This is a genomic window from Flavobacterium acetivorans (assembly GCF_020911885.1).
Lineage (GTDB): Bacteria > Bacteroidota > Bacteroidia > Flavobacteriales > Flavobacteriaceae > Flavobacterium > Flavobacterium acetivorans.
The window spans coordinates 1,787,820-1,903,162 of record NZ_CP087132.1 but is presented as its reverse complement, the minus strand read 5'-3'; the positions used below and the strand labels follow the sequence as shown (position 1 = coordinate 1,903,162).

99 protein-coding genes and 3 tRNA genes (2 of these 102 cut by a window edge) are annotated in these 115,343 nt (G+C 35.6%); 60 read left to right on the top strand and 42 right to left on the bottom strand.

The annotated features are described in order from the left end of the window. The 6 genes from LNP19_RS08380 to LNP19_RS08355 form a co-directional block, all read left to right on the top strand. Positions 1 to 182, top strand: the end of a protein-coding gene (locus LNP19_RS08380; RefSeq protein ID WP_230061479.1) for a PAS domain-containing sensor histidine kinase. Its footprint begins 1,648 nt before the window's first position; only the last 182 of its 1,830 coding nucleotides appear in the window; the start codon falls outside the window, past its left edge; it ends in the stop codon at positions 180 to 182. After that, complete coding sequence (locus tag LNP19_RS08375; protein WP_230061478.1) at positions 172 to 561, top strand: response regulator; 390 nt, start codon at positions 172 to 174, stop codon at positions 559 to 561. The genes LNP19_RS08380 and LNP19_RS08375 overlap by 11 nt, the downstream gene beginning before the upstream one ends. A gap of 76 nt (positions 562 to 637) precedes the next feature. Continuing rightward, positions 638 to 1,546: an ABC transporter ATP-binding protein gene (locus LNP19_RS08370; RefSeq protein ID WP_230061477.1), complete on the top strand. Its 909-nt coding sequence runs from the start codon at positions 638 to 640 to the stop codon at positions 1,544 to 1,546. Between the two features lie 11 nt (positions 1,547 to 1,557). Then, a complete protein-coding gene (locus LNP19_RS08365; RefSeq protein ID WP_230061476.1) occupies positions 1,558 to 2,394 on the top strand; it encodes an ABC transporter permease in 837 nt (278 codons plus the stop codon). Positions 2,395 to 2,409: 15 nt separating this feature from the next. Next, entirely contained in the window at positions 2,410 to 4,746 is a 2,337-nt protein-coding gene (locus tag LNP19_RS08360; protein WP_230061475.1) for a T9SS type B sorting domain-containing protein, read from the top strand. A gap of 24 nt (positions 4,747 to 4,770) precedes the next feature. Continuing rightward, positions 4,771 to 9,243: a T9SS type B sorting domain-containing protein gene (locus LNP19_RS08355; RefSeq protein ID WP_230061474.1), complete on the top strand. Its 4,473-nt coding sequence runs from the start codon at positions 4,771 to 4,773 to the stop codon at positions 9,241 to 9,243. 100 nt (positions 9,244 to 9,343) lie between these two features. On the opposite strand, the gene typA is transcribed toward LNP19_RS08355, so the two are convergent. Next, positions 9,344 to 11,140: a translational GTPase TypA gene (typA, locus tag LNP19_RS08350; protein WP_230061473.1), complete on the bottom strand. Its 1,797-nt coding sequence runs from the start codon at positions 11,138 to 11,140 to the stop codon at positions 9,344 to 9,346. A 169-nt stretch (positions 11,141 to 11,309) separates the two neighbouring features. Here typA and LNP19_RS08345 point away from each other — a divergent pair, with 169 nt between their 5' ends. From LNP19_RS08345 to LNP19_RS08320, 6 genes are all read left to right on the top strand, one after another. Further along, entirely contained in the window at positions 11,310 to 13,019 is a 1,710-nt protein-coding gene (locus LNP19_RS08345; RefSeq protein ID WP_230061472.1) for a PAS domain-containing protein, read from the top strand. Positions 13,020 to 13,023: 4 nt separating this feature from the next. Beyond that, entirely contained in the window at positions 13,024 to 13,434 is a 411-nt protein-coding gene (locus LNP19_RS08340) for a response regulator (RefSeq protein ID WP_230061471.1), read from the top strand. Between the two features lie 162 nt (positions 13,435 to 13,596). Then, positions 13,597 to 13,917, top strand: coding sequence for an ISAon1 family transposase N-terminal region protein (locus LNP19_RS08335; protein ID WP_230061469.1), 321 nt, complete (start codon positions 13,597 to 13,599; stop codon positions 13,915 to 13,917). Next, positions 13,910 to 14,893 carry an ISAon1 family transposase gene (locus LNP19_RS08330; RefSeq protein WP_428979052.1) on the top strand — a complete coding sequence of 328 codons (984 nt, stop codon included), beginning with the start codon at positions 13,910 to 13,912 and terminating at the stop codon, positions 14,891 to 14,893. The genes LNP19_RS08335 and LNP19_RS08330 overlap by 8 nt, the downstream gene beginning before the upstream one ends. A gap of 108 nt (positions 14,894 to 15,001) precedes the next feature. After that, a complete protein-coding gene (locus LNP19_RS08325; protein ID WP_230061469.1) occupies positions 15,002 to 15,322 on the top strand; it encodes an ISAon1 family transposase N-terminal region protein in 321 nt (106 codons plus the stop codon). Then, the gene (locus LNP19_RS08320) at positions 15,315 to 16,298 is read left to right on the top strand and encodes an ISAon1 family transposase (RefSeq protein ID WP_428979051.1); all 984 of its coding nucleotides are present in this window, start codon (positions 15,315 to 15,317) and stop codon (positions 16,296 to 16,298) included. The genes LNP19_RS08325 and LNP19_RS08320 overlap by 8 nt, the downstream gene beginning before the upstream one ends. A 121-nt stretch (positions 16,299 to 16,419) precedes the next feature. Here LNP19_RS08320 and rpsT read toward each other — a convergent pair whose 3' ends face one another. The 5 genes from rpsT to proS all read right to left on the bottom strand — a co-directional run bounded on the left by rpsT (position 16,420) and on the right by proS (position 18,574). Then, complete coding sequence (gene rpsT, locus LNP19_RS08315; protein WP_072941373.1) at positions 16,420 to 16,671, bottom strand: 30S ribosomal protein S20; 252 nt, start codon at positions 16,669 to 16,671, stop codon at positions 16,420 to 16,422. Positions 16,672 to 16,708: 37 nt separating this feature from the next. Then, positions 16,709 to 16,780: transfer RNA gene (locus tag LNP19_RS08310), tRNA-Glu, on the bottom strand. 46 nt (positions 16,781 to 16,826) lie between these two features. After that, a tRNA-Glu gene (locus LNP19_RS08305) sits at positions 16,827 to 16,898 on the bottom strand. Between the two features lie 47 nt (positions 16,899 to 16,945). Then, a tRNA-Glu gene (locus LNP19_RS08300) sits at positions 16,946 to 17,017 on the bottom strand. Between the two features lie 78 nt (positions 17,018 to 17,095). Next, positions 17,096 to 18,574 carry a proline--tRNA ligase gene (proS, locus tag LNP19_RS08295; RefSeq protein ID WP_230061467.1) on the bottom strand — a complete coding sequence of 493 codons (1,479 nt, stop codon included), beginning with the start codon at positions 18,572 to 18,574 and terminating at the stop codon, positions 17,096 to 17,098. A 101-nt stretch (positions 18,575 to 18,675) separates the two neighbouring features. Here proS and LNP19_RS08290 point away from each other — a divergent pair, with 101 nt between their 5' ends. The 5 genes from LNP19_RS08290 (at position 18,676) to LNP19_RS08270 (ending at position 24,341) form a co-directional block, all read left to right on the top strand. Continuing rightward, positions 18,676 to 19,707 carry a hypothetical protein gene (locus LNP19_RS08290; RefSeq protein ID WP_230061466.1) on the top strand — a complete coding sequence of 344 codons (1,032 nt, stop codon included), beginning with the start codon at positions 18,676 to 18,678 and terminating at the stop codon, positions 19,705 to 19,707. Between the two features lie 50 nt (positions 19,708 to 19,757). Next, positions 19,758 to 21,254 (top strand): OmpP1/FadL family transporter, encoded by a 1,497-nt coding sequence (locus LNP19_RS08285; RefSeq protein WP_230061465.1) that lies wholly within the window; start codon positions 19,758 to 19,760, stop codon positions 21,252 to 21,254. A 233-nt stretch (positions 21,255 to 21,487) separates the two neighbouring features. Continuing rightward, a complete protein-coding gene (gene rimO / locus LNP19_RS08280) occupies positions 21,488 to 22,801 on the top strand; it encodes a 30S ribosomal protein S12 methylthiotransferase RimO (protein ID WP_230061464.1) in 1,314 nt (437 codons plus the stop codon). A gap of 133 nt (positions 22,802 to 22,934) precedes the next feature. After that, positions 22,935 to 23,408: a hypothetical protein gene (locus LNP19_RS08275; RefSeq protein WP_230061463.1), complete on the top strand. Its 474-nt coding sequence runs from the start codon at positions 22,935 to 22,937 to the stop codon at positions 23,406 to 23,408. Between the two features lie 30 nt (positions 23,409 to 23,438). Then, positions 23,439 to 24,341, top strand: a complete 903-nt coding sequence (locus tag LNP19_RS08270; RefSeq protein WP_230061462.1) for an N-acetylmuramoyl-L-alanine amidase — start codon at positions 23,439 to 23,441, stop codon at positions 24,339 to 24,341. Between the two features lie 68 nt (positions 24,342 to 24,409). Here LNP19_RS08270 and LNP19_RS08265 read toward each other — a convergent pair whose 3' ends face one another. The 4 genes from LNP19_RS08265 to LNP19_RS08250 form a co-directional block, all read right to left on the bottom strand. After that, positions 24,410 to 25,951, bottom strand: a complete 1,542-nt coding sequence (locus LNP19_RS08265) for an acyl-CoA carboxylase subunit beta (protein ID WP_230061461.1) — start codon at positions 25,949 to 25,951, stop codon at positions 24,410 to 24,412. 3 nt (positions 25,952 to 25,954) lie between these two features. Continuing rightward, complete coding sequence (gene accC, locus LNP19_RS08260) at positions 25,955 to 27,397, bottom strand: acetyl-CoA carboxylase biotin carboxylase subunit (RefSeq protein ID WP_230061460.1); 1,443 nt, start codon at positions 27,395 to 27,397, stop codon at positions 25,955 to 25,957. 147 nt (positions 27,398 to 27,544) lie between these two features. Then, positions 27,545 to 28,030, bottom strand: a complete 486-nt coding sequence (locus LNP19_RS08255; protein WP_230061459.1) for an acyl-CoA carboxylase biotin carboxyl carrier protein subunit — start codon at positions 28,028 to 28,030, stop codon at positions 27,545 to 27,547. Between the two features lie 103 nt (positions 28,031 to 28,133). Continuing rightward, positions 28,134 to 30,320 carry a B12-binding domain-containing radical SAM protein gene (locus LNP19_RS08250; RefSeq protein ID WP_230061458.1) on the bottom strand — a complete coding sequence of 729 codons (2,187 nt, stop codon included), beginning with the start codon at positions 30,318 to 30,320 and terminating at the stop codon, positions 28,134 to 28,136. 205 nt (positions 30,321 to 30,525) lie between these two features. On the opposite strand from LNP19_RS08250, the gene bshC reads away from it, so the two are divergent. Together bshC and LNP19_RS08240 are read left to right on the top strand one after the other, a co-directional pair. After that, complete coding sequence (bshC, locus tag LNP19_RS08245; protein ID WP_230061457.1) at positions 30,526 to 32,115, top strand: bacillithiol biosynthesis cysteine-adding enzyme BshC; 1,590 nt, start codon at positions 30,526 to 30,528, stop codon at positions 32,113 to 32,115. 91 nt (positions 32,116 to 32,206) lie between these two features. Continuing rightward, positions 32,207 to 32,626 carry a nucleoside-diphosphate kinase gene (locus LNP19_RS08240; RefSeq protein WP_072941331.1) on the top strand — a complete coding sequence of 140 codons (420 nt, stop codon included), beginning with the start codon at positions 32,207 to 32,209 and terminating at the stop codon, positions 32,624 to 32,626. Positions 32,627 to 32,713: 87 nt separating this feature from the next. Here the strand turns inward: LNP19_RS08240 and LNP19_RS08235 are convergent, their stop codons facing one another. The 3 genes from LNP19_RS08235 to LNP19_RS08225 are packed head-to-tail and all read right to left on the bottom strand — an operon-like array spanning position 32,714 to position 33,927. Beyond that, entirely contained in the window at positions 32,714 to 33,190 is a 477-nt protein-coding gene (locus LNP19_RS08235; RefSeq protein ID WP_230061456.1) for a hypothetical protein, read from the bottom strand. Between the two features lie 16 nt (positions 33,191 to 33,206). Then, complete coding sequence (locus LNP19_RS08230; RefSeq protein ID WP_230061455.1) at positions 33,207 to 33,503, bottom strand: DciA family protein; 297 nt, start codon at positions 33,501 to 33,503, stop codon at positions 33,207 to 33,209. Then, entirely contained in the window at positions 33,484 to 33,927 is a 444-nt protein-coding gene (locus tag LNP19_RS08225; RefSeq protein ID WP_230061454.1) for a lipocalin family protein, read from the bottom strand. Before LNP19_RS08225 ends, LNP19_RS08230 begins: the two co-directional genes overlap by 20 nt. Before the next feature lie 223 nt (positions 33,928 to 34,150). Here LNP19_RS08225 and LNP19_RS08220 point away from each other — a divergent pair, with 223 nt between their 5' ends. Beyond that, on the top strand, positions 34,151 to 35,215 hold the full coding sequence (locus LNP19_RS08220; protein WP_230061453.1) for a serine hydrolase domain-containing protein: 1,065 nt from the start codon (positions 34,151 to 34,153) through the stop codon (positions 35,213 to 35,215). 64 nt (positions 35,216 to 35,279) lie between these two features. Here LNP19_RS08220 and LNP19_RS08215 read toward each other — a convergent pair whose 3' ends face one another. The 15 genes from LNP19_RS08215 to LNP19_RS08145 form a co-directional block, all read right to left on the bottom strand. After that, complete coding sequence (locus LNP19_RS08215; RefSeq protein WP_230061452.1) at positions 35,280 to 35,645, bottom strand: hypothetical protein; 366 nt, start codon at positions 35,643 to 35,645, stop codon at positions 35,280 to 35,282. A 50-nt stretch (positions 35,646 to 35,695) separates the two neighbouring features. After that, positions 35,696 to 36,112: a GreA/GreB family elongation factor gene (locus LNP19_RS08210; protein WP_230061451.1), complete on the bottom strand. Its 417-nt coding sequence runs from the start codon at positions 36,110 to 36,112 to the stop codon at positions 35,696 to 35,698. 90 nt (positions 36,113 to 36,202) lie between these two features. Continuing rightward, the gene (locus LNP19_RS08205; protein WP_230061450.1) at positions 36,203 to 37,483 is read right to left on the bottom strand and encodes a Glu/Leu/Phe/Val family dehydrogenase; all 1,281 of its coding nucleotides are present in this window, start codon (positions 37,481 to 37,483) and stop codon (positions 36,203 to 36,205) included. 6 nt (positions 37,484 to 37,489) lie between these two features. After that, complete coding sequence (locus tag LNP19_RS08200) at positions 37,490 to 37,711, bottom strand: hypothetical protein (protein WP_230061449.1); 222 nt, start codon at positions 37,709 to 37,711, stop codon at positions 37,490 to 37,492. Positions 37,712 to 37,914: 203 nt separating this feature from the next. After that, positions 37,915 to 39,249 (bottom strand): sigma-54-dependent transcriptional regulator, encoded by a 1,335-nt coding sequence (locus LNP19_RS08195; RefSeq protein WP_230061448.1) that lies wholly within the window; start codon positions 39,247 to 39,249, stop codon positions 37,915 to 37,917. Next, positions 39,249 to 40,352, bottom strand: coding sequence for a sensor histidine kinase (locus tag LNP19_RS08190; protein ID WP_230061447.1), 1,104 nt, complete (start codon positions 40,350 to 40,352; stop codon positions 39,249 to 39,251). Before LNP19_RS08190 ends, LNP19_RS08195 begins: the two co-directional genes overlap by 1 nt. A gap of 325 nt (positions 40,353 to 40,677) precedes the next feature. Further along, positions 40,678 to 41,631, bottom strand: a complete 954-nt coding sequence (ftsY, locus tag LNP19_RS08185; RefSeq protein WP_230061446.1) for a signal recognition particle-docking protein FtsY — start codon at positions 41,629 to 41,631, stop codon at positions 40,678 to 40,680. Positions 41,632 to 41,758: 127 nt separating this feature from the next. Then, positions 41,759 to 41,911: a DUF4295 domain-containing protein gene (locus LNP19_RS08180; protein WP_072941281.1), complete on the bottom strand. Its 153-nt coding sequence runs from the start codon at positions 41,909 to 41,911 to the stop codon at positions 41,759 to 41,761. Positions 41,912 to 41,984: 73 nt separating this feature from the next. Beyond that, positions 41,985 to 42,167 carry a 50S ribosomal protein L33 gene (gene rpmG, locus LNP19_RS08175; protein WP_011963553.1) on the bottom strand — a complete coding sequence of 61 codons (183 nt, stop codon included), beginning with the start codon at positions 42,165 to 42,167 and terminating at the stop codon, positions 41,985 to 41,987. Positions 42,168 to 42,196: 29 nt separating this feature from the next. Continuing rightward, positions 42,197 to 42,433, bottom strand: coding sequence for a 50S ribosomal protein L28 (rpmB, locus tag LNP19_RS08170; protein WP_072941276.1), 237 nt, complete (start codon positions 42,431 to 42,433; stop codon positions 42,197 to 42,199). Positions 42,434 to 42,505: 72 nt separating this feature from the next. Next, complete coding sequence (locus LNP19_RS08165; RefSeq protein WP_230061445.1) at positions 42,506 to 43,759, bottom strand: CinA family nicotinamide mononucleotide deamidase-related protein; 1,254 nt, start codon at positions 43,757 to 43,759, stop codon at positions 42,506 to 42,508. Positions 43,760 to 43,867: 108 nt separating this feature from the next. Further along, positions 43,868 to 44,212 (bottom strand): Hpt domain-containing protein, encoded by a 345-nt coding sequence (locus LNP19_RS08160; protein ID WP_230061444.1) that lies wholly within the window; start codon positions 44,210 to 44,212, stop codon positions 43,868 to 43,870. After that, positions 44,212 to 44,823 carry a fumarylacetoacetate hydrolase family protein gene (locus LNP19_RS08155; RefSeq protein ID WP_230061443.1) on the bottom strand — a complete coding sequence of 204 codons (612 nt, stop codon included), beginning with the start codon at positions 44,821 to 44,823 and terminating at the stop codon, positions 44,212 to 44,214. The genes LNP19_RS08160 and LNP19_RS08155 overlap by 1 nt, the downstream gene beginning before the upstream one ends. Before the next feature lie 51 nt (positions 44,824 to 44,874). Then, complete coding sequence (locus LNP19_RS08150) at positions 44,875 to 45,645, bottom strand: 3'-5' exonuclease (protein WP_230061442.1); 771 nt, start codon at positions 45,643 to 45,645, stop codon at positions 44,875 to 44,877. Positions 45,646 to 45,844: 199 nt separating this feature from the next. Continuing rightward, positions 45,845 to 47,149, bottom strand: coding sequence for a dihydrolipoamide acetyltransferase family protein (locus tag LNP19_RS08145; protein WP_230061441.1), 1,305 nt, complete (start codon positions 47,147 to 47,149; stop codon positions 45,845 to 45,847). Between the two features lie 844 nt (positions 47,150 to 47,993). Between LNP19_RS08145 and LNP19_RS08140 the strand changes: the two genes are divergently transcribed. The 9 genes from LNP19_RS08140 to LNP19_RS08100 all read left to right on the top strand — a co-directional run bounded on the left by LNP19_RS08140 (position 47,994) and on the right by LNP19_RS08100 (position 62,693). Continuing rightward, entirely contained in the window at positions 47,994 to 48,563 is a 570-nt protein-coding gene (locus tag LNP19_RS08140) for an RNA polymerase sigma factor (RefSeq protein WP_230061440.1), read from the top strand. 159 nt (positions 48,564 to 48,722) lie between these two features. After that, positions 48,723 to 49,904, top strand: coding sequence for a FecR family protein (locus tag LNP19_RS08135; protein WP_230061439.1), 1,182 nt, complete (start codon positions 48,723 to 48,725; stop codon positions 49,902 to 49,904). Between the two features lie 97 nt (positions 49,905 to 50,001). Continuing rightward, a complete protein-coding gene (locus tag LNP19_RS08130; RefSeq protein ID WP_230061438.1) occupies positions 50,002 to 53,358 on the top strand; it encodes a SusC/RagA family TonB-linked outer membrane protein in 3,357 nt (1,118 codons plus the stop codon). Between the two features lie 4 nt (positions 53,359 to 53,362). Further along, entirely contained in the window at positions 53,363 to 54,742 is a 1,380-nt protein-coding gene (locus LNP19_RS08125; protein WP_230061437.1) for a RagB/SusD family nutrient uptake outer membrane protein, read from the top strand. Then, positions 54,742 to 55,941 carry a thioredoxin family protein gene (locus LNP19_RS08120; protein ID WP_230061436.1) on the top strand — a complete coding sequence of 400 codons (1,200 nt, stop codon included), beginning with the start codon at positions 54,742 to 54,744 and terminating at the stop codon, positions 55,939 to 55,941. The genes LNP19_RS08125 and LNP19_RS08120 overlap by 1 nt, the downstream gene beginning before the upstream one ends. Positions 55,942 to 56,016: 75 nt before the next feature. Then, positions 56,017 to 57,390 (top strand): TlpA family protein disulfide reductase, encoded by a 1,374-nt coding sequence (locus LNP19_RS08115; RefSeq protein ID WP_230061435.1) that lies wholly within the window; start codon positions 56,017 to 56,019, stop codon positions 57,388 to 57,390. A gap of 335 nt (positions 57,391 to 57,725) precedes the next feature. Continuing rightward, a complete protein-coding gene (locus tag LNP19_RS08110; protein WP_230061434.1) occupies positions 57,726 to 59,768 on the top strand; it encodes a protein-disulfide reductase DsbD family protein in 2,043 nt (680 codons plus the stop codon). Positions 59,769 to 60,054: 286 nt separating this feature from the next. Continuing rightward, entirely contained in the window at positions 60,055 to 61,917 is a 1,863-nt protein-coding gene (locus tag LNP19_RS08105; RefSeq protein ID WP_230061433.1) for an ABC-F family ATP-binding cassette domain-containing protein, read from the top strand. Positions 61,918 to 62,231: 314 nt separating this feature from the next. Beyond that, positions 62,232 to 62,693 (top strand): SRPBCC family protein, encoded by a 462-nt coding sequence (locus LNP19_RS08100; protein WP_230061432.1) that lies wholly within the window; start codon positions 62,232 to 62,234, stop codon positions 62,691 to 62,693. 146 nt (positions 62,694 to 62,839) lie between these two features. On the opposite strand, the gene katG is transcribed toward LNP19_RS08100, so the two are convergent. Both katG and LNP19_RS08090 read right to left on the bottom strand, forming a co-directional pair. After that, positions 62,840 to 65,056 (bottom strand): catalase/peroxidase HPI, encoded by a 2,217-nt coding sequence (katG, locus tag LNP19_RS08095; protein ID WP_230061431.1) that lies wholly within the window; start codon positions 65,054 to 65,056, stop codon positions 62,840 to 62,842. Between the two features lie 200 nt (positions 65,057 to 65,256). After that, on the bottom strand, positions 65,257 to 66,807 hold the full coding sequence (locus LNP19_RS08090; protein WP_230064222.1) for an SDR family NAD(P)-dependent oxidoreductase: 1,551 nt from the start codon (positions 66,805 to 66,807) through the stop codon (positions 65,257 to 65,259). Positions 66,808 to 66,960: 153 nt separating this feature from the next. Here LNP19_RS08090 and LNP19_RS08085 point away from each other — a divergent pair, with 153 nt between their 5' ends. The 6 genes from LNP19_RS08085 to secA all read left to right on the top strand — a co-directional run bounded on the left by LNP19_RS08085 (position 66,961) and on the right by secA (position 73,802). Beyond that, positions 66,961 to 67,773: an O-methyltransferase gene (locus LNP19_RS08085; RefSeq protein ID WP_230061430.1), complete on the top strand. Its 813-nt coding sequence runs from the start codon at positions 66,961 to 66,963 to the stop codon at positions 67,771 to 67,773. 32 nt (positions 67,774 to 67,805) lie between these two features. Further along, a complete protein-coding gene (locus tag LNP19_RS08080) occupies positions 67,806 to 68,435 on the top strand; it encodes a carbonic anhydrase (RefSeq protein ID WP_230061429.1) in 630 nt (209 codons plus the stop codon). A 207-nt stretch (positions 68,436 to 68,642) separates the two neighbouring features. Beyond that, positions 68,643 to 69,347, top strand: coding sequence for an ABC transporter ATP-binding protein (locus LNP19_RS08075; protein ID WP_230061428.1), 705 nt, complete (start codon positions 68,643 to 68,645; stop codon positions 69,345 to 69,347). A 53-nt stretch (positions 69,348 to 69,400) separates the two neighbouring features. Continuing rightward, positions 69,401 to 69,970 carry a cob(I)yrinic acid a,c-diamide adenosyltransferase gene (locus LNP19_RS08070; protein ID WP_230061427.1) on the top strand — a complete coding sequence of 190 codons (570 nt, stop codon included), beginning with the start codon at positions 69,401 to 69,403 and terminating at the stop codon, positions 69,968 to 69,970. Between the two features lie 175 nt (positions 69,971 to 70,145). Beyond that, entirely contained in the window at positions 70,146 to 70,367 is a 222-nt protein-coding gene (locus LNP19_RS08065; protein ID WP_007138072.1) for a DUF2795 domain-containing protein, read from the top strand. Between the two features lie 87 nt (positions 70,368 to 70,454). Continuing rightward, entirely contained in the window at positions 70,455 to 73,802 is a 3,348-nt protein-coding gene (gene secA, locus LNP19_RS08060) for a preprotein translocase subunit SecA (RefSeq protein WP_230061426.1), read from the top strand. A gap of 129 nt (positions 73,803 to 73,931) precedes the next feature. Here secA and LNP19_RS08055 read toward each other — a convergent pair whose 3' ends face one another. Continuing rightward, on the bottom strand, positions 73,932 to 74,582 hold the full coding sequence (locus LNP19_RS08055) for a c-type cytochrome (RefSeq protein WP_230061425.1): 651 nt from the start codon (positions 74,580 to 74,582) through the stop codon (positions 73,932 to 73,934). 199 nt (positions 74,583 to 74,781) lie between these two features. On the opposite strand from LNP19_RS08055, the gene LNP19_RS08050 reads away from it, so the two are divergent. Then, positions 74,782 to 75,000, top strand: a complete 219-nt coding sequence (locus tag LNP19_RS08050; protein WP_072941227.1) for a hypothetical protein — start codon at positions 74,782 to 74,784, stop codon at positions 74,998 to 75,000. After that, positions 75,000 to 75,305 (top strand): type II toxin-antitoxin system RelE/ParE family toxin, encoded by a 306-nt coding sequence (locus LNP19_RS08045; RefSeq protein ID WP_072941224.1) that lies wholly within the window; start codon positions 75,000 to 75,002, stop codon positions 75,303 to 75,305. The genes LNP19_RS08050 and LNP19_RS08045 overlap by 1 nt, the downstream gene beginning before the upstream one ends. Positions 75,306 to 75,723: 418 nt before the next feature. Here the strand turns inward: LNP19_RS08045 and LNP19_RS08040 are convergent, their stop codons facing one another. Then, complete coding sequence (locus tag LNP19_RS08040; RefSeq protein WP_230061424.1) at positions 75,724 to 76,386, bottom strand: TrmH family RNA methyltransferase; 663 nt, start codon at positions 76,384 to 76,386, stop codon at positions 75,724 to 75,726. 145 nt (positions 76,387 to 76,531) lie between these two features. Between LNP19_RS08040 and LNP19_RS08035 the strand changes: the two genes are divergently transcribed. From LNP19_RS08035 to LNP19_RS08025, 3 genes are all read left to right on the top strand, one after another. Then, positions 76,532 to 77,224: an SIR2 family NAD-dependent protein deacylase gene (locus tag LNP19_RS08035; protein WP_230061423.1), complete on the top strand. Its 693-nt coding sequence runs from the start codon at positions 76,532 to 76,534 to the stop codon at positions 77,222 to 77,224. A gap of 67 nt (positions 77,225 to 77,291) precedes the next feature. Then, positions 77,292 to 78,638 carry an adenylosuccinate lyase gene (purB, locus tag LNP19_RS08030; RefSeq protein ID WP_230061422.1) on the top strand — a complete coding sequence of 449 codons (1,347 nt, stop codon included), beginning with the start codon at positions 77,292 to 77,294 and terminating at the stop codon, positions 78,636 to 78,638. A gap of 174 nt (positions 78,639 to 78,812) precedes the next feature. Continuing rightward, positions 78,813 to 81,056 carry a cation:proton antiporter domain-containing protein gene (locus LNP19_RS08025; RefSeq protein ID WP_230061421.1) on the top strand — a complete coding sequence of 748 codons (2,244 nt, stop codon included), beginning with the start codon at positions 78,813 to 78,815 and terminating at the stop codon, positions 81,054 to 81,056. A 76-nt stretch (positions 81,057 to 81,132) separates the two neighbouring features. Here the strand turns inward: LNP19_RS08025 and guaB are convergent, their stop codons facing one another. The 5 genes from guaB to LNP19_RS08000 all read right to left on the bottom strand — a co-directional run bounded on the left by guaB (position 81,133) and on the right by LNP19_RS08000 (position 86,764). Next, positions 81,133 to 82,605 (bottom strand): IMP dehydrogenase, encoded by a 1,473-nt coding sequence (gene guaB / locus LNP19_RS08020; protein WP_230061420.1) that lies wholly within the window; start codon positions 82,603 to 82,605, stop codon positions 81,133 to 81,135. Positions 82,606 to 82,764: 159 nt separating this feature from the next. Further along, positions 82,765 to 84,162, bottom strand: coding sequence for a DUF5723 family protein (locus LNP19_RS08015; RefSeq protein ID WP_230061419.1), 1,398 nt, complete (start codon positions 84,160 to 84,162; stop codon positions 82,765 to 82,767). Further along, the gene (locus tag LNP19_RS08010) at positions 84,159 to 84,710 is read right to left on the bottom strand and encodes a hypothetical protein (protein ID WP_230061418.1); all 552 of its coding nucleotides are present in this window, start codon (positions 84,708 to 84,710) and stop codon (positions 84,159 to 84,161) included. Before LNP19_RS08010 ends, LNP19_RS08015 begins: the two co-directional genes overlap by 4 nt. 44 nt (positions 84,711 to 84,754) lie before the next feature. After that, positions 84,755 to 85,618 (bottom strand): hydroxymethylglutaryl-CoA lyase, encoded by an 864-nt coding sequence (locus LNP19_RS08005; protein WP_230061417.1) that lies wholly within the window; start codon positions 85,616 to 85,618, stop codon positions 84,755 to 84,757. 126 nt (positions 85,619 to 85,744) lie between these two features. Then, positions 85,745 to 86,764: a quinone-dependent dihydroorotate dehydrogenase gene (locus LNP19_RS08000; RefSeq protein ID WP_230061416.1), complete on the bottom strand. Its 1,020-nt coding sequence runs from the start codon at positions 86,762 to 86,764 to the stop codon at positions 85,745 to 85,747. Between the two features lie 197 nt (positions 86,765 to 86,961). Here LNP19_RS08000 and pepT point away from each other — a divergent pair, with 197 nt between their 5' ends. Both pepT and LNP19_RS07990 read left to right on the top strand, forming a co-directional pair. Next, complete coding sequence (pepT, locus tag LNP19_RS07995; protein ID WP_230061415.1) at positions 86,962 to 88,245, top strand: peptidase T; 1,284 nt, start codon at positions 86,962 to 86,964, stop codon at positions 88,243 to 88,245. Further along, positions 88,246 to 88,833: a YdeI/OmpD-associated family protein gene (locus tag LNP19_RS07990; RefSeq protein WP_230061414.1), complete on the top strand. Its 588-nt coding sequence runs from the start codon at positions 88,246 to 88,248 to the stop codon at positions 88,831 to 88,833. Positions 88,834 to 88,900: 67 nt separating this feature from the next. Here LNP19_RS07990 and yajC read toward each other — a convergent pair whose 3' ends face one another. From yajC to LNP19_RS07975, 3 genes are all read right to left on the bottom strand, one after another. Then, positions 88,901 to 89,173, bottom strand: a complete 273-nt coding sequence (yajC, locus tag LNP19_RS07985) for a preprotein translocase subunit YajC (RefSeq protein ID WP_230061413.1) — start codon at positions 89,171 to 89,173, stop codon at positions 88,901 to 88,903. A 31-nt stretch (positions 89,174 to 89,204) separates the two neighbouring features. Beyond that, positions 89,205 to 90,116: a transcription antitermination factor NusB gene (nusB, locus tag LNP19_RS07980; protein WP_230061412.1), complete on the bottom strand. Its 912-nt coding sequence runs from the start codon at positions 90,114 to 90,116 to the stop codon at positions 89,205 to 89,207. Between the two features lie 207 nt (positions 90,117 to 90,323). Next, positions 90,324 to 91,430, bottom strand: coding sequence for a Glu/Leu/Phe/Val family dehydrogenase (locus tag LNP19_RS07975; protein WP_305070135.1), 1,107 nt, complete (start codon positions 91,428 to 91,430; stop codon positions 90,324 to 90,326). A 202-nt stretch (positions 91,431 to 91,632) separates the two neighbouring features. On the opposite strand from LNP19_RS07975, the gene LNP19_RS07970 reads away from it, so the two are divergent. From LNP19_RS07970 to LNP19_RS07945, 6 genes are all read left to right on the top strand, one after another. Next, the gene (locus tag LNP19_RS07970) at positions 91,633 to 93,393 is read left to right on the top strand and encodes an ABC transporter ATP-binding protein (protein ID WP_230061411.1); all 1,761 of its coding nucleotides are present in this window, start codon (positions 91,633 to 91,635) and stop codon (positions 93,391 to 93,393) included. A gap of 71 nt (positions 93,394 to 93,464) precedes the next feature. Then, positions 93,465 to 93,848 carry a PUR family DNA/RNA-binding protein gene (locus LNP19_RS07965; protein WP_230061410.1) on the top strand — a complete coding sequence of 128 codons (384 nt, stop codon included), beginning with the start codon at positions 93,465 to 93,467 and terminating at the stop codon, positions 93,846 to 93,848. A gap of 234 nt (positions 93,849 to 94,082) precedes the next feature. Continuing rightward, entirely contained in the window at positions 94,083 to 95,252 is a 1,170-nt protein-coding gene (locus tag LNP19_RS07960; RefSeq protein WP_230061409.1) for an MFS transporter, read from the top strand. 82 nt (positions 95,253 to 95,334) lie between these two features. After that, on the top strand, positions 95,335 to 97,854 hold the full coding sequence (locus LNP19_RS07955) for a cation-translocating P-type ATPase (RefSeq protein ID WP_230061408.1): 2,520 nt from the start codon (positions 95,335 to 95,337) through the stop codon (positions 97,852 to 97,854). A 5-nt stretch (positions 97,855 to 97,859) separates the two neighbouring features. After that, on the top strand, positions 97,860 to 98,660 hold the full coding sequence (locus LNP19_RS07950; RefSeq protein ID WP_230061407.1) for a sulfurtransferase: 801 nt from the start codon (positions 97,860 to 97,862) through the stop codon (positions 98,658 to 98,660). Positions 98,661 to 98,670: 10 nt separating this feature from the next. Continuing rightward, positions 98,671 to 99,117, top strand: a complete 447-nt coding sequence (locus LNP19_RS07945) for a DinB family protein (protein ID WP_230061406.1) — start codon at positions 98,671 to 98,673, stop codon at positions 99,115 to 99,117. Positions 99,118 to 99,322: 205 nt separating this feature from the next. Here LNP19_RS07945 and LNP19_RS07940 read toward each other — a convergent pair whose 3' ends face one another. Then, on the bottom strand, positions 99,323 to 99,658 hold the full coding sequence (locus LNP19_RS07940) for a tRNA-binding protein (protein WP_230061405.1): 336 nt from the start codon (positions 99,656 to 99,658) through the stop codon (positions 99,323 to 99,325). Between the two features lie 409 nt (positions 99,659 to 100,067). Between LNP19_RS07940 and LNP19_RS07935 the strand changes: the two genes are divergently transcribed. The 3 genes from LNP19_RS07935 (at position 100,068) to LNP19_RS07925 (ending at position 102,821) form a co-directional block, all read left to right on the top strand. After that, positions 100,068 to 101,621: an FMN-binding glutamate synthase family protein gene (locus tag LNP19_RS07935; RefSeq protein WP_230061404.1), complete on the top strand. Its 1,554-nt coding sequence runs from the start codon at positions 100,068 to 100,070 to the stop codon at positions 101,619 to 101,621. 6 nt (positions 101,622 to 101,627) lie between these two features. Continuing rightward, a complete protein-coding gene (locus LNP19_RS07930) occupies positions 101,628 to 102,020 on the top strand; it encodes a GreA/GreB family elongation factor (protein ID WP_230061403.1) in 393 nt (130 codons plus the stop codon). Positions 102,021 to 102,257: 237 nt separating this feature from the next. Continuing rightward, entirely contained in the window at positions 102,258 to 102,821 is a 564-nt protein-coding gene (locus LNP19_RS07925; RefSeq protein WP_230061402.1) for a thioredoxin family protein, read from the top strand. Between the two features lie 168 nt (positions 102,822 to 102,989). Here LNP19_RS07925 and LNP19_RS07920 read toward each other — a convergent pair whose 3' ends face one another. Beyond that, on the bottom strand, positions 102,990 to 103,922 hold the full coding sequence (locus LNP19_RS07920; protein ID WP_230061401.1) for a peptidylprolyl isomerase: 933 nt from the start codon (positions 103,920 to 103,922) through the stop codon (positions 102,990 to 102,992). A 201-nt stretch (positions 103,923 to 104,123) separates the two neighbouring features. Between LNP19_RS07920 and LNP19_RS07915 the strand changes: the two genes are divergently transcribed. From LNP19_RS07915 to rlmF, 9 genes are all read left to right on the top strand, one after another. After that, positions 104,124 to 104,573, top strand: a complete 450-nt coding sequence (locus tag LNP19_RS07915) for a DUF1569 domain-containing protein (RefSeq protein ID WP_230061400.1) — start codon at positions 104,124 to 104,126, stop codon at positions 104,571 to 104,573. A 56-nt stretch (positions 104,574 to 104,629) separates the two neighbouring features. Next, positions 104,630 to 107,146 (top strand): M14 family zinc carboxypeptidase, encoded by a 2,517-nt coding sequence (locus LNP19_RS07910; RefSeq protein WP_230061399.1) that lies wholly within the window; start codon positions 104,630 to 104,632, stop codon positions 107,144 to 107,146. Positions 107,147 to 107,334: 188 nt separating this feature from the next. Then, entirely contained in the window at positions 107,335 to 108,012 is a 678-nt protein-coding gene (gene trmD, locus LNP19_RS07905) for a tRNA (guanosine(37)-N1)-methyltransferase TrmD (RefSeq protein ID WP_230061398.1), read from the top strand. A 168-nt stretch (positions 108,013 to 108,180) separates the two neighbouring features. Beyond that, a complete protein-coding gene (gene rplS, locus LNP19_RS07900; protein WP_230061397.1) occupies positions 108,181 to 108,531 on the top strand; it encodes a 50S ribosomal protein L19 in 351 nt (116 codons plus the stop codon). Positions 108,532 to 108,766: 235 nt separating this feature from the next. After that, on the top strand, positions 108,767 to 110,989 hold the full coding sequence (locus tag LNP19_RS07895) for an NADP-dependent isocitrate dehydrogenase (protein WP_230061396.1): 2,223 nt from the start codon (positions 108,767 to 108,769) through the stop codon (positions 110,987 to 110,989). A 126-nt stretch (positions 110,990 to 111,115) separates the two neighbouring features. Further along, a complete protein-coding gene (locus LNP19_RS07890) occupies positions 111,116 to 113,524 on the top strand; it encodes a TonB-dependent receptor (RefSeq protein ID WP_230061395.1) in 2,409 nt (802 codons plus the stop codon). Positions 113,525 to 113,529: 5 nt separating this feature from the next. Beyond that, entirely contained in the window at positions 113,530 to 114,351 is an 822-nt protein-coding gene (locus LNP19_RS07885) for a DUF4249 domain-containing protein (RefSeq protein ID WP_230061394.1), read from the top strand. A 76-nt stretch (positions 114,352 to 114,427) separates the two neighbouring features. Then, positions 114,428 to 115,090 carry a thiamine diphosphokinase gene (locus LNP19_RS07880; RefSeq protein ID WP_230061393.1) on the top strand — a complete coding sequence of 221 codons (663 nt, stop codon included), beginning with the start codon at positions 114,428 to 114,430 and terminating at the stop codon, positions 115,088 to 115,090. A gap of 94 nt (positions 115,091 to 115,184) precedes the next feature. Further along, positions 115,185 to 115,343, top strand: the beginning of a protein-coding gene (rlmF, locus tag LNP19_RS07875; protein ID WP_230061392.1) for a 23S rRNA (adenine(1618)-N(6))-methyltransferase RlmF. 816 nt of this gene lie beyond the right edge of the window; 159 of the gene's 975 nt are visible here — the first part of the coding sequence; its start codon is at positions 115,185 to 115,187; the stop codon falls past the right edge of the window.

The following is a 115,343-nucleotide window of genomic DNA, read 5'->3' as shown; positions in this document are numbered from 1 at the left end:
ATTTAGATAAAAACGGCCATAAAATATTTGGTATGTTTAAAACATTTCATGGCAATAGTGATGCTAGAGGTATTGGATTATTTATTACCAAAAACCAAATCGAAGCCATGAAAGGTAAAATTGAAGTTGAAAGTGAAGTGGGTGTAGGATCCACTTTTAAATTATATTTAAATGAAAAATAAAAAACTCTATATTATTGACGATGATAAATTATCAGTAAAACTAATGAGCATGCTGATTCAAAAAAATCAATTTTGTGATGAAGTTGATGCTTTTTTCAATGCCCAATCAGCGCTAGAAGAACTGAAAAAAAATAGTAATGACAATGACAAAATACCTGATGGAATCCTTCTTGACTTGAATATGCCCGTTATGGACGGATGGCAGTTTCTGGATGAGTTCATTTTATTACCTATAAAAAAAGAAATTTCAATTTTTATCGTCACCTCATCCATTGATCCCGCTGATATCGAAATGGCTAAAAAACACGCTTTTTTGAAAGGCTATATTATGAAACCTATTACTGCCGAAAAATTGAAAGAAATGGCTAAAATGATCTAATACCAAACTAAATACCAATTAAGAGTAACAATTTTCCTATTTGTTCGTCCTATAAAAAACTAAAAAACACAACATCTTGGAAACCATTCTCTCTATTAAAAATCTGAATAAACGCTATGGCAATTTACAGGCGCTAAAAGATGTGACTTTCGATATTAAAAAAGGACACGTATATGGTATTTTAGGCCCCAACGGAAGCGGAAAGTCAACAACATTAGGAATTGTTTTAAATGTAGTCAATAAAACTTCAGGAGAATACAGCTGGTTTGACGGTAAAACGCAAACGCATGAAGCTTTGAAAAAAGTAGGCGCCATTATAGAGCGACCTAATTTTTACCCTTATATGACGGCGCAGCAAAACCTGCAATTAGTATGTAAAATAAAAAACATCAGTTATAGCAAAGTTCAGGAGAAACTGGAATTAGTAGGTTTAAACGAAAGAAAAGACAGCAAATTCAGTACTTTTTCTTTAGGAATGAAACAACGCTTAGCGATTGCCTCTGCCCTTTTGAACGATCCTGAAATATTAATTTTAGATGAACCAACTAACGGATTAGATCCACAAGGAATTCATCAAATAAGAGATATCATCAAGCAAGTTGCCGCCGGAGGCACAACGATTCTTCTTGCTTCCCATTTATTGGATGAAGTAGAAAAAGTTTGTTCGCATGTTGTGGTTTTAAGAAAAGGCCAAATTTTATATGCCGGTTTAGTGGATGGGATTTCGGCAAACGAAGGTTTCTTCGAATTGCAATCGGAAGATCCCGAAAAATTAATTGCAGTCTTAAAAACGCATCCCGCTGTTGAGAGCGTGAAACAAGGAGAAGAAAAAGTGTTCGTTTATTTGAAAAGCGAATTAGAAGCTGCCGTTTTAAACAAATTCCTTTTTGAAAGAAACATCAATCTAGGGCATTTAGTAAAACGTAAAAACAGCCTGGAAGAGCAATTTTTAAAATTGACAAACAACACGAATCCAACTTCTTAAAACCGCCAAACATGAAAAGATTACTCTCAATAGAATTACAAAAAATATGGATGAACAAAGCCAGCCGAATTTTGACATTGGCTTATTTCATCTTGCTTTCCTTTATAGCACTAATCGCATCCATAAAATTTGATTTGGGCATTTTTAAATTTCATCTTGCCGAAATGGGCATATTCAACTTCCCGTTTATATGGCACTTTAACACCTATATCGCTGCCATTTTAAAATTATTCTTGGCCATTGTTATCGTTTCTATGATGGCAAACGAGTACAGTTACGGAACTTTAAAACAAAACTTAATTGACGGAATGAGTAAAAAGGAATTTATCCTTTCTAAATTTCTCACCGTAGTATTATTTTCTTTTTGCTCGACGGTTTTTGTTTTTATCATGAGTTTAATGTTGGGATTCAGTTTCTCCTCTTATACGGAACTAAGCATTGTTTTCTCTGATTTAGAATATCTGCTGGCTTTCTTTATAAAATTAGTTGGTTTTTTCTCCTTCTGTTTATTTTTAGGCATATTAGTAAAACGTTCCGCATTTGCACTTGGTTTTTTACTGGTTTGGAATATTTTAGAAGGCATTGCCAAAGGAATATTGAATTTCAAAATATTCCCAGACAGTAAATTTGCCGATAATATTACGCAATTCTTCCCTTTGGAATCTATGTCGAATCTAATCGTAGAACCTTTTTCCAGATTATCAGTAGTCAAAAACTTAGGAAAACAAATTGGAGTGGCCAATTTCAAAGATTATGATGTTCATTTTTCATCAATCATTATTGTTCTAATCTGGACTTTCCTATTTGTGTTTATGTCTTTCAAATTACTAAAAAATAGAGATTTATAGTATCTTTGTGATGCTATGAAATGTATAAAAATCATTTTATTTTGGATTTTAGTCCTCTGCAATACAACGCTGGTATTTGCACAAGCTATCAGCGTGGACGATTCTAAAAACGCAACAGATCTTACCCAAATACTAACAAATAACAGTTCTTGCATCAGTATTTCTGGAGAAAGCGTAAAAGGCGATATTTTTACGCCCGGACAAAATAGTTATGGCTATTTCAATAATCAAGGGGGCAGTTTCCCTTTTACGGAGGGTATCGTTTTAAGTACTTGGAGTAGTAAAAATTCTGAAGGCCCCTTTATGAGGAACCAAGGAGGTGGTAGTAATTTATGGCTAGGAGATCCTGATTTAGACCAAACCTTAGATATTAGATCGACAAATGCAACAGTACTAGAATTCGATTTCATTCCTTTGACAAACTTCATCAGTTTTAATTATTTATTTGCTTCCAATGAATACCAAGATGATTTTCCTTGTCGTCTTTCGGATGCTTTTGTTTTTTTAATCAAAGAGAAAGGCAGTACGGGAAATTATCAAAATTTAGCCGTACTCCCTGGAACTACAACTCCGGTCTCATCGACAAATATTCGTCCCTTAATTAATTTTACTGATAATTTCGGAACACAAAAAGGATGTCCTGCAATAAATCAAACCTATTTTGAACAATTAAATACAAGTCCAACCAATACCAGTCCGATAAATTACGCTGGTCAAACCGTTGTCATGAATGCGCAAACAACTGTGATTCCCGGAAAAACTTACCATATAAAATTAGTAGTTGCTGATGACGGAACGAAAGATTTTGATTCAGCCATTTTTATCGAAGCAGGCAGTTTTACCTCAAAAATAGATTTAGGTCCGGATCGAATTGCTCCTAACAATACAATTTGTTTCGGCGAAAGCTTTATTATTGATACTAAATTATCTCCAGGCTATGCTTACAAATGGTACAAGGATAATTCCTTAACTCCAATTGCTGGCGAAACGAATCCTTCTTATCAAGCTACAGAAACAGGAACTTATAGAGTTGAAGTAGAATTAGGAAGTACAAACTGTATTGCTTCGGGTGAAATAAAAGTCGAATTTACGCCCGAAATTGTACTGCAAGATACTAACTTGATACAATGTGATGATAATGGGGACGGAATTGCGATTTTTGATTTGACAAGAGCAGAACCTATCCTAAAAAACAACAATAGTAATTTAGGCACTATGGTTTTTTACGAAAACACTGTTGATGCCCAAAATAATCTAAATCCAATTCAGAATCCAAAAAACTATAACAACAAAGCTAATAATCAAATTCTAATTGCTAAAATTTTGGACAGCTACCGCTGTGCCCATTATGCCCAATTGACTCTCGGAATTTCGAACCAAACCATCACACCACTTGCGCCAATAGTCGTTTGTGATGACGACGGAACTGATGACGGAATTTATCAATTTGATTTAGTGAGTATTGCTACTTTAAGCGCTTTTTCAGGCTTAGGAAATAATATATCGGTTGGCTTTTATTTGAACCAAAACGATGCCTATCTGGAAAGAAATGCATTGCCGACAATTTTCAGAAACACAATTCCCTACCGGCAAACCATATATGCTGGTGTACTTAACGGATCTGATTGTTATGGAATTACCCCTGTTAGCCTTGTTGTAAATTCATTTTACCCTCCAAATTTTCAGCAAGAAAATATCGCCTTATGCGCTAATAGCAATCTAAATATTTCCGTGAATGCTGGCTTTTTAAGTTATTTATGGAATACCGGAGAAACAACAAATGAGATTAACATAAGTAATCCAGGAAATTATTCTGTAAAAGTAACAAGTGCAAACGGCTGCGAAGCAACAAAAAAATTCACCATAATAGCTTCAGAAATAGCATCAATAAAAAATGTTCAAGTCAATGATTTTGCAGGAAATCAGAATTCAGCTTTAATAGAATATACGGGAACGGGAGATTATGAGTTTTCTATTGATGGTAGCTATTTTCAAGATAGTCCTTTATTCAATGGGATTGCCGCCGGAACTTATTGGGCCTACGCTAGAGATAAAAACGGCTGTGGTAACGCAGCTCCTTTTCAATTTTACGTATTAGATTATCCTCGTTTTTTTACTCCAAACGGTGATGGTTTTAATGATTTATGGATAATTAAAAATCTAGATTTATTCCCTAAAGCTACAATTACTATTTTTGATCGCTATGGAAAACTACTAAAACAATTATCCCCTTCAAGTCTTGGCTGGGATGGTACTTTTAATGGTTACAAACTGCCATCGGATGATTATTGGTTTAGCATAAATTTTGCAGAAGGAAAAAGCATTAAAGGACATTTTTCGTTAAAAAGATAAGAATTATTTTGCTATTTTTAGCAAATGAAAAAAAAATTACTCATCATATTTACTTTTTTATCGATAAACTGCTTTGCTCAATTTAGTAAAACACATTATATCCCTCCAATTACTGCTGCATACAATACTTTACCTCAAGATCAATATTTATACATATCGACTCCGAGCACGGTCAATGTAAAATTTAAAATCACAGCCATTGGCGGGAACACAATAACAGCAAACGTCAAGAATGACACACCTTACACCTTCAACGTTGGAACAGGAATAAACACACAACTATTTGTTCCTAAAGCACAAATAGGAAAGCAAAACAATAAGGGATACCTAATTGAAGCTGAAGATTTAATCTATGTAAGTGTTAGAGTTAATGCCGGATCAAATGGAAGTGGCGGATATAATCACGCCGGTGGATTAGTCTCCAAAGGAAATAGCGCTCTGGGGAAAGAATTTAGATTAGGAGCAATGTTAAATCCTCTTTTTGACGATAGCTTACTTAATTTCGCATCGATTTTATCAACTGAAAATGGAACTATGGTAAGCATTTCTAATATTCCAAACGGCACAATTCTCTCTAATGGAATCCTCGTAAACGAGCCGATAACGGTTACTTTAGACAAGAATGAAAGTTACGTACTTGCAATGGAAAACTCCCTGAATACAACTCCATCAAATAGTTCTAAAATGATTGGCGCTCTTGTAGTAACAGACAAGCCTGTAGTAGTCAATTCGGGTTCTTTTGGAGGCAGTAATAGCACAGCTCTACAAACTGGGGGACCACAAACGGGACAACCAAGTGGCAGAGATGTAGGATTTGACCAAATAGTCCCATTAGAAAAAACTGGTAAAGAATATATTTTTGTAAAAGGACTTGGAACTGATGAATTAGAACGAGTTTTATTGATTGCCAGTTCAGATCAAACTAAAATTTTCATAAACGGCTCAGGCACTCCAATTACAACGTTAAGCGAAGGAGAATATACTGTTTTAGACGGTAGTCAATTTATAAACGGAAATTTATATATTGCTGCTTCAGAAAACGTAGCCGCTTATCAAAGTACCGGTGGCCTTCCAACAATATATCAACCACCAGCCAATCAAAACTTATTTTTTGTACCTCCCTTAAATTGTGCTACGCCAAATAGTGTGAACAATATTCCTTTTATTCAATCTATTGGAAATATAATTTTTGATGGCGGACTAAATATCGTTACTGAAGCTGGCGCTACCGTAACAATAAACAACAACTCAATCACTAATCAGCCTGTGGCAATTACAGGAAATCCAAAATTCGTCAGATATACACTTAACAGTTTATCCGGTAATATTTCCGTAAAATCTACCAAACAGCTTTATGTTTCCTATTTTGGCACTAATGGTGCCGCAACCTATGGCGGTTATTATTCCGGTTTTGATACTAAACCTGAAATTGTTAGCGATAAACTAGCTCTTACTAATTCCGCATGCATCCCTAATGTTATTTTAAAAATTAGTACTTTGTCATCATACGACACCTTCCAATGGTTCAAAAATGATGCTGAAATCCCCGGTGAAACTAACAATTCTTACCAACCCACTGAGCCGGGTTATTACCAGGTAAGAGGCAGTATTTCAGGCTGTGGTTCTACGGTGTTCTCAGATAAAATTCCTGTAAGCAATTGTCCTTATGATTCAGATAATGATGGAGTTAATAATAATATTGATATCGATTTAGACAACGACGGTATCACTAACCGATATGAAGCTTATCAATTATTAATTAACCAATCCAATCCGATTTTAGGCACAGAATACACCGGCCAGACAAGTGGTACTGGAAACATTATTGGTAAACCTCTATATGGTTTTGTTTCAGAAGTGCCGGTAGGAAAAATGAATACTACATCCTATACCCTAAACTTAAATCAACCCGAAACACTAATCTTTAGCTATATTATGCAGGATGATTCTGACCAATCAACTCCTATAAATGAGCAAATGAACAGCGAAGGTGATTTTACACTCCGTGTCCCTACAGATAAGACAATTACTGTTACCGATCCCAATGACCAATTATTAATTGACACCAATTATGATGGTATTTATGAAAGTGGCGTAAAAGAATTTTCTTCTTTTGAAATTCGATTCCGATTAAAAAGCACAATCCCTTTATTTCCCGGAAGTGGTTCATTCAAATTTCAAACGTATCTAACCAATTCGCTAACTTTTGTCCACAATAATTTATCTGACACCAATAACAACAAAGCTACATTTGCCATAGAACATCTGAAAACAATTGACAGCGATTCAGACAGCATTCCTGATTTATTGGATATTGACAGTGATAATGATGGTATTTTAGACACTGTTGAAGCCCAAACGAATAACATTATTATTTCTAATATTGATGCTAATAAGAATGGACTAGACGATGCCTTCGAACCAGGATTTATTCCAATAGACACCGATAATGACAACATCCCGGACTATCGAGATTTAGATAGTGACAACGACGGAATTTTCGATTTAGAAGAATCCGGCAGTAATGGTACTGATGTAAATTCAGATGGAATTGTTGATGGCAATCAAACTAGTTTTGGAACAAATGGTCTTTCTGACAATCTTGAAACATCGGCAGATTCCGGAACTATAAATTATACTCTTGCTGACACAGATTCGGATGGCATCAAAAATTATCGTGATTTAGACAGCGACAATGACTTATGTAATGATGTAAATGAAGCCGGTTTTTCTGACCCAAATAATGATGGTTATTTAGGTAATAATCCTTTATCAGTGGATGCAAAAGGAAAAGTAACAAGCAGTACAGCTTATACAGCTCCAAACAGCATATACTTAATTACAGCACCTATAATAATAACACAACAACCAACAGCTCCAGCAACTTGTGAATTTCAAGATGCTACTATCTCTTTTGTTGACAACGGCGGAAGCATCTATCAATGGCAAGTTTCAACTAATGGAACTCTTTGGAATGACCTTTCAAATAATGCCACTTATTCAGGAGTCACAACAAATTCCTTATTGATAGCTGCTACAACAAAAGTTATGAATGGCTATAAATATCGCGTTAAGTTGAGTAAAACGGGAAACTACTGTGGTTTAACTTCAGGAGAAACAACTTTAGTGATCTATAATCTACCTATTACATCTCCTACTTCAATTATTCAATGTGATGATAATGCAGATGGAATTTCTGACTTCAATTTAACCGAAAAAAACAACGCTATTTCAACTAATTATTTAAATGAAATTTTTAGCTATTATACCACAAAAATTGGTGCCGATACTGCTGATTTGAATACCAAAATAAATACGCCTACCGCTTATACGAGTACTAATGCAATAGTTTGGGCTCGAGTAGAAAACCAAAATGGCTGTATTAGCGTCGCACAATTAAACTTAATTGTATCCAATACTCAAATTCCTTCTACTTTTCAACGTGATTTTTCAGATTGCGACGATTATATAGATTCAATCCATGATGATACTGATGGGATTTCTACATTTGATTTTAGCAGCATTACAAATGACATTATCACTTTTATTCCTTCACCAAGTTCCTCCTATTCTATAAAATATTATAGAAATGAAGCCGATGCCTTAGCAGAGGCAAACGAGATTATCAATACAAGCAATTATAGAAATGAAGGCTACCCTAACCAACAACAAATTTGGGTTAGAGTTGAAAGTACATTAGACAATGCTTGCTATGGATTAGGACCACACATTACTTTAACAGTTCATGCGAAACCAAATATTAATACTAATGAAGATCATACTGAAGATGAATTAGTCTGTTCTAACCTACCTACTTTTTTTGTACAACTTGACGCAGGAATAAATGACGGTTCGCCAACAACTGATTACACTTATAGTTGGTGGAAAGATAATCAAATCATAACCAATGAAATACAACCAACTCTAAGAGTAAATACTGAAGGTAATTACAAAGTAGAGGTTACCACAAGTTTTGGTTGCAGCAGAATCAGAACAATAAATGTTACCGCTTCTGATATAGCCCATGTCGATTCAATTCTAATCTCAGATTTGACAGCTGTAAATACAATAACAGTAAATGCATCTGGTCAGGGTTTATATGAATATAGTATAGACGCGCCAAATGGACCATTCCAAGACTCTAATTTCTTTGATAATGTTCCTCCTGGGATTCATGAAATATTCATCAATGATAAAAATGCCTGTGGTCTTGTTAGCAAAACTATTGCTGTCATTGGAGCTCCCAAATTTTTCACACCAAACAATGATGGATATAATGACTATTGGAATATAAAAGGAGTATCGGCAGGTTTCAATACCAACGCTATCATTTTTATATTTGATCGTTATGGAAAATTACTGACCCAAATAAAGCCTTCAAGCCAGGGATGGAATGGGACTTTCAATGGTCAACCTTTATCAGCAGATGATTATTGGTACACCTTAAAATTAGAAGATGGAAGAGAAGCCAAAGGACATTTCAGTTTAAAGAGATAATTACAAAAGAAGACTAATTTGCAGTTCATTATTAGTCATAAAAAAAGCCATTCTTCCGATAACTATCGGAACGAATGGCCTTTTTTTAATATAAATAAATTTAGATTTTAAATCTTTTTCTATCAGTTTCTGTCAAATAAATTTTTCTCAAACGAATAGATTTTGGTGTAACCTCTACATACTCATCTTTTTGAATGTACTCTAAAGCTTCTTCTAAAGAGAAAATAATTGGAGGGATAATTCTCGCTTTTTCATCATTCCCAGAAGAACGAACGTTAGACTGCTTTTTCTCTTTAGTTACGTTTACACACATATCATCACCACGAGAGTTTTCACCAATTACCTGACCTTCGTAAATTTCGGCATTTGGCTCAACAAAAAACTTACCGCGATCTTGCAATTTATCGATAGAATAAGGAATTGCTTTTCCTTTTTCCATAGAAATTAATGAACCTTTGTTACGTCCAGCAATTTCTCCTTTGTAAGGCTCATATCCAATAAAACGGTGTGCCATAATAGCCTCACCAGCTGTTGCAGTAAGTAATTGATTACGCAATCCAATAATTCCACGAGATGGAATATTGAATTTTACAATCATACGTTCTCCTTTAGTTTCCATACTTAACATTTCACCTTTACGCATAGTAACAAACTCTACCGCTCTACCTGAAAGTGTTTCTGGTAAATCGATTGTCAATTCTTCAATTGGCTCACATTTTTTACCATCAATTTCTTTGATGATAACTTGTGGCTGACCGATTTGCAACTCATACCCTTCTCTTCTCATTGTTTCAATAAGAACCGATAAGTGAAGTACACCACGACCAAAAACCATAAACTTATCCGCAGAATCAGTTTCACCTAACTTCATAGCTAAGTTTTTCTCTAATTCTTTTGTCAAACGCTCTCTAATATGACGAGAGGTTACAAATTTACCCTCTTTACCAAAGAAAGGAGAGTCATTAATTGTAAACAACATACTCATAGTAGGCTCGTCGATATCAATCGTTTTTAGACCTTCCGGATTTTCAAAATCAGCAATAGTATCACCAATTTCAAAACCTTCAACTCCAATGATTGCACATATATCTCCAGCAATAACTTGTTGTACTTTTTTACGACCAAGTCCTTCAAAGGTATGAAGTTCTTTGATACGAGATTTAGATATACTACCATCTCTTTTTACTAATGAGATTGGCATTCCTTCATTTAAAACGCCTCTTTCAAGACGACCTATGGCGATACGACCTGTAAATGCCGAGAAATCTAATGAAGTAATTAACATTTGTGGAGTTCCTTCTGATACTTTAGGAGCTGGTACATTTTTGATTACCATGTCTAATAAAGGCTCGATATTTTCTGTTTGGTTTTCCCAATGATCAGACATCCAGTTGTTTTTAGCAGAACCATAAACAGTTGGAAAATCCAATTGTTCTTCGGTAGCTCCTAATTCAAACATTAAATCAAAAACTTTTTCATGAACTTCTTCCGGAGTACAGTTTTCTTTATCAACTTTATTGATAACTACACATGGCTTAAGACCTAAATCAATTGCTTTTTGCAATACAAAACGCGTTTGTGGCATTGGCCCTTCAAAAGCATCCACTAGCAAACATACACCATCGGCCATGTTCAATACACGTTCTACCTCACCACCAAAATCGGCGTGACCAGGAGTGTCAATGATATTGATTTTTGTTCCTTTATACTGAACAGAAACATTCTTTGAAGTAATGGTAATACCTCTTTCGCGCTCTAGATCGTTGTTATCAAGGATTAGGTCACCTGTATTTTCGTTGTCACGAAATAATTGACAGTGATACATAATTTTATCAACCAAAGTTGTTTTACCGTGATCGACGTGGGCAATAATTGCAATATTTCTAATAGATTCCATCTGTGATTTTTAATGGGCGCAAATGTACAATTTTTTTTTATACAAAAAACCTTTCTTCAATAGTTTCCATATTGATAACCCATGAGATACATTAAATTGACAATATAAACTTATAAAATAAGTAGATGGGGATATTTTTTAATTCGCAATAATTAATTACATTTGAGTAATGAAAAACAAGTCCAATCAAATAACTATAGTATACTTACTAACTGCCTTATTTGCAGTTATTGTTTTTCATAAACTATCATTAAGACACGCTACCTTTGCTAATTTTAGAATCTATAGCTTCTCAAAAGACATTGTTTTTGTCATACTAACAGGGATAACTTATAGATATATCCTATCAAAAAACGAACACAGAAACCATTCCATCTTTAAAAGACTCAAGGAATCAAATAACGAAATTAAAGAGTCTAATGATAAATATGACATTGTTGCAAAAGCTACAAGCGACACAATTTGGGACTGGAAAATACCTGAAGACAAATTATTTTGGAATAAAGGAATAAAAAATATTTTTGGTTACGATGAAAATCAGGTCGGCGACAGTTCTGCTTGGTGGTTTGGAAACATCCATCCTGAGGACAGTATAAAAATGTCAATTAAATTGTATTCCTTTATTGAACAAAAAACAGAAAATTGGCAAGACGAATACCGTTTCAAATGTTCTGACAACAGTTACAAATACGTTTTAGACAGAGGTTTTCTTTTGAAAGATGAAAACGGTAAAGCCATCCGAATGATTGGATCTCTCCAAGATGTAACCAAACAAAAAGAGGAAGAATTACGACTGAAATTACTCGAAACCGTAATCTTACAAACCAAGGATGCTATTATCATTACTGAAGCTGGCTTCAATAACCGTAAATTACCCAAAATAATTTATATCAATCCTGCTTTTACAGTAATGACCGGGTACACATCCGACGACATTATTGGCAAATCTCCCGACATCCTAAAAGCTCCAAATACTCCTCTTGAAGACATAAAAAAAATAATAAACGCAATAAACAAAAGGGAAGAAAGCCTAATCGAAACTATTTGCTTCAGAAAAAACAAAGAAGAATTTTGGTTACATTTTTCAATGATACCAATCTACAATTCAGAAAACGAACTCTCCCATTGGGTATCAATACAAAGAGATATCAGTGAAGAGAAAAAACAAGAAAAAGAAAAAGAACAACTCATAAAGGAACTAACCCAAAACAACAAAGATTTAAAACAATTCTCTTACATTACATCACACAACCTCAGAGCACCCATCTCAAACCTAACAGGTTTATTAAACCTAATTGAGGACATTAAAATAGATGATCCTGAACTAAGAGAAATCCTGGAGGGTTTCAACAAATCAACCCAACAACTAAACGAAACTATCAATGACTTAACAAAAGTCATGGTAATAAAAGACAACACTTCGATTCAAAAAGAAGCAGTAACACTGAAAGAAGTATTTAAAAACATTTTCAACCAACTGACATTTCAAATCAATCTTTACAAACCTAATTTAAAATTAAATTTTGGAGAAGTATCCGTTTTAAACGTAAATAAATCATACATAGAAAGCATCTTATTAAATCTTTTAACCAACTCTATTAAATACAGATCAGAAGACAGAACACTACAAATAACAATTTCAGCCATTCAAATTAACAATTCAGTTATTCTAACATTTAAAGACAACGGAATTGGAATCGACCTAGAAAGAAACAAAGACAAAATATTTGGACTCTATCAAAGATTCCACAACTATCCAGACAGCAAAGGACTTGGCTTATACCTTGTAAAATCACAAGTTGAAGCAATGGGAGGAACAATTGAGATTAAAAGCGAAGTTAACAAAGGAACCACATTTACCTTAACATTTAAAAACTAAGACAATGTTAGATTTAATTTTATGTGTCGATGACGACCCTATAACTCTCATGTTATGCAAAAAAACTATTGCCAAGACATCTTTTTCCCGTGAAATAATCACTGCCAAAAATGGAGAGGAAGCACTTCAATACTTTGATTCACTCAAGCAAAACAATGAAACAAAAAACCTTCCTCAATTTATCTTTTTAGATTTAAACATGCCCGTAATGGGCGGATGGGAATTTTTAGACCGCTTTAGCAGCTCTAACTACTCTGACTACAACACCACCAAAGTAGTTGTCCTTTCCTCCACAATAGACCCCGAAGACTTAGAGAAAGCAAAAAAATACCACATGGTTATCGACTTCTTACCAAAGCCCATCAACCTAACTATGCTTGATTATCTAACTAATAAAATCAACCAAGAAGACTAACTTTTAATTCTGATCTATTTAAAGATCTTAGATCCCAATTAGAGGATTGAGAAATATACAAACAACGGATCAATCCCAAAACCTGGGGGGGAATGTCAAAATAAATTGAGAGATTTGCAATCTTAAGAATGAGAGATGCCCCCAATAGACCTTTTAAAATTCATGTTACCTGACTTTTTAGTAGATCACTTTGAAGTGGTTTCTTCTACTAACACAGAAGAAATAGTACACCTATATTTTGAAGAGAATGCCAAGCCTCCAAAAGAATTTGATACACTGGAACTAGTATCAAAGGGCTTTCAGGATGAGATAACCATTCAGGATTTCCCTCTCAGAGGTAAATATGTATATCTACATATAAAAAGACGTCGCTGGACAAATAAGACAACAGGCGAAATTCTTAAAAGAGATTGGAATTTAGTTGCTAAAGGAACCCGCATGACTCAAGAGTTTGCGGCTTTTTTAAAAGAAATTAATAGATAAGAGTGCTACTGATTGTCACACCATTGGTGGTTTCTTCGGAGTCAACGGAAAGAAACTCCAACGGCAATATAAAAAACACCTGAGTTCCTTTAATGCTTGGGCTCCACGAGAACATGCACATCAATGGATTGTTTACCCTGAAAATATGGGCACCCATTTATCAATTGACGAAGTAGCTTTGTCTCAGGGTGAACTTTACACTATTGTAACCAACAAGAAATTCAAAGGTAAAAAAGGTTCCTTAGTTGCCATTGTTGCTGGAACAAAGGCAGATAAAGTCATAGAACATATCAGAAAGATTGATTACAAGAGGAGAAGCTGTGTCAAAGAAATAACACTTGACATGGCTAATTCTATGAAATTGATCTCTAAAAGATGTTTCCCTAAAGCCACACAGGTAACAGATAGATTTCATGTCCAAAAACTGGCACTGGAAGCCTTACAAGAGATTAGGATTAAACATCGATGGGAGGCCATGGATTTTGAGAATCAATTGATATTGCAAGCCAAAAGAGAGAATCAAACCTATATTCCGGAGCTCTTAGCTAACGGTGACTCTGTAAAACAGCTATTAGCCAGGAGTCGATATGCACTTTATAAATCTCGCGAAAAATGGACTGAGAATCAAAATGAAAGAGCTCAATTATTATTTGGACTATATCCAGATATAAAAACAGCCTATTATCTAAGCCAACAACTTCGAGGTATCTACAATAGCAACAATAACAAGCACATTGCGATGACTAAACTAGCACATTGGTATAGGAATGTAGAGGAATCTGGTTTTAAAAACTTCAATATTCTACTCAATACTATAACTTTCAATTACCGGTCAATCTTAAACTACTTTGATAATAGAAGTACCAATGCTTCTGCTGAATCTTTCAATGCAAAAATAAAAGCCTTTAGAAGTCAGTTTAGAGGAGTAAGGAAAATAGATTTCTTCTTGTTCAGATTATCTAATCTTTTTGCCTAATCCCCAACTTTTGGATCAATCCCAAAACCTGGGGGGAAATGTCAAAATAAATTGAGAGATTTGCAATCTTAAGAATGAGAGATGCCCCCAATAGACCTTTTAAAATTCATGTTACCTGACTTTTTAGTAGATCACTTTGAAGTGGTTTCTTCTACTAACACAGAAGAAATAGTACACCTATATTTTGAAGAGAATGCCAAGCCTCCAAAAGAATTTGATACACTGGAACTAGTATCAAAGGGCTTTCAGGATGAGATAACCATTCAGGATTTCCCTCTCAGAGGTAAATATGTATATCTACATATAAAAAGACGTCGCTGGACAAATAAGACAACAGGCGAAATTCTTAAAAGAGATTGGAATTTAGTTGCTAAAGGAACCCGCATGACTCAAGAGTTTGCGGCTTTTTTAAAAGAAATTAATAGATAAGAGTGCTACTGATTGTCACACCATTGGTGGTTTCTTCGGAGTCAACGGAAAGAAACTCCAACGACAATATAAAAAACACCTGAGTTCCTTTAATGCTTGGGCTCCACGAGAACATGCACATCAATGGATTGTTTACCCTGAAAATATGGGCACCCATTTATCAATTGACGAAGTAGCTTTGTCTCAGGGTGAACTTTACACTATTGTAACCAACAAGAAGTTCAAAGGTAAAAAAGGTTCCTTAGTTGCCATTGTTGCTGGAACAAAGGCAGATAAAGTCATAGAACATATCAGAAAGATTGATTACAAGAAGAGAAGCTGTGTCAAAGAAATAACACTTGACATGGCTAATTCTATGAAATTGATCTCTAAAAGATGTTTCCCTAAAGCCACACAGGTAACAGATAGATTTCATGTCCAAAAACTGGCACTGGAAGCCTTACAAGAGATTAGGATTAAACATCGATGGGAGGCTATGGATTTTGAGAATCAATTGATATTGCAAGCCAAAAGAGAGAATCAAACCTATATTCCGGAGCTCTTAGCTAACGGTGACTCTGTAAAACAGCTATTAGCCAGGAGTCGATATGCACTTTATAAATCTCGCGAAAAATGGACTGAGAATCAAAATGAAAGAGCTCAATTATTATTTGGACTATATCCAGATATAAAAACAGCCTATTATCTAAGCCAACAACTTCGAGGTATCTACAATAGCAACAATGACAAGCACATTGCGATGACTAAACTAGCACATTGGTATAGGAATGTAGAGGAATCTGGTTTTAAAAACTTCAATATTCTACTCAATACTATAACTTTCAATTACCGGTCAATCTTAAACTACTTTGATAATAGAAGGACCAATGCTTCTGCTGAATCTTTCAATGCAAAAATAAAAGCCTTTAGAAGTCAGTTTAGAGGAGTAAGGAAAATAGATTTCTTCTTGTTCAGATTATCTAATCTTTTTGCCTAATCCCCCAACTTTTGCGCATGATCCCAACTTTTGCGCATGATCCAAAACAACCTTTATCACTTAAAACCACAAAAAAAGCCCCTTATAAAGGAGCTTTATCTTATATTGTATAAAATGTAAATTACAATTTAGCAACAAATTTAGTTAACTTAGATTTTAAATTAGAAGCTTTATTATCATGAATAATATTCTTTTTAGCTAATTTATCAATCATAGAGATAACATTTGACAACTTAGACGTAGCATCAACTTTATCAGTAGCTATTCTTAATGCTTTAATAGCATTACGAGTAGTTTTATGTTGGTATCTATTTAATACTCTTCTCTTTTCGTTACTTCTGATTCTCTTTAGAGCTGACTTATGATTTGCCATTTTATTATATTTTTATCTTTACTATTCTTTTTTTTTGTAGTCCGTAAGGGAATCGAACCCCTGTTACTAGGATGAAATCCTAGCGTCCTAACCCCTAGACGAACGGACCCTTATTCTCCTAGTTTGTTGCTAATCAAAAATATTAGCTAAAATTGTAGTCCGTGGGGGAATCGAACCCCCCTTACCAGGATGAAAACCTGGCGTCCTAACCGATAGACGAACGGACCATTATCCTATTTAAAGTTCAGGAAAACCATAATACAAAACAAAATTGTAGTCCGTGGGGGAATCGAACCCCCCTTACCAGGATGAAAACCTGGCGTCCTAACCGATAGACGAACGGACCGTGCTTCTGTATTGCGGATGCAAAAATACAACTATTTTTGAGTTCTACAATAGCTAAGCAAAAAAAATATTCTTTTTTTTAATAAGCCTTAGCAAACAACACCCTCCCAACAGAAGGACTCCCTGTAAACACACAGCTTCCCAGCTCTTCTACCCTATCCAAAGGTATACATCTAATAGTAGCCTTCGTTAAATCTTTAATCTTTTCTTCAGTCTCTGGAGTACCATCCCAATGTGCTGACACAAAGCCCCCTTTTTCTTCTAAAACAGTCTTAAATTCTTCAAAATTATTTACTTCCGTAATATGTGTATTTCTATAATCTAAAGCCTTATCAAATAAATCTTTTTGAATTTGCGCTAACAAATCACTTATATAAGCCGAAATTCCGTCTTTAGATTTCACTTCTTTTGTCAAAGTATCTCTTCTTGCCACTTCAAAAGTTCCATTTTCAAGATCTTTTGGACCTACAGCAATTCGCACAGGAACACCTTTTAATTCCCATTCGGCAAATTTAAAACCAGGTTTCTGCGTTGTTCTATCATCATATTTAACTGAAACACCTAACTTTTTCAATTCAGAAATCAAAATTTCTACTTCAGCAGTAATTTCTGCTAATTGCTCATCTGTTTTATAAATAGGAACCACTACCACTTGTATTGGAGCTAAACTTGGCGGCAACACTAAACCTTGATCATCTGAATGCGTCATCACTAAAGCCCCCATCAATCGAGTCGAAACTCCCCATGAAGTTCCCCAAACATATTCTTGTTTCCCTTCGGCATTGGCAAATTTCACATCAAAAGCTTTTGCAAAATTTTGACCTAAAAAGTGCGAAGTACCGGCCTGCAATGCTTTCCCGTCTTGCATCAATGCTTCTATACAATAAGTTTCTTCAGCTCCAGCAAAACGTTCCGTTTCGGTCTTTAATCCTTTTATTACCGGAATAGCCATGAAATTCTGTGCAAAATCAGCATACACATTCATCATTTTCTCTGATTCTTCAATAGCCTCACTTCTTGTAGCATGCGCCGTATGCCCTTCCTGCCATAAAAACTCAGCAGTACGCAAGAACAATCGTGTTCTCATTTCCCAACGAACCACATTAGCCCATTGATTAATCAATAAAGGCAAATCTCTATACGATTGAACCCATCCTTTATAAGTAGACCAAATAATAGCTTCACTCGTTGGCCGAACAATTAGCTCTTCTTCTAGTTTTGCATTAGGATCCACCATTAACTTCCCTGGCTTATCGGGATCATTTTTTAATCTATAATGCGTCACGATAGCACATTCCTTAGCAAATCCTTCTGCATTTTTCTCTTCTGCTTCAAACATACTTTTAGGAACAAATAAAGGAAAATAAGCATTTTGATGCCCAGTCTCTTTAAACATTCGATCCAACTCTGCTTGCATTTTTTCCCAAATAGCATAACCGTAGGGTTTAATAACCATACAGCCTCTAACACCTGAATTTTCGGCTAAATCAGCTTTAACAACTAACTCGTTATACCATTTTGAATAATCTTCTGATCTTGTAGTAAGGTTCTTACTCATATTGAATAGTTTGGCACAAATTTTGCGCTATTATTTTTTACTAAATAGTTCCACAAAACTAACTATTTTTGTAATGTGCAACAATAAAAAATCTTATAGATATGAAAACTAATATTTTTTTCACCAAAAAAACTTTACTCTATCCATTAATTGTGTTTTTCAGCATCTTGATGACTTCTTGTGGCTCTTATCAAAATAGTTCCTATTATGACAGCGACGGGATTTATGGATACACCGAAACCAGAACAGTAGAGCGCGTTCCGCAAGACAACTCCAATAACAACTATTACAAAGATTATTTCAGCTCTTTGCAAAATGACAGCGAATCAGACGATTTTTTTACTGATATCGACAATTATAACAATAACGACAGTATTACAAATAACAGCAGACAAGGGAATTATAATTATGCAGACTGGGGAGACAACCATGCAAAAACCCAAATTAACATCTATCCTGACAATTGGAACCTATCGCTAGGCTTCGGAATGGGATATCCTTATTACGGATGGGGATACTCTAATTACAACTGGGGCTATTCTCCTTATTATTATGGCTATTCTAATTTTGGATGGAATTATCCTTACTACGGATGGGGCTACCCAAGTTATTATGGATGGAATTACCCATACTATGGTCATAATTATTACAACTACGGACACTACTACAATAACCGTAATTACTCGTACAGCTCTGGCCGAAGAGGAACTTCTTACAACAATACAGTGAGTGGAAACAGAAATTATAGCTCTAGAAATTATTCGCAAAATAGAATAAGCACTGATAGAAACTCTAATTACACAGCCCCTAACAGAACATCTAATTTTCGTAACACCTCGAGAACAAACTCTAATTTTTCGGGAAGAAACCCTTCTCAAAACAATTCTTACACAACCCCTTCGAGAACAAGAAATTACACAAACGAATCTAGAGGCGAAAACAATACCCCTACAAGAAGATACACCCCTAGTTCGAACAACTCAAGAAACGATAATTACACTCCAACCAGAACCCAAAGTTCAGATAATTCCAGAAACAACAACTACACACCTTCCAGATCAACGCCATCTTACAATTCAGGTGGTGGAGCCGGAAGAAGCTCAGGCGGAGGCGGAAGAAGAGGTGGAATGTAGACACTCCCAACGCTCTTTAGATTACAATAAAAACTTTATTCGAACATAAGATGAAAAAATATCTATTTCTATTATTCGCAGGTTTCACTTTTAGCACAGCCCAATCCCAAGAAATTACGGATGCTTTACGCTATGCTCAAAATAACCTAAACGGAACAGCACGTTTTCAAGCTATGAGTGGTGCTTTTGGCGCCCTTGGAGGAGACTTATCCTCTTTAAACATCAATCCAGCAGGATCTGCTGTTTTTTCAAATAACCAAGCGGCATTTACCATAAGTAGTTTAAATACTAAAAATAATTCCAATTATTTTGGCACCAAAACAAGCGAAAAAGACAACTCCTTTGATTTAAATCAAGCTGGTGGTGTATTTGTTTTTAAAAACAATAACCCTAACAGCAATTGGAAAAAATTCTCCTTAGCCTTAAATTACGAAAACACAAATAATTTCAACAATTCTTTCTTTTCTGCAGGAACAAACCCGAACAACTCAGTAGATAATTATTTTTTAAGCTATGCAAACGGTATTCCTTTTGGCGACTTCGAAAACACAAGTTACAGCAGACTTGATTTTGCAGCTCAACAAGCTTATTTAGGATACCAAGCTTTCGTTATCAATCCTGTAAGTCCAACCGATGACAACACCCTATACAACTCAAATGTTCCCGCTGGCGGCAATTATTACCAAGAAAACGAGATCACTTCACAAGGATACAACGGAAAACTATCCTTTAATGCAGCTACATCCTATAAAGACAAACTTTATATCGGGATTAACCTGAATTCCCATTTTACTGATTTCAGACAATTCAGCAGCTTTTACGAAGACAATGATGCACCTCTAACAAACGAATACACCGTATCTAGGTTACGCTTTGAGAATGAACTATACACTTATGGAACTGGATTTTCATTCCAGCTGGGCGCTATTGCAAAAGTGACTAATGAACTACGCTTAGGATTAGCCTACGAATCATCAACCTGGTATAACCTTAATGATGAATTCACTCAATATTTAAGTGCCGTGAGCAGCAAAACTAACGGTCCAGACACCAACGATGTTGTAAATCCTCAAATCACTAATGTTTATGCTCCTTACAAATTACAAACACCTAGCAAACTTACCGGAAGTTTAGCCTACGTTTTTGGAAAATCAGGATTAATAAGTGTTGATTACGCCATAAAAGATTATAGCAACACTCAATTCAAACCTAAAAATGAATTCACCGGAACAAACGCTTATATGAGCAACGTTCTTGACAATACAGGCGAATTAAGAATAGGCGCAGAATATAAAATCGAAAAACTAAGTCTTAGAGCAGGATACCGTTACGAACAAAGTCCATACAAAAACACTGCTACAATGGGAGATTTGAATGGATATTCAGCTGGTTTAGGCTATAACTTTGGTTCAACAAAACTAGATTTATCTTACGCTTACGCAAAAAGAGATTCGCAACAAGCGTTTTTCTCACAAGGGTTGACCGATAGTGCCAAAATCAATAGCATCAACAACAACGTCGCTTTGACTTTACTTTTTGAGTTATAAATCCAAGTAGAAACAAGACTAAAATCAAAAATCCGTTTCATCAAATTGAAGCGGTTTTTTTTTAGCCCTGATGGTAGCGGCATCCTTTACTTGCCTCTTTTGGGCAAGTAAAGATACAGCGAACAGCAGGATTAGCTCCAGAAAAAACAGCTAAAAGAAACCGAAACAATCCCGATGGTTATCGGGACAGTTTGAATAAAAAAGCGTAATTTTGCACTCCAATTTACAAATCTATGAGAACCAAGTCTTTAAAAAAGAATAAAATCAATGTGATCACTCTTGGGTGTTCTAAAAACATATACGATAGCGAAGTACTAATGGGGCAACTTCGTGCCAGCGGAAAAGAAGTGGAACATGAAGCACCAGCCGAAACCGAGGGAAACATTATTGTCATCAATACCTGCGGATTTATTGATAATGCCAAGGCTGAATCAGTAAACATGATATTAGAATATGCCGATAAAAAAGAAAAAGGACTGGTTGACAAAGTTTTTGTAACCGGATGTCTATCCGAAAGATACAGACCTGATTTAGAAAAAGAAATACCAAATGTAGATCAGTTTTTTGGAACCACCGAGTTACCTCAATTACTGAAAGCTTTGGGTGCTGATTACAAGCACGAATTACTTGGAGAACGTTTAACAACGACTCCAAAAAATTATGCGTATTTAAAAATCGCCGAAGGTTGTGACAGACCTTGCAGTTTTTGCGCTATTCCGTTAATGAGAGGAAAACACGTTTCTCAAACCATCGAAAAACTGGTTAAAGAAGCTGAAGGATTAGCCAAAGATGGTGTAAAAGAATTGATTTTAATCGCACAAGATTTAACTTATTACGGTCTTGACATTTACAAAAAACGCAATCTTAGTGAATTATTAGAAGCTTTGGTTAAAGTAGAAGGAATTGAATGGATTCGTTTACACTATGCCTTCCCTACCGGTTTCCCAATGGACGTTTTGGAGATTATGAAACGCGAACCTAAGATTTGTAATTATATTGATATTCCGTTGCAACACATTTCGGATTCTATCCTGAAATCAATGCGACGCGGAACAACCCAAGAAAAAACAACCAAATTACTAAAAGAATTCCGTGCGGCTGTTCCTGGAATGGCAATTCGTACTACTTTAATAGTAGGTTATCCGGGAGAAACTCAGGAAGATTTTAATATTTTGAAAGATTTTGTTCAAGAAATGAAGTTTGACAGAATGGGTTGTTTTGCCTATTCACACGAAGAAAACACACATGCTTATTTATTAGAAGATGATGTTCCGGATCATGTAAAACAAGAACGTGCTAATGAAATCATGGAATTACAATCGCAAATTTCATGGGATTTGAACCAAGAAAAAGTAGGACAAGTTTTCAAATGTATTATAGACAGAAAAGAAGGCGGTCATTTTGTGGGAAGAACAGAATTTGATAGTCCTGATGTAGATAATGAAGTTTTGATAGATGCTTCAAAACATTATCTAAAAACAGGTGATTTTGCCATGATAAAAATTATTGAGGCAACAGAATTTGACTTGTACGGAGAGCCAGTTTAAATTTTTAATCCCTATTTTTATATACTTTTAAAAAATTGAACATGAAATAAACATAACTTTAAATTGGCTGCAATTACCAATAACGGTTAGACAAATTACATGTCAACTTTAGAAAAATAAAAAAAACCTACATATGAAAACAACACAAACATTGTTCGTTTTAGCATTACTACTGTTATCCGCAACTACGGTTACGGCACAATACGGCTATGGTAATGGATATGGTAACGGCTATGGCAATAACGGTTACGGCAGAAATGGAGGAATGGGTATGAATCAAATGAACCAAACCAGAGAGCAATCTGCACCTAAAGAAATCCCGGTCGAAGTAACTGTCAGTAAAATAATGGAACAGCTAAAACCGGAATTGAACCTTGACGCCTTACAGGAAATAGCTGTTTCGAATGTTTTAACAGAAAGCATAAAAACACAAACTGCTTTATTAAAATCAAAAAGCAGTCAGGAGGAACTTATGAAAGAATTTGAAGCTCTTTCTGAAAGTACGGATCGAAAAATGAATGTCTTTTTAAGCGAGGAACAAAAAGCAAAATATAAAGCTTTCAAAGAAGACAGTAAAAATCCGAAAAAATCAAAAAAGAAGAAATAATTATTTTTGAAAGAAAAGGCAACTTAAAATATGAGAAATAAACTTTGTTACTTGATTCTTGTTATTCTAATTACTTCCTGCGCTACAAATCCACATAAAGCCACCGAGAAAGAATATGATACCAAACTCAAAACCTTTAAGGAAATATTATCAAACAAAGAACCGGAACCATTACCGATTGTCACTAAAACTGTTATAACTATAGACAGTGTGTACACTAAACAATTGTATACCTTTAAAGACACTCTTTCAAAAACAGGACCTACGGCTTTGCAAAACGGTATTCATACGGAATGGATCAGCACGGTGAATTTTAACTTAAGAAAACCAAATTTTGTTATCATTCATCATACTGCTCAAGATTCGATACAGCAAACTATAAAAACATTTACCTTAACAAGAACACAGGTAAGTGCTCACTATGTCATTGCTGATGATGGCAGTGTAGTGCAAATGCTCAATGATTACTTACGCGCTTGGCATGCAGGGAACGGTTCTTGGGGAAAAAATACCGACATCAATTCCTCCTCTATTGGGATTGAATTAGACAATAATGGAGTCGAACCTTTTTCTGAAGCTCAAATCACTACTTTAATATCCTTATTGAGTAAGTTAAAAAAAGATTATAATATTCCAGCGCAAAATATCATTGGTCACTCTGATATTGCTCCTACGAGAAAACAGGATCCAAGTGCTTTATTTCCTTGGAAAACCTTGGCCGAAAATGGTTTCGGTCTTTGGCCTAGCGACCCACTGCCAGTTGCGCCAGAAAATTTTAATATTGAACAAGGATTACGAATTATAGGTTACGACACTAAGAATCTTTCAGCAACGATAATCGCTTTCAAACGCCATTATATGCCAAATGAAATCAATGCCGTAGTGGATGAAAAAACCAGAAATACCATTTATGATATCAGCACGAAATCATAATCTAATTTTACGAACTATAAAAAAAACCAGCCTTATCAGCTGGTTTTTTTAGTATTAATTTTAAAAATCTACAAAGGAATATTTCCGTGTTTGCGATTTGGCGTCACACTCACTTTATTTTCAAGCATGCTAAAGGCTTTGATCAATTTTCGGCGTGTATCTTGTGGCAAAATTACCTCATCTACAAAACCACGTTGCGCTGCGGTATACGGATTAGCAAACAAATCGGCATATTCTTTTTCTTTTTCCAATAGTTTAGCTGCTGGATCTGCAGCCTCATTGATCTCTTTCTTGAATATAATTTCCGAAGCTCCTTTGGCTCCCATAACAGCAATTTCGGCCGTTGGCCAAGCAAAATTCATATCGGCACCAATGTGTTTCGAATTCATTACATCATAAGCCCCACCATAAGCTTTACGTGTAATCACGGTTACTCTAGGTACAGTTGCTTCACTCAAAGCATACAATAATTTAGCTCCATGCATGATAATGCCATTCCACTCTTGGTCGGTTCCTGGCAAAAATCCTGGGACATCTACCAATACTAACAAAGGAATATTAAAAGCATCGCAAAAACGGGTAAATCGAGCTGCTTTTATCGAACTGTTCACATCCAAAACTCCAGCCAGATATAAAGGCTGATTTGCTACAATACCAATGCTTCTTCCTCCTAATCTGGCAAAACCTACAATTATATTTTCGGCAAAACTTTTATGAATTTCAAAAAAAGAATCTGCATCTATAATCCCAGCAATCACATTATGCATATCATAAGGCTTGTTAGGATTATCCGGGATAATTGTTGCAAGCTGCTCCCTAACCTCATCATTGAGTTCATAAGGTAACTTTTGAGCCATTTCCTTATTGCTTTGTGGCAAATAACTCAACAATCGTTTTACATCCTCAAGACATTCTACATCATTAACCGAAGTACAATGTGCCACTCCTGATTTAGTAGAATGCGTACTTGCTCCCCCTAGTTCTTCCGAAGTTACAGTTTCGTTCGTCACCGTTTTGACTACATTGGGGCCAGTAACAAACATATAACTGGTGTCTTCGACCATCATTGTAAAGTCAGTCATAGCTGGCGAATATACCGCTCCGCCGGCACAAGGCCCCATAATAGCGGATATTTGAGGAATAACACCACTTGCCTGTACATTTCTATAGAAAATATCGGCATAACCGCCTAAAGATCGAACGCCTTCCTGAATACGTGCACCTCCAGAATCGTTCAGTCCTATCATGGGCGCTCCCATTTTGACCGCCATATCCATCACCTTGCAAATCTTTTCGGCATGAGTCTCTGACAAAGCTCCACCAAAAACGGTAAAATCCTGCGCAAAAACATAGACTAATCGACCGTTAATAGTTCCGTATCCCGTAATGACACCATCACCATAATACATTTCTTTCTCCATTCCGAAATCAGTAGTACGGTGTGTAACCAGCATTCCAATTTCTTCAAAAGAACCTTCATCCATCAAATAATTCACGCGCTCTCTTGCGGTGAGTTTCTTCTTTTGGTGTTGTTTTTCGATTCTATTTTTACCACCACCCAAATGAGCTTTGGCAATTTTATCATTTAACTCTTTTATTTTAGACTCCATAATTTATTGATTTGGTAATCGTACGATTTTTTGATCTTCAAAATATTGCTTCAAAGCTATCATAGCAGCAATTTCGGCTTCCTTTTCCAATTGGTTTTTCAACAAATCCGCACTATAATATTTTTTCACAAAATGCGTGTCAAAATTCCCGGAACGAAAAGCTTCATGCTCGCACACAAATTTTCCAAAAGGCAAGGTTGTTTGTACGCCTTCTACCCGATACCCCTCTATGGCTTTCAACATAATTTGAATGGCTTCCGCTCTGGTTTCACCATAGGTAATCAACTTGGCTAACATTGGATCATAATAAATCGGAATGTCCATGCCTTGTTCAAATCCGTTATCCACACGTATTCCTTCACCCACCGGTAATTGGTATATATCCAAATGACCTACACTTGGCAAAAAATCATTTATTGGATCTTCGGCATAAACCCGCAATTCTAAAGCATGTCCTTTTATTTTTAAATCTTCCTGTTTGATGGTTAAAGCTTCACCGCGAGCAACTTTAATTTGCATTTCAACCAAATCAGTACCCGTAATTAATTCGGTTACCGGATGTTCTACCTGCAAACGGGTATTCATTTCAAGAAAGTAAAAATTATTGTTTTCATCCAATAAAAATTCCACCGTTCCCGCTCCCAAATAATCACAAGATTTAGCTACCAAAACGGCGGCTTCTCCCATTTTTTTTCGCAATTCCGGAGTTAACACCGCAGAAGGCGCTTCTTCGACCACTTTTTGATGGCGGCGTTGAATACTACATTCTCTTTCGAATAAATACAAAATATTTCCATGACTATCGGCCATGATTTGGATTTCGATATGTCGCGGTGAAGCAACGTATTTTTCGATAAAAACAGAACCGTCACCAAAAGCATTTAAAGCCTCACTGATTGCACGATTCATTTGGGATTCAAATTCTCCAGCGTTCTCTACCACACGCATCCCTTTTCCACCGCCACCGGCTGAAGCTTTGATCAAAATAGGAAAGCCTATTTCACTAGCCACTACTTTTGCTTTTTCGATATCCGTAATAGCTTCATCCACGCCTGGAACCATAGGGATATTATAGGCTTTCACGGCTTCTTTGGCAGCTAACTTACTTCCCATTATATGAATGGCTTTCGATTTTGGACCAATGAAGATGATATTATTTTGTTCTGCTTTTTCAGCAAATTCAGCGTTTTCACTCAAGAAACCATATCCTGGATGAATGGCGTCTACAGCTAAGGACTTACCCACTTCTATAATTTTATCTCCCAATAAATACGACTGATTTGATGGAGACTCTCCAATCCATACGGCTTCATCGGCAAATTTCACATGGGGCGCATTTCTATCTATTGTAGAATAAACAGCAACCGTTTTTATACCCATTTTCCGGGCCGTTTTCATTACTCTAATGGCAATTTCTCCCCTATTGGCAACTAATATTTTTTTCATATTTCAATAGATAAAAGAGGAAAGGCCGCTTCGCTGCAGATGTAAAAATAAAACACCTCTAACGATTTTCTTTCTTCTTGTTTCTTTCTTCTTGTTTATTTATTCTTGTTTATTTATTCTTGTTTCTTACATCTTCTATTTCGTCCGCTATTCCAACTCAATCAATAACTGTCCTTTATCAACGGCATCACCTTTACTTACAGAAATCAATTTTATGATTCCATCGCGAGGTGACAGAAAACTATTCTCCATTTTCATAGCTTCAAGGATTAACAAACTGTCATTTTCTTTGACCGGTTGACCTACTGATACGCTAATCTCTAAGATTAATCCAGGCATTGGTGCCTTGATTGCATTGACTTGTTTAGTCGCTCCAACTTCAAAGCCCATTTTTTTGATAAGAACATCAAGCGCATCAGCAATAGCTACGGTATAAGTATTGTTATTGACCTTTACAGTATAGCTTTTTTGATTGAAATTAGCAGATACAATCTCTGCTTTAAAAGGAGTGTTATGGTTTAATATATGAAACTTGTTCGTTTCTATACTAACGGCATCGAGTTGTGAAACTTGTTCCTTATCAAAATCGAATTGAAAGGAGTCATTTACATTTACTTTATAGGTACTACTCATCTGTGATTTTTTAATGACCGTAAAAATAAGTAAAAGAAAACGTTTTCGTAATAGAAAATTGGTGGATTTATACTAAAAAATAGGGTTGCTTAAAAAAATAAAATTACAATACTAATAGTCCAAAATCCCTTAATGTAGTAATTGGTTTTGAATACCAAAACAATTCAAAATCTTCCAAATGAGTTTCAAAATCAGTTTTTACTTCCTGAAAAGAATAGATTTTAATGTTCGAAACAGCTATTTTTTCTAGGATTTCTATCAGCCACTCCCCTTCATTTTTATTGGTTTGAATGGAAAAACTTTCTTTTTTGTCGTGAAAAGTCAGCGTTATCATTTCCCAGGAGTTTCCTTTTTTTGATTTGGTATAATATTCAACTGAAGGCTTTCCTCCCAGCCAAACAATTTTAGCAGTAGGCTTAATGGTAAAATCTTCGGCTGCTTCTAAGGCGTTGAAAATAAAATCAGCTGTTATTTTGGATTTCGGTATTTTAAAATCAAACCAATCCTGCAATTCGTAATCAAAACAGATTCCGTGCATGAAATTGAACAATGATTTTTTGAGTCCAAAACTGAATTTATCGTGATCAATTCCTGTATTATCAATATAATTAATGTCGTTGTTAGCAAAGGTTCCAATCGTTTCGTTTTCTTTCACTACGCCGAATTTCTCCGGATACATTCCTACTGGACTGTGGGCTGTCATAGCAAACTGATGCCAAAATCCGGATTGCAGCACTCCTGCTTCAAACAACTGACGCACCATTTCGAGACTATCCACCGTTTCCTGAACCGTTTGTGTGGGATAGCCATACATTAAATAAGCATGAACCATCACACCTGCTTCGGTAAAATTTCGGGTCACTTTGGCCACTTGTTCCACTGTTACTCCTTTGTCAATCAACTTTAATAACCGATCCGAAGCGACTTCGAGACCGCCGGAAACGGCAATACATCCCGAAGCTTTCAACAGCAAACATAAATCTTTAGAAAAGCTTTTTTCGAATCGAATGTTCGTCCACCAGGTCACCGATAATTTCCTTCTCAAAATCTCAAGCGCCAAAGCGCGCATCAGAGCCGGCGGTGCTGCTTCATCTACATAATGAAAACCATTTTCGCCTGTTTGCGCGATCATTTCTTCCATTCGATCACACAATAAACTGGCGGCAACGGGTTCGTAGACTTTTATATAATCCAAAGAAATATCGCAAAAGGTACATTTTCCCCAATAACAACCATGTGCCATGGTGAGTTTATTCCATCTCCCATCACTCCACATTCGATGCATGGGATTCACGATTTCGATTACCGAAATGTATTTATCCAACAGCAAATCCGAATAATCAGGCGTTCCCACTTGGGATTGTTTATAATCTGGTTTTGTTGAATTATTTTTGTAAACTACTTTTCCATTTTCTAAAAGAAACGTTCTTTTATAGGAATTGTAATCTGTATTTTCAATATTGGAGATTAATTCTTCAATTGGCATTTCTCCATCATCCAAAGTGATGAAATCGAAAAACTCAAAGACACGGGCATCCGAAAGCGAGCGCAATTCGGTATTAGCAAAACCACCACCCATCGAGATTTTAATTTCAGGAAAATGTTCTTTCACCCATTGTGCTGATCGAAAAGCCGAATATAAATTACCGGGAAAAGGCACCGAAATTAAAAATAATGTGGGTTGGATTGTTTCAATTCTTGCTTTTAAAATAGAAAACAGTAGATTATCGATATAAGTCGGTTCTTGTTGCAAAGCTTCGTACAATTCGTCAAATGAATTGGCACTGCGTCCCAACCGTTCGGCATAGCGACTAAAACCAAAGTTAGCGTCAACGCATTCGACAATAAAATCAGAGATATCTTCCAGATACAAAGTAGCCAAATGTTTCGCTTTATCCTGAGTTCCCATCGTTCCAAAAGCCCAATCGAGTTCTTCCAATTGAGCGAAACGAGAAGCCTCTGGCAAATAATCTTCCTGACAAATTTGAAGCGCCAATGTGGGATTCTTCCCCTGCAAAAAAGCAATTACTGAATTGATGGTTTTAATATATTCCTCTTGCAGTGCAAAAATACGTTTGCAATTATCCGTTATAGGCTGCTCTTTATTCGATTGGAACAAATCAGACAATCCTTCTTTTGAAAACAATTTCAAAATCACTTCAATCCCTAAATCTGCCTGAACAGATTCGATGCCTTTAGTATTTAGAAAACCCTTAATATAAGCCGTTGCGGGATAGGGCGTATTCAGTTGCGTAAAAGGTGGCGTGATGAGAAAAAGTTTCGTTTTCAAAGGAAATTTGTTTTGTGCAAAAATAAGGGATAATTATTAAAATAAGCTTTAGAAAAAAAAGTCAAAAAAACAATCTACTAAAATTTTTAGCTTAAAAACGAAAGTTACATTAGAATAAGAACAGCAAACTCCACATTTCACAAAGCTTTCATAAACCAAAAATCGTAACTTTACTTTTTATTACATTTACATAAAATAGTAAATTATGCCTACCGACTGTATCAGCTATCAAAATTCAGGATATTTCTCTCCTTTGATGAATGATTATTTAAATCAAAAAAACAATTTAAAGGAACTTTACAATAGATTCCCTTCAATTGAAAACTTTGAAAATCAAATTATTGAGAAACAAAGTAATTTCAACCATAACCATCGCTCCGCTTTAGTTTCTGTATTGCAAAAACAGTATGCTAAAATTGAAACTTCTCATTTGACTCTACAAAATATTGAAGCTTTAAAGGTAAACAATACTTTTACAGTAACTACAGGACATCAATTGAACCTCTTTACTGGTCCTTTGTATTTTTTATACAAAATCATATCTACTATTAATCTTACAAAAGATTTAAAAGCTAAATACCCGGCTTACAATTTTGTGCCTATTTATTGGATGGCGACCGAAGACCATGATTTTGAAGAAATAAATCATTTTAATTTCAAAGGAAAAAAATTCAGATGGAACAAAATAAGTAGCGGTCCTGTAGGTCGTTTGTCAACCGAAGGTTTAGAAGAATTCCTTGAAATATATACTCAGGAATTAGGAACTAGTACTAACGCAATTGCAATCCAAAAACTGTTTCAGGAAGCCTATTTAAATCATAATAATCTTGCCGACGCTACACGCCATTTAGCAAATGCCCTTTTTGGAAACTACGGTTTAGTCATCCTTGATGCCGACCATTCAGAATTGAAACGCAACTTTATTCCTTTTATGAAGGAAGAATTACTGCAGCAAACTTCCCATAAAAAAGTATCAAAAACGATTGAACAGTTAAAAGAGTACTCCATTCAGGTGAACCCGCGCGAAATTAATTTGTTCTATATCGAAAATAATTTGCGCGAACGCATTATTTTCGAAAATGAGAAATACAAAGTAAACCATACCAAAATTGAGTTTTCAGAAAATGAAATCCTAGAACTACTTGATAGTAATCCTGAGAAATTCAGTCCTAACGTGATTATGCGTCCGTTGTACCAGGAAGTGATTTTACCCAACTTATGTTACATTGGCGGAGGCGGAGAAATTGCCTATTGGCTTGAATTAAAATCTTTCTTTGATGCGGTAAAAATTACTTTTCCGATGCTTTTAGTTCGAAATTCAGCGCTTTTAACTACCGAAAAACAAGAAAAAAAAGCTACTAAATTAGGCCTAAGCTGGACTGATCTATTTTCTAAACAAGCTGAATTAGTTAATAAAAAAACTATAGATTTCTCGGATTTCCCAATTGATTTAAGTATCCAAAAAGACTTTCTAAAAAACCAATTTCATTATCTGCATTCCATCGCAAAAAAAACGGATCAATCTTTTTCAGGAGCCGTAAAAGCGCAAGAAGCTAAGCAAATAAAGGGATTAGAAAATTTAGAAAAACGTTTATTAAAAGCTCAAAAACGAAAATTTAACGACGAACTGGAACGCATAACCAACCTGCAGAACGAATTATTCCCGAATAAAAGTTTGCAAGAACGTCAGGCTAATTTTTCTGAATTTTATTTGGAAAATGGAGAAAATCTAATTCCGAAACTCTTCAGCCGTTTACAAGCTTTGGATCAAAGTTTCGAAATCATTACATTATAATCGAATTTGATTTACTATAATGCGAAAATTACAACATTATTAAACAAAATAAACTATTTTTGCATCAAATTTAAAAAACACAAAAATCGAAATGGCTACAAATAGAACATTTACAATGATTAAGCCGGATGCTGTTGCTAACGGACACATCGGAAACATACTTGCTATGATTACTAACGCAGGTTTCAAAATCGTTTCTTTAAAATTAACTCAACTTACTGTTGCTGATGCACAAGCATTTTATGCTGTTCACGCTGCAAGACCTTTCTACGGAGAATTAGTTGAATTCATGTCAAGAGGACCTATCGTTGCCGCTATTTTAGAAAAAGATAACGCTGTTGAAGATTTCAGAACTTTAATTGGTGCTACAAATCCAGCTGAAGCTGCTGAAGGAACAATCCGTAAAGCATACGCAACTTCTATCGGAGAAAATGCAGTTCACGGTTCTGACAGCGATGAAAATGCAGCCATCGAAGGTGCTTTCCATTTTGCAGGAAGAGAGCAATTTTAATTTTCGATTAAAGATTAGCGATTTTTGAACTACGATTTAAAAATCATCCAAATAAAAATGCCGTTTCAAAATTTTGAAACGGCATTTTTATTTAAGCATTTGACTGTATTCTTCTTTAAAACTGTACTTTTTTACTCCAAAATAAGATAAGTTTTCTAGTAGGATTTTTTTTAATTCACCATAATTAGAATGATAAAAATTCGAAATACAAGCGACTCTTTTTCCATTTTTTAAAACAAATAAAAACTCAAAACTTCCTGATTTACCAGACTGAATTGAAATTTCAAAACCATCTAATTTTTTAAAATCATAAACTTCAGACCTTCCTAAACCAAAGAGCTTACAAACAGAAATAAAATCAGTATTTACACTTATTTTATGAGCTCTAGTTCTAAATTCCGTCAGCCAAAAATAAGCAACAAATAATAAAAACAAAACTGGCAACACAATAGTCGCTACAGGAGAAACCAAGCAAATATAAAACAAAAAGAAGCCAAAAAATATTAATCCAATAGCTGTAAAAAAAGGTAATATTTTAAATTTGCTTCTAATATTTCGCATCATTAAAAAACTAAAATTATTATCTCAAAACAACACTAGTAACAACATCCCTACGCAATTCTTCATTAATCATTGCTACAATTTTAGATTTACCATGACTCAATTCTTCTCTCAAAACTGAAGAAGTCAACTCAACATACAAAGTACCTCCTTTTAGAACTACATTATTAGTATAACTGTTAACGCCGTTTCCCATCAGGTTTTTCCAAGCCTCTTTCACATCCATTTGATCCATTCCCGCTTGCAACTTATTCGTCTGGATAATTTGCTTTAACACATCCCCTATCGTACTTTGATTATTCAGTCTTTTTGCCATCGTCATTTAAATTTATTGGTCCTGCTTTTTTGTAATGATATCTAGTATTTTCAGTGTTTTTCAACACTAATTCCTTGTCCGTAAGCGTTATTATTTCCTCACTCCACTTGGCATAATCAGTCTTATAATCCAAGAATGCTTTGTCTTTCTCAAATCGGACTTTAAGCTGCTCATAAGTATCATTAACTAAAAATGTTCCGTCTAACTGCGGCATCACTTTCTTACGAATTCCCTTGTCATTTTTTCCAATTTCAAAAAAATCATAACTTTCATTGATCTTATAATCCTTGTCTTCCCCATCTGCCAGAGCTACTTTCTCTATCTCCCAATAGCCATTTATTTTAGCAATATCCGCAGGCTGAACCTTTGGCTGACAGCCAACAAAAAACAAAGAAAACACTAAAATTTGGAATATATTTTTCATAAAAATCGTTTACTTATTAGGAGCTTTTTCCTGCTGTACGCTGTATCTGCACTAAAAAAAGTGCGGGATGCCGCTTCCATCAGGGCTAGGAATTGGATCAATAAAATCTCTTTTTCTATATGCGACAAAGTTAAGCTTAATAAATTCAAAGAAAACAAAAATAGCAAAACACATTAAACTATTTTAGCTATTTTTAATCCAAAGAAAAAATAAAAATCAAAGCATGCCAAAAATAATCTACACCCTTCTGATCTTGCTTTTATTTGCTAGTTGCAATTCCGAAACAAAAATTCCAACCCCCACTGCAGATACTTATTTCCCTCCCCTTACAGGAACAAACTGGGAAAAAAAATCAATTGCAGACTTGAACTGGAAACAATCGGCCGTTCAACCGCTTTTAGACTATTTGCAAATAAAAAACACCAAATCCTTTATGATTTTGGTCAATGGACGAATTGTTATGGAAAATTATTTCAATGGCCATACTGCTACTACAAATTGGTATTGGGCCAGCGCCGGAAAAACCTTGACAGCAACCCTAACCGGAATTGCAGAACAGGAAGGATTTATAAATCTAGACACCAAGGTCTCAACCTATCTAGGAAATAACTGGACAGGCTTAGCCTTAAACAAAGAAAACCTGATTACTGCTAAACACTTGCTCACTATGACTTCCGGACTGGAAGACCTAGACAATGGATATTGTGTCACGGCGGATTGCCTGACCTATAAAGCAGATGCCGGAACCCGATGGGCGTATCACAATGTTTATGTCAAATTGCAGGATGTCATTGCCCGAGCTACAAATCAAACTTGGCCTACTTACTTCAACACTAAATTAAGGGACAAAATAGGAATGAACGGCAACTGGATTACAGTTGATAATAACTCTGTATACACAAGTACAACAAGAAGCATGGCGCGTTTTGGTTTACTAATTCTCAATAAAGGAAAATGGAATAACAATATTATTCTAAATGAAAACTATTGTAATACCGCTACAACAACTTCACAAAATATAAATCAAGGATATGGTTATTTATGGTGGATCAACGGGAAAAATAGCTACCAATTGCCTCAATCGCAATTGCAATTTTTGGGAAGTATAATTCCCACTGCGCCAAATGATATGTTTATGGCTTTAGGAAAAAACGATCAAAAAATATATGTTGTTCCCAGCAAGAATATGGTAATTATCAGGATGGGAAATGCAGCAGACAATTCAAACCTAGCTTTATCAGACTTTGATGAGATATTATGGCAAAAAATAAGTGCTCTATATCAATAAAAAAAACACATTCGAACAGAATTCAAATGTGTTTTTCAACCAAAACCAACTAGAAAACTTATTTTTATATTTTATCTTCGAGATGGCTCTCAAAAAATAAAATAACATTCTTTTTATAATATCGATAAGCCGAAAAATGGCTTTCGATCTCTTTTCTAAACTTAGTGTGATTATTTAGATAGAACGTTTCGCATTGAACATCATCACACTCTTTTATCATATCCAACTTATTCAGAAAATCTGTTAATTGTCTGTAATAAGATTCGTTTATTTCTTTAACATTTGTCAGATCTTTTATTAAATCCTCTTTTTTTTGTGGGTTGAAATTCAAGATCTTAAAAACAGACGAAGTTAACATTCGTTTATAAAAGAGGATTTCTACCCTTATAATCGAAATTTCTTCTTTCCAAAGCGCAATATCTCTATCCATAAATTTCATTTGGATATCATCAATTGTCTCATGTTTATAAATCAAATCTTTCATAGCGCTTCGGTATTAAGCTGAATTTCCTGCTGGCTTACCCCTATAATCTCAATCTCATTAGTCCCTGACGGAAATTGCCAAACTATGCGATCGCCCTTGGCATAACCAAAAAGTGCCAATCCCATAGGAGACAAAATAGAAATCTTGTTTTGCTTTATATTACTTTTCTCAGGAGTCACAATTTGATAACTACTTTCCGTATTAAAAGGCGTTCGAATTCTCACAACCGAATTGTATCGAATTACATCTTCTGGCATCTTGCCTTCTTTCTTAATTTTAGCAGATAGCAATTCCGTTTTCAACTTTTTAATTGAATCTCTATATATTTTATCTTCCTGGCTTCTAGAACTCTCTATATTTCGCATTAGCAAAGCATACTCTCTTTCGTCTACTATTAATTGTCCGTATTTCATAATTATAATGTAAAAGTGTAAAGTCAAAACCTCTATAGTAACGCTGAGTCACTATAAAGGTATATTTTTATTAAACTGATTAAAAAGTGTTTAAGGAAAAATCCCTCTATGATTATAGGCTATTTCTATCCTTGTTATTGCTAAAATATAGGCTGCTGTTCTCCAGTCAATTTCCCCTTCTTCTACAAAACCTTCCACTTTATAGAAGGCCTCACTAAGTTTTTTATCAATCTTTTGCATCACTTCTTCCAGTGACCAAAACTCCCCATTTCTATTTTGAAGCCATTCAAAATAACTACCAATCACCCCACCTGAATTACATAAAATATCAGGAATAATGGTAATTCCATTTCTTAACAGGATTTGCTCTCCTTCGGTATCTATAGGCCCATTTGCCCCTTCTGCAATCACATCTGCTTTAACAGAATAGGCGTTTTCCTCCGTAATTTGATTTCCTAAAGCTGCTGGAATAAGGACATCACAAGGCAAAGCAAAAAACAAGTCTGAGTCCATTTCTTTAGCGCCAACAAAGCCTTTTACAGAGCCATTTACAGCTTTTGAATGATCAAATAAAGCTTGTACGGCTATCCCATTTTCATTAATTATTGTAGCCTGAGCATCCTGAACTGCTATCATAATAGCACCATCCTGACTTAAGAAATGAGAAGCCCAATAACCTACATTACCAAAACCTTGTACAATAAACTTTTTACCCTGCAAACTTTCACCTCTACTTTTGTACAGCAACTTAATAGTCAGATACACCCCGTAACCAGTGGAACGATTTCTCCCTTCTAAACCACCAGAACCAACGGGTTTCCCTGTTACCACATGCTGATTACGAGAGCGCTCTGATGATGGTTTTGTTGACATAAATGTATCAGCCATCCAAGCCATCGTTTGTTCATTAGTATTGACATCTGGTGCCGGAATATCATGTTCCGGACCAATGTTTTCTCCCAAAGCATAAGTAAAACGTCTTGTAATACGCTCCAGCTCTTGAATTGAAAATTCTTTTGGATCAATTTGAATTCCTCCTTTTGCCCCGCCATAAGGCAAACCAGCCAATGAGGTTTTCCAAGTCATCCACATGGCAAGCGCTTTAGTATCCTCGGCATCAACTGAGGGATGGTAACGCAAACCGCCTTTATAAGGCCCTAATGCATTGTTGTGTTGCACTCGGTAACCGGTAAAAACTCGTACTTCACCATTGTCCATCTTAACGGGGAAGTTAATTGTAATTTCATTATTTGTTACTGATAAAATTTTTCTAATATTTGGATTCAAATTAATGCTATCAGCTGTTTTATTAAACTGTTGCATCACATTGTCGAGCATACTTTTTTTTGTTGCTCCTTTTATAGTTGTCATATTATTTTATTGATAATGTTCACAAAACATCTTATTATTCCGTTTCCAGTCACAGCGCAAATTATCATCGCAATGACTACACAAACCCGAAATCAAACCATTTGTAACAATTGCTTTTTCTTTTGGAACTGATGATACATCCAAATCAATTATCATCTTATCTTTTTTTGATTTTCTTTTAATGACAATAGGAATACAATCAATCCCTTTTTTACCTAACAAGCTCATTTTATATCTTTTAAAAACTTATTTATCCAAAAAAAAACAATTATTCTACTAGCAATAGACAAACTGCATGCCAATTGAAATGATCTTACTCATAGAAACAACAAACCCCTTAGAAACAAGGGGCTTGATAAAAGATAGGGACATATATACTAAAAATAAGTGGGGTAAAATTACCCGAAAGAGGAGGTATTCCCCAAAAAAAATTATTTATCTAGTTTTTGACGAAGTGTTTTTCGATCAATTTGAAGTATTTCTGCTGCGCGAGTTTTATTGTTATCTACAGCTGCAAGAACCTTTAAAATATGTGCTTTTTCAATGTCCTTTAAAGACTTAAGTTCTTCCTTTTCAAATGGCATTGGATATTTTAAGTATTCAGGAACGTCCCTAACTTCAATTTGATCACCACTCATAATAATCATTCTTTGGATTACATTTTCCAATTCCCTGACATTACCCGGCCATGAATGACGCATCAAGATCTCGACTGCATTATCTGAAATAGTAATCTGAGGCTTGCTATACTCCACGCTATATTTATCTAGAAAAGTAGCCACCAAAAGCTTTATATCACCACGGCGATGACGCAATGGCGGAGTTTCAATATTCACCACATTTAATCTATAATAAAGATCTTCACGAAAAGTCCCCTTATTAGACATCTCATAGAGATCATTATTGGTAGCTGCAATAATTCTCAGTTCAATTTTTTGGGTTTTTTGAGAACCAATCATACTAATTTCTTTTTCCTGTAACACTCTCAACAACCTAGTTTGAACCGCTAAAGGAGCTGTACCTATTTCATCTAAAAATATCGTTCCGCCTGCAGCTGCTTGAAAAAAACCATCCCTATTCTCATTGGCTCCCGTAAAAGCACCTTTTACATAACCAAAAAGCTCCGATTCCATTAAATTTTCAGGTATTGCACCGCAGTTTACCGTAATAAAAGGTTTAGAAGAAAAAGCCCCTTGATAATGTATTGCCCGAGCCACCAACTCTTTTCCGGTACCACTTTCACCTTGAATCAAAATTGTAGCCCTATTGTCTTTGACACGCTGAATCAAATCTATCAACTGGACTATTTGCTGAGATTTACCTACAATACCAGCATATTCCTTAATTTTCACATCAGAAGAAACGGCTTTTTCAGTACTATTTTTTGCACTCTCTTTTGAAACAATTAAATTCTGCACAGCAGTTCTCAACTCTTCATTAGTAAAAGGCTTGGCCAAATAATCCAAAGCGCCCGACTTAACGGCTTCAATAGCTCCATCAACAGACGGGAATCCTGTAATAACTAATTTTGGAATAACAGGAAAATGTTCCTGGACATATTTCACCAACTCGATACCATTAATTCCAGGCATCTGCAAATCAGTAATCAGTAAATCTATAGTACTGAATTTTAAAATCTCAATCGCTTCCTTCACAGAAGAAGCCTTATAAGTGTGAAAATTTTGAGATTTTAAATTGCGATGAAGCAACTCAAGCATATCATAATTATCATCAACAATTAGAATATTTTCTTTCTTTAACTTCATTAAATGGTCTTTAAGGGTAATCTTATTTGAAAAATAGTGCCTTGAGGTACATTATCAAAAGAAACAATATCTCCCTTGTGACTTTTAACAATGCCGTGTACCACACTAAGCCCTAAGCCGGAACCTTCGCCGACAGGTTTTGTAGTAAAAAATGGCTCAAATATTTTACATTTAAATTCTTCGACTATACCTGGTCCTTCATCGGCAATTTCTATGAAAAAATCCGCCGCTAAGACATAGACTTTTACTTTAACAACCGAGTTCTTAGGAGAAACATAAATGGCATTTATTAAAATATTGAATAAAATTTGAGTAAACTGAATCGAATCTAATTGCACTTCCAATTGAGGGTCCTGAAAGTCGAATTCATAACTAATTTCAGCTTTTTTAAAATTAGGCCCCATTAGACTTAAAGCCTCCGAAATAAGCGGCACTACTTCAACAAACCTCCTGTTTTGAGGCATTTCACAAGAAAAAAACATAAGTTTTTTAACCACTTCTCTCGAATAAATAGCCGCTTTGATAATCTTAGTACAATCTAACTGAGATTGTTTTTCTTTAGTAGATTCTTGAATCAATTCTGCAAAACCCAGAATATTCCCCAAAGGCGTATTTAGTTCGTGAGCAATTCCAGCCGTTATTTCACCCAAAATAGCAAGACGATCTACTCGTTCCATACTTCGTTTCAATAACTCATTCTTTTCCTGATTTAAATGTCGCTCATAAAAACTACTAATATCCGAAGACACCTTATTGAGTAGTTTTTGTTCATCGTCCAAAAAATCATTCTGAGAAAAGTCTCCTATCGGATAATGCACTTTGACATATCCTTTACTTTCGTTAAAAATTGAAATTATCGATTCTTGAAAAACAGTCTCACTTGGTATTATTTTAGAAGTAGAAAAATAATAATCCTCTAATTGTAGCTCAATAATTGCTTTATCAGAAAATCGCCAAGCCCGTTCTAGAATAGAGCAAATTTTATCTAAAGTATCTGTAACGGATTCTTCATGTAGGATAATCACAGAGGAAACATCATAGAGACAGGACAATTCCTTAATCCGCTCTTGAAGAATTTCTTCTGTAGTTATAATAGAATCCATAGTTTTTAAATTGATTAATATTAAAAAATACAGCGGTAAAATTAATCTAAAAACCTAAAAAGAATAAATTTAATATTTAAAGCCGAACCTAAATTAGAGTTCTTTATTCAAAGCAAAAACTACTTTATAAATTGCATAATCTATTGTTTTCTAGTTCTTTTAAACAAACCAAAAACAAAAAACAAAACTCCAACAACCAATAAAACATAGTAGAAAATAATATTTTTATCTCTAACCATATTAGCTAAAACAAAGGAAAAAATGCTCCCTAAATAGAGATACATCGTTGGAATATTTTTAATCGAAGAAAAATTCATTATACATATTATTTAAAGAAAGAATCCACAAACTCATATTTATTAAAAACCTGTAAGTCTTCAATACCTTCACCTACACCAATATACTTTACCGGAATTTTAAACTGATCCGAAATTCCAATAACCACTCCACCTTTAGCCGTCCCATCTAATTTGGTAACAGCAAGAGAAGTCACTTCGGTAGCCGCTGTAAATTGTTTGGCTTGTTCAAAAGCATTTTGACCAGTTGAACCATCCAGAACCAATAAAACATCATGTGGCGCATCTGCAACAACTTTTTGCATCACCCGTTTTACCTTTGTCAATTCGTTCATCAGGTTAATTTTATTGTGCAAACGACCAGCGGTATCAATAATTACAATATCAGCATTTTGAGCAACTGCCGATTGCAAAGTATCAAATGCCACTGAAGCCGGATCTGAACCCATATTTTGTCTTACAATAGGAACTCCAACTCTATCGGCCCAAATTTGCAATTGATCAATTGCTGCTGCTCTAAAAGTATCTGCGGCACCAAGAACCACTTTATAACCTTGTTTTTTAAATTGATAAGCCAATTTCCCGATAGTTGTCGTTTTTCCTACACCATTAACCCCTACAACCATTAAAACATAAGGTTTTGTATTAATCGGAATTACGAACTCTGTAGCCTCGCCTGTATTAGTTTCAGACAACAAACCAGCTATTTCTTCTTGTAAAATTTTATTAAGCTCGTCAATACCAAGGTATTTATCAGCAGCGACACGGTTTTCAATTCGGGTAATTATTTTTAGCGTCGTATCGACACCAACATCTGAAGAAACAAGTATTTCTTCTAAATTGTCTAAAACGTCATCATCTACTTTAGACTTTCCGACAACAGCTTTGCTTAACTTGGAAAAGAAAGATGTTTTTGATTTTTCAAGACCTTTATCTAAAGTCTCTTTTTTTTCTGATGAAAATATTCTTTTAAAAAAACTCATTGTATTGACAGTATTAAGAATGAAGCATTATACCCTAGAAGCTAATGCGTTTTTCTAATCGGTAAAGATAGAAAATAAAAAAGCTACTTCCGAATGAAAGTAGCTTTTCTATATAATGCTTGACTAATTAGTTCTTTTTCAAGAATTCATCAACTGCTTCAGGAGCCATAATAGATTCTACGAATGTATATGCACCTGTTTTTGGAGATTTTACCATTTTGATGGCTTTTGATAATCTCTTAGAAGATGTTTGTAACGATGCTACGGTTTTCTTTGCCATGACTTACTATTTGTTTATTTAAATTTTACATAATCTTCAAATGTAACCATTTGAGATTTTATAAAATCTCTAATTATTTAATTTCTTTATGAACAGTTACTCTCTTCAAAACTGGATTAAATTTTTTAATCTCTAATCTGTCTGGAGTATTTTTTTTGTTCTTTGTTGTGATGTATCTTGAAGTTCCTGCAACACCTGATGCTTTGTGTTCAGTACATTCTAAAATTACCTGGATTCTATTACCTTTCTTTGCCATCTTGCTATTTATTTATATTGGAATAAAGATTATTTAATAAATCCTTGTGACTGCGCTTTTTTCAAAACTGCAGCAATTCCATTTTTGTTAATTGTTTTTATCGTAGATGCTGCTACTCTAAGAGTAATCCATCTATCTTCTTCTGGAAGATAAAAACGCTTTTTAACTAAGTTTACAGAAAATTTTCTCTTAGTTTTATTCATAGCGTGAGAAACGTTATTTCCTACCATCGCTCTTTTACCTGTAAGGTCACAAACTCTTGACATTATGCTTATCTTTTATCGTTATTCAAAATCAGGGTGCAAAGAAAAGAAAAATAAACGGATGAAGCAAAAAAATCAGTACACATTTTTCAAAAATTCTTTCCTTAATAGTTCTAAACTTTTAATCACCGCTCTATCTATCACTTTTTCACGGGGTTGACCGAAATTATATTCTTCAACAATCACTTCATTTGGCGTCGCCAAAGCGATAAAAACAGTGCCAATTTCAGCATTTCCATCGCCTTTTGTAGGCCCTGCATTTCCAGTTGTCGCAATTGCGAAATCTGTTTTCATCAGATTTTTCACACTCACGGCCATAGCCGAAACCACCTCAGCACTCACCACAGAAAACTCCTTTATCAAACTTTCGGGAATACCCAAAACATCCATTTTCGCTTCCGTTGCATAGGAAACCACACTCCCTTTAAAGTAATTTGAAGCTCCGGGCACCGCTGACAAAACCGACGCAATTGTTCCGCCCGTACAACTTTCGGCAGTAGAAACAGTCATTTTATGCTTTTTCAACAATTCCCCAACCACAGCCTCAATCGTTTCGTCTTCTTCAAAACCAACAATGATATCATGGATATTCGCGTCCAACGAACGCACCTTTTCATCTATTGCCTCTACCAATTGTTGCTTATTATCTCCACGGGCAGAAAGCCGCAAACGAACTCTTCCCGGACTTGGCAAATAAGCCAATTTTATAAAATTAGGAAGATTATTTTCCCAATCCTCAATACGTTCCGCTACCAGACTTTCGCCTTGACCATAAGTAAGAATCGTTTTATGGATAATAAACGGACGCTTGTATTCTTTTACTACTCTTGGCACAATTTCACTTTCAACCAAGTATTTCATTTCATAAGGAACCCCCGGAAGCGAAATAAAAACTGTATTTTCTTTCTTCATCCACATGCCCGGCGCTGTACCCACCTGATTATGAAGCACCGTACATTTTGACGGAACCAAAGCTTGATCTTTATTGATTTGCGTAATCGGACGCTTATAAAAACCCTCAATAAGCTGCGTAACATGAGCCAAAACTCCTTGATCCACAATTAATTCATCTTCAAAATAATCACAAAACGTTTTCTTAGTAATATCATCTTTAGTAGGACCTAAACCTCCAGTTATAATAACCAAATCTACTTTATTTTGCAAATACAAGAAAGCCTCTAATATACTTTGCTTATCATCACTAATCGAAATCATCTCATCGATCTCTATCCCTATACCATCTAATGATTTAGCTATAAAAGCAGAATTTGTATCTACAATTTGCCCTATTAAAATTTCATCGCCAATAGTAACTATGGTTGCTTTCATTCTTTACTAAAATTTAGGGTTGAGACTATAAATAAAATTCAACATTCAAGAAAAAATGAATGTTGAATTTTTAAAGTTTTCACGACAGAAATAAACACATTCGAAAAACTACAAATCGAAATCTTTTTTTATTTCTTTAACGGCATCACTCACCTGATTCTTGATGCTCTTAAAAGTATCTTTAACATCTTTTTTCTTACCTTCTTCTTTGGTCCAAGCTTCCAATTGTAGAATTTCCTCAAAAGCCACATTTAAACCAAGTAAATCAAGAGTAGGTTTAATTTTATGCGCATAAGCATACGCATGCTTGTGATCTTTCTTTTTAATTCCTTCTTTTATTTGCAACAAATCCTCAGGAACCTCTGTCACAAACAGGGTAAGAATTTCATTTACAAATTCGGTGTCATTATCTGAAAGTGCGTACACTTTTGAAAGGTTATAATTTAAAGCCATTATTTTACTTGTATTCTAAAGAGTTTATGTCCTTCTAAAAATCCTTCTAAAACATCATTCGGTTGCACTGCAGCCACTCCTTCCGGAGTTCCTGTAAAAATAATATCACCTATTTTTAACGTAAAATATTGAGAAACATAAGAAATAAGCTCATCAATTTTCCACAACATATAGGCTGAATCACCTATTTGCACCGACTTTCCATTATTAGTCAACTCAAAAGTAAGATTTTCTAGCGAACTAAATTGCTCTTTAGGTAAAAAATCTCCAATAACCGCTGATCCATCAAATGCCTTCGCTTTTTCCCACGGCAATCCTTTGGCCTTCAACTTTGATTGTAAATCCCGAGCAGTAAAATCTATTCCCACACTAATTTCGTCATAATACTTATGAGCAAATTTAGGTTCGATGTATTTACCTACCTTACTTATTTTGACAATAATTTCAACCTCATGATGAATATCCTCCGAAAATTCCGGAATAACAAACGGATGCTGCTTTAATAAAATCGCCGAATCCGGTTTCATAAAAACCACCGGTTCCGTAGGGCGCTCATTTTGCAACTCCTCTATATGATTGACATAATTTCTTCCGATACAAATTATCTTCATAACTTTAGTATTCAGTAACCAGTGGTCAGTTTAGAACTGAACACTGAAAACTTATTTCGTATTCAATTTTCTTAATTTGATTGCAGTCAATACTTTCTTGGTATACAAAGGGAAATCTGCATTTTGTATCCAACTAAAATAACCCGGTTCGTTTTCTAAAACCGTATCCACCTTTACTCCTTTATGCTTCCCAAAAGCAAAAATTTCATTATCCTCTTTATCAAAAGCGATCATGCCTGCAAAATCGGCGATTTTTTTTCTCGTCGAAAATTCCGACAATGATTTAACATCATTCTCCAATTCTGGATAACGCTCAATTTGTGCTTTTAATATTTCATAGGTTGCCATAGTATCCGCTTCAGCAGAATGAGCATTCTCTAATCCTTTACCGCAGTAAAATTTAAGCGCAGCAGACAAAGTACGCTCTTCCATTTTATGAAAAATAGTCTGAACATCTACCGAAACCCTGTTTTTCATATCGAAATCCACGCCGGCACGAAGCAATTCTTCTGCCAATAATGGGATATCAAAGCGATCTGAATTAAAACCAGCCAAATCACTATCCTTAATCATATTATAAACCTGTGAAGCCAACTCTTTAAAAGTAGGTTCATTAGCTACTTTTTCATCGGTAATTCCATGAACGGCGGTTGTTTGTGCCGGAATTGGAATCGTAGGATTTACTAACCACGTCTTGCTTTCTTTATTTCCGTTAGGAAAAACTTTAAATATTGATATTTCAACAATTCTGTCTTTTCCAATGTCAATTCCCGTAGTTTCGAGGTCAAAAAAGCAGATTGGTTTATTTAATTTAAGTTCCATTTTTTATTTTTATAATATTACAAATGTAATTTTTAAACCTGAAATTAGCCTCTTGTTTTTTCAAAAGTTTTGATTCTAAAGCTCATCAATTCTCGAATCAAGAAAGAATATTACCTCAAAAGCACAATCTTTTACAAAACTAAAAAAAACCCAACAAATCAAAAAAATCTGTTGGGCTTCTTAACTAATCTTTTATCTTTTACAAATCCCTATTTACATCAAATGCTTCCAGGTATTCTGCAACGCGTTTTACAAAACTCCCTCCTAGCGCACCATCCACAACGCGATGATCGTAACTATGTGAAAGAAACATTTTTTGACGAATACCGATAAAATCACCCTCTGGAGTTTCAATAACTGCCGGCATTTTACGGATGGCTCCTAGAGCTAAAATACCTACCTGTGGCTGATTCAAAATTGGAGTTCCAAAAACACTTCCAAAAGTCCCCACATTCGTAACCGTATACGTTCCTCCTTGAGTATCGTCCGGCTTTAATTTTCCTGCTTTTGCACGACCACCTAAGTCGTTTACCGCTTTTGCCATTCCAACCAGGTTAAGTTGGTCTGCATTTTTAATAACCGGAACAATTAAATTTCCGTTTGGCAAGGAAGCAGCCATTCCTAAATTGATATTTTTCTTTTTGATGATGAAATCACCATCAACCGAAATATTCATTCCCGGATAATCTTTCAACGCCTTTGCAACCGCTTCCATGAAAATTGGAGTATAAGTCAACTTCTCTCCTTCTCTTTTCTCGAAAGCGTTTTTATGTTTTTCCCTCCATTTTACAATATTGGTCACATCTACCTCGATAAACGATTGCACATGAGCCGAAGTTTGTACCGAAGCCACCATATAACCCGCAATCAATTTACGCATTCTGTCCATTTCAACAATCTCATCACCACCGCTTAGCGAAACCGGAGCTGCTTTCTGAGCAACAGCCGCAGGAGCTGATTTTGGTGTTTCAATCGCTGTTGTCACAGCGGACACTGGTTGATTTCCTCTATTTTTTACGTAATCCAGTATATCATTTTTAGTAACTCTTCCGTCTTTTCCTGTACCCTTGATTGTTTCTAATTCCGCTATCGAAACTTCCTCTTCTTTAGCAATATTCTTAACTAATGGAGAAAAGAATTTATCTGAATCTGAAAAATCAACTGGTACCGCAACACTTTCTTTGGCTGCTTCTACTGTTTTTTCTACTTCAGCAACTACCGCTGAAGCTACAGTTTCTTTAACCTCAGTACTTGCTTCACCACCTTCTATTTCAATAATTGCAATGGTTTGCCCTACTTGAACTAAGTCATCTTTACCAAACAACTTCTCAACCAAAACACCGCTAACTTCACTAGGCACTTCGCTGTCAACTTTATCCGTTGCAATTTCTAGTACTGCTTCATCAGCTTCAATTTTGTCTCCCACTTCTTTTAACCAATTTGTTATGGTTGCTTCTGCGACGCTTTCTCCCATTTTTGGAAGCTTTAATTCAAATCTTGCCATATTGTTAACCTAAAAGGTGATTTTTGTTTTCAGTTTGCGAAATTACTAAATATTTCAAATATAAATTTCATTAAATGCAATTTATCGCAATATTTTTACATCTACATCTCTTTTCATTAGATTTTACTCATCCTATTAAAAAATCAGTATATTTTGATGTCATTCTAACCGTTAATCTATTATTTTTTAACGATTTCATAAAATTAACCCATTCCTAGAAGTAAACAGAAACTTACGCAATAGCAATTCGACTGCGGTCTAAGTTCAAATCCATGACGAAAATACCATTTTTTCCGTTTTTAAACCGGTAAATGAAGCTTTTTTTTTGAAAAAACAAAGCCATACCCACTTTAAAACCTTGAGCAAGAGTCAAGAATAAATAATTTATCTACGCTTAATTTTTAACATTATAAGCCTTTTACTAGATTCGAATCAGAGCTTACTTTGTCCCTCATTTAAAAGAAAAAGATCTATCATAAAATCTTTCTAAAAACGGTCGTTAAAAAAATCATCTCATAAATCATATCTATTAACAAACAATGAAATCTAAATTTAAACAAAAAGAACACTTGATTTAGCGTAAAAATTAGATTACTAAATCTTACTTTTTGCACAATTTACTGAATTCGCATTTTTATTATTAAACTGAAAAATACAATCTCAAAATAAAAAAACCTACCAACATAAACACTTAAAAACAAATATTTTACCCTAAAAAAAACAAAAAAACTATCTTAGAAAAAGCAAAAAACAAACAGCTAAAACCCCACTTTCCCTTTTCAATTTTGATTAGCATAATTCATAATATTTTGTTTTATTTACAAAGAAATTAAGAATTATTTCATTGAAAAACGTCGATTCAAATATAAACGCATCTATTATCTCTCTTCTAAAAAAAGGAGACACTAATAGCTACAAAATTATTTTTGACACTTATTACAAACGTTTGTATTTATTTTCTTTAAAATACGTTGAAGACCAATATGCCGCAGAAGAAATTGCCGAAAACGTATTTTTTATTTTATGGCAAAAAAAAAATGAAATAGACAAAATAGGAAACCTGAAATCCTATTTATACGCGATGGCTCGCAATGCCTCATTAGACTATCTCAAAAAAGAAAAACAATCCGTTCCGTTAGATTTAGACAAGCATGACTCCGCTGATTTAATGGATCAATACATCATCGAAGAAGAAACACACGCTATTCTATACCAAGCACTAGCTTCATTGCCTCCAAAATGCAGAAAAGTTTTTGAATTATCCTGCCTGGAAGGGGTAAAATACAAAGATATCTCTGAAGAACTACAAATCAGCATTAATACTGTAAAATCACAAAGAGCCAGAGCAATTGAACTATTAAAGGAACATCTGAAAGACTACCCTTTATTTCAAATTCTTTTAGCTACATTATAAAATCCCCTTTCAAAACTTTAGGACAAAAAAAAAGACAAAAATCGCTTTCAGCAACTTTATCAAAAAAAAAGTAAAAAAAATTCCACCCTAAATACTTTTTTTAAAGTCATAGAATTATAGACAGTAAAAAATTATTGCCTTACTAATTCTAAAAAAGAAATGAAGCAAGATTCATCCAAATATCATATAGCTCAGTTAATATACAAGTCTGTTGCTAATATTATAACCATCGAAGAAAAAAAGCAACTTGACAACTGGCTGATACAAACCCAAAATAAAGCGTTATATAAAAAGATAACAAACAAAAAAAACATAGAAGATAAACTCGCCATTTACAATCAAATCAATACTGATGAAATATACAATAGACTTGAAAAACAAATATTAAAGGAACAAAAGAAAACTACAATACCCTTATTTAATCGTACTTGGACAAGATATGCCGTTGCAGCATCAATTTTATTAATGGTCACATTAACAATATTTGTCAACAAAGAGGATTCTCAAAAAATCCCAAAACAAATCATAGTAGAAAACAACATCAAAGCAGGGACCGACAAGGCAATATTAACACTGGCAGATGGTTCTGAAATAACTCTAACAAAAGGTCAAAACTACCAAAACCAAGGCATCAGCAGCAATGGAGAGCAAGTAGTTTATGGCAAAAACGTTAAAAAAGATTCCGAAATTTTATATAATTATCTCACTATTCCCCGAGGAGGACAATTCTCTATTACTTTATCGGATGGTACGCAAGTTTGGTTAAACTCTGAATCTAAACTTAAATATCCAACAAATTTCACAGAAGGAAAAACAAGAGAAATTGAACTGGTTTATGGAGAAGCTTATTTTGATGTTTCCCCAAGTACTAGTCACAAAGGGTCAAAATTCAAAGTCTTTTCAGGCAATCAAAACATTGAAGTTTTAGGCACTGAATTTAATGTAAAAGGATACAAAGATGAAGATGTTATCTACACAACATTAATCGAAGGAAAGGTTGCTATTGAAACAAATAAAACTAAAAAAATATTACATCCTGGTCAACAAGCTACATACAGCCTTACAAAGCAGACTACCGTAATAAACCCAGTAGACTTATATAATGAGACCTCATGGAAAAATGGTGTTTTTAGCTTTAAAGACTTATCACTCAAAGAAATAATGAAAGTACTCGCCAGATGGTATGACATGGAAGTGATTTTCGTTCACCCAAAGCTTGAAAACCTTCAATTCACCGGAGTTTTAGACAAAAAACAAAGCATTAATGAAATCCTATTAATAATTAATCAAACCAACAACATTAACTATGACATAAACAATAAAACCATAATTATTAGATAAAAAAAGGGAACCAGGTCCATATCTCTCACAATGCAAACCTGTATTCCCATAATGATTAACCAATTAAATATTTAACTAATTAATACCAACCAAAATTATGAAAATTAAACCAATTAATGCTCTTTTCTGTTTCAGAAAAGGACTGATCCCTATCATTATGAGAGCTTTTTTATTCTTATACTGCACCGCAGTCTTTAGTTTCACATCGGAAAATGCTATTTCCCAAAATGCTAAAATCATCATTGATAACGACAAAACAATTAGTGTAGACGAGGTCTTTGAAATCATCAAAGAACAAACAGACTACAGATTTGTCTATAAATCCAATCTTTTTAAAAACTCCCCAACGGTTCAATTAAAAAAAGGGACAATTAAAGCCAGTAAATTATTGCAGCAAAGTCTTTCAAGCGGTAACTTTAAGCTTGTATTTACTGATGAAAAAACCATTTTAATCAAGGAAAAGACTGTAAGTACTAGTAATGATTATGTACAACAAGCTATTGCCGGAAAAGTCACTAATGAAAAAGGAATACCAATACCTGGTGTAAATATATCCGAAAAAGGCAGTACTAATGGTGTTTCTTCAGATTTCGACGGTAATTACGCTATAACAAGTTCCAAAGGGAAGACGCTGGTTTTTAGCTATATCGGAATGCAAACATCCGAAGTAGTTGTTGGAGATAATTCAAAAATAAATGTCGTACTTAAAATGGATTCTCAATCCCTAGAAGAAATTGTACTTGTAGGATATGGTTCCCAAAAAAGAAAAGACATAACCGGATCGGTTTCAAAAATAGATGTTCAAGAAATTAACAAAAGCAATTCCGTAAGCATTGATAATGCCTTAGTAGGAAGAGCACCCGGTGTACATGTGATAACTGCTTCAGGAGCTCCAGGAGCTTCGGCTTCGATTAGAATTCGTGGTATTACATCCATATTTGGAAACAATGAGCCGCTTTACGTTATAGATGGTTTACCAATAGAAATTGGACAAGGACAAGGAAACTCATTTTATTCTTCCAATTTTTCTAGTTCCATATCTCCATTAGCCTCTATTAATCCTCAAGATATTGAGAGTCTAGATATCTTAAAAGATGCTTCGGCTACCGCTATTTACGGATCCAGAGGAGCTAACGGAGTCGTTATCATCAACACAAAAAAAGGAAGTTATTCTTCTGTTCCTAGCATTAGTTTAAGTTCTAATACCAGTATTTCAAAGTTCACTAATGAATACTCAATGCTTAATTCAAAGCAATTTCACGAAGTGATTGAAACTGCCTACCAAAACTCAGGAGCAAATCTTCCAGCTGACAATTTGCTATATCCCTATGGTAAAGAGGTCGACACTGACTGGCAAAAAGAAACAGATCAAAGCGCCATAAACACTAATCATTATTTGAATGCCAATGGAGGTTCTTTGAATGGTTCTTCTCTATATTCGCTTTCAGCAGGAGTGACAGATCAAAAAGGAGCTATTCATAACACTAATTTCAAAAGAAATAATTTACGTACAAAATTAGAGACAAAACTTTCTGACAGACTTCGCGTAGGTGCAAATTTTAATTATAGTGAATCCAAAAACAAAGGCAGTAACACCACTTTCTACTACCAAACCATTAAATATAGACCTGATATACCAATATTTGATCAAGACGGAACTTACGGTCATGATACAGGAAATGTTTCTGCAAACCCATATGCCAAAGTACGCTATCCTGCCTTTGTAGACAATAAAAATTTGATTGTATCCCTGTTTGGAGAATATGAAATCTCAAAAAGGTTGCTATTAAAATCAACTTACTCTTACAATACATCCAACAACAAAAGTTTCAGATACACTCCAAGTCATGATATTTTTGAGTTAAAAAATAACAGAAAAGGATCATTAACCTTAACCGATTCTGATTTCTCTTCAAGGGTTTTAGACAACACTTTAACCTATAGCAAGAACATCAACAAACACAACATAAATACTGTTGCCGGTATTTCTTACACCCAAAACAAAAGCGAATTCATCAACACCAATGCCACAAATTTCCCTGATGATGAAGTTATGGTTACACCAGGAGCCGCATCAAATGTAAGTTTAACCAGCGGTGGTACAATTAGTGGTTTATCATCCTATTTTTTAAGAGCAAACTACAACTTTGACAATAAATACTATTTCACATTTACTGGTAGATCTGACAAGTCGACTAAATTTGGTCCAGAAAACAGATGGGGCTATTTCCCTTCAGGTGCTATTGCTTGGCGAATTTCAAAAGAAGACTTTTTAGAAGATGTAAATTTCATAAACGACTTAAAAATAAGAAGTTCGTACGGAAAAACAGGTTCTGCAAACTTCTCTGATTTTCAGTACGCCACCTTTTTTACTTCAGGAAGTTTTTACAACAACAACAATGGAGTTATTTCCAATACTATTCCAAATCCAGCAATAAGATGGGAAACAACAAACCAATTAGATGTAGCAATAGACTACTCTTTATGGGATAGAAGAATCAATGGAACTATAGGTTTTTTCAACAAAAAGACTTCAGATCAAATCTTATTGAGAGATGTTATCCTAGAAACTGGTGGAAGCAGCCAATACTCAAACATAGGAGATTTCTTGAATAGAGGTTTTGAATTTCAGATTGGTGTTGATGTGATTTCAAATGAAAAATTCCAATGGACATCAGAATTGAATTTAACAACAATCAAAAGTAAAGTATTGAAATTAAACGGAGGATACTACAATAATCTTATAGAAGGAGAATCCATCAGTTATTTTTCAGGATATAAAGTGGCCGGTATTTTTCAAAATCAAGAACAAATAGATGCTTTAAATGCAGCTTCGCCAAGTGGAGTATACCAATCTACTAAAACTGCTCCCGGAGACTTTATGTTTGTTGACACTAATAAAGATGGTTACATCGGTGGAGATGACAATACTATTATAGGAAATGCAGAACCTGATTTCTTTGGAGGATGGAATAATATTGTTCGTTTTGGAAATTTCGAAGTATCGGCCATGTTTAACTTTAGTGTTGGTAACTACTTATACAATAGCAACAAGAAAGATTTGTTGATTTTCAATAATTACACCAGCAATTACTCTACTGACATTCAAAATGCCTGGACACCAACCAATACTGACACCAATATCCCAAGACTTGTTTCCGGTGATCCTAACAACAATAGAAGAGATTCCAATTTCTTTATAGAAGACGCATCATTCTTTAAATTTAAAAATTTAAATGTTACTTATAAATTTAATCCAAAATTATTGCAAAAACTTTTTATCCAACGTGCGAGTATCTCGTTATCAGCAAGCAATATTTTTACCATTACATCTTATAGTGGACTAGATCCAGAGGTAAATTATAGTCCAGCAAGCAACTTTAATCAAGGATACGATAGCGCAAGCTATCCAGCTGTAAAAACATTTACTTTAGGATTAAACTTAAACTTATAAAATTATGAAACGATCTAAAATTATACTATATACTTTATTACTTCCTTTTTCCTTACTAAACACTTCATGCGAGCTAACGGATGTAACAGATGTAAATCCTGTATACCAAGTATCCGAAGAAAAAGTAATAACTAACATCAATCAAGCACAAACGGCTTTATACGGCACTTACGGCGTTCTTAAAAGCAGTTTAGACTTCCCTGTTTATACTCCTGCAATAACATCGATGATGGGGCTTACCATGAAACCTGGCGCATCTGGAGGAAGTAGCGAACTTGCCTTTTTTAATAATGATGTATCTTCAGATAATTTTTATTTAAAAAGTATTTATACCAAAATGTACTTTCTAATCAATAACGCCAATCATGTTATTACTAAAACAGAAAAACTAACAACCGAAGACCCTAGAAAAAAAGGAATTATTGCTGAGGCTAAAACCTTAAGAGCATTTTCTAATTTTTATTTATTGCGCCTTTGGGGAGAATTCTATGACATCGATTCCCCATATGGTATTGTTCTAAAAAAGGAACCCATAAGTGACGCTTCAGTGCAACCTAGAGCATCAGTGGCAGAAACATACAATCTAATTTTGGAAGATCTAGACTATGCCATTGAAAATGCCCCGGAATTCTCAAATACTTTTTTCGTCTCTAATTTATTTGCGAAAGCCTTAAAAAGTAAAGTGTTATTATACAAAAAAGAATATCCACAAGCGGCTCAATTGGCTCTAGAAGTGATTAGTTCTAACAAAAGAACTCTTGAAACCACTTATGCCGAAATTTTTACGAAAAAGATTATTAGTACCAAAGAAGTTCTTTTTCAAACTCCTTTTGACAACCTAAATGATCGTAACAATAAAGCATTTATGTATCGTTCTACTTTTGGAATTTCGGATTATTACATTTCGCACATGCAAAATGATGCTAGAAAGAATGTTGCAATTACCTATACAACAACAGGAAGTCCAAGAAATAACAAGTTTAACAACTCTACATTCAATGGCGTTCCGCTTACTGCTGATACAGAATATTTTCTTCGTCTTGATGAAGTATATTTAATTTATGCTGAAGCAGTATTAAGAGGAAACGACGACATCAATTCTTCATTAAACGCGCTAAACGTACTACGTCAAAGAAGCAATAACACGCTGATAGCAACAACCAATAAAGCCAATCTTTTAGAAGCCATCCGTGCTGAAAAAATATTTGAACTTGGTGCAGAAAGCGGAGAAGAATGGTATGATTTAGTGAGACATCACAAAATAGGAGACATTAACATCAATGACTTTAAAGCGATTTCTTCTGACTCTAAACTAATCTTGCCAATACCAATACAAACCATCCGATTATCAAACGGTTTAATAATTCAAAATCAAAACTACTAATGAAAAAGATACTTTATATAATCTTGTTCCATTTCTTCTTATTTACAAATGCACAAGAAACAAATAAAAAGCAAGAAACAATTAACTTTGTTTCGGCTTCTTTTAAAGAAATTTTAAAACTGGCAGAGAAAGAAAACAAATTAATTTTCATTGATTGCTACACCTCTTGGTGCGCTCCATGCAAATGGATGGATAAATTTGTATTTGTCGAAAAAGACGTGTTTACTTTTTACAACAAATCCTTTATCAATGTAAAACTAGACATGGAAAAAGGCGAAGGACCAGAAATAGGTAAAAAATATGGAGTAAAATCATACCCTACCTATCTCTATATCAACAGCAAAGGAGAATTAGTACATAAATCAAGCTCTAAAATGAGTGCGACCGAATTCATTAATGAAGCAAAAAATGCACTTGATCCTAAAAAGGCCTTAGGTCTACTGGAAAAAAAATATGAAGACGGACAAATCACAAATAATGAAATGCTTGACTATACTATCGCGCTAAACCATTTACGTGATCCCAAAACAGATGTAGTTCTAAAAAAATTACTTTCAAGAGTAGACAATACTTGGTTAAAAACTGCAGCGGGTTGGAAACTGATTGAAAACTTTGTTAATGAAGATGACTCTGAATTATTTAAGGTTCTAAATTCGAACAAAGCCCATTTTATCAATCTAGCAGGTCTTGATGCCGTTAAAAAAGTATATCAAAAACCTTTACAGAGAAACCTTTACAAATCTTCAAAAGAACAGAATGAAGCTTTGTTCTTTAAGCAATTGGACTCTTTAAAAAAGTTAACAAACAACCCTCGAGATTTAGCAATTATTGAATGTGGTTATTATTTAAATGGGAACAATGCCCGTAAATTTATAAAAACTTCAAATTATTATGTTGATAATTTCTTGCAAAACGATCCAGAAACCATTGCTTTTCTGGCAAGATCTACCTTATATCCTCCTGAAAGAGAGAATAAAGACATTCTAAATCAAGCGCAATTGTTAATCACAAAAGCCTACAAAATGGATCCAAATAATTATGGTACAGTGGGTACTTACGCACAAATACAAAGCAAAGCAGGAAACAAGAAAGAGGCAATCGCTGCTGCTGAAATTGCGGTAAAAATGGCAGACACCATTAGCAGCAAGGTAAAAAACAGAGCCTTACAAAACCTACAAGAAATCAAAAAGGCCAATTAAGAATTCATTCAAAATTAAGCTACCGCTCTTTAAATAAAGGGCGGTTAATAATAACAAATCTTAGCATTTATAAAAATGAAAAAAATATTTTACATCCTACTCGCTCTGAGTATCATATCTTGGAAAAAAGAAAAACCAGTTAATTATATTGTACTTTCCGGAAAAATTGAGAACAAAATTGCCGACTATATCATAATATCCAGCAGCAACTATGACACTAAGGACACCATAAAAGTTTCTGCAGACGGCAGCTATTCAGATACTTTAAGAATTGACAGCGGCTATCACTTAATCTCCCATGGAAAGGTTTTCATGAGGGCTTATTTTGAAGCGGGAACTCCACTTTCAATTAATTTTGACAGTAAAAACCTTAGAGAAAGCCTAAGTTTTTCCGGAAAAGGAGCCATAACAAATAACTACTTACTAAAAAAAGCCAAAACGGAACAAGAGCTAATAGGCGATCGAAATGCGTATAGCGCCTTAGACGAAGCCGCTTTTAAAGCGAAAGCAACACAAATAAAAAAGGCTCTAATACAATTAGTTGATAGTACTCCAAACCTATCTACCAATTATAAAGAACAGGAAAAAAGAAATATAAATTATGAATACATAAGTAAACTCCTTGGTTATGAAAAATCATATGCTTATGCCTCCAAAAATCCTGATTTCGTGGTTTCAAATGGATTCTTACCGGACTTATCTAAATTTGATTATAACAATGGTAAAGACTATTTATTTTCGGCTAGCTATAAAAGAATTGTAAAGTCCTATTATAAAAACAAGGCCGCTACGGATCTAAAATTAAAAGATTCAAAAGAAGATATCGCTTATTTAAAAACAATTTCCCAGATTTCTGATGAGACTATAAAAAATAGTTTGCTATATGATGAGGCCAGACAAGGTATCAATTACACTACTGATTTAGAAGCATTTTATGCCATCTTCAACAATGCATCTACAAATCAGAATGAAAAAAGCAAAATTACCGAAAGCTATAACATCTTAAAAACAACGACTAAAGGTAAACCTTCTCCTAAATTTGTTGATTACGAAAACAATGCTGGTGGCAAAACATCACTTGACGATTTAAAAGGAAAATATATTTATATTGATGTATGGGCAACTTGGTGCGGTCCATGCCGAAAAGAAATACCCTTTTTAAAAGAAGTTGAAAAAGCGTATCATGGAAAAAATATTGAATTTGTAAGCATTTCAATTGACAAACAAACAGATCATGCCAAATGGAAAAAAATGATTGTTGATCAAGCGTTAGGAGGCATTCAATTACTTGCTGATAAAGATTGGGCCTCACAATTTGTCCAAGATTATTTAATTCAAGGTATTCCTCATTTTATTTTATTAGACCCTAATGGAAATATAGTTACTCCTAATGCTCCAAGACCTTCAGAAAAAGAACTGATAACATTGTTTGATTCGTTAAAAATCTAATCCGTTAGACACAACTAAATTTATCTAAATCATTTTAATTTCTCAATAATTGTTCATATCAATAAAGACGAATTACAAGTCTTTATTGATATGACAGCTATTCCTGTGGAAAATCCTTATACAAAAAATAATAATTAAATATTCTTTTGATATTCAGAATGGATTAATTCATAAAAAACATTCCAAAACCCAAAAAGTAATAGTAAAAACATCTTTCGTTGCAACTTAGTTTCATAATTAAGTATTTTGAATTAGTACACAAACAACGAAAGGATTTATAGGGTCATTGCTACAATGACCCTATTTAATTTAATGTTTTCTAAAATCACAATCCAATGAAGAAAATAATACTACTCTTAGCCTTTATTTTAAGTGCTAATGTATTTGCCCAAATACACAATCCGGTAAAATGGTCTACATCGGTAGTTGCCGTTTCTGACACTAAATATGATTTAGTTATCCAAGCCACCATTGATGATGGTTGGCATTTGTATTCCCAAAGTGTTCCCGAGAACGGTCCTGTTTCCACGGCTTTTACTTTTAGCAAAAATGCCAATTATGAGCTAATTGGAAAACCATCAGAAGAAAAAGGTCATACCGTTAATGATCCTATTTTTGAAATGAAAATTAAGTTTTTTGAAGGCAAAGCCGTTTTTAAACAGCGCATCAATGTGCTTTCAAAAAAAGCTTTCAAAATTTCGGGAGAAGTGGAGTTTATGGTTTGCGATGATGCGAATTGTTTGCCACCATCCTATGTCGATTTGAATTTTCAAATTCCAGAAACCACAATGGCTGGAGCTGTTCAGACAAAAGAAATTGAAAAAGCAGAAAATGCAAATGGCTTGGTAGCAGAAGAGAAAACCGCGATTGATTCGGTAGCAAAAACAGAAGTTAAAGCCAATACAATTGAAAAGAACGCTGCCGACAAAAGCGATAAATCTTCGGACAGAAGTTTGCTAGCCATATTTGTTATCGCTTTCTTTTCCGGTTTTGCCGCTTTATTGACACCTTGCGTGTTTCCAATGATTCCGATGACGGTAAGTTTCTTTACCAAACAAAGTAAAAACAGAGCTGTAGGAATCAAAAATGCCATCATTTACGGATTGTCAATCGTAATTATTTATGTGCTCTTGGGTTCTTTGGTCAGTGCCGTTTTTGGAGCCGATGCTTTGAATGCACTTTCTACCAATGTGTGGTTTAACATCATTTTCTTTGTGCTTTTGGTGGTTTTTGCCGTTTCCTTTTTGGGCGCTTTTGAGATTATGCTTCCTAATTCTTGGGCTAATAAAGTAGACACCAAAGCCGATAAAGGCGGACTTATCGGAATTTTCTTCATGGCTTTGGCCTTGGCTATTGTTTCCTTTTCATGTACGGGTCCAATTGTTGGAACCTTATTAGTACAAGCAGCGGCAGGCGGAAATCAGGTAGGACCTATCGTTGGAATGCTCGGTTTTTCTTTGGCTCTAGCCATTCCATTTACCTTATTTGCAGCCTTTCCGGGTTGGTTGAATTCATTGCCAAAATCAGGCGGCTGGTTAAATACCGTAAAAGTGGTATTGGGATTCTTAGAATTGGCTTTGGCCTTTAAATTTTTGTCCAATGCCGATTTGGTTTTACAATTGCATTTGTTAGAGCGCGAAGTATTCTTGGCGATTTGGATTGCTATTTTTGGCGTTTTGGCTTTTTATCTTTTTGGAAAAATACAATTGCCACACGATTCTCCTCTAACCCATATTTCTGTGGGAAGGCTAAGTTTAGGTTTACTTTCGTTGACCTTTACCATTTATATGATTCCGGGTTTATGGGGCGCACCTTTAAATTTGATCAGTGCTTTTCCGCCGGCGCAACATTATAGCGAATCTCCTTATGGAGTGGGATCTTCGCAAGGTAGCGGTGCAACAACTGCAACTACAGCAATTCCCGAAGGAGCACACTTAATGGCACCACATAATATTTTGGCTTTTACGGATTATGATTTGGGAATGGCTTACGCCAAAAAAGTAAACAAGCCCGTTATGCTTGATTTTACCGGTTATGCCTGCGTAAACTGCCGTAAAATGGAACAGCAAGTTTGGCCAAAAGAACAAATTTTATCCATCCTCAACAATGAGGTCGTTCTTATTTCCTTGTATGTTGATGATAAAAGACCACTTCCCGCTGGCGAAGAAATAGAATCCAAGCTAAGGCCGGGGAAAAAATTAAAGTACGTTGGGCAAAAATGGAGTGAATTTCAAACGATAAAATACAAAGCAAATGCGCAGCCTTTTTATGTGTTGACCAATCACGAAGGAGAAAACCTAATTGATCCTGTGGGTTATACTCCGGATGTCGAGGAATACCACACTTGGTTAAAAAAAGGGATTGCTAATTTTAAGTAAAACGAAAAAGCTTGATCGACAGATCGGGCTTTTTTTATGAAAAGTAAAATATTCCGAGAATTACTTTAACAAAAGCATTGTTGAGAAAAAAACAAGGCATCATTACTGAATTTTGCTTAAAGTTTCCAGACTGGAGAAAGTTCTTTTTTCTAAATAATTTCAACCTAAGAATAATAAACTACCTTTGCACCGCAGTTTTTTTTGGACAACTAATAATCAGCGTTTTATTGTTAGAAACCAATCTATAAAAAAGCCACAATCACAATAAATACAATTAGTTACAAAAATGAATTACCTGTCAGTCGAAAACATATCCAAATCTTTTGGAGAAAGAACACTTTTTGAAAACATTTCTTTTGGAATCAACAAAGACCAAAAAATTGCCTTTATAGCCAAGAACGGTTCGGGAAAAACCACCATTATGAGTATTATCAATGGCTTGGAGGAACCCGATTCTGGGCAGGTGGTTTTGAGAAAAGGAATCCGCATGGCTTTTTTGTCGCAAAACAACAATTTGCAGGACGAACTTACCATTGAGGAAAGTATTTTCGCCTCGGATAACGAGATTTTGAAAGTCATTGAAGCTTACGAAAAAGCGTTGGAAAATCCAGAAGACGAAGAAGCTTACCAAAAAGCGTTTGACGGAATGGACCAACACAATGCCTGGGATTTTGAGACCCAATACAAACAAATTTTGTTCAAACTGAAATTGGAAGATTTCAAACTGAAAGTAAAAAACCTTTCGGGTGGACAGAAAAAACGTTTGTCGCTGGCCATCATTTTGATCAACCGCCCGGATTTATTGATCTTGGACGAACCTACGAATCACTTGGATCTGGAAATGATCGAATGGCTGGAAAGTTATTTTGCCAAAGAAAATATTACGTTGTTTATGGTGACGCACGACCGTTTCTTTTTGGAGCGCGTTTGTAACGAAATCCTGGAACTGGACAACGGAAAATTATATTCCTACAAAGGAAATTATTCTTATTATTTAGAGAAAAAAGAGGAACGCATCGCTTCTGAAAATGCGAGTGTGGATAAAGCGCAAAATTTATTCGTGAAAGAATTGGAATGGATGCGCCGCCAACCGAAAGCGAGAACCACCAAATCGAAATCGCGTCAGGACGATTTTTACGTGATTAAGGAAAAAGCGCAAAGTCGCCGTCGCGAGAATAAAGTGGAACTTGAAATCAACATGGAGCGCATGGGAAGCAAGATTATCGAGCTTCACAAAATCTCCAAGAAATTCAAGGATCATGTGATCATGGATAATTTCAGTTTTGATTTCCAACGCGGGGAACGCATTGGGATCATCGGAAAAAACGGAACCGGAAAATCGACTTTCCTGAATTTACTAACGGGAACTTTACCGTTGGATTCCGGAAAAGTGATTATGGGTGAAACGATAAAAGTGGGTTATTACACCCAAAGCGGAATCAACCCGAAACCGGGACAACGTGTGATTGATGTCATCAAAGAATATGGAGAATACATTCCGTTGATGAAAGGAAAAATCATTTCGGCTTCGCAATTGTTGGAGCGTTTTCTTTTTGACGCCAAAAAACAATACGATTTTGTGGACCGATTGAGCGGTGGTGAATTGAAGCGTTTGTACTTGTGTACGGTTTTGATCCAGAATCCGAACTTCCTGATTCTCGATGAGCCAACCAACGATTTGGATATCGTGACTTTGAACGTATTGGAAAGTTTCCTTTTAGACTATCCGGGCTGTTTGCTGGTGGTGTCGCACGACCGTTATTTCATGGATAAAATTGTCGATCACTTATTTATCTTTAGAGGACAAGGAGTTGTAGAAGATTTCCCAGGAAACTATTCTGATTTCAGAGCTTATGAAGACAGTGCCGATGTGGCTCAAAAAGAGGAAAACAAAGCCGAAAAGAAAGACTGGAAACAAAACAACCCAACCGGAAATTTAACTTTCAACGAGCAAAAAGAATATCAAAAACTGGAGAGAGAAATCAAGGATTTAGAGATTGATAAAACTAAAATCGAGCAATTATTCTCAGACGGAAAAGTTGCCGATGCCGATATCGAGAAAAAAGCGAACGAATTACAAAATATCATCAATAAAATAGATCAGAAAGAAGAACGCTGGTTTGAGCTGAGCGCGAAGATAGAAGGATAAAAATCCTCATTTTTATATTTATAGAAACCCCAACACTTTTAGCGGTAACGTTTGAAAGTATTGGGGTTTCTCAATTTATGAGTTTTGTAATAATGAGAAAAAAATCACAAAACAATATGTTGCTTATGAAAAAAGCAAGCTAGCACCGATGGTTCGAGCCAAATATTACAAAGTACTACCGCATCCGTTTTTAATTAACAATCAATACATTAAAAAAAATAATTTATTTTCCATACCTTAGTTTATCCAAAAATTTGCACTCCAAATCTTCACAGCTCCTTGTAATGAATAACTGCACTTAAAATATATTCTAAATGGAAAAGCTAATTATTGAACGAAAATTCGATGCTCCGATTGAAAAAATCTGGAAAGAATTTACCGATGCAGCATTGTTGAAAAATTGGTGGTCACCGGATACAATGGATGCTTCCTATATATCCGTAGAACTGAAAGCAGGCGGTTTATTCCGATTTTGTTTTAAAGATGCCAATGGCAAAGAATTCTGGGGACGGGGAAAGTACCAAAAAATTAACGAACCCACTTATTTCTCCTATTTAGACACTTTTACTGACGCCGAGGGCAACGCGGTTCCTCCATCCTACTTTGGAATGGAAGGAGATAAAATAATTGAATCTCTCGTGGAATTTGAATTTTCGACCGAAGGAGCCACAACTGCTATGAAATTAACAATGGACAATTATTATGATACCGCGATGACAGCCGATATGATGAAAGGCTGGAATAGCATGTTTGACAAACTTGCAAAAAATCTATAATTTTTCATAAGTCCGTTAAACAACCCTCTCTAATTTGACTCTTTCAATGAGAAACAATTAAAAAGCAAAAACCACAACAGCATCAAATACTATTGTGGTTTTTTAAAATTATTTCTGTTCTATTCTTTTTGCCAGCTAACAATAAATTAGGCTAGATCGAAACGATCCAAATTCATCACCTTATTCCAAGCTGCTGCAAAGTCTTTCAGGAATTTCTCTTGAGAATCGGCACAGCCATAAACCTCAGCAATAGCACGAAGTTCAGAGTTGGATCCAAAGATAAGATCGACACGACTTGCCGTCCATTTCAATTCGCCAGTCTTACGGTCACGCCCTTCAAATACCTCTTGAGAATCAGAAGTTGCTTTCCATGTTGTATCCATATCGAGCAAATTCAAAAAGAAATCGTTAGTAAGGATCTCAGGACGATTTGTAAATACACCCTTATTTGAATGATCGAAATTAGTCTTAAGAACACGAAGTCCTCCTAGAAGCACTGTCATTTCAGGTACTGTTAATGTTAGCAGTTGCGCCTTATCAACGAGCATTTCCTCTGCTGAAACCGTGTATTTAGCTTTCATATAGTTTCGGAATCCATCCGCTTCCGGCTCTAAAACGGCAAATGATTCTACATCTGTTTGCTCTTGTGAAGCGTCAGTTCTTCCGGGAGTAAAAGGAACTGTTAATTGATGTCCTGCGTTTTTCGCTGCTTTTTCAATAGCCGCACAACCAGCAAGTACGATTAAGTCCGCAAGAGAAACTTGCTTTCCTCCAGATGTAGTGCTATTGAACTCAGATTTAATTCCCTCCAATACCGCTACTACTTTAGACAATTGAGTCGGATTGTTGACCTCCCAATCCTTTTGTGGTGCTAATCGAATGCGTGCACCGTTTGCGCCACCACGTTTATCGGAGCCACGGAAAGTAGATGCCGAAGCCCAAGCGGTCGACACTACTTCAGAAACCGATAATCCCGAGTCTACTATTTTAGTCTTTAATGCAGCAATGTCAGCATCATCAATCAATTTATGCGCAACAGCTGGAACAGGATCTTGCCAGATTAATTCTTCTTTAGGTACTTCAGGACCCAAATAACGAGCAATTGGCCCCATATCACGATGCGTCAGTTTAAACCAAGCACGGGCAAATACATCTGCCAGCTTATCTGGATTTTCAAAAAAGTGTCTGGAAATTGGCTCGTATATAGGATCCATTCTCAAGGCGATGTCACTTGTAAGCATAAATGGAGCATGTCGCTTGGCTGGATTGTGGGCATCAGGTACAGTTCCTGCTCCTGCCCCATTCTTAGGTTGCCATTGGTGTGCACCGGCCGGACTTTTTGTAAGTTCCCATTCGAAACCAAATAAGTTTTCAAAATAATTATTGCTCCATTTCGTTGGCGTTGTAGTCCAAGCTCCTTCAAGTCCGCTCGAAATAGTGTTTTCTCCATTTCCGCTGCCAAAGCTATTTTTCCAACCCAGTCCTTGATTCTCAATAGGTGCTCCCGCAGGTTCCGCACCAACGTATTTATTTGGATCAGCGGCACCATGAGTTTTCCCAAAGGTATGTCCGCCCGCAATAAGTGCCACTGTTTCTTCATCATTCATAGCCATACGAGCAAAGGTTTCTCTAATATCACGTGCTGATGCCAATGGATCAGGATTCCCGTTAGGTCCTTCGGGATTCACATAAATCAACCCCATCTGAACCGCTGCAAGTGGATTTTCTAGTTCACGGTCTCCCGTATAGCGTTTGTCATCGAGCCATTTCCCTTCAGAGCCCCAATAAATATCTTCTTCGGGTTCCCAAATATCTTCACGACCGCCTCCAAAACCAAAAGTCTTTAAACCCATCGATTCAAGTGCACAGTTACCGGTAAGGATCATCAAGTCAGCCCATGAAATTTTCTTGCCATACTTCTTTTTGATTGGCCATAAAAGCAAACGTGCCTTGTCTAGGTTTACATTGTCAGGCCAACTGTTCAATGGTGCAAATCGTTGGGAACCGGAACCTCCTCCTCCTCGACCATCTGCTATACGATAGGTTCCAGCGCTGTGCCACGCCATTCGGATAAAAAATGGTCCATAATGTCCGTAGTCAGCCGGCCACCAATCCTGAGACGTGGTCATAAGCTCAAAGATGTCTTTTTTAACGGCAGCCAGATCAAGGCTTTTAAATTCTTCTGCATAATTAAAGTCTTTTCCCATCGGATTGGACGGTGCTGCATGTTGCCTTAGAATGTTCAATTTTAACTGATTAGGCCACCAATCATTGTTTCTTGTTCCTGAACCTGCACTTTGTTTTGTAGTGCCTCCCGAAAATGGGCATTTACCCTCAGCGTTGCCATTTTTGTTATTTTCCATATTTTCTAATTTTTATTTTTAAAACTTTCAAGGCTAATTTACCATAAATTTTTCTATCTAAATTATTTTTACAATAGATAAAAACTATATTGTTTTAAATAAAAAAACTAGCGAATAACAAAAAACCACAACAAAATCTATTTCTGTTGTGGTTTGCATCTATAACTTTTTTCTATTCACCCTTAATAGGTTAGCTTTTTTTACCAAGGAATTGGATTATAATCTTTTAAAAATTTGCCACACCAATGCTTTCCGGTATTAATCCCATCAAATAACGGATCCATCACTCGAGCTGCACCATCTACAATATCCAGTGGTGGTTGAAAATCTTCCAGCTCTTGTTTCTTTTTGGCTAATTCTGCAGGATCCTCGTCAGTTACCCAGCCGGTATCTACAGCGTTCATAAAAATGCCGTCTTTAGCTAAGGTTCTTGCTGCTGTGTGTGTAAGCATATTCAATGCTGCTTTTGCCATATTGGTATGAGGGTGGCGATCTTCCTTAAAATCGCGATAAAACTTCCCTTCCATAGCCGAAACGTTAATGATATGTTTTTGATCTGTATGGTCTTTCTTCATCACTTCGGAAAGTCGATTACACAATACAAAAGGAGCAACCGAATTCACCAATTGTACTTCGATCATTTCGGTGGTTTCTATTTGTCCTAATTTCAATCTCCAGCTGTTCGTTTTTCTTAAATCTACTTGCTGTAAATCGGCATCAAGTTCTCCTTCGGGGAAAACTTCGTTCGCCACCAAGGCGTTATCAAAAGAATAGGGAATCTGTGATAATTTGGCGGAAGCCCGTAAACCAATTCCCGGTTCGGGTCCGTGCCAAGTTACCGGCATATTTTGATTAGAAGAAGCTCCCGAGGTCAACACTTTTAATTCATCCAGACAATTAGTATGATCTAATAATAATTCCTGCGCTTGCTGAGGCAAAGAACTTATTGGACGCTCTTCGTTCTCCATTAAATGGGTATAGAATCCGGCAGGTCTTCGCACTGTTTGTGCCGCATTATTGATTAGAATATCCAGTCGCCCGTATTTTTGCTCTATGAAATTGCAAAAGATTTCCACACTAGGAATGTGTCTTAAATCCAATCCATGAATTTTCAGGCGATGCCCCCAATCCATAAAATCAGGTTCTTGCCCAAAACGCAAAGCCGAATCTACCGGAAAACGCGTTGTTGCAATAACGGTTGCTCCTCCGCGCAAAAGCATTAGTGTAATGTGATACCCAATTTTTAGACGAGAACCCGTAATAACCGCTATTTGTCCTTTAACATCGGCTGTCTGGAAACGCTTGGCATAGTTAAAATCGCCACAATCCGTACACATGCTGTCGTAAAAATGGTGCATTTTGGTAAATGGAGTTTTACAGACATAGCAATTTCTGGGGGTTTCCAGTTCCAATTGTTCTTTATTATTGAGCTCCGTAAAAGCCAATAATTTTGGCGCCACAAACACGCTCGCTTCACGGGCATGACGAATGCCCGTTTCTTTTCTGGCGGTTCGATCCTGTTTTTCCTTTTTACGTTTGGCAACAGCTTTTCCGTCCTTTTTTCTACGAGAAAGCTCATCACGATCTGGGCGCGCAAATTGTCCCGCTGCTTTAATCAGAGCTGTTCTTTGGTCTTTATGAATATCAAATATCTGATCCGTATTTGCAACCAATTGTTCCAATATAGTGATACATCTGCCAATTTCCTCCGAAGTAATTGCAGTGGCCGTATCTATTTCTTCCTTCAACATCATAAAACTAATATCAATCTTGGCAAAATACCAAGACCACAAATATAGGCTTTAAAGTGAAAGCCAAATAGTCTAAAAAAATTTACTTGAATTTACACTATTCACTACTCCTAATTATCTTTGTATCTTCGCACCTACTTTGCTAATTTTTCTATGTTATTTCAAATCAAATCCTACATCCAATTTCTTTGGTATTCCAAGAACGAACATGCCGTTCATTCGCCTTTTGTTTTCCATTTGCTTACCAAATGTTTTTATGACCGAAAATCAAAACCGGAATATGCTGTTTTAAAAAAATACCGAAATTCACTTTTAGAAAACAACGAAGCAATTGAAGTAAGCGATTTTGGTGCGGGTTCGAAAGTTTTTAAATCCAATAAAAGACAAGTTTCTAAAATTGCACAAACCGCCGGAATTAGCCCCAAAAGAGCGGAATTACTTTTTAGAATTACCCAATACTTCCAAGCTGACACGATTTTAGAAATCGGTACTTCTTTAGGATTGGCTACATCTGCCCTGGCTTTAGGAAATCCGAAGGCAAAAATTACAACATTGGAAGGATGTGCTGAAACGAGTTCAATTGCAAAAAGACAATTGCAAAAATTCAATTTCAATAAGGTAGAATCTGTTATAACTGAGTTTAATTCTTATTTCGAAAAAAAGAATTTATCGCTGAACGCTACTACTGAACACTATGAACTGAATACTGAACACTTTTCTTTAATCTACTTTGATGGCAATCATACTAAAAAAGCGACCTTAGATTATTTTGAACTTTTATTACCAACGATTACTAACGATTCGGTCTGGATCTTTGATGATATTCATTGGTCTGAGGAAATGGAAGAAGCTTGGGGAATTATAAAAAAACATCCAAAAGTAACAGTCACTATTGATACTTTTCAGTGGGGATTAGTTTTCTTTAGACGAGAACAACCCAAAGAACATTTCATCATTCGCGTATAGATTTGTATATTTGTCCAATAAAATAATGCTTTATGGATATCAAACAAATTTTTGAGAATAACCGAAATTGGATCGCTAAAAAGCTGCAAAGCGATGAAAATTATTTTGACAAATTAGGCCAGGGACAATCACCTGAATTTCTTTACATTGGCTGTTCTGACAGTCGAGTTTCTGCCGAAGACCTAATGGGATTGGAGCCGGGCGAAGTTTTTGTACATCGCAATATTGCTAATATGGTTCCTAATACTGATTTGAATTCCATGTCAGTCATCAATTATGCCGTAACGAGCCTAAAAGTAAATCACATTGTGGTTTGCGGCCATTATGGCTGTGGCGGTGTACTTGCAGCCATGCAACAGGCCGATTTAGGAATCTTGAATCCTTGGTTAAGAAACATTCGCGATGTGTATCGTATTCATCGCAAGGAACTGGATGCCATTACAGATGAAGGAGAAAAATACAAAAGACTCGTTGAGCTCAATGTTCAGGAACAATGCATCAACGTTATCAAAACAGCCGAAGTACAAAAAGCAAATAGCCAACGTAATTTAAAAGTTTACGGTTGGGTTTTTGACATACACACCGGGAAACTAATTGATTTGGAAATTGATTTTGATACAATATTGAAAGACATAACTGAAATTTATAAAATTGCAGACTAAGTTGCTATACGGTTTCTAAAATAAACTCCTCAGAGAGCACAAAAATTGACAGCCATTCCTGGCTGTCTTTTTTTTCTAATCACTCCATTTCTTTGGCTTTTCCATTTCTTTTGTAACAAAAATGTATTTTTGGCAACTTACCTTTAATTCAAAAGTCTTTTGTACTTTTAAAACCGAGAATTCATAATCAATCAATTGTAACCATAAATGGCAAATCCATTAATAAAAATAACCAACATCAAAAGAGATTTTGTTCTTGGAAATGAAATTGTCTATGTCTTAAAAGGCATTGATTTAGAGATTAACAAAGGGGAATATGTTGCTTTAATGGGGCCTTCAGGATCCGGAAAATCAACACTAATGAACCTTTTGGGCTGTTTAGATACCCCAACTTCAGGAACTTACATTTTGAACGGCAAAGATGTCAGTCACATGCAAGATGACGAACTGGCCGAAATACGAAATAAGGAGATTGGTTTTGTTTTTCAAACCTTCAACCTTTTGCCCCGAACAACAGCCCTTGACAATGTGGCGCTTCCAATGATTTATGCCGGATATTCTAAATCTGAAAGACATGCCAGAGCCAAAGAAGTCTTGACTCAAGTAGGCCTTTCTGACCGAATGGACCACCATTCTAACCAACTTTCAGGAGGACAACGCCAGCGTGTGGCCGTAGCTAGAGCACTCGTAAATAGCCCTTCGATCATTCTTGCCGATGAACCTACAGGAAATTTAGACAGTAAGACTTCCCTTGAAATCATGACCCTTTTTGATGAGATTCACGCCAATGGAAATACCGTTATTCTGGTTACCCACGAAGAGGAAATCGCAGAACATGCCCATCGCGTGATTCGTTTGCGAGATGGTCTTGTGGAGAGTGACATTACAAAAGAAATATTCAGTAAACAGTAGCAGTCAACTGTATGAATAACTAGTCATGAGAACATCTAAAATAAAATTTTAAAATGAAAGTATATACCAAAACCGGGGACAAAGGAACGACAGCTCTTTTTGGAGGAACCAGAGTTCCAAAAGACCATGCCAGAATAGAAAGCTATGGCACTGTTGACGAACTGAACTCCCATATCGGATTGATACGAGACCAGGAAATGAATACGCATTACAAAGAAATCCTGATCGAAATCCAGGATCGTTTGTTTACCATAGGCGCCATTCTTGCCACTCCACCGGAAAAAGAAGTGATGAAAAACGGAGAACTTCGCTTAAAAAAATTAGGAATCGTAGAAACTGATATCGAATTATTAGAACAGGAAATCGACACCATGGAAAACGAACTCCCACCTATGACTCATTTTGTACTGCCTGGAGGCCATACCACTGTGTCATATTGTCATATAGCACGTTGTGTTTGCCGTCGTGCGGAGCGTTTAGCTGTTCATTTAAGTCATAATGAGCCCGTTGCCGAAATCGCAATCAAGTACCTAAACCGACTTTCTGACTATCTTTTTGTATTGGCACGGAAGTTGTCTCATGATTTGAACGCCGAAGAAGTTCAATGGATTCCAAGAAAGTAGAATTCAGCAAACAGAAATCAGTATTCAGTTGTGTTTTTCGGTTCAAAATTTTAAACTTTTAAACCTTAAACTTTAAACTAAAAAACACGTTCTTAACTTTTTAAAAAATAAATGGATTTTTACTTGCCTTTTTCAGTAAAAATTTTATTTTTGCACAAAACTAAATCGACAAAAGATGTATTGGACATTAGAATTAGCATCCTATCTTAGTGATGCACCGTGGCCTGCTAACAAAGACGAACTTATTGACTACGCTATACGTGCTGGAGCACCATTAGAAGTAGTAGAAAACCTTCAATCTATAGAGGACGAAGGCGAGATATATGAATCAATGGAAGAAATTTGGCCGGATTATCCAACTGACGAAGATTATCTTTGGAATGAGGATGAATATTAAAAAAATTACCCAAGAAAAAGTCTCAAAAGAGGCTTTTTTTTTGGTTAAATTTACAGCTATAAAATAAATTAGAAATACAACCATATTATGAGTTTCATAAATAGCATTATTAAAGCCTTTGTTGGAGACAAATCTGACAAAGATGTCAAAGCCTTACAGCCTTACTTAAACAAAATCAAGACATTCGAAAGTAATTTAATTACATTGTCACATGATGAGCTAAGAGCACGTACCTATTTCTTTAAAGATCAGCTGAAACATGCCCGAGCAGGAGTTGATGCTAAGATTAGCGCACTGCAACAAGAAGTAGAAGGCATTGAAGATATTGACAAAAAAGAAGACATCTATAACGCCATTGATGCTTTAGAGAAAGAAGCCTACGATATCTCTGAGAAAACATTGTTAGAAATTCTGCCTGAAGCTTTTGCAGTAGTAAAAGAAACAGCCAGACGTTTCAAAGACAATTCTGAAATAATCGTAACAGCAACAGCTAAAGACCGAGAATTCTCTGGAACAAAAAGCTATGTTAGCCTTGACGGAGACAACGCAATTTGGAAAAACAAATGGAATGCTGCCGGAAAAGAAATCACTTGGGACATGATCCATTATGATGTCCAATTGATTGGTGGAATGGTACTGCATATGGGGAAAATTGCCGAAATGCAAACAGGAGAAGGAAAAACATTAGTAGCAACTTTACCGTTATACCTGAATGCCTTAACCGGAAACGGAGTGCATCTAGTAACGGTGAATGATTACTTGGCAAAACGTGACAGTACTTGGAAAGCCCCTTTATTTGAATTTCACGGTATGACTGTAGATTGTATTGACAATCACCAACCCAATTCTGACGAAAGAAGAAAAGCTTACGAAGCCGATATCACTTATGGAACCAATAATGAATTTGGTTTTGATTATTTGAGAGACAATATGGCGCATTCGCCAAATGATTTAGTACAAAGAAAACACAATTATGCCATTGTCGATGAGGTCGATTCTGTTTTAATTGATGACGCCAGAACACCTTTAATCATTTCTGGTCCGGTTCCTCAAGGAGATCGTCACGAGTTTAACGAACTAAAACCAAAGATTGAAAACCTAGTTAGTTTACAACGTCAATTGGCTAACGGATTTTTGGCTGAAGCCAAAAAATTAATCAAAGAAGGAAACACTAAAGAAGGTGGTTTCTTGCTTTTGAGAACATACAGAAGTTTACCAAAAAACAAAGCATTGATTAAGTTTTTGAGTGAGGAAGGCATCAAACAACTGCTTCAAAAAACAGAAAATCAATACATGCAAGACAACAATCGCGAAATGCATAAGATTGACGAAGCCTTGTATTTTGTAATCGAAGAAAAAAACAATCAGGTAGAATTGACTGATAACGGAATCAAATTCCTTTCTGGCGATACTGATGCTGACTTTTTCGTCCTTCCGGATATTGGTACTGAAATTGCCACAATCGAGAAGAAAAAACTGGACAAAGACGCCGAAGCGGAAGAGAAAGAAAAATTATTCCAGGATTTCGCCATCAAAAGCGAACGTATTCATACTTTAACTCAGCTTTTAAAAGCCTACAGCCTTTTTGAAAAAGACGTAGAATACGTAATCATGGATAATAAAATCATGATTGTAGACGAACAAACCGGTCGTATTATGGACGGTCGTCGTTATTCTGACGGATTGCACCAAGCGATTGAAGCCAAAGAAAACGTAAAAATTGAAGCGGCTACCCAAACTTTTGCTACGGTAACTTTACAGAATTATTTCAGAATGTACAACAAATTGGGTGGTATGACTGGAACTGCAGTTACTGAAGCTGGTGAGTTATGGCAAATATACAAATTGGACGTAGTAGAAATTCCTACTAATAAACCAATGGCCAGACAAGATAAAGAAGATTTCATCTACAAAACTACTCGTGAAAAATTCAACGCGGTTATCGAAGATGTAACAGCTTTATCACAAGCAGGAAGGCCGGTACTTATTGGTACAACTTCGGTAGAGATTTCAGAATTATTGAGCAGAATGCTAAAAATGCGTGGTGTAAACCACAACGTATTGAATGCAAAAATGCACAAACAAGAAGCGCAAATTGTTGAAGAAGCAGGAAAAGCCGGAGTGGTAACTATTGCAACCAATATGGCGGGTCGTGGAACGGATATTAAATTATCTGCCGAAGTGAAAGCAGCAGGCGGATTAGCAATTGTAGGTACAGAACGTCATGATTCGCGTCGTGTGGATCGTCAGTTGCGTGGTCGTGCCGGTCGTCAAGGAGACCCGGGAAGTTCTCAGTTCTACGTTTCTCTTGAAGACAACCTAATGCGTTTATTTGGTTCTGAAAGAGTAGCCAAGGTAATGGACAGAATGGGACTCGAAGAAGGAGAAGTAATCCAACATTCGATGATGACTAAATCTATCGAACGCGCTCAGAAAAAAGTAGAAGAAAACAACTTTGGTGTTCGTAAACGTTTATTGGAATATGATGATGTAATGAATGCGCAACGTGAAGTAGTATACAAACGTCGTCGTCATGCTTTGTTTGGAGAGCGTCTAAAACTGGATATTGCCAACATGTTGTATGACACCTGCGAACTAATCGTTCAAGATACTAAAGGAACAAATGATTTCAAAACTTTCGAATTTGATTTAATCCGTTATTTCTCTATCACTTCTCCGGTTACCGAAAGTGATTTCAACAGATTGACAGAAATGGAATTAACGGCGAAAGTATACAAAGAAGCTTTAAAATACTACAACGAAAAAACCGAACGTAGTGCCAGAGAAGCATTCCCAATTATCAAGAATGTTTATGAAGACAAAAACAACCAATTCGAGCGTATTGTAGTTCCATTTACCGATGGTGTAAAATCATTAAACGTGGTGACTGATTTGAAAAAAGCGTATGAATCTGAAGGAAAACAATTAGTTGCCGATTTCGAGAAAAACATCACTTTGGCTATTGTTGATGAAGCTTGGAAAAAACACTTACGCAAAATGGACGAATTGAAACAATCGGTTCAATTAGCGGTTCACGAACAAAAAGATCCATTGCTTATCTATAAATTCGAAGCTTTCAACTTATTTAACGGTATGTTGAATGGAGTAAACAAAGAGGTAATTTCTTTCTTATTCAAAGGAGATTTACCCCAACAAAGTGCTCCGGAAATTCAAGAAGCGAGAGAAGAAGTTCGTCCAAAAGAAAAATTGCAATTAAGTAAAGACGAAATTCCTAATAGCGAAGCTGCAAATCGTGAGGCTGGCGAAACACAACAACGACAAGTTACTGAAACTATTGTGAGAGACATGCCAAAAATCAACCGTAATGACAACGTAACCATCAAACAAGTGGCGACCGGAAAAACGGAAACGATGAAATTCAAAAAAGCAGAAAGTCTATTGGCTTCTGGAGAATGGGTTATCGTGACTGAATAAATCCAAATAACAGATTTAAATCTGTGAAAAATAAAAAACCCTAATTACTTTCGTAATTAGGGTTTTTTATTTTTCTGTACCTTGCATTAGAAAATCCTATTTAATAAATCCGTAAATCCTAACTAGAAATCATGATTTAGAAAACTTAACAACCTCGTTTTTAATTGGTTTTATCGTTTTTAAATAAGCATAAATAGCTTTCAAATCCTCCGTTTTCATTTTCCCATACATCGTCCAAGGCATAATGGTGTTGGCATCACCTTTTCTAACTTTTACAGGAACATAGGTACCATCAGCATATATTTTGAAACGAGACACAAATTGCTGTTCTGTCCAATTGCCAATGCCTGTTTCTTTATCGGGTGTAATGTTAGCAGAACGAACAACTCCACCTGTCGGCATTGGAAATTCAAAACCTCCCGCCAATTCCATTCCTGCAACAGGAGCACCTTTGTCTTTTTTGGTATGGCATTCAAAACAAGCTGCAGCATTGTACAAATATTCGCCATATACAACGGTATTTTTAGTATCGGGGATTTTAGAAAAACTTGCTTTTTGAGGAATCGTATTGATAATAAAATTCATTGGAAAATCAGCCTTCGATTTAGGCACATCATTTTTAATTGGTTCAAAAGTTCTCAAATAAGCAATAATTGAGATTAAATCCTCTTTATCCATTTTCCCATAATTAGGATGGGGCATTACCGGAAATAATGCTGAACCATCTTTACTAACACCAGTTGAAATAGCCCCGCTCCGCAAAGTGTAGCTGCTGCGCAAACGTCTCTGACTTTGCGCAATTTTACTCTTTTATTACAAGCGAAATCATCCTAAAAGTCTCCTTACTTTTTCAAAAAACGATTTATTAAAAGCAACACACTTCAAAGTGTAGCTGCTGCATATCTTTGTCAGAAAGCCAAGATAATGAAAACTGTCATGTTGATTTTTTTCGTAACTTTGATTCTTAGAAATAAATAAAATGGACATTCAATCTTCTAAAATAGAATTGGTAAAAATAATTCTCAACATTGAGAATGATAAATTCATTGAAAAAATCACAGAATTCATTCAAAATGAAAAAGTAGATTTTTGGGATGAATTGAGTGTTTCTGAGCAAGAAGAAATTGAAAAAGGGATAAAAGAATTAAATAAAGGAAAAAGAATTGAGTTCAACGACTTCTTGAAAAAAATTTCTTAGTGAAAGTCTTTTTATCAGAAATAGCTCAAAACAAACTTTTAAAGTTAAATGATTTTCTTTTAGAAAATTGGAGCTTAAAAGTTCGAAATGATTTTATTAAAAAGCTATCTTCTAAAATTCAACAAATTTCAAATCAACCTGAAAGTTGCCCACAATCAAACAAATTTAAAGGTCTTTTTAAATGTGTAGTAACAAAACAAACTATTTTATACTACAGAGTTAATGTTGACAAAAAAGAAATTGAAATCATCAGCATTTTTGACTCAAGACAAAATCCAGACCAATTAGAAAAGGAGCTAAGGTAAAATTAACAACCCGCTCCGCAAAGTGTAGCTGCTGCGCAAACGTCTCTGACTTTGCGCAATTTTACTATTTTATTACAAACGAAATCACCCTAAAAGTCTCCTGACTTTTTCAAAAAACGCTTTATTAAAAGTAAAACTGCGCAAAATATAACTACTGCGCAAACGCCTCTTACTTTACCTAGCGAACTGATACAAATAGAAAAAAAAAACAACTACTCATGTTGTTCCCGTTTTGAATTCAAAGATATTTACAAAGTATAATCAACAACAATTGTAAAAAGTATGGAGACTTAGAAACGTTTTTATTTAATAAGTACATTCTAAAATTTCGCAAAGTCAGGAGACTTTGCGAAGCCTGTTATTAACCTACAAAAGCTTTTCTTTCAAAAAAATCATTTATTATGCAATTAAAAACAAATTATCTCGGATTTTCTTCAAAATAACGCGCTTCGATTCTCTTGATGTCTTTTATGGAATTTTTGGCCCAAGCCAAGCGTTTTACCAAAATTTCCTCTTCGGATAAATGCCAATCGATATTGGAGTTTCGCAAACGATTAGTAAGATTTTGAATGATAATAGCCGCCGAAACGGAAATATTCAAGCTCTCGGTAAAACCCACCATCGGTATTTTCAGGAAACCATCTGCCCGCTCTAATATTTCCTCAGACAAGCCGTCTCTTTCTGTACCAAAAAACAAGGCACTGGGTTTTGAAATATCAAAATCTTCCAACAAGCAATCATTTTCATGTGGCGTGGTAGCAATGATTTGGTATCCTTTATTTTTCAAAGTGTCTACACAATTACTTACGTTGTCAAATTTATTGATATCGACCCATTTTTGAGCACCCATAGCGATTTCCTTGTCAATCCTTTTGCCATAACGTTGCTCGATAACATTCAATTCCTGGATTCCAAAAACCTCACAGCTGCGCATCACCGCACTGGTATTGTGCATCTGAAAAACATCTTCAACAGCAATAGTAAAATGATTGGTTCTGTTTGCCAAAACATTCAAAAAGCGTTCTTTGCGATTATCCGTTAAAATAGTTTCAAGGAAATTCAGGTAATCAATATCAATCATTGCAAATGGTTTTTTTGGCAAAAATACTAAAAAAGACTAGCTTTAAATAAATATAGTAATTTTGTCCTGTCGACGAAGGGGAAATCACATTTTGAAAGCAAATTAGGAGATTCTTCCTTTGTGGGAATAACAAGATAATAAAAACATGAAAAAGAAATTAGTTGTTTTAAGCGGAGCCGGAATCAGTGCCGAAAGCGGCATCAAAACCTTTCGCGACAGCGATGGACTTTGGGAAGGCCATGATGTCATGGAGGTTGCCACGCCCGAAGGCTGGCATAAAAACCCAGAGCTGGTTCTTGATTTTTACAACAAAAGAAGACAGCAACTCAAGGAAGTACAACCCAATTTAGGGCATCAAATTCTAGCCGAATTAGAAAGTCATTTTGAGGTGCATGTAATCACTCAAAATGTGGATGATTTGCATGAACGCGCCGGAAGTACGAATGTCTTGCATTTGCACGGTGAACTCTTAAAAGTGAGAAGTACAAAAAATGCTGATTACATTCTGGATTGGACCGAAGATTTAAATTTTGGTGATTTCGACGAAAATAAAAATCAATTGCGTCCCCATATTGTTTGGTTTGGCGAAGAAGTTCCCGCTCTCGACGAAGCAATTGCTATTACCAAAACTGCCGATTTTTTTGCCGTTATCGGCACTTCACTTCAGGTGTATCCGGCTGCCGGATTAATCGATTTTACCGCTGCTGACGTTCCGGTTTTTTACATTGATCCCAAACCAAATAAAATTCCAAATATTCGAAATCCATTGGATATTATTCCAGAAGTGGCTTCGCAAGGAATGGAAACATTAAAAAAGAAGCTAATCGCGTTTATTTAAAAACCATTCCTTTTCGATTTTGCTTCTAAAGGTTTATATTTGTGCCTTTCGAACAAACAACAAAACAATGACTACTTTAAACGAATTGAATGCTATTTCTCCAATTGACGGAAGATATAGAAACAAGACTATTTCACTGGCTCCTTTTTTCTCTGAAGAAGCTTTAATCAAATACCGCGTATTAGTTGAAATTGAATATTTCATTGCTTTGTGCGAAGTGCCTTTGCCACAATTAAAAGACGTAAACCCTAATTTATTTGAGAGTTTGCGCGATATCTATAAAAATTTCTCTACCGAAGATGCTCTTTGGATAAAAGAAACCGAGAAGGTAACCAACCACGACGTAAAAGCGGTAGAATACTTTATCAAAGATGCTTTTGAAAAATTAGGTTTATCCCAATACAAAGAGTTCATCCATTTTGGATTGACTTCTCAAGACATCAACAATACAGCGATTCCACTTTCAACCAAAGAAGCTTTCGAGAAAGTGTACATGCCTTCTTTAATTACTTTGACCTCAAAATTGAAAGAATTAAGCATCGAATGGAAAGACGTTCCAATGCTTGCCCGTACCCACGGACAACCGGCTTCCCCTACTCGTTTGGGCAAAGAAATTGCGGTTTTTGTAGAACGTCTGGAAGAGCAAATGCGTTTGTTGTTCAACGTCCCTTTTGCAGCTAAATTTGGTGGAGCTACCGGAAATTACAATGCCCATCATGTGGCTTATCCGCAAATTGACTGGCGAAAATTCGGAGGAAAATTCGTTGAAGAAAACCTAGGATTACACCACTCTTTCCCAACAACACAAATTGAGCATTACGATCATTTTGCAGCCTTTTTTGATGCATTAAAAAGAATCAATACTATCATCATCGATTTAGACCGAGACATCTGGACGTATGTTTCGATGGAATATTTCAAACAAAAAATCAAAGCAGGAGAAATTGGATCTTCGGCGATGCCACATAAAGTGAACCCGATTGACTTTGAAAACTCTGAAGGGAATTTAGGAATTGCCAACGCGATTTTCGAACATTTATCGGCTAAATTACCAATCTCAAGATTACAACGCGATTTGACTGATAGTACCGTTTTGAGAAACATTGGTGTTCCTATGGGTCATACCATTATTGCTTTTGAAGCTAGCTTGAAAGGATTAAACAAATTGTTATTGAACGAATCCAAATTCCACGAGGATTTAGAAAAAAACTGGGCGGTGGTTGCCGAAGCGATTCAAACCATTTTGCGTCGTGAAGGCTATCCAAATCCTTACGAAGCATTGAAAGGACTAACCAGAACCAATAAAGCGATTGATAAAAATGCAATTCATAACTTTATTGCCACACTGGATGTGTCAGAGGAAATAAAAGCCGAATTAATGCAAATTACACCTAGCAATTTCTTGGGAATCTAAGTTCGTAAAAATTAAAATATCATAAATTCCCGTTGAAGAAGAACAAAAAAACTCTTTTCAACGGGAATTTTAATTTCAAAAAAGACCTTTTAACTAAAATTAAACCTCAAAAATAAAGTTTAATTTTATACCTTACCAATTACACAAAAAAACATCAAACAGAGCTAAATACCCATGGATACAGTAGAAACAGCAGCAAGTGCAACGCAAAATTTACAGCCTTTAATTAGCGACTTTGGATTGATTTTGATAACTGCAGCATTGGCTTTATTACTTTTCAAAAAAATAAAACAACCTTTGGTTTTAGGTTATTTAGTAGCCGGTTTTTTAGCAGGCCCACATTTTCCATTTTTTCCTACAGTAAAAGAAGTTAGCAGCGTTGAAGTTTGGGCCGAAATTGGAGTGATTTTTCTATTGTTCAGCTTAGGACTCGAATTTAGTTTTAAAAAGTTGATGAAAGTAGGCGGAACTGCCTCCATCACCGCTGTCACCCAAATAGTCACCATGATTGCCATTGGTTATTTAGTTGGACAATGGATTGGCTGGAAGCAGATGGATAGTATTTTTCTGGGCGTAATCCTCTCTATTTCATCCACAACAATTATTCTAAAAACATTTGATGAGCTGGGCGTAAAAGCACAAAAATTTGCAGGAATAGTTGTTGGATCGCTTATTGTCCAAGACATCGTTGCCATTTTGATGATGGTATTGCTTTCGACTATTGCGGTAAGCCAACAATTTTCAGGTGGAGAATTGCTGCAATCTGTTTTAAAACTAGTATTTTTCTTGACGATTTGGTTTGTTGGAGGAATCTTTTTTATTCCCACTTTACTTAAAAAAGCAAAAAACATATTGACCGACGAAATGCTGTTAATCATCTCACTTGCCTTATGTTTGATGATGGTAATCCTTGCGGATAATGTTGGGTTCTCTCCTGCACTGGGTGCTTTTATTATGGGTTCGATCATTGCCGAAACTACACAAGCGGAACACATCGAACATCTAGTAAAACCGGTAAAAGACTTGTTTGGAGCGGTTTTCTTCGTATCGGTTGGTATGCTAATTAATCCAGAAACCTTATACGAATATGCCTTACCCGTTGCCATTTTGACTTTTGTTGTTATTTTAGGACAATCCATAAGTTCTACGATAGGTGCTTTGATTTCTGGACAGCCATTAAAACAATCCGTTCAAACCGGAATGAGTTTGTCCCAAATAGGAGAATTCTCCTTTATTATCGCAACATTAGGAATGACACTTAATGTTACGAGTGATTTTCTATACCCTATCGTTGTTGCTGTTTCAGCGGTAACGACTTTTACCACGCCTTTTATGGTGAAATTTGCCACCCCTTTTTCGGAATTTCTCGAAAGAAAACTACCTCGAAGATGGGTTAAGAGAATTGCGCGCTATAGCGCCAATGCCCAATCGATAAAACTAGTAAGTACTTGGCAGGTAGTCATCAGAGCTTATATGGTTCAAATTGTACTCCATACCATTATTATTACAGCCATCATTCTGCTATCTTCCAAAATGATTTTGCCTTTGGTAGAGCACTCAAAATTCGGTAATGCGATCGCCGCCTTGATTACAATCATTGCTATCTCCCCTTTTTTATGGGCGCTGTCTTTAAGACGGGTTGCTGTCAAAGAAGTACAATCTTTATTAGATGACCGAAAATACAGAGGACCTATCATTATGATGATTCTTTTGCGAATTGGACTAGCCATTTTCTACATCGGATTTTTATTAAATATCTTTTTCTCGCCGGGAATTGCTTTCATCGCCTTGATTAGCGCCATTGTTATTTATTACTTTTTTCCAAAGAAACTCCACCAGCAATACCTAAAAATAGAAAATCATTTCCTAAAAAATCTAAATGATAGAGAAGTTGCCAAAGTGGATCGCCGTTATGCTAATTTAACTCCTTGGGATGGTCACATGACAACTTTTGAAATTGCCAAAGAATCTAATATCGCCGGTAAAACCTTGGAGGAATTGCGTATTCGAGAACAAATGGGAATCAATGTTGCTTTCATAAAAAGGGGAGAAATTATGGTAAAAATTCCAAATAGACAGGAGCGCTTGTTTCCTGGAGATGAAATTTGTGTCATCGGGACCGATGCTCAAGTCGAGAATTTCAAAAATTATTTGCACCAAAATGAAATAGAAATCCCTGATACAGTAAAAGAAGACCAAATCAGTCTCCAACAACTAGAATTAAAAAAAGAAAATGAGTTTATTGGTAAAAGCATCCGCCAATCTCAATTAAGAGAAAAAACCAATGGAATGGTTGTAGGAATTGAACGCAATGGAAAACGTTTATTAAATCCCGAATCGAATTTAATCCTGGAGAAAAACGACATCCTTTGGGTAGTAGGCGACAAGAAATTGATGGCAGCTTTGTTCCAAGAATAAATTTTGTAAAAGCTCAAAAAAAAGCTGTCTAAAGTTCTAACACTCTAGACAGCCTTTTATATTTATAAGCTAAAAATTATCTTGAATAATTTGGCGCTTCCTTAGTAATAGTCACATTATGAGGGTGGCTTTCGTTGATACCACTTGCCGTGATACGGACAAAACGTCCTGTTTCCTGCAAAGTAGGAATATCTTTAGCACCACAGTAACCCATTCCGGCACGAAGTCCGCCAATGAATTGTAACATACTTTCGTTCAATTCTCCTTTGTAAGGCACGCGTCCAACGATTCCTTCTGGAACCAATTTTTTTACATCATCTTCAACATCTTGGAAATAACGGTCTTTTGATCCACCTTGCATAGCTTCAACAGAACCCATTCCGCGGTAAGACTTGAATTTTCTTCCTTCGAAAATAATCGTTTCCCCCGGAGATTCTTTGGTCCCTGCCAAAAGTGATCCTAGCATCACACAGTCAGCTCCTGCAGCAATTGCTTTAGGAATATCTCCTGTGTAACGAATTCCTCCATCAGCAATTACCGGAATTCCTGTTCCTTTTAAGGCTGTTGCCACTTCAAGAACGGCAGAAAACTGAGGAAACCCAACACCGGCAACAATACGTGTAGTACAAATAGAACCCGGTCCTATTCCTACTTTCACACCATCGGCACCATTTTCAACTAAATATTTAGCGGCTTCCGGAGTAGCGATGTTCCCTACGATAACATCTATTTGCGGGAATTTAGCTTTTACTTCTTTCAATGTATTGACAACACCTTCAGTATGTCCGTGAGCGGTATCAATAATGATAGCATCTACTCCAGCGTTCACTAAAGCTTCTGCTCTTTGCACTGCGTCTCCTGTTACACCAATAGCTGCCGCAACACGCAAACGTCCGTAAACGTCTTTGTTGGCAATTGGTTTTTGAGTTAATTTAGTGATATCTCTAAAAGTAATCAAGCCTACTAATTTGTAGTCTTTATTTACCACTGGAAGTTTTTCTATTTTGTGCCCTTGCAAAACTACTTCTGCTTGCTCTAAGGAAGTTCCTTCGGCAACGGTAACCAAATTCTCTTTGGTCATCACCTCAACAATTGGTCTACCACTGTTTTTTTCGAAACGCAAATCACGATTGGTAACAATTCCTTTTAAAATTTGATTTTCATCAACAATAGGAATACCACCAATTCCAAATTCTTTCATTGCATTTTTAGCATCAGCCACCGTAGAAGTAAGCGGTAAAGTAACCGGATCGATGATCATTCCTGACTCGGCACGTTTTACTTTACGTACTTTGGCAGCTTGTTGCTCGATAGTCATATTCTTATGCAAAACCCCTATTCCACCTTCTTGAGCCATAGCAATTGCCATAGCACTTTCGGTAACAGTATCCATAGCAGCAGCTACGATAGGAACGTTAAGCGTTATATTTCTTGAAAATTTAGATTGAATACTCACTTCGCGAGGAAGCACATTGGAGTAGTTAGGAACTAATAATACATCATCGTAAGTTAAACCTTCGCCGATAATCTTTGAGCTGTGTGCTATCATGTTGCAATTTCTAGTTGAATTGCGTGCAAATATAGCAAATTATTTTTATTTAAAAAAAGCAAGGCAAGCAATGATTCAAAATAAGACTCTTAAAAATAGTCTTTTATTGTTTTTGACAAATATTTCGTACGAACGAACAATTCCCTAAAAAGTATCGAATTAATCGGGTTCATTGCTGTCTTTGAAAATAAAATTAAATCCAAATTGAAAGGACAGGCTGTTGGCTTTTGAAACATCCTTGTACTCCAAAAGATTGTCAGCCATAACATACATATTGAATTTCCCTAAATCAGCCGACAATCCTAAACCTATATTTTTAGAAGAATAGGAATCTAAAGTATAAGTGGCTTTCATTTGCATCTTGTTAAAAATACTTCTTCTATAATAGGCTGTCAAAGCTGTTATTGGAGTTCTTGGCGTACTCATCATAAATAACTGTGCACCAACTGCATTTTTATATTCCTTGTCCTGTCCCGTACACACACAGTCTTCGTCTCTTGAAGTTCCAAAAGAATATTGATAAGAAGCATTCAGTTTTGTAGGTCTCCAAGTCGTATATTTGGTGTATAATGTATCCAAAGGAATAGCATTTTTGAACTCGTCATAGACATTCTCTACTAAACCTCCCGTACTGAAATTAGGATTCATTCCCTCATATTTATAAAACCCTTCATAAGTATAACTCTCTACATTCTTACTGTGTTTTATAAAACCTACATCAATTATACTGGCTGTCAACTGCATGTTTTTTTGTGGATAATAGGTAAATCCTACATCGAAACCAAGACCTAAATCCCCACCAAAAAGTGCCTTTTTCCTGATATCACGGGCAATATCTCCGTCATAATCTTCAGCAGTAAATTGGGCGATTCCAGAGGTATTGAGTCTCAAACGCGAATAAATCACTTGTTCATAAGCCGTTGTCGTACCGGGAATAGTATAAATATACCCGGAATTCTTAGTAGAAGTAGCATTAAAAGCACTGGAATAAATTTTCGCTCTGGCTCCAAGGATCAATTTTTCAGATACATTTTTATGAAAGCCCACATGCAAAACAGAAACCACCTCTGATTTTACACTTAAATCTCCCAAGTTGAATACCTTTCCTATGTAATCACTATTTCCATCCAAAGCCAGTACGGCCAAATCCTTAGGCATATAACTCCAGAAATCGAATTCCTGATACATTCCAAACGAGATATAGCCTTTATTTTCGAACCAATCTCCTAGTTTAAAACCGCCATTAAAAATTTCGAGTTGCTCATTTAATGCCAAATGATCTTTTCTTGCAGTCGAAAAAACAACATCCCGCAATTTAGTATTGAAATCAATTCCGTTATTAGCGAATAAATCATAAGCCGAAAATCCCGTTGAACCCATATTAACCGAAATTCCCGAAAGTAGCGGAACTCCAAAATAATATTGATACTTAAAATCGGCTCCTGGATTTGTCATTAAAGACTGGGGAACCGAGGTGAAATTATACAAAACTTGTTTGTTCTGGGCTAAGCAACTAATCGATACCAATAGAAGCAAAAATAAATAGGTTTTTCTCATTCTATTGTCAAATAAACGGTTGCGCTAGAACGCATTTTTAAACTTCCCACACTATTTTCATTCAAAGCAGGCCCCGAAGCCATTGTAATTAGAAAACCCATTTTTTTGGAACTTTTTAATAAATCCAACTTTATACCTTCAAAAATATCCGTTTTACTTACAACAACAGCATTTCCCGAATAAGCAGGAACACTAAAAGGAATACTATAAAGAGGCTGATCATTTTGATCAAATAGAATAATATTAAGGAGAAAAGCTCTATTTATAGTGTTAGTTATTTCAAAGGAAAAATCGGCTCTTTGCAAATAACTTCTAAAATATTTATCCCGAAAAAGATCAAAATCCAATGCTTGGAAAGCCACATCAGATTCTATTCCATTCTCGACAAAAGCATTCGCAGGAAGATCAAAATAACTTAGATTTGCCACAACAACAGGCTCTATTTTCAAGTCATTGACTTGATTAAAATCCAAATCACTGCTGCAAGAAGAAAAAAAGATAGTCACTAACAGCGTCAATAAAATTTTATGTAAGCGGTATAATTTCATTTTCTATTTATAATTATAAAAATGTATTTTTAAGGCAATTGATGCTAATGAAATTCCCCAAACAACTTAGAAGCCTCATTATAAGCGCTTTCAAAACTCAAAGGATTCAGCCCGATATTCTCTTTATTGGCAGTGAAATAAGATAACAATTTTTCGGTTGGCATGTTTCCCGTCAAATCGTCCTTGGCCATTGGGCAACCGCCAAATCCTTGAATGGCACCATCGTAACGACGACAACCTGCTTTATAGGCAGCGTCGATTTTCTCAAACCATTTATCAGCTGTGCTATGCAAATGGGCACCAAACTCAATTTGAGGATATTTTGGAATTAAATTCGAAAATAAATATTGGATCACATCTGGAGTAGAACTTCCCACGGTATCAGAAAGCGACAGAATCTTCACACCCATATTGGATAATTTCTCCGTCCAATCGCCAACAATCTCCACATTCCAAGGATCCCCATACGGATTACCAAACCCCATAGACAAATAAGCAACGACTTCCTTATTGCTTTTATTAGCAATTTCCAGAATTTCTTGCAGGCTGATTAAAGATTCGGCTATTGTTTTATGCGTATTTCGCATCTGAAAATTCTCAGATATAGAAAATGGAAAACCTAAATACTGGATCTCTGCATGCTCTGAAGCGATTTCGGCTCCTTTGGTATTAGCAATTATCGCCAGCAATTTACTTGTGGTTTGAGACAAATCCAGTTGTGCCAAAACTTCGGCTGTATCTTGCATTTGCGGAATCGCTTTTGGAGAAACAAAACTTCCAAAATCAATGGAATCAAATCCCACTCGCAACAAAGACTGTATATAAGACACCTTCCTTTCCGTAGGAATAAAGGGTTTAATACCTTGCATGGCATCACGCGGACATTCTATAATTTTTATTGGCTCCATAGATTTTCAAAGATACTAAAAGTTGTAAAGTGGCAAAGGTTCTTACAAACAAACTTTATCAAGAAATGAAAAAGCACAATCCTCGATAAAGAATTGCGCTTTTTTATAGCTATCCGAAATTTTTGCTTACAACCGACTTAAAATCTTTTTGTTAATGGCTTTCACCAAGGCAGGTCCTTCATAAATAAAGCCGGTATACAATTGAATCAAACTTGCGCCAGCTTCCAGTTTTTCGATGGCGTCATCGGCAGAATGAATTCCTCCCACTCCAATAATCGGGAAGGCTTTATTGCTTTTTTGAGACAAAAACCGAATGACTTCTGTAGAACGTTTAGTCAGCGGTTTTCCTGATAAGCCACCTGTTTCTAATTTATTTTCAGATTGCAAACCTTCTCTAGAAATTGTGGTATTGGTCGCAATCACTCCCGCTATTTGGGTTTCTTTGACGATATCAATAATATCCAACAATTGCTCGTCTGTCAAATCAGGAGCAATTTTTAATAAGATTGGCTTTTGTTTTGGCTTAGCCAAATTCTTATTTTGAAGTGTTTGCAACAATTGTGTCAATGGTTCTTTATCCTGCAAAGCGCGAAGATTAGGCGTATTTGGAGAACTCACATTCACCACAAAATAATCAACATAATCGTATAAGGCATCAAAGCAAATTTCGTAATCTGAAGTCGCTTCCTCGTTTGGAGTCAGTTTATTTTTTCCAATATTTCCTCCTATCAAAACGTCTTTATTCGATTTTAATCGCTCTACCGCTTCTCTAACACCGCCGTTATTAAATCCCATTCTGTTGATAATAGCGGAATCTTCTTTAAGACGAAACAAACGTTTTTTTGGGTTTCCTTCCTGTCCTTTTGGCGTTAGGGTTCCTATTTCGATAAAACCAAAGCCAAAATCGGATAATTCCTTATACAACTTAGCGTCTTTATCAAAACCCGCAGCTAATCCTACTGGATTCTTGAATTTCAATCCAAAAACTTCGGTTTCCAATCGCTTGTCATCAACTAAATAAAGTGCTTTAAAAATAGAGGAAAATCCAGGAATTTTTGACGTAAATCGAATTAATGAGAAAGTAAAATAATGGACTTTTTCCGGATCAAAACAAAAAAGTATCGGACGAATTAATAATTTATACATAGTTATTGTGTTGGTGGTGCAAAAGTAAAACTATCTAGTCGATAATTATATGTTTAGAAACTAATTTATTCTTTTGACAATTATCTAAGCTTTTCAACTCCAAAAAAAAGAATGTCATCATAAAAAACAACAATTCACTTCAAAAAGCTCATTCTACAAATAAACCTTATATTTGTACTTCATTAAAAAAACAATTTATGCAACATATTATAGACCGTTTCATCAGTTATGTAACGATTGATACCGAATCAGATCCAAATTCAAATACAACACCAAGTACAGAGAAACAATGGGACTTAGCCAATAAATTAGTAGAAGAACTAAAAGAAATTGGCATGCAAGACGTCACCATAGATGACAAAGCTTACATCATGGCAACTTTACCAAGCAACGTGGATCACGAAGTACCTACAATTGGTTTTATTTCTCACTTTGATACCACTCCTGATTTTACCGGTGCCAATGTAAAACCACAAATCGTTCCTGATTATGACGGCAAAGACATTGTATTAAATAAAGAACAAAACATCATCTTATCTCCTAGCTATTTCAAAGATTTATTGCTTTACAAAGGACAAACTTTGATCACCACGGACGGAACCACTTTATTAGGTGCCGATGACAAAGCCGGAATCACTGAGATCATGACCGCAATGGAATTCTTGATCAACAATCCTGAAATCAAACACGGAAAAATCAGAGTTGGTTTCACTCCCGATGAAGAAATTGGTCGCGGAGCTCATCATTTTGATGTAGATAAATTTGGCGCTGACTGGGCTTACACCATGGACGGAAGTCAGGTAGGCGAATTAGAATATGAAAATTTTAATGCGGCTGGAGCCAAAATCACTTTCAAAGGAAAGAGTGTTCATCCCGGCTACGCCAAAGGAAAAATGATCAACTCCATGTTGATTGCCAATGATTTCATCAATGCCTTACCAAAAGGTGAAACGCCACAAGAAACAAGAGGTTATGAAGGTTTTTTTCATGTTACAGACCTGTCAGGAAGTATTGAAGAAACCAAATTACAACTGATAATCAGAGATCACAGCAAGAAAAAATTCGAAAAACGCAAAGAGCTAATCGAAAAAATTACCCGCAAAATAAATAAGAAATTTGCAAAACAGTTTGGTGAAGATATCGCAATAGCCGAAATCAAAGACCAATATTACAATATGAAAGAAAAGGTAACTCCTGTAAAACATATTGTAGACATTGCCGAAAAAGCCATGAAAGAGCTTAACATCAAACCATTGATAAAACCAATTCGTGGCGGAACAGATGGCTGCCAATTATCATATAAAGGCTTACCTTGCCCAAATATTTTTGCCGGCGGACACAATTTTCACGGAAAATACGAATATGTTCCTGTAGAAAGCATGCAAAAAGCAGTTGAAGTTATCATAAAAATTGCCGAATTGACATCAATGCCTGATTTTGGATTAGACAAAGCGAAAGAAAAAACAAAAAAGAAAAAATAATTGGACTCCTCAAAAGCCAATACATCTACTTGGGACAAGGTCAATAGTTGGTCTGAGGAATTACTATTGCTCCAATCAATTATTGACAAAACCGAACTCGTTGAAACCACAAAATGGGGCGGTATTGTTTACGTACTCAACGGTAAAAATGTTTTGGGCATAGGAGGATTTAAAAATTATTTTACGATTTGGTTTTTCAACGGTGTTTTTCTCAAAGACGAAAAAAAAGTTTTAGTCAACGCTCAGGAAGGTGTAACCAAATCTTTGCGTCAATGGCGTTTTTCAGCTAAGGAAGAAGTCAATGAAAAAGAGGTTTTGAATTATATTCTCGAAGCGATTGAAAATGAAAAGCAAGGAAAACGATTCAAACCAGAAAAGAAAAAAACAATTGTTTCTGATTTTTTAAACAAAGAACTTGAAGCAAATTCTAATCTAAATGAATACTTCAAAAAGTTCAGCAAATACAAACAACAGGAGTTTTTAGAATACATTGAAACTGCCAGAAGAGACGAAACCAAACTTTCGAGAATAGAAAAAATAAAACCCATGATTTTAAAAAACATCGGTTTGAATGACAAATACAAATAAAAAAAGTCCCATTTTCATGGGACTTTTTTACTAATAGCTTACGCTTTTATCTTGTATCCTATCAGGATTATTTTTTTGCTACAGCAGCACTCATTTCCATAGAAATTGCAGAACGCTCCATTTTTAATTTTCCAGCCATTGTTTCTATAACAACTGTAGTATCTGCAAGCTCAGCAACTTTACCATGAAGTCCGCTTTTAGTAACGATTTTATCCCCAACTTTTAAAGCACTTTCAAATTCTTTTTCGTTTTTAGCTCTTTTTTGTTGTGGTCTGATCATAAAAAAATAGATTACTACAAACATTAATAAAAACGGGGCAAACTGACTTAATTGTTCCATAATTTTAAATTCTTTTTTTATTTATTACTCATTACATTAAACCGCGACCGGTCTTATTTAATTTTTTACTGGTTTCCAGCTCTTTAACCAAATTATCTAGAATTCCGTTGATAAAAATACTACTTTTTGGCGTAGAATACTCCTTAGCAAGCTCTAGATATTCATTTAAAGTCACTTTTACAGGAATCGAAGGGAATTTCAAAAATTCACAAATTGCCATTTTAAGTATAATGGTATCCACTTCGGCAATCCTTTCACTATCCCAGTTTGGCGTTTTATCAACAAACTCTTTTGCTAATTCTTTTTCATTCAAAACTGTTTTTCTAAACAAATCTTTCACGAAAGCTTTATCCTCACTATCCTTATAAATTTTAGGTACTCTGAAGTTATCATCCATGATTGGCTTCATGGCCTTCAATTGTTTGATGATATGCGTATTTACCAATGGAATATCGTCAATCCAAGTTAATTTATCATCTTCCAAGTATTCGTACAATTTTTCATTTGGCACAATCACTTCGGTGAATAAATCTACAATAAGCTGCCTGTCTTCTTCAAAAGATTGGGTTGGATTACTCATGTAATCCGTATATATTTTACTTTCCTTAACTGCATTAAGCAACAGTATAATATAATCATCGTTTAACGACCAAGTATTTATTTTACGCGTTTCCAAGGCAATGCTTAGAGAATTATTCTCGGCAAGAATTTCAAAAATGCTGTTTTTAATAAATTTTTCGTTGGGTTTACGCTCCTCGGGAGTTGCAAGATGCTTAAGACTTGATTTATGTAAAAATTCGGTTTCTTTTTTACAAATTTCCATCAAGGAAGAAATCATTGTAAGGTATAAATCTTGAATATTGTCGATACTATAAAAAAGAAATTTCTCTTCTTTTTCCAGATTATCGGATCCGTTTTGATGCATCGCATAAATGGATTGCATGACTTTAACGCGTATGTGTCGTCTATTTACCACCTTGTAAGAACTTTAATTAAATTAGTTTGCAAAAATAAGCATTTCCTTTTTTAAAATAAAATTAAAATCTCAAATAAAGATTTTGCCGTGAATTTACTTTATTTTATAATAAAAAAGCCACCGTTTTCAGAAGCATCTAAAAACGGTGACTTTGAGTTTGAATTAAAAAATCAACTATTTTTTACTATTCTCGATTTTTCTTTGATCAATACGATTCTGCGCGATGGTAAGAGCCGCTTGATGCGTGGTCATTCCATTCTTTATCGCATAATCAAAAATCTCCAAAGTGGTATTGTAGATATTCTCGGTTCTACGCATAATTTCAGCCTTATCATAATGAGCAATTTCAGCATAAACATTGATAATTCCTCCAGCATTAATTAAGAAATCCGGAGCATAAAGAATACCGCGTTCTTGCAAAATAGCACCATGGATATTTTCGTTTGCCAATTGATTATTGGCCGCACCTGCAATCACTTTTGCATTTATTTTATAAACAGTATCGTCATTTATTGTTGCTCCCATAGCACAAGGCGCATAAATATCAACATCGGCAGCATATAAATCGGCACCGGTAAATATTTGTGCATTGTACTTAGAACTTACTTCGTTTAGTTTTTCTTGGTTTATATCGGCAATCGTCACTACAGCGCCTTCTTTTGTCAAATAATCAACTAAGGTTTCTCCTACGTGTCCAATTCCCTGTACCAAAACTTTTTTCCCTGCAAGAACATCCGAACCAAACTGTTGCTTGGCAGCGGCTTTCATCCCCATGTAAACACCATAAGCAGTCACCGGTGATGGATTTCCTGATCCCCCTCTAGATTCTGAGATTCCGGTTACATAAGGTGTCACGTCTCTCACAATATCCATATCGCTGGTTTCCATTCCTACATCTTCAGCGGTAATATACCTTCCGCTCAAAGAATGTACAAACTCACCAAATTTACGCATCAATTCAGGAGTTTTTTGCGTTTTGGCATCCCCTAAAATCACGGCTTTTCCTCCACCAATATCTAATCCTGTAATGGCCGCTTTGTAAGTCATTCCACGAGAAAGACGCAAAACGTCATTTAGCGCATCCCATTCAGTAGCATAATTAAACATACGAGTTCCGCCTAAAGCAGGTCCCATAACTGAATTATGAATACCAATAATTGCTTTTAAACCTGTATCTTTGTCGTTGCAAAATACAACTTGCTCGTGATCGTCAAATGATAATTGTCCAAAAACGGGATCCATTTTTTGAAGTTCCTTTCCTGTTGTGAAAGTTGCATCCATAGTGTTATTTTTTTAAATAGTATTTTTATGAATTTGTCAAAAAGACAAATCAAATTTAAACAAAAAAAACATATATTTTATTTTTGCTCAAAAAAAATACTTATTCGATAAATTCAAATACTAAAAACTCTTTTCAAAAACAACGAAAAAAGCAACAATAACTCTTAAACGATATTATTTCAATACAGAATATCTTAAAAATATGAAAGAATTACTTTATTTAAACAAATACTTTGTCAAATACAAATACCGTTTCTTATTAGGCATTTTATTCACTATAATCGCACAAATTTTTTCCTTGTTCACTCCTAAATTGATCAGTCAATCCTTTAAGGCAATTGAAAACTTTTCAAAAGACAAAAGCATCTCTATAGCCGTAATCCAGGAAGAACTGATTTCGAACATCTTGCTAATTATAGCTACCACTATCATTGCTGGATTTCTTACCTTTTTGATGAGACAAACCCTTATTGTAATGTCTCGTCATATTGAATTTGATTTAAAGAATGAAGTTTTCAGACAATATGAAAATTTATCGCAAAATTTCTATAAAAAAAACCGCACCGGTGATTTGATGAATCGCATCAGTGAAGATGTGTCAAAAGTAAGAATGTACGTGGGTCCCGCCGTAATGTACACCATAAACACGATTATCCGATTTGTAATTGTAATAGTATATATGTACAATGTTTCCCCACGACTAACCCTATATACTATTCTACCATTACCAATACTTTCCTATGCTATTTTCAAACTGAGCACCGAAATCAATAAAAGGAGTACTGTTTTTCAACAATACCTATCTAAAGTTTCGAGTTTTTCACAGGAAATCTTCTCTGGAGTTCGTGTCATAAAAGCGTATTCGCTAGAAGAACAACACCAAGAAAACATGGTAAATTTGGCCAATGAGAGTAAAAATAAAAGCTTAGATCTTGCCAAAGTACAATCGTTATTTGGCCCATTGATGCTGGCTCTTATCGGCATAAGTAATTTAGTGGTTATCTATTTTGGTGGTCTGCTCTATATTGACGGAACCATCAAAAGCATTGGAACAATAGCCGAGTTCATTCTGTACGTGAATATGCTAACTTGGCCCGTTGCTTCCTTAGGCTGGGTCTCTTCGATGGTACAAGAAGCAGAGGCTTCTCAAAAAAGACTAAATGAATTCCTTAAAATAGATCCGGAAATAAAAAATAAAAATACAAATCATTCCAGCATTGAAGGTTCCATTGTATTCGAAAACGTGAGCTACACTTATGAGGATACCAATATAAAAGCAATACAAGATATCTCTTTCACAGTAAAAAAAGGAGAAACGCTCGCTATCCTTGGAAAAACAGGCTCAGGAAAATCAACGGTTTTATCGTTAATTTCCAGACTGTATGACGTTACCGAAGGAAAAATAACAATTGATAAAAATGAAATCAGTACTTTGAATCTTTTTGATTTAAGAAACAGCATTGGAATCGTTCCGCAGGATGCCTTCTTATTTTCAGATTCGATTAAAAACAATATCAAGTTTGGCAAAGAAGAAGCGACGGATGAGCAAGTAAAATCAGCATCCAAAAGCGCGGTTATTCACGACAACATCATGGGTTTCAACAAACAGTACGACACTGTTCTAGGCGAAAGAGGAATCACATTATCCGGAGGACAAAAACAAAGAGTTTCTATTGCAAGAGCTATTATCAAGAATCCGCCTATCTTACTTTTTGACGACTGCCTATCTGCCGTTGACACAGAAACTGAAGAAGCAATTCTAAACAACCTCAACGCAATTTGCAAAGACAAAACCACAATTATCGTGAGTCACAGAGTCTCCTCGGCAAAAAATGCAGATAAAATAATCATTTTAGACAACGGAAAAATAATACAACAAGGCTCTCATAATCAGTTAATAAATCAAGAAGGCTATTATTCTTCGCTTTATTTGAAACAACTTTCGGAAAAAGAAATGCTATAATTGTTGCGTAATACATATATTTTTAAGATTTTTGGTTACTACTTAACAACCATTAATTGAGAGAACGGATTATGAGAGAAAATGACATGTTAGAAAAAGAAGAAATTTTTTCTAAAGTTTTGCGTGCTGGAAGAAGAACTTACTTTTTTGATGTAAGAGCGACAAAAGCAGATGATTATTACATTACGATTACTGAGAGTAAGAAATTCACTGAGGAAGACGGATCTTTTCACTTCAAAAAACACAAAATTTATTTATACAAAGAAGATTTTGCCGCTTTCGCAGAAATTCTTAACGACATGACTTCTTATGTTTTAAACCATAAAGGAGAAGAAGTAATCTCAGAAAGACACCAAAAAGATTTCAAAAAAGAATATGCCACCGAAAAAGCAATGGCAGACGAAATACTACCTCAAACATCAAGCTTTACTGATATTGATTTTGACGACATTTAATTTTTAAATCTAAGTTAAACATCTTACTTATTTCAACAAAAGTCCAAAAATCAAAAGGTTTTTGGACTTTTTTATAACTGCAAAATACAAGAAGTCATTTATTGAGACCCTAAAACAGCAGTTGCCATAAAATGCCACTCTTATCCAATGGCAACACCCTATAAAAGTCTGAAAATCATATGATTTTCAGACTTTTTATTTACATTTATAAAGCCTAATTTAATATGCTTTCTTTTGAAAAATATAAGCCGTACCGTTTGGATTTTATCACTAGTCAGCTTGTTTACAGATACGGCAAGCGAAATGCTATATCCCATAATGCCCATCTACTTGAAATCTATTGGTTTTTCTATCCTGCTCATCGGTATTCTGGAAGGCGTTGCCGAGGCTACAGCGGGACTGAGTAAAGGCTATTTTGGTAAACGTTCCGATTTGACAGGAAAAAGACTGCCTTTTATACAAATTGGTTATACGTTGAGCGCCATTTCTAAACCTATGATGGCACTATTTATTTATCCGCTTTGGATTTTCTTTGCTCGAACAATTGACCGCATGGGAAAAGGAATCCGAACCGGAGCAAGAGACGCCTTACTTTCTGAAGAAGCAACACCTCAAACTAAAGGAAAAATATTCGGATTCCATCGTTCTATGGATACCTTGGGTGCTGTATTAGGGCCATTACTCGCTTTAGGCTACCTCCATTTCTACCCACAGGATTATAAAACCTTATTTTACATCGCTTTTATTCCTGGTCTTTTGGCTGTAAGCGCTTCCTTTTTCCTAAAAGAACATAAAAGTAACATTGCAACAGAAAAAAACACAACCTCTTTTTTCTCTTTCTTCAACTATTGGAAAGCGAGTCCAATCATGTATCGCAAAGTTGTCATTGGACTCTTAGCCTTTACATTATTCAACAGCTCTGATGTATTCTTATTGCTTAAAGCAAAAGAGTCCGGATTGAGCGATACGGCAGTGATTGGCATTTATATTTTCTATAATCTCGTTTATGCTTTGTTTGCTTTTCCGCTAGGAATATTAGCAGATAAAATTGGATTAAAAAAAATGCTGATTTTAGGAATTGGTATTTTCTCTCTTGTTTATTTCGGAATGGGATTCAAACACAACATCCCTATTTTCGTTGGCTTATTTTCTCTTTATGGAATTTATGCCGCTGCTACCGAGGGAATCTCAAAAGCCTGGATCAGCAATATTTCTGACAAGAAGGATACTGCAACAGCCATAGGTACTTATTCTGCTTTTCAAAGTATTTGCACTATGCTGGCCAGCTCAATAGCTGGCTTGATCTGGTATCAATTTGGAGCCAATATCACTTTCTTCTTAACTGGTTTTGCGAGTATTTTAGTTTTGTTGTATTTTGTTTTGATGACTCAAGAAAAGAAATAAGGCAACTATTATAAAACAGAGAACCTCAAATTTAATGAATGTAAAATCTTATATTTGAATAGTATATCACAATTTTATTAAAATGTCCAAAAGAATAAACATTCCTGAAAACATTGTTGGTCTCAATGATCTAGAAGTTCTAACTTCTAGGAAGCAATTTGGTACTAACGAGCAAATACAAAAACACAAACACAAATGGTGGCTGGCCATTTTTGAACTATTCAAAGACCCAATGCTCTTACTGTTGATTGCGGTAGCCATTCTTTACTTTATCATGGGACAAAATGATGAAGCTTATTTTATGCTCGTCGCTTTAGTTGCCGTTTCCGGAATTTCCTTTTATCAAGACAATCGCAGCCGAATAGCCTTAGAAGCTTTAGAAAAACTAAACGAACCATTGAGCACCGTTCTTAGAAACGGATTCACAACAAGTATCCCCACTAAAGAAATTGTCATCGACGACCTTGTTGTTGCCGAAGAAGGAAACACCATCAATGCTGATGGGGAAATTATTCACAGTAACGATTTCTCTGTAAACGAAGCCTCTCTTACTGGCGAAGCCTATGCTGTATTCAAATCTGAAAAAACAGAGGTAAAAACTGTATACAGCGGCACCTTAGTCGCTTCAGGCTTGGCCGTTTATAAGGTTAACCAAATTGGTTCTAACACAGCAATTGGAAAATTAGGAAGCAGCTTATTAGATATTCAAGAAACACCAACTCCTTTACAACTGCAAATTCAAAAATTCGTTAAAGGAATGGCTATTGTAGGGATTGCCATTTTCTTATTGGTTTGGGGTGTTTATTTTTGGAAAACACAAGACATTCTTCATAGCTTATTGAAAGGATTAACACTTGCTATGTCCATTCTTCCCGAAGAAATTCCAGTAGCACTCACCACTTTTATGGCCTTGGGTTCTTGGCGCTTGATGAAAGAAGGCGTCATTGTTAAAAAAATCAGGACGGTAGAAACTTTAGGAGGAGCTACTATAATTTGTACCGACAAAACTGGAACGATCACCGAAAACAAAATGAGTCTGCAATCCGTTTATGCTTTCAGCAGCGACCAATTGTATGAAAAAGAGAATTGGAAAGATCCCGAAGCCAAAAAAGTAATTGAAACCGCCATGTGGGCAAGCGAGCCTGTTCCTTTTGACCCGATGGAAAAAAACCTGCATCATGAATACCAAAAAACAACCAACAAAGATTCCAGAAGAGAATTTTCTATGGTTCATGAATATCCGCTGGACGGAAAACCGCCCATGATGACACACGTTTTTCAAAATCAAGAAGGCAAACGAATTATTGCTGCCAAAGGAGGCCCAGAAACCATAATAAAAGTCTCTAAACTCACCCCTGAAGAAGAAGCTAAAATATACAAAACGATTACCGCCTTATCTTCTCAAGGTTATCGAATACTCGGAGTTTGTTATTCTGATTTTGAAGGCACTGATTTTCCAAAATCCCAACAAGAAATTCTTTTTCATTTTATGGGTCTGGTCGTATTTTACGATCCTCCAAAATCAAATATCAAGGAAGTAATTCAACAATTTTATGAAGCAGGAATCCAGCTAAAAGTAGTAACAGGAGACAATACACTTACCACTAAAGCCATTGCCGAAAAAGCAGGAATCAAAAACGTGGATTCCATAATGGAAGGCGCCGAAATCATGAAACTGAATGAAATCGAAATGCTAAAAGCCATCCACGACACCACTCTTTTGACCCGTATGTTTCCCGAAGCCAAACTTAAGGTGGTCAATGCGCTTATCAAAGACAATCAAGTTGTGGCAATGGTTGGTGATGGTGTAAATGACGGCCCGGCCTTGAAAGCATCCAACATTGGTGTTGCCATGGGAAAAAAAGGAACCGAAATCGCAAAAAATGCCGCCGATCTGATTCTGATTGACGATGATTTATCCAAAATGATAGTGGCCGTTGCAGCCGGACGCCGCATTTATACCAATCTTAAAAAAGCGGTACAATATATCGTTTCTATTCATATCCCCATTATTCTTACGGTTTCTTTACCACTTTTTTTGGGCTGGATTTATCCTGATATATTCACTCCCGTTCACGTAATTTTCCTTGAACTGGTTATGGGACCAATGTGCTCTATTGTTTATGAAAATGAACCTGCCGAGAAAAACAGTATGCAACAGCCACCTCGCCCATTGAGCAACACTTTTTTATCCTTAAAAGAGATGGGCATAAGTATCGTTCAGGGCCTTGCCATAACTATAGGTATTTTATTTATTTACCAATGGACCGTGCAAAATGGCGGCAGCGAACAACTAACCCGAACCATGGTTTTTACCACTTTAGTTTTTTCAAATGTTATTCTTTCACTGGTAAATCGTTCCTTTTATTATTCGGTTTTTTCTTCGTTGAAAAATAAAAATAACATGATGGTATTTGCTAATTCACTAACCCTACTTTTCCTAATCATGATAGTATACATCAACCCTATTGCTACTTTTTTCGCCGTCCTTCCTTTAGAGTTCAGCCAAATTGGAATTTGTATTGTTGTAAGTACAGTTTCGGTGCTTTGGATTGAAATTTGGAAATGGAATAAACGTGCCAACAAAAAACAACTAAAATAAAAATCATGAAAAGTCCAATCGTATCTGTAGACTGGCTCCACGAACATCTTGAAGATCCTGAATTGATTGTACTCGAAGCCATTTTAGATACTCCTTCCCAAGATATTCAAATCAAAAGGGCGCGTCTTTTTGACATCAAAAACAAATTCAGCGACACGAGCAATCCTTTACCCAATACACTCCCGAGCCCGGAGGATTTTGCCATTGCCTGTCAAAAAATAGGCATTGACAACAACAGTAAAATTGTGGTCTATGATACCAAAGGAATTTATTCCAGTCCAAGGGCATGGTGGCTCTTTAAAATTATGGGGCACGAGAAGGTTTGGGTTCTCGATGGCGGACTACCCTCTTGGTTAAACGAAAACTATCCTACCGAAAACAGACAAGAACCATCCTATCCCAAAGGAAATTTTGTAGTCCATTTCCAACCCCAATTAGTTAAAACCAAAGAGCAACTTTTAAAAAACATACAATCCAAAAAAAGCTTAGTGGTAGATGCGCGTTCAACAGACCGTTTTCAAGGTGAAACCAAAGAACCAAGAGTGGGTTTAAGAAGCGGACACATTCCCGGATCTATAAACATTCCCTATACTCAAGTTCTAAAAAACGGTAAATTTTTACCCAAAGAGGAATTAAAAAAAATATTACCACAACAAGACAAAAACCTAATCTTCAGCTGTGGCTCTGGTATAACGGCTTGTATTGATTTGATTGCCTACGAACTGATTTCAGACAAAGCTAAAGCTGTTTATGATGGTTCTTGGACCGAATGGGGTCAAGATGAAAATTTACCAATAGAAAAATAAAAGAAAAAATATGCTAACAGAAACATTGAAAACGATTTTTGATAGAGATCTTAATAAATTAAAACAAGAAATTGAATCCTATCAAAACGAAAAAACAATTTGGAAGATAGAGCAAGGAATCAGTAACTCTGCAGGCAATCTTTGTTTGCATTTAATCGGAAATCTAAATACTTTCATTGGAGCCGAATTGGGGAAAACAAACTACATCAGAAATCGCGAACTGGAATTCTCCTTAAAAGATATTCCCAGAAATGAATTAATCCAAAAAATTCAAGAAACTATGATCATGATAGAATCTATTCTAGACAAATTGACCGAAGAACAATTAAATCAGGATTACCCCATTGTTGTTTTTGAAAGCAGAAATTCAACGGCATTTTTTTTGGTTCATTTGACAACTCACTTGGCATACCATCTGGGACAAATAAATTACCACCGCCGCTTATTAGATTCTTAAGGAATATCTCGCACAAATGGCTATCTAATTGGAATAAAAACATTTATTTCCGAATAAAAAACCCATTCAATCCAACTATGAAAATTCCAGATAAATTGAAAAAATAACCCAAAACATATAAAATTTAACCGGCGAGAACATCAACATTTTAATGTAAAAAAAACAATAAACACTGTTCAAAATAAATGTTTTTCTATTCTTCGAATTAACCAATCCTCAATCCGTTTTCAATTTTAAAATCGGGAGCCAAAAGAATGACATCGCCCTCCTCTCCTACGGCTCCTAAAACTAAACATTCGCTCATGAATTTTCCGATTTGTTTTTTTGGAAAATTGACCACTGCAACAATTTGTCTGTTGAGTAAATCCTCTTTACTGTAACGCTTGGTTATTTGTGCGGAAGTTTTTCTGATTCCAATAATTTCACCAAAATCGATCGTGAGTTGATAGGCTGGTTTTCTGGCTTCCGGAAAATCATTTACTTGCATTATGGTTCCCACATGCATTGCCACTTTTTCAAAATCTTGCCAATTCAATTCCATTTTATTGCATTTTAATTTTATTTCGAAACCTAAAATTACATTTTATAAAGCAAAAACCTAAGTTTTCGAAAACAATAGCTCCTGTAAAAAGTAGGATTTAACTACAAATAATGATAAATCTAACATAAATGATGAAAAAATTTATTAAAATAAAAAAATGAGTGTATTTTTGTACCGTGAAATTTAACTATTATGAAAACCTTTTCTACTAGAATTCCAACATTTACCTCTTTTTCCAAAGAGGATTTCGCGCTTGGAGCTAAATTTTCGCATTCAAAAGCCTTTGTTGATTAGACCTTCGTCTAACTAAAAACAAACTACTTCGAGACGAAGGTTCTTTCTTTACATCATTTATTTAACCTGAGATTTTAAAAAGCTGCCTTTTTAAAATCCAATCAAATTTAAAAACATGTTTTTAAAAAAATTATCTGTACAACAAATTATTTGGGTATCCACTATTTTGTTTCTAGTAATCAGCAGCGCGTTGACTTACTTTGACTATCTCAATTACTTCTTTTTGATTATTCCATTTTCATTGTTTTATCTGTTGATTCTGGACACTTTTCAATCCAGACATACCGTTAAAAGAAACTACCCAATTGTGGGTCGATTCAGGTATTTCCTAGAATCTTTCCGTCCGGAAATGCGTCAATATTTTTTTGAAGGCGAATTAGACGGAAAACCTTTTAATCGTAGACAACGTTCCATTGTATACCAAAGAGCCAAAAATGTAAAACAAACCATTTCGTTTGGAATGCAGGACGACCCTAACCGTATTGGCTATGAGTGGGCAGCTCATTCTATTTACCCAAAAAGGGCCGACAAACAATTCTTTAGAACTACTATTGGAAACAGTGCTTGTCTACAACCTTACAGCGCCAGTATTTATAACATTAGTGCAATGAGTTATGGTGCATTGAGTAAAACTGCTATTTCTTCTTTGAACAAAGGAGCACAAAAAGGAGGTTTTGCCCATAATACAGGCGAAGGAGGAATCAGTGATTTCCATTTAGAAGGCGGTGATTTAATTTGGCAAATCGGAACGGGATATTTTGGTTGTCGAAATGATGACGGTTCTTTTTCGGATGAATTATTTTCGGAAAAATCAAACTTTCCGCAAGTAAAAATGATCGAATTAAAACTCTCTCAAGGAGCCAAACCTGGACACGGAGGATTGTTGCCAGGAGAAAAAAACACACCTGAAATTGCAAAAATAAGAAACATCAAACCTCACATTGCCGTGCATTCCCCAGCTGGACATACCGCATTTTCAAATAGTGTTGAGTTGTTACAATTCTTAAACAAATTAAGAAAATTATCTAACGGAAAACCAGTTGGATTTAAAATTTGTATTGGCCGTCAGGATGAATTTATAGCAATTGTCCAAGCGATGAAAGAAACAGGTATTGTTCCTGACTTCATTACTATTGACGGAGCAGAAGGAGGAACAGGAGCAGCGCCTTTAGAATTCATAGATTATATGGGAATGTCACTTTCTGACGCTTTAATATTCGCCAGTAAAGTAATAAAGGAGTTTGGACTAAGAGATCAAATTAAAATTATGGCTTCAGGAAAAATTATTACCGGTTTTGATATTGCCAAAGCAATTTCTCTTGGTGCCGATGCTTGTTATAGCGCAAGAGGAATGATGTTTGCTTTGGGTTGTATCCAAGCATTACAATGCGATAGCGGTAAATGCCCTGTAGGTATTGCTACCCAAGACAAAACCCTATACAAAGGATTAGACATCACAGACAAAAGTGTGCGCGTTGCCCATTTCCATAACAATACGCTAAAAGCTTTTGCCGAATTCATAGGAGCTTGTGGTTTTGATAGTCCAAAAGCGATTACGCCAAATGTATTCTACAGAAGAATTGACCATAAAACCAATGAAAGTTTTGCCTCATTATTCTTTAAAGATTCAGAAAATATTGCTAAAACCGAAAAAATAAACTTAAACTAAATCAACATGAAACCAACACCTGTTTTAACAATTACAGATTACAATATCCTTCGAGAATTAACAAAAAACGCCAAGGATAGTACGAATATTAGAGAAATTGCACTACTTACCCAAGAGCTAGATCGCGCAATCATAAACAAAGAAGGCGTCGTTGATGAAAGCATCGTCCGAATGAATTCGCAAGTAACCATAGAGGACGTAAACAGCAAACAACAAATGAAAGTTCAAATTGTGATGCCATCACAATCTAACCTTAAAGAAGGAAAAGTATCTATTTTGGCTCCATTGTGCGTAGCCATCATAGGATTTAAAGAAAACGATGAAGTTGAATGGCAATTGCCTTCTGGAATTAAAACCTTAAAAATAATTGCTGTTGCCAATCCTTCAAGCAACTCATAAACCTCTTTTTTTAAACACCTCATTCTTATGAAGGTGTTTTTTTTGTCATTTTTCGCAAAAATCAAATGCTAAAAAGCATTCTCTTTTCTTAAAAAACCACCTCCCTATTTTTATATTTCGGCTAAAGTCAACACATCTAAAACAGAAGTTTCTCTTACAAATTAGCAGCTAAAACCTAAAAGCCAATCCTTTTTTTCTTAACTTAGACCTAAATCTTTAAATAAGAAAAAAAACTCCATGTCAAAAACTGCTTCAAAAATGGTACCGCTGGGAACAACTGCTCCCGAATTTTATTTGAAAGACACCAATTCCTCAGAATGGTTTTCTTTTGCTGATTTAAAAGGCGAAAAAGGAACCCTGGTAATATTTATCTGCAATCATTGCCCCTTTGTACATCATGTCATTGACGAGCTTGTAATGATCGCTAATGATTATCGCGTACAAGGTCTTGGTATTATAACTATTTCCAGTAATGATTCGACAAACTATCCACAGGATTCTCCTCAATTGATGACCGAGTTTGCTTTCGAAAATAATTTTGAATTCCCTTATCTCTATGACGAAACACAGCAAATTGCGAAAGCCTATGACGCAGCCTGTACACCTGATTTTTACTTATTTGACAATCAAGACAAATTAGTCTATCGCGGCCAATTAGACGACAGCCGTCCGGGAAATGGAATCCCATTAAGCGGCAGTGATTTGCGTGGCGCAATTGACGGACTAATCTACAATAGAATCATTAACCCGGATCAAAAACCGAGTTTAGGCTGTAATATCAAATGGAGAAGTGAGAAGTGAGAAGTGAGAAGTGAGAAGTGAGAAGTGAGAAGTGAGAAGTGAGAAGTGAGAAGTGAGAAGTGAGAAGTGAGAAGTGAGAAGTGAGAAGTTTACATAAAAAAATCCCAAAACTTTCGTTTTGGGATTTTTTATATATCATTAAGCAGTCATAACACTGACCACTAAATACTATTTTACATCCATCAATTCTACGTCAAAAATCAAAGTAGCATTTGGTGGAATTACTCCTCCAGCACCGCGAGATCCATATCCTAAATGAGCTGGAATCACAAAACGTGCTTTATCACCCACGCGCAACAAAGCGATACCTTCGTCCCAACCTTCAATTACATTTCCTTCTCCTAATGGGAATTCAATTGGTTTTTTTCTTGGATAAGAGCTATCAAAAACTTTTCCGTCAGGAAGTTGTCCCGTATAATGAACTGAAACCGTTTTACCGTTTTCTGCTTTTTTTCCTTCACCTCTTTGGATGAATTGGTAACGCAAACCGCTTTCCGTTTTTTCAAAACCAGCAGCCAATTTTTCCATTGCCGCTTCTGCTTCTGCTTTCAAAGCAATATCACGCTTGTTACGCGCTCCCTTAAAATTGATAAAAGCTTCAATAGCATTCCACTTCTCAGCTTCTTCACCTACTCTTAGGATTTCCAAAGTCTCTAAAACATCTCCTTGAGCCACAGCATCAACTACATCTTGCCCTTCTACAACATGTCCAAAAACAGTGTGTTTCCCATCTAACCAAGAAGTAGGAACGTGTGTAATATAAAACTGAGAACCATTAGTTCCAGGCCCTGCGTTAGCCATAGCTAAAACTCCTGGTTTATCATGTTTTAAACTTGGGTGAAACTCATCATCAAATTTATAACCTGGATCTCCCGTTCCGGTTCCTTGTGGGCAACCACCTTGGATCATAAAATCAGGAATTACTCTATGGAATTTCAATCCGTCATAATATTTATTCCCCTGTGGCTTTACTTTATTTTCTAAATTACCTTCTGCTAATCCTATGAAATTACCAACAGTTCCTGGCGTTAATTCGTGCTCTAATTTCACTAAAATCGACCCTCTTGTGGTGTTGAATTTAGCATATATTCCGTTTTCCATTTTGATATATTTAAATTGAGGTGCAAATTTACGAAATAAATAATAAATTTGAGACTGTTTTTTAGGAGCACTCCGTTTGGAATTCCATAAAAATCATCCCTCCTGCTGTCCGTTTCAATCTTTTCCTTTTTATAAAAAGAAAAAGGATTTTCACTTCCATCAGGGCTAAACCAGAACCGTAGAAATCACAATAACGAAAACATGAAAAGCATTTACAATAAAGACCACAATTTAGAACTAATTGAAAGAATCAATAGACTTAGTCCTGAAAGCCAAGCGCAATGGGGAAAAATGAATGCAGCGCAAATGCTCTCTCATTGTCAGGGTCCCATAGATGTCGCTTTTGGAAATTTAAAATTAAAACCTAATTTTCTAATCGGTTTATTAGGCAAAATGTTTAAGAATAAAATTTTGAATGCGGCAGAATTCAAAAAAAATAGCCCTACAGCTCCAGAATTCATTCGAAAAGAAGCCATAGACTTTGAACAATCCAAAAAGGAGCTGATCCAAAAAGTGATGCTGTTTTCGGAACTTGGCGAAAAAGCAATCAAATCCAGCAAGCATCTTTTTTTTGGAGAGATGAGTTTCGAGGACTGGGATCGGCTTCAATACATGCATTTAGATCATCATTTAAAACAATTTGGACAATAAGCAATCGCTAAAAACAGATTCACCTCAACTAAATCAAAAAATAAAACCAAAAATTTATGAAATATTTTTACCCTATCTGCCTTTTATTTAGCTTTTTAACCCATGCCCAACAACAGCCCACCTTAGATTATTATTTACCCCAAAACATTACTTACAGCAAAAACATCCCTACTCCTAAAAGCATCTTCCATTTTGAATTGGGCGAAATGCATACGGACCACACCCAAGTTGCTCAATATATGAATGAAGTAGCCAAGGCCTCAAACCGAGTTTCGATTGAAACCATAGGTTACACTTTTGAGAACAAACCTTTACAATTGCTTACAATTTCAAGTCCAAAGAACCTTGCTGACATTGATCAAATTCTAAAAAGACATCAAGCCATCACAGACTCTGGAGCAAACAATAGTGACCTTTCTGATTTGCCAGTTGTAATTTATTTAGGCTATTCAATCCATGGGAACGAATCCAGCGGTACAGGCGCAGCCATCGCTTTAGCTTATTACCTAGCTGCAGCAGAAAGCCCTGAACTTGAAAAAACATTAGACAAAACAATTATTTTATTAGACCCTTCACTTAATCCTGATGGACTACAGCGTTTTTCTACTTGGGTAAACAGCAATAAAAGCACTCATTTAGTGACTGATCCTAATGACCGAGAATTTAATGAAATGTGGCCTAAAGGTCGTTTTAACCATTACTGGTTTGACATGAACAGAGACTGGCTTCCCGTACAGCTTCCAGAGAGTCAGGCGCGTATAAGAACTTACCGTAAATGGATGCCAAATGTACTATGTGATTTTCACGAAATGGGAACTAATGCCACTTACTTTTTTCAACCCGGAGAACCTAGTCGAACCAATCCGCTTACGCCTGAACTAAATCAAATTCTAACGCAGAAAATTGCAACTTATCACGCTAAAGCCTTAGACAAAATAGGTAGTTCCTATTTTATCGAAGAAAATTATGATGATTTTTATTATGGAAAAGGTTCTTCCTATCCGGATATTAATGGATCAATAGGAATTTTATTTGAGCAAGCCAGCTCAAGAGGCCATGCCCAAGAAAGTGCTAACGGTATTTTGACTTTCCCTTTCACCATCAGAAATCAGTTCACTACCAGTTTATCCTCTTTACAAGCGGCTTATGAAATGCGAAAAGAGCTCTTAGAATACCAAAGAGACTTTTACATTAAAGCAAAAAACGACAGTAAAAACAGTAAAACAAAAGCCTATATTTTCGGCGACGAAAAAGATGCCACAAGAGTAAACGAATTAGCTAAAATATTGCATCAGCATAAAATTGAAATGTTAGAATTAAAAGAAGACATTACCATCAACAAAAAGAAATTTAATAAAAATCTCAGTTATATTATTCCCGTTGAACAAAAAAACACAAAACTCATCAACGCTATTTTTGACAGACAAACTAAATTCAAAGACAGCTTGTTTTACGATATTTCGACTTGGAGTTTTGATTTGGCTTTCAACCTTAATTTTGAAGGCCTAAATTCTCTTTCACAAGCTGGGGCTAAATATGAGCCAAAAGCAAAAACAGGTTTTGTGTCTAAAAAAAGTGACATCGGGTATTTAATCGAATGGACAGACTACGAATCTCCAAAACTTTTAAACCAAATTCTTTCTAAGAACTTACGCATTAGAACAAGTAAACAACCGTTTACCCACAACGGAAAAACCTTTTCTTATGGTAGCCTTTTCCTCCCTGTCCAAAATCAGGAAATGAATTCTGAAGAAATATTCAACTACCTCAGCCAAATAATCCCAGCATATGCCATCGAAATCACAGGAACCGAAACAGGTTTAACAGAAGGTATAAACTTAGGCAATCCTAACTTTATAACCCTATCACAACCCCAAGTGGCGATGGTGGTAGGCCAAGGTGTAGACCCATCTGATGCTGGTGAAATATGGCATTTATTTGATCAAAAAGCAACTATGCCATTGACCAAAATAAACATAGATCAACTACAAAACGTTAACCTAAACCGATACACTACTTTAGTATTAGCAAATGGAAATTACTCCAGTTTCTCAACAAAAACCATTAACAAAATAGAACAATGGATACAAAACGGAGGAACCCTAATAGCGTACCAAGATGTCATAAAATGGTTAAATGACTCTAAATTCATTGATTTAACTTTCAAAACTGTAAAAAACGAAGCCAAAGATATTTCTTTTGAACAATCCGCTGATTATAGAGGAGCTCAACTAATTTCAGGTGCTATATTTGAAACAAAGCTAGACCTGTCTCATCCTATCAATTTTGGAATGCCTAGAGACAAGATGCCTATTTTCAGAAATACATCGATTATTATTGAACCTAACAAAAACAGTTACAACAATCCTATTCAATACACCAAAAGCCCGTTGATAAGTGGATATATTTCAAAACAAAATTTAGAACTACTAAAAGAATCCGTTCCTTTTCAATCGATAAAAAGAGGAGATGGAAAAATCATAATCTTTACAGACAATACTAATTTCAGAGCATTCTGGCTAGGAACAGAAAAATTATTTTGGAATGCAATATTCTTCAGTAAATTGATGTAGATTCTAAATCGGCCTTAAAATAAGGCTATCAACCGAATTCTTTAAACCCAAAAAACAGTCCTGCTTAGTAAAAAACCTTGCAGGACTTGTTATTTACGGAAGCTCGGCGAAAACAGAAGCAAATTACAAGATTCAGTTCTGAAAAAAATCTTTGTACCTTTGCGCTTTCAAAACTTAGAAATAAAATTATGCGCATTGATATTGTTACCGTTTTGCCTGAATTATTGAGAAGCCCGTTTGAGGCTTCGATTATGAAACGCGCTATAGACAAAAGATTAGTAGAAGTTCATTTTCACAATTTAAGGGATTACACCACTAACAGACAAAAAAGTGTAGACGATTATCCTTATGGTGGTGGTGCTGGTATGGTCATGACTGTGCAGCCTATCGATGCTTGCATTACGCATTTGAAAAGTCAAAGAAACTACGACGAAATCATCTATATGTCTCCTGACGGAGAAACCTTAAACCAAAAAATGGCCAATACGATGTCGATGTATGAGAATATCATTATTCTTTGCGGACATTATAAAGGAGTAGATCAGCGCGCTCGTGACCATTTTATTACCAAAGAAATCTCTATTGGTGATTATGTCTTGAGTGGCGGAGAATTAGGTGCCTTAGTTTTATCGGATGCCTTGATTCGGTTGATTCCTGGTGTTTTAAGTGATGAAACCTCAGCATTAACAGACAGTTTTCAGGATAACTTATTATCACCACCTATATACACCAGACCTGCCGACTATAAAGGATGGAAAGTTCCGGAGGTATTGACCAGTGGAAATTTTGCTAAAATTGACAAATGGCGAGAAGACATGGCTTATGAACACACCAAAAACAGAAGACCCGATTTACTGGAAGAATAAAATTATTATAAATATTGAATTTTAAATGACTCATTATAAGCTATCAAATAATTCATAATTTATAATTTATAATTCAAAATAATTATTTACTTTTGCACCCACATTTGATTAACCTCTGGCGATACCCGTGAATGTTGATTAGATTTAAAACCATAATTAGCAATTAAAATGGCAAATTTAGTAGATTTCGTTAATAGCGAATTTGTTACAAGAAAAGATTTCCCTGAATTCGGAGCTGGTGATACCATCACAGTTTACTACGAAATTAAAGAGGGTGAAAAAACTAGAACACAGTTTTTTAAAGGAGTAGTTATCCAAAGAAGAGGTACTGGAAGTACTGAAACTTTTACTATCCGTAAGATGTCAGGTTCTGTAGGTGTTGAGCGTATCTTCCCTGTAAACTTGCCAGCTTTACAAAAAGTTGAAATCAACAAAAAAGGTGCAGTTCGTAGAGCTAGAATTTTCTACTTCAGAGAACTTACTGGTAAAAAAGCAAAAATCAAAGACAAAAGAAGATAGTCAACGATCTCTTTATCATAAAAATCCCGACAATGTTGGGATTTTTTTTTGGCTTAAAACCAACACAAAACTAACAATTTCAAACGAACTCGTTAGTTCTCCAATTATTCTATTATTTCTACTCAAAACGTCCTCTGATTTCGGTCTGATTTTCATATATTTGCCTTGCTTAATTTTAAGCAAAACACACCTTTACATCCTAGTTTAATCAGGATACGATTATAAATTAAAAAAAATGACACAAAAATCAAAGATTGTTTACACCTTGACTGATGAGGCGCCTTTGTTAGCGACTTATTCTTTTTTACCAATTGTACAAGCATTTACAGCAACTGCAGGAATTGAAATAGAAACTGCCGACATCTCTCTTGCCGCCAGAATCCTAGCTACTTTTCCGGAATTCCTAAACGAAGACCAAAAAGTCAACGATGCCTTAGCTGAACTTGGCAAACTAGCCACTTCACCTGAAGCAAACATCATCAAATTACCAAACATCTCTGCCTCTGTTCCTCAATTAAAAGAAGCAATCGCAGAATTACAATCTCATGGTTACAAAATACCTGATTTCCCGGAAGAACCTAAAAACGATGCTGAAAAGGAAATTAAATTAAAATACTCTAAAATATTAGGCTCTGCCGTAAACCCAGTTTTGCGCGAAGGAAACTCAGACCGTAGAGCGCCTAGAGCGGTAAAAAACTACGCGAAAGTAAACCCGCATTCTATGGGTGCTTGGTCATCCGATTCAAAAACACAAGTTGCCTCGATGGAAAACGGTGATTTTTACGGAAGTGAACAATCATTGACAATTGCAGAAGCAACCGATGTTAAAATTGAATTCGTTGCTAAAGACGGTTCATCTACGGTATTAAAAGCAAGCACACCATTAAAAGCAGGTGAAATCATTGACAGTTCAGTAATGCACTTGAATGCTTTGAAAAGTTTTGTAGCCAAAACTATCGAAGAAGCTAAAAAGAACAATGTATTACTTTCAGTCCACCTGAAAGCCACCATGATGAAAGTCTCTGACCCAATCATTTTTGGCGCTATTGTAGAAGTATATTTCAAAGATGTTTTCGAAAAATATGCTACTTTATTCAGTGAATTAAATATTGACACTCGAAATGGTTTAGGTGATGTTTATGCAAAAATTGCTGGACATCCACAACAAGCTGAAGTAGAAGCCGCCATCAATCAAGCAATTGAAAACGGACCCGCTTTGGCAATGGTAAACTCTGAAAAAGGAATCACAAACCTTAATGTTCCTTCAGATGTAATCGTAGATGCCTCTATGCCTGCTATGATTCGTACTTCTGGAAAAATGTGGGACAAAGACGGAAACTTACAAGATACAATTGCTATTATCCCAGATCGTTGCTACGCTGGTGTTTACACTGCAACAATAGATTTCTGCAAAAAGAATGGTGCTTTTGACCCAACAACTATGGGAAGTGTTCCTAACGTAGGTTTGATGGCACAAAAAGCAGAAGAATACGGTTCTCATGACAAAACATTCCAAATGACCGCTGACGGTGTTGTTCGCGTGGTTGACACCAACGGTACTATTTTAATGGAACAAAACGTAGAAGCTAAAGATATTTTCAGAATGTGTCAGGCCAAAGACGCTCCAATTCAGGATTGGGTAAAACTTGCCGTAAACAGAGCACGTTTATCAAATACTCCAGCAGTTTTCTGGTTAGACGAAAACAGAGCGCACGACAGACAACTCATTGAGAAAGTAACAACATACTTAAAAGACTACGATACAAAAGACTTAGACATTCGTATTTTGAATCCTATTGAAGCAACTAACTTTACTTTGGAAAGAACCAAAGCAGGATTAGACACCATCTCTGTAACCGGTAACGTATTACGTGATTATTTAACTGATTTATTCCCTATTCTTGAATTAGGAACCTCAGCTAAAATGCTCTCTATTGTTCCATTAATGAATGGTGGCGGATTGTTTGAAACCGGTGCAGGAGGATCTGCTCCAAAGCACGTTGAACAATTTACTAAAGAAGGTTACTTGCGTTGGGATTCTCTGGGTGAGTTCTTAGCATTAGGTGCTTCTTTAGAACATTTAGGACAATCTTTAAACAATTCAAAAGCAATTGTTTTATCTGAAACTTTAGATCAGGCAAATGACAAATTCTTAAAAAATGACAAGTCGCCTGCTCGTAAAATTGGTCAGATTGACATCCGAGGATCTCATTTCTATTTAGCAATGTACTGGGCTGAAGCACTTGCAGCACAAAGCAATGATACTGAGTTACAAGCTAAATTCAGTTCTATTGCAAAAGAATTTGAAGCAAATGAAACTACAATTAATGCCGAATTAATAGGTGCTCAAGGTAAAGCACAGGAAATAGGAGGATATTACCAACCTAATCCTGAGTTAACAACTAAAGCAATGCGTCCTAGCGAAACATTCAATACTATTTTGGCTAAAATAGTATAACCCTATTTTCACAAACATAAAAAGGCTGCTTTTAAAAGGCAGCCTTTTTACATTAACGTTACTTTAACACTTGTTATACAAAGGTTTAATTGTAATTTCGTCAAATTTGTAATTTAAATCCTAACAATGATAAGTAATAAAATTGCCCTTTTTTTTATCCTATTATTATCTAGCCTGAATACTTTTTCACAGCATATAATCGAAAGCGAACAGGCGAAGCAAAAGTATACTCTAAGCGGCACCATCACAGATGCAAGCAGCAATGAAACCCTAATTGGGGTAAACGTAACTATACCTGAATTAAAAACAGGAGTAACGACTAACGAGTACGGATTTTATTCCATCACGCTACCAAAAGGAAATTACAAAATCAATATCCAATATTTGGGTTATGCTAGCATTGAAAAAACAATTGATCTCAATCAAAACACAAAATACAACTTTGCGCTTTCGGGAAATGAAACTATTTTAAAAGAAGTTGTCATAAGCAGTAATAAAAACACTCTAGATATCACCGCTCCAGAAATGAGCGTCAACAAACTTTCTATTTCTAATATAAAAAAAATGCCTGTTGTTTTGGGAGAAGTAGATATTCTGAAATCTATTTTATTATTGCCCGGAGTTACTAATGCCGGAGAAGGTGCTTCTGGATTTAATGTTCGTGGTGGTGGTGCTGACCAAAATTTGATCTTATTAGACGAGGCTACTATTTTTAATTCCTCACATGTATTTGGTTTTTTCTCTGTATTTAATCCTGATGCTATTAAAGATTTAAAACTATACAAAGGAGGCATTCCTGCCCGTTTTGGAGGAAGAGCTTCTTCTGTTTTAGATATTTATCAAAAAGACGGAAACAGCAAAAATTTCCATCTCAATGGAGGAATTGGCTTAATTTCCAGCAGGATTTTAGCCGAAGGTCCATTAGTCAAAGACAAAGGATCGTTCTTGATTGGAGGCAGGAGTTCTTATGCGCATTTATTCCTAAAATTATCCGAGGAACAAAAAGACAATGCCGCCTATTTTTATGACCTGAATACCAAACTAAGCTACAAACTCAATCCTAATAACAGCTTGTATTTATCGGGTTATTTTGGACGCGATGTATTTAGTTTAAACAACAGTTTTACCAATATCTACGGAAACTCTACCCTGAATTTACGCTGGAATCATCTGTTTTCAGACAAGCTTTTCTCAAATCTATCCCTCGTTTACAGCGACTATTATTATGGTTTAGCATTAGGTTTCGTCGGTTTCAAATGGGATTCTGGCATTAAGAATTACAATATCAAATACGATTTTAAAAATTATATTTCAGATAAGTTCAAATTGAATTACGGGACGAATGCCATTTATTACGACTTCAATCCCGGAAGTATAAAACCTTCTAATCCTGAATCAGGAATCAATGCAGATCAATTGGACAAAAAAACAGCTTTAGAACCTGCCGTTTACATCAATGCCGAACAGGAATTATCCAATAGAATATCACTTTCTTATGGGCTTCGTTACAGTTTGTTTTACCGCTTAGGAACATCCACCGTCAATATATACGAAAACAACAATCCCGTACTATTCAATACGGATATGCAGATTTATGAAAAAGCCACTCCCATAGCAACCCAATTTTACTCTAAAAACAAGGTCATTGAAAACTTTAACAATTGGGAACCTCGATTTTCAATTGCCTACCAACTTAACGAAAATCAATCTGTAAAAGCCAGCTATAACCGAATGGTTCAATATTTACAACTGATTTCTAATACTTCATCCCCTACTCCGCTCGATGTTTGGACACCTAGCGATAATTATATAAAACCTCAAATTGCCGATCAGCTTGCTCTGGGTTATTTTAAAAACTTCAACGAGGGAGCTTATTCCCTTGAAGTGGAAACCTATTATAAGAAAATTCAAAATCGTTTGGATTATATTGATGGTGCCGATTTGATTGCTAACAAAGCCATCGAACAAGTAATCTTAAATGGTCGTATGCGATCATATGGTCTGGAAATAATGTTCAAGAAAAATGAGGGGCCGCTTAATGGTTGGATTTCTTATACTTTGTCCAAATCAGAACAACAAACACCGGGGAGAACAGCGGCAGAAACCGGAATCAACAATGGACAATGGTACAAATCAGTATATGACAAATTGCATAACATTGCTGTAACTGGTTCTTATTATTTAAATGACAAATGGTCGTTTGGTGGTAACTTCTCTTTACAAAGTGGACAACCGGTAAGCTATCCCGTTGGCCAGTACGAATACCTTGGTGTGACTATTCCGAGTTACGGCTTGAGAAATCAAAACCGCCTTCCAGCTTATCATCATCTGGATATTTCGGCAACTTTAAGCCCTCGTTCTAATAAAGATCGAAGCTGGAAAAGTGAATGGGTTTTTAGCATTTACAATTTGTATAACCGAAAAAATGCCGCTTCGATTAACTTCAAACAAAATTCAGAAACAGGAAACAATGAAGCCATAAAAACGTCCATTTTCGGAATTGTGCCAGCTGTTAGTTATAATTTTAAATTTTAATTGTCATGAAAAAAATAACTTTTTCTTTCCTTATACTAATCACCTTTTTCATTAACGGCTGCGAAGAAGTAGTTCAAGTAGACTTGAATACTGCTCCACCAAAACTAGTGATAGAAGCCTCTATCAACTGGCAAAAAGGGACAAATGGAAATCTTCAAAAAATAAAATTAACCACAACTACTGATTTCTATAATCCTATTATTCCTAAAGTATCCGGAGCAACGGTTTTTATCAAAAATAGCTCAGATAGAATTTTTGATTTTATTGAAACTCCAAAAACAGGTGAATACCTCTGTTCTGATTTTTCTCCAGTACTAAATGAAACCTATACATTAACCGTAATTCACAATAACAACACCTACAAGGCCACAGAAACACTAAAATCAGTCGCTCCAATTACAAAAATCACACAAAATAATACTGGTGGTTTTACAGGAAAAGACATCGAAATTAAAGCTTATTTCAATGATCCCGCCGAAGAATCTAATTATTACTTTTACAAATACGCTTATTCAAACCAGTTAAAATCAAATTATTATACTGATGTGGATACCTTTTTTCAGGGAAATGAATTCTTTAGCCTTTCGCAAAATGATGAGCTAAAAAGTGGTGATCAAGTAGAAATAACCCATTTTGGAATTTCAAAAACATATTACAATTACTTGAGTGTATTAGTCAGTATTGCCGGAAATGGTGGCGGCGGTCCTTTTCAATCTCCTCCAGCAACCGTTAGAGGGAATATCATCAACACCACTGATTTTTCTAATTATCCTTTAGGTTATTTTGCGCTGAGTGAAGTAGACAGTAAAAAATATATTATCGAATAACTTCGTTCTAGATAACCCATAAATACTGAGTCCTTTTTTTCTACCTTTGCAATCCAATCTGCAATCTAAAATCACAATGTCATCACACCATATCGTTCGCGACGACCAGGAACCAGCCTTAATTATTGCAAACGGCGCCTCCTGTCATCCTGAATTACTAGGACAACTACTAGAGTGGTCTCCTTTAGTTGTTGTACTGGATTCCGCCATCGAAAGAGTGATGCCCTTAGATATAAAAATTGATGTCCTTTTGGGTGATTTTGACCGAGGTTTCCGTCCGGAAATATATCAAACTTCTCAATATCCTTTAGAAATTGTTCATACTCCAGATCAAAATAAAACGGATTTAGAAAAAGCTTTCGATTATTTAATAGAACGAAAAATCCCCGCCGTCAATGTCGTTTGGGCAACCGGCAGAAGAGCAGATCACACGATTACAAATCTCACCAATATTGTACGCTACAGGGAGAAATTAAAAATCGTAATATTAGACGACCATTCCAAAGTTTTTTTGTTGCCAAAAAAATTCGAAAAATGGTATACTGCGGGAACGCCCATTTCTTTAATTCCAATTGGACACGTAACCGGAATACATTCCGAGAATTTATTTTACCCCTTAAAAGACGACAGTCTCACGATTGGTTATCGAACCGGAAGCAGCAACTATGTTGTCAAAGACGGAATCACAACGATTGAACACGACCAAGGAGACTTGCTAATGATGGAGTGCATGGATTAGATATGTAAGATAAATCCATGCAATTTATGCCTTAACAGCTAATTTTGAGTGTTGACAGCAAGAGATTAACTATCTTTGCATCGAAATTCAAAAAATGAAACCAAAAACAATTACCGAAAAAACGAATTTACACCCGAGAAATCTTGATCGATTTGGGTATAATTTTAAACAATTAATCGAAGATTCTCCAGAATTAGAAGCTTTTGTTTCATTCAACGAATACCATATTGACTCGAGCGATAGCGAACAGGCG

Bases quoted from the DNA above. Each gene is read 5' to 3' on its own strand.
- LNP19_RS08375 (WP_230061478.1), top strand. From the start codon at position 172: ATGAAAAATAAAAAACTCTATATTATTGACGATGATAAATTATCAGTA.
- LNP19_RS08365 (WP_230061476.1), top strand. From the start codon at position 1,558: ATGAAAAGATTACTCTCAATAGAATTACAAAAAATATGGATGAACAAA.
- LNP19_RS08360 (WP_230061475.1), top strand. From the start codon at position 2,410: ATGAAATGTATAAAAATCATTTTATTTTGGATTTTAGTCCTCTGCAAT.
- LNP19_RS08355 (WP_230061474.1), top strand. From the start codon at position 4,771: ATGAAAAAAAAATTACTCATCATATTTACTTTTTTATCGATAAACTGC.
- typA (WP_230061473.1), bottom strand. From the start codon at position 11,140: ATGGAATCTATTAGAAATATTGCAATTATTGCCCACGTCGATCACGGT.
- LNP19_RS08345 (WP_230061472.1), top strand. From the start codon at position 11,310: ATGAAAAACAAGTCCAATCAAATAACTATAGTATACTTACTAACTGCC.
- LNP19_RS08340 (WP_230061471.1), top strand. From the start codon at position 13,024: ATGTTAGATTTAATTTTATGTGTCGATGACGACCCTATAACTCTCATG.
- LNP19_RS08335 (WP_230061469.1), top strand. From the start codon at position 13,597: ATGTTACCTGACTTTTTAGTAGATCACTTTGAAGTGGTTTCTTCTACT.
- LNP19_RS08325 (WP_230061469.1), top strand. From the start codon at position 15,002: ATGTTACCTGACTTTTTAGTAGATCACTTTGAAGTGGTTTCTTCTACT.
- rpsT (WP_072941373.1), bottom strand. From the start codon at position 16,671: ATGGCAAATCATAAGTCAGCTCTAAAGAGAATCAGAAGTAACGAAAAG.
- proS (WP_230061467.1), bottom strand. From the start codon at position 18,574: ATGAGTAAGAACCTTACTACAAGATCAGAAGATTATTCAAAATGGTAT.
- LNP19_RS08290 (WP_230061466.1), top strand. From the start codon at position 18,676: ATGAAAACTAATATTTTTTTCACCAAAAAAACTTTACTCTATCCATTA.
- LNP19_RS08285 (WP_230061465.1), top strand. From the start codon at position 19,758: ATGAAAAAATATCTATTTCTATTATTCGCAGGTTTCACTTTTAGCACA.
- rimO (WP_230061464.1), top strand. From the start codon at position 21,488: ATGAGAACCAAGTCTTTAAAAAAGAATAAAATCAATGTGATCACTCTT.
- LNP19_RS08275 (WP_230061463.1), top strand. From the start codon at position 22,935: ATGAAAACAACACAAACATTGTTCGTTTTAGCATTACTACTGTTATCC.
- LNP19_RS08270 (WP_230061462.1), top strand. From the start codon at position 23,439: ATGAGAAATAAACTTTGTTACTTGATTCTTGTTATTCTAATTACTTCC.
- LNP19_RS08265 (WP_230061461.1), bottom strand. From the start codon at position 25,951: ATGGAGTCTAAAATAAAAGAGTTAAATGATAAAATTGCCAAAGCTCAT.
- accC (WP_230061460.1), bottom strand. From the start codon at position 27,397: ATGAAAAAAATATTAGTTGCCAATAGGGGAGAAATTGCCATTAGAGTA.
- LNP19_RS08255 (WP_230061459.1), bottom strand. From the start codon at position 28,030: ATGAGTAGTACCTATAAAGTAAATGTAAATGACTCCTTTCAATTCGAT.
- bshC (WP_230061457.1), top strand. From the start codon at position 30,526: ATGCCTACCGACTGTATCAGCTATCAAAATTCAGGATATTTCTCTCCT.
- LNP19_RS08240 (WP_072941331.1), top strand. From the start codon at position 32,207: ATGGCTACAAATAGAACATTTACAATGATTAAGCCGGATGCTGTTGCT.
- LNP19_RS08235 (WP_230061456.1), bottom strand. From the start codon at position 33,190: ATGATGCGAAATATTAGAAGCAAATTTAAAATATTACCTTTTTTTACA.
- LNP19_RS08230 (WP_230061455.1), bottom strand. From the start codon at position 33,503: ATGGCAAAAAGACTGAATAATCAAAGTACGATAGGGGATGTGTTAAAG.
- LNP19_RS08225 (WP_230061454.1), bottom strand. From the start codon at position 33,927: ATGAAAAATATATTCCAAATTTTAGTGTTTTCTTTGTTTTTTGTTGGC.
- LNP19_RS08220 (WP_230061453.1), top strand. From the start codon at position 34,151: ATGCCAAAAATAATCTACACCCTTCTGATCTTGCTTTTATTTGCTAGT.
- LNP19_RS08215 (WP_230061452.1), bottom strand. From the start codon at position 35,645: ATGGATAGAGATATTGCGCTTTGGAAAGAAGAAATTTCGATTATAAGG.
- LNP19_RS08210 (WP_230061451.1), bottom strand. From the start codon at position 36,112: ATGAAATACGGACAATTAATAGTAGACGAAAGAGAGTATGCTTTGCTA.
- LNP19_RS08205 (WP_230061450.1), bottom strand. From the start codon at position 37,483: ATGACAACTATAAAAGGAGCAACAAAAAAAAGTATGCTCGACAATGTG.
- LNP19_RS08200 (WP_230061449.1), bottom strand. From the start codon at position 37,711: ATGAGCTTGTTAGGTAAAAAAGGGATTGATTGTATTCCTATTGTCATT.
- LNP19_RS08195 (WP_230061448.1), bottom strand. From the start codon at position 39,249: ATGAAGTTAAAGAAAGAAAATATTCTAATTGTTGATGATAATTATGAT.
- LNP19_RS08190 (WP_230061447.1), bottom strand. From the start codon at position 40,352: ATGGATTCTATTATAACTACAGAAGAAATTCTTCAAGAGCGGATTAAG.
- ftsY (WP_230061446.1), bottom strand. From the start codon at position 41,631: ATGAGTTTTTTTAAAAGAATATTTTCATCAGAAAAAAAAGAGACTTTA.
- LNP19_RS08180 (WP_072941281.1), bottom strand. From the start codon at position 41,911: ATGGCAAAGAAAACCGTAGCATCGTTACAAACATCTTCTAAGAGATTA.
- rpmG (WP_011963553.1), bottom strand. From the start codon at position 42,167: ATGGCAAAGAAAGGTAATAGAATCCAGGTAATTTTAGAATGTACTGAA.
- rpmB (WP_072941276.1), bottom strand. From the start codon at position 42,433: ATGTCAAGAGTTTGTGACCTTACAGGTAAAAGAGCGATGGTAGGAAAT.
- LNP19_RS08165 (WP_230061445.1), bottom strand. From the start codon at position 43,759: ATGAAAGCAACCATAGTTACTATTGGCGATGAAATTTTAATAGGGCAA.
- LNP19_RS08160 (WP_230061444.1), bottom strand. From the start codon at position 44,212: ATGGCTTTAAATTATAACCTTTCAAAAGTGTACGCACTTTCAGATAAT.
- LNP19_RS08155 (WP_230061443.1), bottom strand. From the start codon at position 44,823: ATGAAGATAATTTGTATCGGAAGAAATTATGTCAATCATATAGAGGAG.
- LNP19_RS08150 (WP_230061442.1), bottom strand. From the start codon at position 45,645: ATGGAACTTAAATTAAATAAACCAATCTGCTTTTTTGACCTCGAAACT.
- LNP19_RS08145 (WP_230061441.1), bottom strand. From the start codon at position 47,149: ATGGCAAGATTTGAATTAAAGCTTCCAAAAATGGGAGAAAGCGTCGCA.
- LNP19_RS08135 (WP_230061439.1), top strand. From the start codon at position 48,723: ATGAAGCAAGATTCATCCAAATATCATATAGCTCAGTTAATATACAAG.
- LNP19_RS08130 (WP_230061438.1), top strand. From the start codon at position 50,002: ATGAAAATTAAACCAATTAATGCTCTTTTCTGTTTCAGAAAAGGACTG.
- LNP19_RS08125 (WP_230061437.1), top strand. From the start codon at position 53,363: ATGAAACGATCTAAAATTATACTATATACTTTATTACTTCCTTTTTCC.
- LNP19_RS08120 (WP_230061436.1), top strand. From the start codon at position 54,742: ATGAAAAAGATACTTTATATAATCTTGTTCCATTTCTTCTTATTTACA.
- LNP19_RS08115 (WP_230061435.1), top strand. From the start codon at position 56,017: ATGAAAAAAATATTTTACATCCTACTCGCTCTGAGTATCATATCTTGG.
- LNP19_RS08110 (WP_230061434.1), top strand. From the start codon at position 57,726: ATGAAGAAAATAATACTACTCTTAGCCTTTATTTTAAGTGCTAATGTA.
- LNP19_RS08105 (WP_230061433.1), top strand. From the start codon at position 60,055: ATGAATTACCTGTCAGTCGAAAACATATCCAAATCTTTTGGAGAAAGA.
- LNP19_RS08100 (WP_230061432.1), top strand. From the start codon at position 62,232: ATGGAAAAGCTAATTATTGAACGAAAATTCGATGCTCCGATTGAAAAA.
- katG (WP_230061431.1), bottom strand. From the start codon at position 65,056: ATGGAAAATAACAAAAATGGCAACGCTGAGGGTAAATGCCCATTTTCG.
- LNP19_RS08090 (WP_230064222.1), bottom strand. From the start codon at position 66,807: ATGTTGAAGGAAGAAATAGATACGGCCACTGCAATTACTTCGGAGGAA.
- LNP19_RS08085 (WP_230061430.1), top strand. From the start codon at position 66,961: ATGTTATTTCAAATCAAATCCTACATCCAATTTCTTTGGTATTCCAAG.
- LNP19_RS08080 (WP_230061429.1), top strand. From the start codon at position 67,806: ATGGATATCAAACAAATTTTTGAGAATAACCGAAATTGGATCGCTAAA.
- LNP19_RS08075 (WP_230061428.1), top strand. From the start codon at position 68,643: ATGGCAAATCCATTAATAAAAATAACCAACATCAAAAGAGATTTTGTT.
- LNP19_RS08070 (WP_230061427.1), top strand. From the start codon at position 69,401: ATGAAAGTATATACCAAAACCGGGGACAAAGGAACGACAGCTCTTTTT.
- LNP19_RS08065 (WP_007138072.1), top strand. From the start codon at position 70,146: ATGTATTGGACATTAGAATTAGCATCCTATCTTAGTGATGCACCGTGG.
- secA (WP_230061426.1), top strand. From the start codon at position 70,455: ATGAGTTTCATAAATAGCATTATTAAAGCCTTTGTTGGAGACAAATCT.
- LNP19_RS08050 (WP_072941227.1), top strand. From the start codon at position 74,782: ATGGACATTCAATCTTCTAAAATAGAATTGGTAAAAATAATTCTCAAC.
- LNP19_RS08040 (WP_230061424.1), bottom strand. From the start codon at position 76,386: ATGATTGATATTGATTACCTGAATTTCCTTGAAACTATTTTAACGGAT.
- LNP19_RS08035 (WP_230061423.1), top strand. From the start codon at position 76,532: ATGAAAAAGAAATTAGTTGTTTTAAGCGGAGCCGGAATCAGTGCCGAA.
- purB (WP_230061422.1), top strand. From the start codon at position 77,292: ATGACTACTTTAAACGAATTGAATGCTATTTCTCCAATTGACGGAAGA.
- LNP19_RS08025 (WP_230061421.1), top strand. From the start codon at position 78,813: ATGGATACAGTAGAAACAGCAGCAAGTGCAACGCAAAATTTACAGCCT.
- guaB (WP_230061420.1), bottom strand. From the start codon at position 82,605: ATGATAGCACACAGCTCAAAGATTATCGGCGAAGGTTTAACTTACGAT.
- LNP19_RS08015 (WP_230061419.1), bottom strand. From the start codon at position 84,162: ATGAGAAAAACCTATTTATTTTTGCTTCTATTGGTATCGATTAGTTGC.
- LNP19_RS08010 (WP_230061418.1), bottom strand. From the start codon at position 84,710: ATGAAATTATACCGCTTACATAAAATTTTATTGACGCTGTTAGTGACT.
- LNP19_RS08005 (WP_230061417.1), bottom strand. From the start codon at position 85,618: ATGGAGCCAATAAAAATTATAGAATGTCCGCGTGATGCCATGCAAGGT.
- LNP19_RS08000 (WP_230061416.1), bottom strand. From the start codon at position 86,764: ATGTATAAATTATTAATTCGTCCGATACTTTTTTGTTTTGATCCGGAA.
- pepT (WP_230061415.1), top strand. From the start codon at position 86,962: ATGCAACATATTATAGACCGTTTCATCAGTTATGTAACGATTGATACC.
- yajC (WP_230061413.1), bottom strand. From the start codon at position 89,173: ATGGAACAATTAAGTCAGTTTGCCCCGTTTTTATTAATGTTTGTAGTA.
- nusB (WP_230061412.1), bottom strand. From the start codon at position 90,116: ATGCAATCCATTTATGCGATGCATCAAAACGGATCCGATAATCTGGAA.
- LNP19_RS07975 (WP_305070135.1), bottom strand. From the start codon at position 91,430: ATGGATGCAACTTTCACAACAGGAAAGGAACTTCAAAAAATGGATCCC.
- LNP19_RS07970 (WP_230061411.1), top strand. From the start codon at position 91,633: ATGAAAGAATTACTTTATTTAAACAAATACTTTGTCAAATACAAATAC.
- LNP19_RS07965 (WP_230061410.1), top strand. From the start codon at position 93,465: ATGAGAGAAAATGACATGTTAGAAAAAGAAGAAATTTTTTCTAAAGTT.
- LNP19_RS07955 (WP_230061408.1), top strand. From the start codon at position 95,335: ATGTCCAAAAGAATAAACATTCCTGAAAACATTGTTGGTCTCAATGAT.
- LNP19_RS07950 (WP_230061407.1), top strand. From the start codon at position 97,860: ATGAAAAGTCCAATCGTATCTGTAGACTGGCTCCACGAACATCTTGAA.
- LNP19_RS07945 (WP_230061406.1), top strand. From the start codon at position 98,671: ATGCTAACAGAAACATTGAAAACGATTTTTGATAGAGATCTTAATAAA.
- LNP19_RS07940 (WP_230061405.1), bottom strand. From the start codon at position 99,658: ATGGAATTGAATTGGCAAGATTTTGAAAAAGTGGCAATGCATGTGGGA.
- LNP19_RS07935 (WP_230061404.1), top strand. From the start codon at position 100,068: ATGTTTTTAAAAAAATTATCTGTACAACAAATTATTTGGGTATCCACT.
- LNP19_RS07930 (WP_230061403.1), top strand. From the start codon at position 101,628: ATGAAACCAACACCTGTTTTAACAATTACAGATTACAATATCCTTCGA.
- LNP19_RS07925 (WP_230061402.1), top strand. From the start codon at position 102,258: ATGTCAAAAACTGCTTCAAAAATGGTACCGCTGGGAACAACTGCTCCC.
- LNP19_RS07920 (WP_230061401.1), bottom strand. From the start codon at position 103,922: ATGGAAAACGGAATATATGCTAAATTCAACACCACAAGAGGGTCGATT.
- LNP19_RS07915 (WP_230061400.1), top strand. From the start codon at position 104,124: ATGAAAAGCATTTACAATAAAGACCACAATTTAGAACTAATTGAAAGA.
- LNP19_RS07910 (WP_230061399.1), top strand. From the start codon at position 104,630: ATGAAATATTTTTACCCTATCTGCCTTTTATTTAGCTTTTTAACCCAT.
- trmD (WP_230061398.1), top strand. From the start codon at position 107,335: ATGCGCATTGATATTGTTACCGTTTTGCCTGAATTATTGAGAAGCCCG.
- rplS (WP_230061397.1), top strand. From the start codon at position 108,181: ATGGCAAATTTAGTAGATTTCGTTAATAGCGAATTTGTTACAAGAAAA.
- LNP19_RS07895 (WP_230061396.1), top strand. From the start codon at position 108,767: ATGACACAAAAATCAAAGATTGTTTACACCTTGACTGATGAGGCGCCT.
- LNP19_RS07890 (WP_230061395.1), top strand. From the start codon at position 111,116: ATGATAAGTAATAAAATTGCCCTTTTTTTTATCCTATTATTATCTAGC.
- LNP19_RS07885 (WP_230061394.1), top strand. From the start codon at position 113,530: ATGAAAAAAATAACTTTTTCTTTCCTTATACTAATCACCTTTTTCATT.
- LNP19_RS07880 (WP_230061393.1), top strand. From the start codon at position 114,428: ATGTCATCACACCATATCGTTCGCGACGACCAGGAACCAGCCTTAATT.